The organism is Micromonospora globbae (genome assembly GCF_003610785.1).
Lineage (GTDB): Bacteria > Actinomycetota > Actinomycetes > Mycobacteriales > Micromonosporaceae > Micromonospora > Micromonospora globbae.
The window spans coordinates 57,672-172,492 of sequence record NZ_RAQQ01000010.1 but is presented as its reverse complement, the minus strand read 5'-3'; the positions used below and the strand labels follow the sequence as shown (position 1 = coordinate 172,492).

Sequence of the window (114,821 nt, the reverse complement as noted above, 5' to 3'; positions counted from 1 at the left end):
TGCCGGATCCTCCCGGGGGCGTGGGCAGGCGTCCCCGGTTCCGGCGAGAACCTTGGGGTGGAGCCCTTGACCTTTCCTGCGGGCGAGTGAGAGCGTTGGGTCCACTGAGGCTACTGGTCAGACCAGTTGACGTAAAGAGCGTCTTCAAAGAACGGAGAGCTCGGCGTGCAGGACCTCCGCGTGGCAGTGATCCCCGGTGACGGTGTGGGTCCCGAGGTGGTCTCGGCGAGCCTGCCCGTGCTCCGCGCCGCCGCGGCGCGCGCCGGCGCCAGGCTGGATCCCGTCGAGTTCGACTGGGGCGGCGAACGGTACCTGCGCACCGGCCGGGCCATGCCCGCCGACGGCGCCGAGATCCTCCGCGGCTTCCCCGCGGTGCTGTTCGGCGCCGTCGGCCGTCCCGACGTACCCGACCACGAACTCGTCTGGGGCCTCATCATCGGGGTCCGTCAGGCCCTGGACCTCGCCGTCAACGTACGGCCCGTGCAGTCCTGGGCCGGTGTGCGTACGGTCCTGCGCGAACCCGACGGCGTCGACCTGGTCATCGTCCGCGAGAACACCGAGGGGGAGTACGTGGGCGTCGGCGGCCGTGCCCACGCCGCCACCGCGCACGAGCTCGGTATCGAGGTGGCCGTCCACTCCCGCCCGGCGATCCTGCGCGCGGCCCGGTACGCCTTCGATCTCGCGCGGTCCCGGCGGGGCCGGGTGAGCCTCGTGACCAAGTCCAACGCGCTGCGCCACGGCTACACGCTGTGGGACGCGGTGGTCGCCGAGGTGGCGGCCGCGTATCCCGACGTCGAGTGCGAGCAGGTGCTCGTCGACGCGATGGCCGTCCGCCTCGTCCAACAGCCCCGCGACCTCGACGTGCTGCTGTGCAGCAACCTCTTCGGCGACATCCTCTCCGATCTCGCGGCCGTCCTGGCCGGGGGGATGGGCATGGCGCCGAGCGCCAACCTCCTTCCCGACGGTGAGGCGCCGGCGCTCTTCGAACCCGTGCACGGCTCGGCTCCGGACATCGCGGGGCGTGGCGTGGCCAATCCGGTGGCGTGCATGCTGTCCGGAGCCATGCTCCTCGACCACGTCGGCCTGCCGGTGGCCGGGCGGATCGTCCGCGACGCGGTGGCCACCGCGCTGCGCGATCCCGCCCGGCACACACCCGACCTCGGTGGCAGCGCCACCACCAAGGAACTCGCGGCGGAGATCCTGGCCGTCGTGGAGGGCAGCACCGCACCGTGACCACACCCCACCCGTCCGTTCGCACGCCCGGACCGGCCCCGCCCGGCCCCTGTCCCAGGAGAGAAGCCGTGACACGACCGCTCGCCCGGCTCGTGGCGGTGATCGCGACCGTCACGCTCGCGATCACCGCCGCGGGTTGCTCGTCGGGAACCTCGGGAGACTCCGCCACCGGATCCAGCCTGTCGGTCGGCTTCGTCGCCGAACCGGCCAACCTCGACTTCACGAGCACCGACGGCGCCGCCATCCCCCAGGCGCTGCTCGTCAACGTGTACGAGGGCCTCGTCAAGCTCGACCAGGACGGCAAGATCGTCCCCCTGCTGGCCGAGTCGTGGGAGGTCAGCCCCGACCGCAAGACCTACACGTTCCACCTGCGCGACAACGTGACCTTCACCAACGGCAAGACGTTCACCGCCGACGACGTCGTCTTCAGCATCAACCGGGTCAAGACCGACTGGAAGGTCTCCCTGAAGTCGGCCATGGACGTCGTGGCCAACGTGGAGAAGAAGGACGACACCACCGCCGTCGTCACCCTCACCAAGCCGAGCAACTCGTGGCTGTACCGGATGACCACCCGGATCGGCGCGATGTTCAGCCGGGACGGCGTGGCCGACCTCGCCAACACGCCGGTTGGCACGGGCCCCTACAAGCTGGAGTCCTGGCGCCGCGGCGACGCCATCACGTTCTCGGCGAACGACTCCTACTGGGGCACGAAGCCGAAGCTCCAGAAGGTCGTGCTCAAGTACTTCAAGGACGCGACGGCGCTGAACAACGCCCTCCTGACCGGCGGCATCGACGTCATCTCGGCCGTGCAGGCCCCCGAGTCGATCCAGCAGTTCTCGGACACGTCGAAGTACGAGGTCATCGAGGGCACGACGACCGGTGAGGTCGTCCTGTCCTTCAACAACTCCAAGGCTCCGCTCAACGACCCGCGCGTGCGACGTGCCATCCGGCACGCCATCGACCACAAGGCGCTGCTGGACACCGCGTGGGCCGGCCGGGGCCAGCTGATCGGCACGATGGTCCCGCCGACCGACCCCTGGTACGAGGACCTGACCGGCCTGTACCCGTACGACCCGGCGAAGGCCCGGGACCTGCTGGCCCAGGCTGGGCAGACGCGGCTCAACCTCAAGCTGCGCATCCCCAACCTGCCGTACGCCGTCGCGTCGGCGCAGGTCGTCAAGTCGCAGCTCGACGCGGTGGGGATCACCGTGGACATCGAACCGCTGGAGTTCCCGGCCCGCTGGTTGGACGTCGTCTTCAAGCAGGCGGACTACGACATGTCGATCATCAACCACGTCGAGCCCCGCGACGTCACGGCGGTCTTCGGCAACCCGGACTACTACCTGCGCTACGACAGCCCCCGGGTGCAGGAGCTGTTCGCCAAGGCGGACGCCGGCACCGAGGAGGAGCAGGTCACGGCGATGAAGGAGGCCGCGCGGATCATCTCCGAGGACGCCGCCGGCGACTTCCTCTTCCTGTTCCCCAACCTCATCGTCGCCAAGAAGGGGATCGCCGGCCTGCCGAAGAACCTGGTGTCCGAGTCGTTCGACCTGAGCGTGCTGTCCCCGTCCGAGGCGTAGCACGATGGGCCTGTACCTGCTCGTCCGCGCGGCGGTGCTCGTCGTGAGCACCGCCGTCGCCTCGGTCGTCGTCTTCGCCGTCATGGCGGTGCTTCCCGGCGACCCGGCCGAGGTGGCGCTCGGGGTCAACGCCACGCCCGAGGCGGTCGCGGCCAAACGCGCCGAGTTCGGCACCGACCGGCCCCTGGTCACCCAGTTCCTCGACTGGGTGTCCGGCCTCCCGACCGGCGACTTCGGCGTCTCGTACGTCACCTCCGACCACATCGGACCGCAGATCGTCGACCGGCTCGGGGTCACGCTCTGGCTGGTGCTGTTCGGGATGCTGACGGCCCTCGTGGTGGCGGTGCCGCTGGGCACCGCCGCCGCGGTCCGCCACCGCAGCGTCGGCGGACTGCTGCTGTCCGGGCTCAGCCAGGTGGGCGTGGCCGTCCCGGCGTTCCTCGCCGGCATCCTGCTGGTCTTCCTGTTCGCCGTCACCCTGCGGGTGCTCCCCTCCGGCGGCTACACCCCGCTGGGCGAGGACCCCGGCGCCTGGTTCCAGCAACTGCTGCTGCCGTCGCTGTCCCTCGGCCTGGTGCAGGGGGCGGTGCTCAGCCGCTACGTCCGCTCCGCGGTGCTCGACGTGATGCGGGAGGACTACATCCGCACCGCCCGCGCCAAGGGCCTCGGCCTCTACCGGGCGCTGTGGCGGCACGGCGCCCGCAACGCCGCGATCCCCGTGGTCACCGTCCTCGGCCTGCAACTGGCCACGCTGCTCATCGGCGCCGTCGTGGTCGAGCGGGTCTTCACCCTGCCCGGCCTGGGCAGCCTCCTGCTGGACGGGGTGGCCAACCGCGACCTGCTGCTCGTGCAGGGCACCGTCATGGTGCTCGTCGTCGCCGTGCTCGCCGTCAACTTCCTCGTCGACGTCCTGTACGCCGTGCTCGACCCGAGACTGCGGGGGGCCCGATGACCGCACTGGAGAACACCTCGCCCGCCGCGCGCGGGCGCCGGCGGTGGCGGCGCCTGAACGCCAGCATGCTCGTCGGCGGCGCCCTGGTGGCGCTCGTCGTGCTGGCCGCCCTCGTCTCGTTCGTCTGGACCCCGCACGACGCCGTGCACGTCGACGCGGCCCACCGGTTGGCGCCCGCCCTCAGCGACGGCTACCTCCTCGGCACCGACAAGTTCGGTCGCGACGTGGCGAGCCAGTTGCTGGTGGGAGCCCGCACCACGCTCTTCGTGGGGATCGTGGCCGTCGGCGTCGCCGCGCTGGTCGGCACCCCGCTCGGCGTCCTCGCCGGGATGGCCGGCGGCTGGCTCAGCGAGATCGTCATGCGTGCCAACGACCTGCTGTTCGCGTTCCCCGCGTTGCTGCTCGCGATCATGCTCGGCGCGGTGTTCGGCGCGAGCACCCTCACCGCCATGATCGCGATCGGCGTGGCCACGATCCCGGCCTTCGCCCGCGTCGCCCGCGGCCAGACCCTCGGCGTCATGCACACCGAGTACGTCCTCGCGGCCCGCGCCGCCGGCCGCTCCCGGCTCGCGATCGCGCTGCGCCACGTGCTGCCCAACATCGCCAGCATCCTCATCGTCCAGGCGTCGGTCTCGTTCGCCATCGCCATCCTGGCCGAGGCCGCGCTGTCGTTCCTGGGCTTCGGCACCCCACCACCCACCCCGTCCTGGGGACGGATGCTCCAGGAGTCACAGGAACTGCTCTTCTCCACGCCCCGCCTCGCGTTCCTGCCCGGCCTCGCGATCGCCCTGGCGGTCCTCGGCTTCAACCTGTTCGGCGACGGGCTGCGCGACTGGCTCGACCCCAAGCTGCGGGAGCACCGATGACGCACGTACCCGACACGGCCGTGGCGACGGGCCCGGTGCTCACCGTCGACGACCTGGGCGTCCAGGTGGGACCGGTCAACCTGGTGCAGGGGGTCGGCTTCACCATCGGCAGCGGCGAACGCCTGGGCCTCATCGGCGAGTCGGGGTCCGGCAAGTCCCTGACCGCCCTGGCGCTGATGGGACTGCTCCCCGAGGGGCTGCGGGCCAGCGGGTCCATCCGCCTGCGGGGTGTGCCCGACGACCTGCTGGGCACCGGCGAGCGCCGGCTGGCGAAGGTGCGTGGCAGGACCGTGTCGATGGTGTTCCAGGAACCCATGACCGCGCTCAACCCCGTCATGCGCGTGGGCGACCAGGTCGCGGAGGTGATGCTGCTCCACGGCACCCGCAACAGCCGGGCGGAGGCGGCAGCCGCCGCCGTCGACCTGCTCGACCGGGTACGCCTGCCCGACCCGAGGGCGATGGCGCGGGCCTTCCCGCACCAACTCTCCGGCGGCCAGCGCCAACGGGTGATGCTCGCGATCGCGCTGGCCAACGATCCCGCCCTGCTGATCTGCGACGAGCCGACGACCGCGCTCGACGTCACCGTGCAGGCGCAGATGCTCGATCTCATCGGCGAACTCGCCGCCGAACGGAACACCGCGCTGCTCTTCATCACCCACGACCTGGCGGTGGTCGCCACGGTGTGCCAGCGCGTCCTGGTGATGTACGGGGGCCGGGTGGTCGAGACCGGTGACGTGTACGACGTGTTCACGACGCCCCGGCACCGCTACACCGAGGGGCTCATCGCCGCGTCCGACCTCTCCGTCGTCGACGGGAGGGGACGCCTGCGGACGATCCCCGGCGCGGTGCCCAACGGCGGCGAGTTCCCCGACGGCTGCGTGTTCCGCACCCGGTGCCCCGCGGCGACCACGCGGTGCGAACGGACACCGGAGTGGTCCGGCCCACCGGGGCACGGATTCGCCTGCTGGCACCCGGTAGGGGAGGACCGGTGACCGAGACCCCGCAGATCGACCCCGCACCGGCCCCGCTCGCGGCGGCCACCCCGGACACCGCCGGCGACCCCGTGATCAGCGCCCGGCAGGTCGTCCGCCGCTACCGGCGCCCCCGTCGCTCGCTGACCCGCCCCGGCCCGGTCGTCGAGGCGCTGCGCGGCGTCGACCTCGACGTCGCGTACGGGCAGCGGCTCGGCATCGTCGGTGAGTCGGGCTCCGGCAAGTCGACCCTCATCCGGCTCCTCGCCGGCCTGGACCGTCCGACCTCCGGCAGCATCCGGTTCGCCGGGCGGGAGATCACCCGGCTTCCGGACCGGTCCCTGAGGTTCCTCCGCCGGGACCTGCAGATGGTCTTCCAGGACCCGATGAGTTCGCTGGACCCCCGGATGACCGTCGGCGACATCATCCGCGAACCGCTCGTGGCGCTCGGCCACCCCGACAGCCGGGCGCGGGTCGCGGAACTGCTCGACGCCGTCGGCCTGCCCGCCGCCGCGGCCCACCGTTACCCGCACCAGTTCTCCGGCGGGCAGCGGCAGCGGATCTCGATCGCGCGGGCCCTGTCACCCCGCCCCAGGGTCCTGGTCGCCGACGAGCCCGTCAGCGCACTCGACGTGTCCGTGCGGGCGCAGATCCTCAACCTGCTCATGGACCTGGTCGACGAGTTCTCCCTGACGCTGGTCTTCGTCTCCCACGATCTGTCGGTCGTACGGCACGTGTGCGACACGGTCGTCGTGATGCGCGACGGCGAGATCGTCGAGCGGGGCACCACCGCGGCCGTCTACGAACGCCCGACACACCCCTACACCGAGGCGCTGCTGGCCGCGGCGCCCACGCTGCGGAAGGCCCTCGCGGCCCACGCGGCGGCACGGAACCGGAAGGAGCCGCAGGAACGATGAGGGTCTCGCCCGAGGTCGACGCCATCCGTATCGACGAGGACGGTGTGGTCGCCTTCACCCAGGCGCTGGTGCGCATCCCCAGCGTCAACGACCCCGGCAGCGGGCGCAGCGAGCAGCCCGCCGCCGACCTCGTCGCCGCCAAGATGCGCGAGTTCGGGTGGGAGCCGGTCGTCTCCGAGGCCGCCCCCGGTCGACCGAACGTGGTCGCCGTGGTCGACGGCGGCGGCGGTGACGGGCCGACGCTCATGTTCGAGGGCCACACGGACGTCGTCACCGAGGGCGCCCTCGACACCTGGACCGTCGACCCGTTCGGCGCGGAGATCCGCGACGGCCGGCTCTACGGCCGCGGCTCCGCCGACATGAAGGGCGGCGTGGCGGCCATGCTGTACGCGGTGCGCGCCCTGCAGCTCGCCGGGCCGTTCCCCGGGCGGATCAAGGTGTGCGCGCTCGCCGACGAGGAGGGGCTGATGCTTGGCGTGCACCACTTCGTGGACTCCGGGCTGGCCGCGGACGTCGACGCGGCGATCGTCTGCGAGCCCGAGGCGGGGGAGATCTGCCCGGTGTCGAAGGGGGCGCTGCGGTTCCGCGTGGACTTCCACGGCCGGATGGCGCACGGGGCCATGCCGCAGCACGCCCGCAACCCCATCCGGACGGCCGGGGCGTTCGTCGTGCGACTCGCCGACCTCGAACGCGAGCTCCACGCCCGGCACGGCGCGCACCCGCACCTGGGCCTGCCGTACGTCACCCCGACGGTCGCCACCGCGGGCGACCTCGACCAGATCAACGTGATCCCGGCGTACGCCACCGTCGCGGTCGACGTCCGCACCGTGCCCGGGGTCGACCACCCGTCCCTCGTCGAGCGGGTCCGGGGCATCGCGGCGGCGCTCGGCGCCGACGACGAGGTGCGCGCCGAGGTCCACGTGCTCGTCGACCGGCCGCCGGTCGACACGCCCGTCGACGCCCCCGTGGTCGTCGCGCTCGCCGCGGCGCACACCGCGGTGACCGGCGAGGAACCGACGTACGGGGGAGTGCCGGGCACCACCGACGGCACGATCCTCACCGCGCGCGGCGGCGTGCCGAGCGTCGTCTACGGTCCCGGCGGGAAGTGGATCGCCCACCAGGCCGACGAGTACGTCGAACTCGCCGACATCGTGCGGTGCACGCGGGTGTACGCGGAGGCGGCCCGCCGGTACCTGAGCGCCTCCGACCGGACCGGCGCGCGGTGACCGCGCCGGGACCCGGGCCGAGCAACACCCTGACCGACGTCCCCGGCTTCCGCGTCGGACACCACCAGCGCACCGGAGACGGCTGGCTCACCGGCACGACAGTGGTCCTCGCGCCGCCCGGTGGAGCGGTCGGCGGGGTGGACGTCCGTGGCGGTGGCCCGGGCACGCACGAGACGGACGTCCTCGATCCCCGCAACCTCGTCGAACGGGCGCACGCCGTCGTGCTCGGCGGCGGCAGCGCGTACGGGCTGGCCGCGGTCGCCGGTGTGATGGACCGGCTGGCGGACGCCGGCACCGGTTTCCCGGTGGGCGCCGGGCCGGGTCGGGTGGTGCCCATCGTCCCCGCGGCGGTCCTGTTCGACCTCGGCCGCGGCGGCGACTTCCGCGCCACGCCCGGCCCGGACTTCGGTGCCGCGGCCCACGACGCGGCGACCGGCGCTCCGGTCGCCCTCGGCACCGTGGGCGCGGGCACCGGCGCGGTGGCCGGTGGGCTCAAGGGCGGCGTCGGGTCGGCCAGCGTCGTGGTGGAGGGGGTGACGGTCGGCGCCTTGGCCGTGGTGAACTCGGTCGGGTCGGCCGTCGATCCCGACACGGGCGAGCTGTACGGGAGCCGGTTCGGCCTGGCCGGCGAGTTCGACGCCCTGCTCCCGCCCGACCCGGAGGAGCGGGCGCGCGCCGCCGAGGCCGTCCAGGCTCCGGTCGGCGGGAGCGTGGCCGCGTCCTTCCACACCACCATCGGCGTCCTGGCGACGGACGCGACCCTCACGAAGGCCCAGTGTCAGAAGCTCGCCGGCATCGGGCACGACGGCATGGCCCGCGCCATCCGGCCGGTCCACTCGATGTTCGACGGCGACACCGTCTTCGCCCTGGCGTCCTGCGCCGGCCCCGCCCTCGACCCGCCCGCGTTCAACACGATCCTCGCCGCGGCGGCGGACGCGTTCACCCGTGCGGTGGTCCACGGCATCCTCGCCGCGACGAGCGCCGGCGGTCACCGCGCGTACGCCGACGTCTTCCCCCGTGCCGTTTCCCAGTGGAGGCGACGATGAACCACTTCGAGGCCCCGTACCCGGCCGGTCTGCCGATCGGCGACGGTTGGGTGCCCGCGCCCACCGCGCCGGTGCGGTTCCCGTACGACGGCTCGCCGGTGGCCCCCGCGCCCGTCGGCGACGCCGTGCTCGCCCGGACCGCGCTGGACGCCGCGGTGGCCGCCGCCGAGACGGTGGCCCGCCTGCCCTCGCACGTCCGCCGGGCGGCGTTGCTCCACGCCCGCGACGCGCTGGCCGCGCGGCGCGCCGAGTTCGAGCGGCTGCTCGTGCTGGAGACCGGCAAGCCACTGGTCGACTGCCGGACGGAGGTCGCGCGCACCCTCGTCACGCTGGAGACGGCGGCCGAGGAGGTGGCCCGGCTGCACGGGGAGACGGTGCCCCTGGACCTACTGCCCTCCGGCGAGGGACTGATCGGGTTCTGGACGCGCCGGCCCGTCGGCGTGGTGGTGGGCATCGCCGGCTTCAACTACCCGCTGCTGCTCGCCACGCACAAGATCGCGCCGGCGCTCGCGGCCGGCTGCCCGGTGGTGTGCAAACCCGCGCCGCAGACACCGCTGGCGACGCTGTGGCTGGCGCACCTGCTGCGTGAGGCGGGCGGGGCGGTCGGGATGCCGCCGGAGGCGGTGCAGGTCGTGACCGGTGGGGTGGACGTCGGGGAGACGCTGGTGACCGACCGGCGGGTGGGCGCCGTGTCGTTCACCGGGTCGGCCGCCGTGGGGCACACCATCGCCCGGGCCGCCGCGCCCACCAAGGTCCTGCTCGAACTCGGATCCAACGCGGCCCTCGTGGTGGCCGCCGACGCCGACGTGGCCGCCGCCGCGGACGCCGTCGTGCGGGGCGGCTACTACGCCTCGGGGCAGGCGTGCATATCGGTGCAGCGCGTGCTGGTGGAGGCGCCGGTGGCCGAGGAGTTCCTCGGCCTGCTGGCCGACCGGGTCGCCGCGATACCGGTGGGCGACCCGCGCGACGAGAGCACCCGGGTGGCGGCGTTGATCGACGCGCGGTCGACCGGGCGCGTCCGCGGCTGGATCGCCGACGCCGTCGCGGCGGGCGCGAAGGTCGTGGCCGGCGGCGACGACGGGCCGGTGCTCCGACCGACCGTCCTCACCGGCGTGCCCGACGGCCTGCCCGCGTGGGACGAGGAGATCTTCGGCCCGGTGGTCTGCGTCCGGACGGTCCCCGACGTGGACACCGCCCTGGACCTGGTCAACCGGTCCCGCTACGGCCTGCACGCGAGCGTCTACACCCGTTCGCTGGCGACCGCCTTCGCGGCGGTGGAACGGCTCCAGGTGGGCGGAGTCGTGGTCAACGAGGTGCCCGGATTCCGCGCCGACAACATGCCCTACGGCGGCGTCAAGGACTCCGGGGTCGGCCGGGAGGGCCCCCGCTTCGCGGTGGAGGAGCTGACGGTGACCCGGATGGCGATCATCCGGCCGATGTGACCGGCGGCCCGGGCGCGTGCCCGACACGGTCGCCGCGCACCGGGCCGGCCACTGTGCCGGCCCGGGCGCGGGGGCGTCAGTTGGGCGGCTCGAACCGGCCGTCGACCGCGGTCCACCCGCCGTCGACGACCAGGCAGGTGCCGGTCACGAAGCTCGCCGCGTCGCCGGCGAGGTAGACGACCGCTCCGGCCATCTCCTCCGGGCGCGCCCAGCGTCCCAGCGCGCTCTTGGCGGCGTACGCGTCGTACCAGTCGGGGTTGGCCTTGATCTGGGCGGTGAGGGGCGTCTCCACGACGCCGGGAGCGACGGCGTTGACGCGCACGCCGCGCGGCCCGAGTTCGGCGGCCGCGGTCCGCAGCAGCTGCACGAGGCCCGACTTGGTGGCGGCGTACACGCCCTGGCCCGGTTCCACCGTGAAGGCGCGGATCGAGGAGAAGCCGATGATGCTGCCCCGACCGCGCTCCGCCATCCCGGAGCCGAAGGCCCGGACCAGCGCGAAGGAGGCGGCGAGGTTGAGCCCGACCACCCGGTCGAACTCCTCCTGCGTGTAGTCCAGCAGGCGCTTGCGCACGTTCGTCGCGGCCGTGAACACGAGGACGTCGACGTCACCCAGCTCGGCCGCGGCCCGGGCTACCGCGGCGCCGTCCAGGACGTCCACCGTGTACGGCGAGCCGCCGGCCAGCTCGGCGGTCAGGGCGGCGGACTCGGCGTCACGGTCGGCGCAGACGACCTCGGCGCCGTGGGCGGCCAGGGCGCGGGCGCACTCGCGGCCGATGCCGCTGCCGGCACCCACCACCACGGCCCGTCGACCGTCGAGCCGGAAGAGCTTGTCGTACGCAGGCATGGCCCCCACCCCTCGTCGTCGGCCGACGTGTTCGCGCGCGGATCTTCCCGGGGTACCGGTCGGCGTGCTCCGCCGACCTCACCACCCCAACCTACTACCGCCACCCACCCGGTGATCAAGAGTGAGGCGGGTGTGGACGCCGCGCGCGGCGGGGCCGTCACCGGCCGAGGAAGTCCTCGACCACCGTGGCCAACCGGACCGGCGTCTCGTACATGGCGTAGTGCCCGGCGTTGGCGAGCACCTCCAGCCGCGCGTTGGGGTAGTGCCGCATCCAGGTCTCGCGCATCATGTCGGCGCCGAGCGCCGGGTCGTGCTCGCCGACCACGGCGAGCGCCGGCACCGGACTGCCCTTCACCTCGTCGGTGAAGTCGGTACGCGCCCAGGCGGTGAGATAGGCGCCGAACGCCTCCGGGGTCGAGTGGTCGAGGGAGAACCGGACCATCTCGTCCAGCCACCGCCCGGACAGCCGGTTGCCGGTGGTGAGGTCGATGATGGCCCGCCGGTTGTCCGGGTTCGCGGCGGCGCCGTCGAACAGCGCCCAGCTCTGCAGGTCGAACGGCACGCCGCCGGCGGGCACCGGGCTGATGCCGACGAGACGGTCCACCCGCTCGGGCGCGTCGGCGAGCACGCGCTGGGCCGCGCTGCCGCCCATGGAGTGCCCGACCAGGGCGAACCTGTCCCAACCGAGGGAGTCGGCGAGGTCCAGCGCGTCGCGCGAGATCTCGGCGAGCGTGTACTCGCCGGCCACCCCGGCGCGCGCCCCGTACCCCCGGTAGTCCAGGAACGCCCAGGTGAACCGCTCGACGTCGACGAGGTCGGGCAACCAGCCCCAGCCGCGCGCCGACCCGAACCATCCGTGCAGGGCCAGCACCCGCCGCGGGCCGTGGCCGACGCTGATGTGGCTGATCGTCATGACGGTGACCTCTCCGCTCCAGGCTGTGGCGTCCGCAGTGAACGTCGCGGGAGCCCACCCGGGGAACGCTCGTGTCGCGAAGGCGACGGCGGGGCGCGTCCGGTGTGGCGGAGCGGCTCGGCCGCCGGACCGGTCCGGCCGGGAAGATCGACCGTTCGGGTTGCCTCCCGCCCGCCGGAACGGTAGGCAGGAGGTGCACCCGCGTCGATCTGGGGAGACCACATGAGAACTCGGGTCCTCGTCACCGCGACCGTCGCCCTGGCCACGCTCGTGGCCGGCGCCCCTCCCGCACAGGCGAAGCGGACCGAGCCGCCGAAGCAGCCGGTGGCCGTCGGGTACGGGGGCGCCGTGTCCACCGTCGACCCGACCGCCACGGCCGTCGGGCTCGACGTGCTGCGGCGCGGCGGCAACGCGGTCGACGCGGCGGTCGCCGCGGCCGCGACGCTCGGCGTCACCGAGCCCTTCTCGGCCGGCATCGGCGGCGGTGGCTTCCTCGTCTACTACGAGGCGAGGACCGGGCGCGTGCACACCATCGACGGCCGCGAGGCGGCGCCCGCGTCGATGACCGCGACGAGTTTCGTCGACCCGGCGACCGGGCAGCCGTACCGCTTCGACGAGGCCCGGATCAGCGGGCTGTCGGTCGGCGTTCCCGGGACGCTGCTGACCTGGCGGGACGCGTTGGCCCGCTGGGGCACGCGGCCGCTGGCGCAGATGCTCCGGCCGGCCGCGCGGGTCGCCGAGGAGGGGTTCACCGTCGACGAGACCTTCGCGAGCCAGATCGCGGCCAACCAGGCGGCGTTCGCCCAGTTCAGCTCGACGAGCGCGCTCTACCTGCCGGGCGGCCGGCCCCCGGCGGTGGGCAGCACCTTCCGCAACCCCGACCTCGCCGACACGTACCGCCTGATCGCCCGGCGTGGCACCGACGTCTTCTACCGGGGCGAGGTCGGCCGCGACCTGGCCGCCACGGTCACGCGTCCGCCGCTCGCGGCACGGCCGACGGAGTCGTGGCCGTACCCGATCCGGCCCGCGACGATGACCACCGCGGACCTCGCGCGTTACCGCACCCGCTTCCCGGCGCCGACCCGCTCGGACTACCGGGGCTACGAGGTGTACGGCATGTCGACGCCGTCCAGCGGCGGGGTCGCGGTCAGCGAGGCGCTCAACATCCTCGAACGGTTCGACCTGCGGTCGATGACCCCCGCCCAGGCGATGCACCACTACCTGGAGGCCAGCGCGCTGTCGTTCGCCGACCGCAACCGGTACGTCGGGGACGACACCTCCCAGCGGATCCTGCGCGAGCTGGTGACGGACGCGTACGCCGGGGAGCGGGCGTGCCACATCGACCCGTCGGCGGCGCTGCCCAAGCCGGTCGCGCCGGGCGTGCCCGACGGAAGCTACGGCGGCTGCCCGGCGGCGACGGCCGCCGACACCCGCGACGACCGCATGAGCACCACCAACCTGACGGTGGCCGACCGGTGGGGCAACGTCGTCGAGTACACCCTCACCATCGAGGCGACCGGCGGCAACGGGATGGTCGTGCCGGGTCGGGGCTTCCTGCTCAACAACGAGCTGACCGACTTCAACTTCGCGCCCACCCAGGGGAGCGCGCCCGACCCGAACCTGCCGGCGCCGGGCAAGCGGCCGCGTAGCTCCATGTCGCCCACCATCGTGCTGGCCGACGGACGGCCGTTCCTGGCCGTGGGCACCCCCGGCGGCGCGACGATCATCACGACCGTCCTGCAGATGCTGGTCAACCGCATCGACCGCGGAATGACCCTGCCCGAGGCGCTGGCGGCGCCCCGGGCGTCGCAGCGCAACGGCGCCAGCACCCAGGCCGAGCCGGCGTTCGTCTCCGCGTACGGGGAGGGCCTGCCGCCGGGCCACGTCTTCGCGCCCACCGCGGAGATCGGCGCCGCGACCGGCATCGAGTTCCTCCCCGACGGCCGTGTGCTCGCCGCCGCCGAGCCCGTACGCCGCGGCGGTGGCGCGGCGGCCGTCGTCGGCCGCTGGGCACGCCCCTGACGGTCCCCGTCCCGCGACCGCCGCCGGTCCCCGGTGGCGCTCGGCGGCGACCGGCCCCGCGGTAGGCGGCCGTGCCGGTAATGTCCGGATGTGTCGAGGCCGGGCCCCGGCCGCCCGGGCCATCTCGCCGGACGCGGCCGTTCGCCGCAGGGAGGTCCGCCGTGAGCGAGCGGCAGCAACGGGGCGCGCCGGACGACGGGTCCGCGTCCCGGCCACTGGGCGCCACGACCGCGCACGCGCACGACACGGTGCGGCTCGCGCTGGTCGTCGGGGCGCTCGGCGTCGTGTTCGGCGACATCGGCACCAGCCCGATCTACACCATGCAGACGGTGTTCAACCCCGGCGACCCCCATCCCGTCCCGATCAGCACCGAGAACGTGTACGGTGGTGTCGCTCGTCTTCTGGTCGGTGATGATCATCGTCACCGTCACCTACGTGCTGCTCGCCATGCGCGCCGACAACGAGGGCGAGGGCGGCATCATGGCGCTCATCACGCTGCTCCGGCGCCACAACCCGAAACGGGCCGCACGGACGGCCGTGCTGCTGGCCGGACTGGGGGTCTTCGGCGCCGCGCTGTTCTTCGGCGACAGCATGATCACCCCGGCGATCTCGGTGCTGTCCGCGGTGGAGGGCCTCAAGGTCATCGAGCCGTCGCTGCACGAGCTCGTCGTGCCGATCACCGCGGTGATCATCCTGGTGCTGTTCCTGGCGCAGCGGCGGGGGAGCGGCACGGTGGGCCGCCTGTTCGGCCCCATCATGATCATCTGGTTCGTGACGATCGCCGCGTGCGGCGTACGGGGCATCGCCGGAAACCCCGAGATCCTCCGGGCGCTGTCGCCCGCGTACGCGCTGGACTTCCTGGTCGGCCGCTTCGACGCGGCGTTCTACGCCCTCGCGGCCATCGTGCTCGCCGTCACCGGCGCCGAGGCGCTCTACGCCGACATGGGGCACTTCGGCCGGCGCGCGATCACCCGCGCCTGGGTGGCCCTCGTCTTCCCCGCCTGCGCGCTCAGCTACCTCGGGCAGGGCGCGTTGATCCTCGCCGACCCCGGCCACGTCAGCAGCCCGTTCTTCCTGCTCGTGCCCGAGTGGGCCCGGCTGCCGCTGGTCCTGCTGGCGACCGCGGCGACAGTGATCGCCTCCCAGGCGGTGATCAGCGGCGCGTTCTCGGTGGCGTCGCAGGCCGCGGAACTCGGCTACCTTCCGCGACTGCGCATCCTGCACACCTCCGAGTCCACGGCCGGCCAGGTCTACGTGCCGTGGGTCAACTGGCTGCTGCTCGTCGCCGTGCTCACCCTCGTCTTCGCCTTCCGCAGCTCGACGGCGCTGGCGTACGCCTTCGGCATGGCGGTCACCGCGACCATCACCATCACCACCCTCATGTTCTTCTACGTGGGCCGGTGGCGGTGGAACGTGCCGCTCTGGGTGCTCGCCGTGGGTGCGGTCCCGCTGCTGCTCGTCGACCTGCTCTTCGTCGCCGCCAACGGCACCAAGCTGCTCCACGGCGCGTGGCTGCCGCTGCTCATCGGCCTGGCCGCCTTCACCGTCATGACCACCTGGCAACGCGGGCGGGAGATCGTCACCGCCGAGCGCCAACGCCGGGAGGGCTCACTGCGCGACTTCGTCGTGCGGCTGCGCGGGGACGGGGCGCTGACGCGGCGCGTCCCGGGCACCGCGGTGTTCCTCAACCGGGGCAAGGAGACCGCTCCGCTCGCCATGCGCGCGAACGTCGAGCACAACCACGTACGCCACGAGCACGTCCTGATCCTCTCGATCGACACCCAGCCGGTGCCCCGGGTGCCGCCCGAGCAGCAGATCGTCGTCGACGACCTCGGCTTCGCCGACGACGGGATCACCCACGTCAGCGCCCGGTTCGGCTACATGGAGACGCCCGACGTGCCCGAGGTGCTGCGGCGGCTGGGACCGGACGCCACCGAGGGACAGCTGGACGTCGACGAGGCGTCGTACTTCCTGTCGAAGATCGAGCTGCGGTCCGGCACGCGACCGACCATGCCGCGGTGGCGAAAGCGGTTGTTCATCGCCACCTCGTACATCACCGCCGACGCCGCCGAACACTTCTGCCTGCCGCGCGAGCGCACCGTCATCATGGGCTCGCACATCGAGCTGTAGTCGTGGCGCCCACGCCGGTGGTCGGCGGCCGGAGTTGCCGCCACCCGGCACGGTCCGGGGCGTTTCCGATCCCGACCCCGGGGAAGCCTGCGGGCATGGCCGAGACCTTCGCGGACCAGGACCTCACGACCCTGCGGTCGATCGCGCGCGGCGCCGGGATACCGGACACCGACGACATGTCGCACGACGAGCTGGTCGACATGCTGCGCCGGGCCGGGCTGGCCGACACCGCCGGCGGGCCGGCCGACACGAGGCTCGCCGAACCGGGCGCACCGGCCGGCTCCGGCGTGTACCACGGCCGGGGTGTCGGGCGGCGGGAGTCCGCCGGCGGCCCGGGCGCGCAGACGGCGGCCGGGGAGCCCGACCAGCCGACGGAGGATCCCGCCGGCTTGTCCGATCTGCCCCGCAGCGGTCTCACCCTGGGGGACGAGAGCACGGGCGGGCGGGCCGCCGAGGAGTCGATCGGCGCGCGGCCGGGCGAGTCCGGCACGGAGATCGACGACCGTACGCAGCGCTAGGGGTGCTCGCCGCGCGGTGCCCGGCGCTCGCGGGGCCGGGGCTCCCGGGGCCGGCGCGGACGTCGTCCACGCCGGCCGTCACATCGCGGACGCCGTCCCGGCGGAGGCCGGGATGCCGTTGACGAGCAGCCGCAACCCATGGTCGAAGTGCTCCTCGCCGTGCGGGGCCGGCACGTGCGCGAGTGCCGCGTGCAGGTGCGGGTGACGGTGCGGATCGACGGCCCGGGTGAGTCGCGTCGTGGCCGGTGCCCCGTCGTCGGGCAGGCCGGCGGCGAGTTGCTCCTCGGCGGCGTGGCCCACGACGTAGTACGTGACGGCGTCGGCGGTCCACGCCGCGTCGCGGTGGGACATGCCGGCGTCGCGCAGTGCGGCGATCATGGCTTCGCCGTAGTCGAGCGCGTTCGGCAGCGGGAAGAAGAGGCTCGCGAAGAGGCGCGCCCCGTCACGGCGTGCGAGCAGCGCGCGCCGTAGGCGGTGGGCGAGGCCGGCGACCCGCGCGTGCCACGGGGCGTGCGGGTCGAGATCGTCGACGATCCCGGCGAGCATGGCGTCGGCCATCGCCTCCAGCAGCGCCTGCTTGCTGCGGAAGTGCCAGTAGGTGGCGCCGTTCTGCACGCCGAGCCGGGCCGACAGTCGCCGCATCGTCAACTGCTCCAGCCCGACCTCGTCGAGCACGTCCAGCGCCGTGCTCAACACCTGCTCCTTGCTCAGCCGCATCGTTGCCCGCTCCGGAAAAGGTTTGACGACCTCCCCGAGTATGCCGCAGACTTCAACGTCGTTGAACTTCAACAGCGTTGAAGTTTGGTCGTCGACGGAGGGGAGGGGCGCTGATGCTGCCGAGGAACACCGCCTGAGACGCACGGGGCCGCCCTCGACGGGCGGCCCCGCGGCCTGACCTGACGGGCGGCCGCGCCGGCTGACCCCGCCGGGCGGCCCCGCCCGACCCGATCAGAAGGAACCAAGCATGCGTACCGTCAACTTCTCCGACGACGGCGTCGAAGTCGTCGACGCGCCCGACCCGCTCGTACCACCGGGGCGCCTGCTGGTGCGCACGGAGGCCGTCGGGGTCGGGGTCGGGCTCGTCCGCCTGCTGGCCGCCTCCCGCGGGCGCGCCGAGCCGGTGCGCCCGGGCGGCGAGATCGTCGGGACCGTGGCCGCCGTGGGCGCCGGTGTGTCCGGGTTCGAGGTGGGCGACCGGGTGGGCGGGGTCGTGTTCGAGGACGCGTACGCCGATCTCGTGCTCGCCGACCCACGGCTGGTGGCCCGGGTGCCCGGCGAGGTCGGGGCCCCGGCCGCCGTGTGCCTGGTCCGTGGTGGCCTGATCGCGCTCAGCGCCCCGCGGGCGGGACGCTTCGCGCCCGGCGAGTCGGTCCTGGTGACCGCCGCCGCCAGCGGCACCGGGCACCTGATGGTGCAACTGGGCCGGGCATTGGGCGCGTCCCGGGTCGTCGCCGCGGTGGGATCCCCGGAGAAGGCCCCGTTCGCGCGCGACTGCGGCGCCGACGAGGTCGTCACGTACGCCGAGCCGTCCTGGGGTGAACCGGTCGACCTGGTCCTGGACGGCGCCGGCGGCGACCTCGTGCGACGCGGCGTGGACATGCTGGCTCCCCTCGGCAGGATGGTCGCGTTCAGCGCCGCCGGCGGCACCGTGGACGTGAGCAGCCTGCTGGGCGGCATGAGGAGCGTCCTCGGCTTCACGATCGGCACGCTCGACCGGACCCGGCCCGACCTGGTGAACGGGTACCGGGCGCAGGTGTGGGACCTGCTGGCCCGCGGCGCGCTCCGCCCCCGGTGCGTCGAGTTCGGGTTCGACCGGCTCGCCGCCGCCGTCGGGCTGGTGGCGTCGCGCGGAAATTTGGGCCGGGTCGTGGTGACGACCGGCGGACGGTCCGCCGCGCCGAGCCCCTGACGGGCGCTCGTGGCCGGCGGAGCCGCGGGGCCCACGCGGGACCACGCGCAGGCGTGAGGGGACTGCCGTCGTGCCCGCTCGCTGGCAGGATGCGGGAAGGCGCGCACCCCCGCACCCGATGGAGAGCAGATGGCATCCTCCCCGGCCCGGATCTTCGCCGCACTGAACGCGGAGCGGCCACCCGAGCGGGCCACGCCGGTCATGGGCAGGGCCATCGTGATCGGCGGCAGCGTGGCCGGGCTGCTGGCGGCACGGGTGCTGGCCGGCCACGCGGAGAGCGTCGTCGTCATCGACCGCGACGACCCGCGGACGGCCGGCGCCCGGCCCGGAGTGCCACAGGGTACGCAGCTGCACGCGCTGCTGCCCGGCGGCTTCCTGCTGCTCGAACGGCTGTTCCCCGGGTTCCGGGAGCACGCCCTGGCCCAGGGGGCGGTCGAGGCGCCGCCCGCCGGCCGGCGCAGCTACCTCGACGGTCGGCTGAAGGTGGTGGTGCCCGACGACGCCGACAGCCTGGCGGGCACCCGTCCGTTCCTGGAGGGGCTGATCCGCCAGCAGGTGCTGCGAATGCCCAACGTCGAGACCCGGACCGCCCGCGCGACGGGTCTCGTGTTCGACGGCGCGGTCACCGCCGGCGTCCGCTACGACGACGGCGGTGCGCCCGGCGTCGAGCGCGGCGATCTCGTGGTGGACGCCATGGGACGGTCGAGCCGCCTCTCCGACTGGCTCGAGCGGGCCGGCGGGGAGCGGCCGGCCACCCGGCGGATGCGGGTCGACCTCAACTACGCGACCGCGCTGTTCCGGCGCCGGGAGACGGACCCGCGACCCACCCTCGTCATGGCCCTGCACAGCCCGGCGGCGTCGTCGGACGTGGCCGGCGCCGCGTTCTTCGCCGTCGAGGACGGCCGGTGGATGGCCATGATGGCCGGCTACGGCGACAGCCGTCCCGGGCGCACGGCCGACGACTTCGTCCGCCGGTTGCGGTCGCAGTTCCCGCCGGAGTTCGGCGAACTCGCCGGCAACGAGATGCTCGGCGACGTGCGGACGTACCACCACGCCGACAGCCGGCGGCGGGAGTTCCACGCGCTGCGGCGCCTGCCCGCCCGCCTCGTGAGCGTCGGGGACGCGGTCGCCTCGTTCAACCCCGTGTACGGGCAGGGGATCACGGCGGCGGCCCTGCACGCGGCCTGCCTGTCGCGGTACGTGCGCGCGAAGCCCGATCCCGACGCGCCCGCCCGCGAGTTCTTCGCGTTGCAGAAGGTCGTGGTCGACGCCGCCTGGTCGACGTCCACCTCCGCCGACCTCGCCCTGCCGCACGTGGACGGTCCCTACCCGCGCGGCCACCGGTTGCGGAGCTGGGTCAGCCGGCAGATCGTCACGGCGACGATCACCGACGTGGCCGTCGCCCGCCGGTTCAACCGCGTCGTCTCCCTGTCCGCGCACCCGAACTCGCTGGTCACTCCCGGCGTCCTGCTGGGCGCGCTGCGCGCCAACCGGCGAGCCCGGTGAGCCTACCGGCCGGGGCGGACGTCACGGCACCAGGCGCTTCTCGAACCAGTGGTCGGCGTAGCGCTCGGTGTTGTACGGCTCGATCTCGCGGTAGCCGGCGGCCCGGTACATCGCGATCGCCTCGGTGAGGGTGCGGTTGGTGTCCAGCCGTACGGTGTCCCAGCCCCGCTCCGCGGCGTACCGCTCCAGTTCGTCGAGCATCCGCCGGCCGATCCCCAGGCCGCGCACGCTGTCGGCCACCCAGACACGTTTGATCTCCGCGGGCGCGTCCGGGTGGAGCTTGACGGCGCCGCAGCCGACGGGTTCGGCGTTCAGGGTGGCGAGCAGGAACACCCCGGCCGGCGGGACGAGTTCGTCGTCGCGCACCGGGTTGCTGAGGGCCGGATCGAACCCGTCGTCGAAGCGCCGCGCCACGTCCCGCGCGTAGGCGCGCAGGCAGGTGCGGGCGCGCGGGTCGCTCGGCGGGCATGGCGCGATGACCACCATCGACGCGACGAGCAGCCGCTCCACCTCGGCCATGGCCGCCACGAGCCGCTGCCGATGCGGCGCGGCCAGTGGTTCGAGGATCGACCAGGCGAACTCGTCGGAGCGCCGGTCGAGCTCGGCCCACTCCGTACGGCCGGCCGGGGTGAGCGCCGCCGTCCGGACCCGCCCGTCGCCGGTGCCGTCCGCGGGGCCCACCGTGACCAGGCCGTCGTTCTCGAGAGCACGCAGCAGCCGGCTGAGGTAGCCCGAGTCCAGCCCGAGCCGGCCCCGCAGCGCCGCCACCTCCGCGCCGCCGGGGCCGATCTCCCACAGCAGGCGTGCCTGCGCCAGGGGTCGGCCCCGCGCCATGTACTCGTCGTCGAGCGCGCCCACCCGTTGGGTGACCGTCCGGTTGAACCGCCGCACGGCGGCGATCAGGTCGTGGCTCATGTAGCTGACTTTAGTCAGGTATCGGCGACCGGTGGTACGCGACCCCCGCGGCGGCCGGTTCGCGGGTGCCGTGCCCGGTCCCCTCTGAAGGGTGCGCGGACTCGGGGAGAACCCCGGCCCGGTTCCGGGTTTCCTCCGATGCCGCCCGGCGGCCGGCCCGGTGACCATCGGAGGCATGGTCAAGCGTTGGCGTCAACTCACCGTGTGGCTGCACATCCTGACGTCGGTCGGATGGATGGCGCAGGCCATGACGCTGTGCGTGCTCCTCGCCGTCGGCCTCGCCGCGGACGGTTCCGCCGCGCGTGACGCGGCGACCTCGATGGCGCACGTCGTCGACGGCCGACTGCTCGCCCCCATGGCCGGCGTCTCGGCCTGTACCGGAATCGTGCTGGCGGCGGCCACCCCCTGGGGCTTCTTCATCCACTGGTGGGTGCTGGCCAAGTTCGCCATCAGCATGGTGCAGGTGTACCTCGGGATCTTCGTCCTGTCGCCGACGCTGACCGACGCGATGACCGGCGGGCCCACCGTGCGCCTCGTGGTGGGCACGGCGTTGATGGCGAGCGCGATCGCCTTCCAGGGCTGGTTGTCGGTGCGCAAGCCGTGGGGGACGGTTCGCGGGGGCCGCCGGGCCACGGGACCCTCGGGGCCCCGGTGGGTCTTCGTCGCCACCGTCCTGGGCGGGCTGGCCGAGCTGACGCTCGCCCTCGTCCTCGGCCACCCGTTGCCGCTGCTGTCCCTGATCCTCATCATCGTCGTGCTCTCGTGCCGGCCGCGCTGGTCCGGCTTGCGGCGGCTGCGGCCGGCCCGGGCGTGAGACGGGCGGCCCGACCGCGGCGGGCCCCGCCGCGGTCGGGCCGGGCCCGCCGGCGCCGCGTGGGGGCGACGCCCGGGCCCGGACCCTCCGTCAGGCCGGGACCGCCACGTCGCCGGACGCCGACCGCTCGTCGGACCGGTCCGCCCGCGGTGGGTGCGGACGCCGGTAGCGCCGCTGGTGGGCGAGACCGAGGACGACTCCGGCGGCGACCAGCAGGACGGACGTGACGGCGACCGCGGGGTAGCCGAACCGCTCGGCGGCCGCGAGACCGACGGCCGAGGCGCCGAACGAACAGACCAGCCCGAACGAGGACAGGACGGTGAAGTCCGTGCCTCCGGTGCCCGCGCGCGAGTAGTCCATGTTCACCGTGTAGAGCACGACGTTGGCGACGGTGTACGCCGCCAGGAAGCAGCAGAGCGCCGCGACCGTCCCGGCCAACGGCGCGTGCCCACGCATCAGTGGCAGCAGGAGCACCGTCGACAGCGCCAACCCGACGCCGCCGGCCACCAGCACGCCGCCGCGCCCGTACCGGGCGATCCCGGCCCCGGCCAGCAGACCGGCGACGATCGCCGGGGCGCTGGTGACCACCCCGGTCACCACGCCGATCCGGCCCAGCGACCATCCGGCGTCCACGAGGGCGGGCGTCACCAGGGCGTACGCCATCCCCGCGCCGACGTAGACCAGCGGCACCACCCCGAAGGTCCATTGTCGGCACCCGGGCTGCCCGAACACGGACAGCAGCGCCCGGTACGCCGTGCCGACCCCGGCGATCCGGTCGGTGCGGGGCGGCTCCCGGAACCGCCACGCCACCACGAGGCCGGTCGCCGTCAACGCGGCCAGCAGGCCGATCGCGGGCGCCCAGCCGAACCGGTCGTAGACCAGCACGCAGGCGCCGCCGCCGAGCAGGTTGCCGAGGTAGCTGGCGGCCACCTGGATGCCGTTGCCGAGCCCGCGGGCGGAGTCGGAGAGCAGCCGCACGGCGACGGCGTCGACGGCGATGTCCTGCGTGGCGGAGAAGAGGACGTAGGCGGTGCAGAGGGCGATGACCGGCCCGAGCTGCGCGGCCGGACGGGAGAACGGCAGCAGCGCCAGCAGGGCCAGCACCAGCGCGGACTGGAGGACGACCAACCAGGACCGGTAGTGGCCGTGGCGGCGGGATCCGTAGCGGTCGAGGATCGGTGCCCAGAGGAACTTGATCGGCCAGACCAGACCGACGACCTGGAGCAGGGCGAGCGTGTCCAGGGAGGTGCCGCCGTCGCGCAGGATCGCGGTCAGGCCGACGGTGATGAACCCGATGCCGAGGTACTGCGTGACGTACAGCGTGGTCAGCGTGCCGAGACGGCTCGTCACGTGGCTCTCCAGTAGCCCAGCGAGGTCAGCTGGCGCCGGTCGACGCCCAGGGTGCGCCGGATGTGCCGGGTGATGCTGCGGGTGGTGGCCGCCTCGGCCGCCACCCAGTAGTGGGCGGCGTCGCTGACCGGCAGCGCGGCGCAGACCGTGTCGACCAGGTGCCGGCCGGCCTCCCGGCGCGGCACCCAGGTGACCTCGTGGTGTGCCCGCGCCCGTGGCGCGAGCGCCTTCTCGCCCTCGTGCGCGTACTCCAGCCAGATCGTGGCGGGGATGTCGGCGCCGGCGTCGAGCAGGCTGTTCACCGCCGGCAGGGACGCCGCGTCGCCGACGAGGTAGAGGTGCCGGGGCGCGGGGTCCGGAAGGGTGAAGGCGCTGCCCTGCACGGTCGCGGCGATGGTGTCGCCGGGCCGGGCCGTCGTGGCCCAGCGGGCGGCGCAGCCGTCGTGCAGGGCGAACTCGAGGGTGAACCGGCCGGTGGCCGGGTCGGGGTCCACGAGCGTGTACGCGCGCTGGTGCGCCCGACCGTCGTTGTCGAACCAGAGCCGGATCCACATGGTGGGGTGCACGCCGCAGCTCTCCAGCAGCCCGCCGTCATCCATGAGCAGGCGTTGGTAGTGCCCGTCGACGGACTCGGTGGCCAGGACGGTCAGCCGGAAGTCCCGACCTCCCATGGCCTTGAGCACCAGGGCCTCCCAGTTACGTTTCACGCACCCTCCAGGTGAGGTCAGGCTTGGTTAGGTTAGGTTAACCTAAGCCCCGGCGGGCGGGGAACGCCTGCCCGCCTCGCATCCAAGGACAGGGCACCCATGACCTACCAGGAGAAGATCTCCGACCTCGGCGAGCTGTCGCTCGTGACCGTGGCACCCGACCGGGACGCGGAACTGTTGCACGGCTGGGTCACCCGGCCCCGCAACTCCTTCTGGGGCATGGGCGGGCACACCGTCGAGCAGGTACGCGAGATCTACGCGTTCCTCGACGGCCTGCCGACGCACCACGCGTACCTCGTCCTGATCGACGGCGAGCCGGTCGGGCTGTTCCAGACCTACCAGCCGGACGCCGACCCGGTCGGCGAGCGCTACCCCGTCCAGCCCGGCGACGTGGGCATGCACCTGCTCCTCAACCCTCCCCGGCGCTACGCCCGGGGGCTGACCAGCGCCGTCGGCCCGGCCCTCGCGCGCTTCCTGTTCCGCGACCCGGCCGCCCAGCGGATCGTCGTCGAGCCGGACGTGCGCAACGAGGTCGCCCTGCGGCGGCTGGAGGCGGAGGGATTCGTGTTCGGCCCCGAGATCGACCTGCCCGACAAGCGCGCCCAGCTCGCCTTCCTGACCCGGGCCCGCTTCGAGGCCGATCACCCCGCCCCGGCCTGAGCGTCACCCGCGCCCCCGGATGCGTCCGTCCGGCGTCCGGCCTGGAGGGTCCCCGCGAGCGTCCGGGTGGCCGGGCCGGCACCCGGCTAGGCTGGCCGCGTGGATCACGAAGACCGGATCGCCCTCTTCCTCGACTACGAGAACCTCGCCCTGGGGTTCCGCGACCACCACGGCGGGATGGCCTTCGACTTCCGTCCCATCGCGGACGCCCTCGCCGAGCGCGGACGGGTGGTCGTGCGCCGGGCGTACGCGGACTGGTCGTACTTCGACGAGGACCGGCGGATGCTCACCCGCAACCACGTCGAGCTCATCGAGATCCCCCAGCGCATGGGGGCCACCCGCAAGAACGCGGCCGACATCAAGATGGCCGTCGACGCCGTGGAACTGGCCTTCGAGCGGGACTACATCTCCACGTTCGTGATCTGCACCGGCGACAGCGACTTCACCCCGCTGGTGCACAAGCTCCGGGAGCTGAACAAGCGGGTCGTCGGCGTGGGGGTCGAGAAGTCCACCTCGGCGTTGCTGCCGCCGGCCTGCGACGAGTTCCTCTACTACGACCGGCTGGAGGGTGTCGAGATCCCGCCGGCCCGGGTCCGGGGCGGCCGCGGCGCGCGGCCCGCGGAGCAGGAGGCGCCGCGGGTCGAGCGGGAGCCCGAGCGGCAGCCGGAGGTCGAGGAACCCGGGCGGGACGTCGACACGCTCGCCGCCTCCGTCGCGCAGACGGTGGCCGGTCTGCAGGGCAGCTCCGGCGGCGAGGTGACGGCGTCGCGGCTCAAGCGCACCCTGCTGCGGAAGGACCCGACGTTCAGCGAGTCCGACTACGGCTTCCGCACGTTCGGCGAACTGCTCCGGCACCTCGCCGCGACCAGCGTCATCGAGCTGGCCGAGGGGCCCGCGAAGGGTGACCCGGAGGTCTCCCTGCCCGAGCACGGTGACCGGGAGGTGGCGTTCGGGCTGCTCCGGTCGGTGGTGGTCGACCTCGCCGACGGCGACGGCGCGGTGGCGCTGTCCGGCCTGAAGGACCAGCTCCGCCGGGCCCGGCCGGACTTCAGCGAGAAGAAGCTCGGCTACCGCAGCTTCCTCCAGTTCTGCAAGGCCGCCGCGACCGCCGGCGCCGTGCAGTTGCGGTGGAGCCCCGAGGCGGACGACTACCTGGTCACCCCGCAGACCACCGGATGACGGGCGCCCGGCCGGCGTGGTCGAGGGCGGGCCGTCGGGAGTGGAGTGGTGAACGCCGCTGTCAGCCGGGGCGGGCGAAACCGCCCTTCGGCGCGATGAGCTCCAGGTTCGTGCCGTCGGGGTCGTTGAAGTAGGCGACCTCGGTGCCGAGCGCCTCCGCCGGGTTCACCTCGCCGGCGGCGAACGTGTAGGGGTCGCCGAGGAAGTCGAAGCCGGCCTCCCGCATCCGCGCGTGGACGGCCCGCACGTCCTCGACGCGGAAGCAGAGGTGCATCGACCCGGGCCGGTTGGCGGCCGGCCGGGACGGTTCGGCGACCGGGTCCAGGAACTGGATCAGGTCGATGCCGAGGTTGGTCAGGTTGAACGTGGCGTACCGGAGCCGCGTCGACGGCAGGCCCTGCGACCGCGCGAACCCGGCCCCCTGCATGGTCTCGTCCCGCACGACCGGTTCCACCCCGAGGAGCGCCTGGTAGAAGGCGACCGAACGGTCGAGGTCGCTCACGGCGATGCCGACGTGGGCGGCCTCCCGGAGGCCGACGGACACCCTCGCGGGGTCTGGCACGGTCGTCATGCCGGATCTCCTCCCTGACAGGCGGCCTGCGGTGCTGTCCCGACGTACCCCCCGAGGGGTCGGCCATGCCGTCATCATTCTGCGCCGGTCAGACAAATCCTCTAATGTCAGACTTGCTCGTGTTTGTTGAGCAGGTCCGTCGCACCCGGGCACGCCGGTCGCCCATGCCACCGGCGCCGCGGCACGGCCCCGGCGAGCCGGATCCCGGCGCCCATGAGCCGACACACGGGGGGTTTCGCTCATGGCACACACAGCAGGTGATCCGCGTACGTCCCGACCGACCCGCGGCCGCTGGGGACTGGTGGTCGCCGCCGTGCTCGTCCAGCTCGCGCTCGGCGCCGTGTACGCGTGGAGCGTCTTCAACCAGCCGCTGCAGCAGCAGTTCGGCTGGAGCAAGGCGGAGGCCGTGCTGCCCTTCGAGGTGGCGATCGGCACGATCTTCATCGGCAGCCTCATCGGGGGGCGCATCCAGGACCGGCGAGGGCCGCGGCCGGTGGCGCTCGCCGGGGGAGTCCTCTACGGCATCGGCAACATCCTCGCCTCGCTCACCTCGTCGAGCGACCAGTTGTGGCTGCTCGTGCTCACGTACGGCGTGCTGGGCGGAATCGGCCTCGGCGCCGTCTACATCACCCCGATCGCCATGCTGGCCAAGTGGTTCCCCGACCGGCGGGGGCTCATCACCGGCATCGCCGTGGCCGGGTTCGGCTTCGGGGCCGTGATCGTCGCACCCGTGGCGAAGTCGCTGCTGAACTCGACCAGCGACAAGACGAGCGTGTTCCTGCCGCTGGGCATCGCGTACCTCATCGCGGTCCTGCTCGGGGCGTCCCTTTTCCGCAACCCGCCGCCCGGCTACCAGGTGCCCGGCTTCACGCCGAAGGTCGGCGGGCGGGCCGTGGCCGGCACCCGCGTGTACAGCCTCGGCGAGGCGCTGCGGACACCGCAGTGGTACCTGCTCACGGCGATCCTCACGCTCAACGTCGCCTGCGGCATCGCGCTGATCTCCCAGGCGGCCGACGCCACGCAGGCGGTCACCGGCGCGAGCGCGGCGACGGCGGCCACGCTCGTCGGCATCCTCGGCCTGTTCAACGGGGCCGGTCGCGTGGCCTGGGCCTGGCTGTCCGACCGCATCGGGCGGATGACGGCGTTCATCGGGATGCTGCTGCTGCAGGCCATCTGCTTCTTCATCCTGCCGCACGCGGCGGCGTTCGGAGTGTTCGCGGTCCTCGCCGCGCTGGTCTACCTCGCCTACGGCGGCGGGTTCGGCACCATGCCGGCCACCGCGGCCGACTACTTCGGCACCCCGAACGCCGGCGCCATCTACGGGGCCATGATCGTGGCCTGGAGCATCGGGGGAGTGGTCGGCCCGCTGGTCACGGCGCTGCTCTACGAGGCGAGCGGCAACAGCTACACGGTGCCGTTCACGGTCATCGCGATCGTCGCGCTCGTGGCGCTGGTCCTGCCGCCCATCACCCGGCTGCCGACCGCGCCGGGGCGGCCCCGACCCCACAACGAGGTCACCGGCCCCTGACGGCGGCGGGACGACCGCCGCGCGGGGCGGGCCGCCGTGGCGCGGCGGCATGCGGTCGCCGCGCCGACCCGGACGGCCGGCGCGCCGCCGTCAGGCCGCCGGCCTGCGGGCGGCGACGCGCTCGACGACGCCGAGGGCGAAGCGGTCGTGCGCCTCGACCGTCCAGCCCCAGGCCCGCACCTGGTCGGCGGGGCGGCGGAGGAAGTGCTCGCCGCCCATGGGCACGGTGACCACCTCGGCGAGCCGCTGTCCGAGGCGCACCGGCCACGCCGTCGAGGGCACGTGGTCGGCCAGCAGGAGCAGCCCGCCCGGACGCAGCACCCGCCGCATCTCGTCGAGCGCCCGCCGCTCGTCCGGGATGGCGCAGAGGGAGAACGTGCACACCACGGAGTCGAAGGACGCGTCGGGGAGGTCGAGCGCCTGCGCGTCACCGAGGCGCAGGTCCGCGTCGCGGTCGAGGTCGGCGGCACGGCGCCGGGCGACCGCCAGCATCCGCGGGCTCCACTCCACGGCCGTCAGCCGCACGTCGGGCGCGTAGTGCGGCAGGTTGAGGCCCGTGCCCACCGCGATCTCGAGGACGTCGCCGGACGCCCGGCGGCAGATCCAGTCGCGCGTGTCGCGGAAGACGCGCCGCTCCGCGAACCCCATCTGCCGGTCGTACGAATCGGCGTGCCGGTCCCAGTAGCGGCGCAGCCGCCCGTCGCGATCCGTCGTCACCGTGCCCCCGCCTTCCGCCGCGATCCGCCCCGGCGACCGGGCCGGGCATCCCTCCCCGGCGACCGGGCCGCACGCGAGCGAGCCTAGCCAGCCAGCTCAAGCCGGGCGCCCGGCGCGGACCCGGACGATCGCCCGGCGGGCGCGCGAGCAGGACGCGCGGGCCGGACTCGCGACGGTCCGTGGGCGCGTCCGGACCCACCGCACGGGTCGGAGCCGGGCGGCGGGGCGGGGCTGGCGCCGCATCGAAGAAGGCCCTTGCGTGATTCTTCGTATACAACATACGCTCCCGGAATCGCCCATGTGAGGAGCTCTCGATGATGAACCTCTTCTTCCGCGAACCGACCCCTCGCCGACGCCGTCCACTCGGTGTCGCCGTGGCGGCCGTCGCCGCCGTCTGCGCCGTCGCCGCCTGCTCACCCGTGTCCGAGAGCGACGGTGGCGACCAGCCCGGCGACACCCAGGGCGCCGGCCAGGACAACGTCGGTACGCCGGCGGACCCCGCCGCCGTGAAGAAGGGCGGAACACTGGTCATCGCGCTCTCCGCGGAGCCCGACGCGCTGGACCCGACCCTGTCGCGTAGCCTCTACTCGCGCTACGTCTTCCAGGCGATGTGCCAGAAGCTCTACGACGTGGACGAGAAGGCGCAGGTCGTACCCCAGTTGGCGACCGCGCTGCCGACGGTGAGCGACGACGGGAAGACGGTGACGATCCCGCTGCGCGAGGGCGTACGCTTCGCCGACGGCACGCAGTTCGACGCCGCCGCGGTGCGGACCACCCTCCAGCGTCACCTCACCAACGCCCGGTCCGCGCGCAAGAGCGAACTCGGGCCCGTCGAGTCCGTCGACACGCCGGACCCGCACACCGTGGTCGTCCGCCTGAAGCAGCCCTTCGCGCCCCTCGTCGGCGCCCTCGCCGACCGGGCCGGCATGATCATGAGTCCGAAGGCCCTGTCCAGCCTCGGCGACGACTTCGCCTCCGCCCCGGTCTGCGTCGGGCCGTTCAAGTTCGCCAAGCGGGTGCCGCAGAACTCGATCGAGGTCGTCCGGGACCCGAACTACTACGAGGCGGACAAGGTGCACCTCGACGGCATCACCTGGCGGATCCTCACCGACGCGAGCATCCGCGCCGCCAACCTGCGCTCCGGCGACGCCCAGGTCGCCGACACCGTCTCCACCCAGGACGTCGCCGCGCTGCGGCAGGACCCGTCGGTCACCGTCCTGCAGTCGCAGTCCCTCGGCTACCAGGGACTCACGTTCAACGTCGGCAACGTCGACGGCGTCGGCACCCCGCCCAAGCCCATCGACCGGCCCATCGCCCGCGACGCCAAGGTCCGGCAGGCCTTCGAGTACGCCATCGACCGCAAGACGCTCGTCCAGGCGGTGTTCAACGGCATCCACGCCGAGGCGTGCTCCCCGATCTCACCCGCGAGCTCGTTCTCGTCCCCCGAGGCGCAGGCCTGCCCGCCCCACGACCCCGCCAAGGCCAAGCAACTGCTCGCCGAGGCCGGGGTGCAGACGCCGTACCAGGTGACGATGCTCGCGTCGAACACGCCGGAGACGCTGCGGTTCGCCCAGGCGCTGCAGTCCATGGTGAAGGAGGGCGGCTTCGACCTGAAGATCAACCCGGTGGAGTACTCGTCCCTCCTCGACGAGCAGGACCGCGGCAACTTCGAGCTGCTGCAACTCGGCTGGAGTGGACGGATCGACCCGGACGCCAACATCACCAACTTCGTGGGCACCGGCGGGAGCCAGAACGTCGCCGGCTACAGCAACCCGCAGCTCGACGACGTGCTGACCCGGGCCCGGCAGTCCAACGACCTCGGCGAGCGCCGCAAGCTGTACGGGCAGGCCGTCACGATCCTCCAGCAGGACGACGCGCTCATCTACCTCTACCGGCAGCGGAACCTGACGGCCGTCTCCAAGTCGGTCCTCGGGCTCCAGGTCTTCCCGGACGGCGTGATCCGCGCGGCCTTCGCCGGGTTCGCCAAGTAGGTTGTCGATGTCCCGGTATCTGATCACCCGCGCCTGGCAGTCGGCGCTGACCCTGCTGCTGTCGACGGTCGTCGTGTTCCTCGGGGTGCGGGCGCTCCCCGGGGACCCGGCCCTCGCCCTGGCGGGGGAGGACCGGTCGCCGGAGGCGCTGGCGGCCATCCGCCACCACTACGGGCTCGACCAGCCGCTGCCCCTGCAGTTCGCCCGCTACCTCGGACGCGTGGCGCAGGGCGACTTCGGGGAGTCGATCCGCACCGGCGTGCCGGTGTCGTCGATGCTCACCACCGCCCTGCCCGTGACGGTCGAGCTGTCCGTCCTGGCGATCCTCATCGCCACGGCGCTCGGCGTCGGCGCCGGGGTGCTCGCGGCCGTCCGCCGCGGGCGCCCCGCCGAGTGGCTGGCCAACGGGCTGGCGCTGGTCGGCCTGTCCGTGCCGCACTTCTGGCTCGGGCTGCTCGCGATCCTCTACCTCTCCGTGGCCACCGGCCTCTTCCCGGCCTCCGGGTTCGTGCCGCTGGGGGACGATCCGGTGGGCAACCTGCACCACCTCGTGCTCCCCGCCGTCATCCTCGGCACCGGACTCGCCGCCATCATCATGCGGCAGACCCGGTCGGCCATGCTCGACTCGCTCTCCTCCGACTACGTGCGCACCGCGAAGGCGAAGGGGCTGCGGCCGCGTGCCGTCATCAGCCGGCACGCCCTGCGCAACAGCCTCATCGTGGTGGTGACGATCGTGGGTCTCCAGCTCGGGGGCCTGATCTCGGGGGCCGTCGTCACCGAGCAGATCTTCGGGCTGCCCGGCTTCGGCAAGATGACCATCGACGCCGTGTTCCAGCGGGACTACCCGGTGATCCAGGCGGTCGTCCTGCTCACGGCGACCGCGTACATCGTCATCAACTTCCTGGTCGACCTGCTCTACTCGGTCATCGACCCGCGCATCCGGGTGGCGGGTGGTGCCGCATGACCGTCCTCACCGTACCCATGGCGGAGGCCACGCCGGCCGGCACCACCCGCCGGGCCCGCGTCCTGCGGCGGCTGCGACGCAACCCGCTCGCCGTCGTGAGCTTCGTCGTGCTGGCGCTCGTGGCGGTCGTCGCCGTGCTGTCGCCGTGGATCGCGCCCTACGCGGTCGAGCAGACCGACTTCGCCCACACGTTCGCCCCGCCGGGCACCCCGGGCCACGTGCTGGGGACCGACGACCTGGGCCGCGACGTGCTCTCCCGGATCATGCTCGGCGCCCGGGCGTCCCTCCAGGTGGCGCTGCTGGCGGTCGCCACGTCCCTGGTCGTCGGCGTGCCGCTCGGCCTCGCCGCGGGCTACTTCCGGGCCTGGGACGCCGTGATCTCCCGCCTGACCGACCTGCTGCTCGCGTTCCCGTTCCTGATCATGGCGGTGGGCCTGGCGGCCATCCGGGGCGCCAGCCTGACCAACGCGGCCGTGGCCATCGGGATCGCGCAGATCCCCGGGGTCATCCGCGTGGTGCGCTCGGACACCCTGCGGCTCAAGTCGCTGGACTTCGTGGCCGCCGCCGTCGTGGACGGCGCCAGCGACCTGTGGGTCCTCGCCCGGCACGTCCTGCCCAACGCCACGTCGGTGATCCTCGTGCAGGCCACGGTCGCGGTCCCGGCCGCGATCCTCGGCGAGGCGGTGCTGTCGTTCCTGGGGCTGGGCATCCAGCCTCCGGCGCCCAGCCTCGGCACCATGCTGGCCACCGCCCAGCAGTTCGCCGCCCGGGCCCCGTGGGCCGCCGTCCTGCCCGGCGTGGTGATCATGGGGCTGGCGCTCGCGTTCAACGTCTTCGGCGACGCGCTCCGGGACGCCCTCGACCCGAAGGGAGACCGGTGATGACCGTCGTGCAGGCCGCCGGCGCGGCGGCCGCGACCACCGGCGCGCCCGTGCTGGAGGTACGCGACCTCTGCGTGTCGTTCCGCACGGAGGGCGGCTCCGTCTCGGCCGTCGACCGGGTGACCCTCGACCTCGCCCCCGGCGAGATCGTCGGCCTCGTCGGCGAGTCCGGCTGCGGGAAGAGCGTCACGGCCATGAGCCTCGCCGGGCTGCTCCCCGACAGCGCCCGGGTCTCCGGCTCCGTGCGCCTGGAGGGCACCGAACTGGTCGGTACGCGGGAGTCGGTGCTGCGCCGCGTCCGCGGCAAGGAGATCGCGTACATCTTCCAGGAGCCGATGACCTCCCTGAACCCGGTGCTCACGGTGGGCCGGCAGATCGGCGAGGCGTTGCAGGTCCACGAGCGGATGTCCCGGCGGGCGGCGCGGGCCCGCGCCGTCGAACTGCTCTCCCTCGTCGGCATCCCGTCGCCCGCGACCCGGGTCGACAACTATCCCCACCAGCTCTCCGGCGGCATGCGCCAGCGCGTGATGATCGCGATGGCGGTGGCGTGCGGCCCCAAGGTGCTGGTGGCCGACGAGCCCACCACGGCCCTGGACGTCACAGTCCAGGCGGGGATCCTGAAGGTGCTGCGCGACCTGCGCGACCGGCTCGGCACCACGATCCTGATCATCACGCACGACCTCGGTGTCATCGCCGACGTGGCCGACCGGGTCGTGGTCATGTACGCCGGGCGGATCGTGGAACGGGCGCCGGTCACCGACCTGTTCGCGCACCCCCGCCACCGGTACACGGCCGGGCTCCTGTCGGCGTCGCCGACGCCCGGCGTGCACGCCGGCAGCCAGCGGTTGCAGGAGATCCCCGGTCTCGTGCCCGTGCTGTCCAGCCAGCCCGACGCGTGCACGTTCGCCGACCGCTGCCCGGCCGCCGACGCGCGGTGCCGGTCGGCCGCGCCGCCCCTGGAACCCGTCGGGTCCACGGCGGCCGACCACCTCGCCGCCTGCTGGCACCCCTGCCCGACGCCCCGGACGCAGCCGGAGGAGACGACCCCATGACGGCGGAACCACACGCCCTCGAACTCGAGGACCTCGTGATGCACTTCGGGCCGGTCCGTGCCGTGGACGGCGTCTCCCTCACCATCCCCCGGGGCCGGGTCACGGCGCTGGTGGGGGAGAGCGGCTCTGGGAAGTCCACCGTGGGCCGGTGCGTCGTCCGGCTCGTGGAGCCCACCGCGGGCGTGGTCCGCATCGCCGGGACGGACGTCACCCACCTGCCCCGGCGGCAGCTGCGCCGGCACCGCAGCCGCGTCTCGATCGTCTTCCAGGACCCCGCCGGCTCGCTGGACCCGCGCATGCTCGTCGGCGACATCGTGGCCGAGCCGTTGCGGCTGTCCCGCACCCGGATGTCGCGGCGCGACCGGGACGCCCGCGTCGCTGCGGAACTCGGCCGGGTGGGCCTGCGGGCCGAGGTGGCCCGCCGCTACCCCCACGAGCTCTCCGGCGGCCAGCGCCAGCGGGTCAGCATCGCCCGCGCCCTGATCTCCGAGCCCATGCTGCTCATCGCGGACGAACCCACGAGCGCGCTCGACGTGTCCGTCCAGGCGTCCGTGCTCAACCTCCTCGCCGACCTGCAGCGGGACATCGGGTTCGCCTGCCTGTTCATCACCCACGACCTGTCCGCCGTGGAGTACCTGGCCGACGACATCGCCGTCATGTACCTCGGCCAGCTCGTCGAGACGGGCTCCCGCGAGCAGATCTTCACGCGTCCGGCCCACCCCTACACGCAGGCGCTGCTGTCGGCGGCGCCGGTGGCCGACCCGGTCCGCCAGCGGGAACGCCAGCAGGTGCTGCTCGGCGACGACCTGCCCTCGGCACTGGACCCGCCGTCCGGCTGCCGCTTCCGCACCCGGTGCCCGCTCGCGTTCGACCGGTGCGCGACCGAGGTGCCGGCGCAGATCGGGTACGGCGACGGCATGGCCGCCTGCCACCTGGTCCGGCCGGACGGCACGCGACCCGACGTCCGGGCCGCCGACACGAGTGAGGTGCTGTCATGACGTTCACCACGAGGCCGACCCTGCAGGGCACGTTCGGGATGGTGTCCTCGACCCACTGGCTCGCCAGCCAGGCGGCCATGGGCATCCTCGAACGTGGCGGCAACGCCTTCGACGCCGCGGTCACCGCCGGGTTCGTCCTGCACGTCGTCGAACCGCACCTCAACGGGCCGGCCGGGGAGGTGCCCGCCATCGTGGCGACCGCCGCCGACCCGGCGCCGAAGGTGCTCTGCGGGCAGGGACCGGCACCGGCCGGCGCGACCATCGCGCACTTCCGGTCCCTCGGCATGGACCTCATCCCCGGCGCCGGCCCCCTCGCGGCGGCCGTGCCCGGCGCCGTCGACGCCTGGCTCCTGCTGCTGCGCGACCACGGCACGTTCCCGCTGGCCGAGGTGCTGGAACCGGCGATCGGCTACGCCGGCGCCGGCCACCCGCTGGTCGGCCGGGTCGGCGCGACCGTCGCGTCGGTGCAGGACCTGTTCGAGGAACACTGGCCCACCTCCGCGCAGCTCTGGCTGCGCGGCGGGCGGCCCCCCGCCGCGGGCGAGCTGTTCACCAACCCGGCGTACGCGCGGACCCTGCGGGGACTGGTCGACGCCGGGCGGGCCGCCGGCGGCGACCGGGAGGCGCAGATCGAGGCGGCCCGCCGCGCCTGGCGGGAGGGATTCGTGGCCGAGGCGGTCGACCGGTTCAGCCGGCAGCCGTTCCAGGACTCCAGTGGCACCCCGCACGCGGGCCTCGTGACCGGCGCCGACATGGCCGCCTACTCGGCCACCTGGGAGGAGCCGGTCACGCTCGACTGGAACGGCTGGACGGTGGCGAAGACCGGGTTCTGGGGGCAGGGGCCGGTGCTGCTGGAGACGCTCGCCGTCCTCGACGCGCTGGGCGACCCGGCAGCGTACGACCCGGGGACGGCGGCCGGCATCCACGCCCAGGCCGAGGCGCTCAAGCTCGCCTTCGCCGACCGTGAGGCCTGGTACGGCGACGTCCCCGTGCCCGCCAAGGCGCTGCTCTCCCCGGAGTACGCGCGGGAGCGGGCGGCGCTCATCGGCGACCGGGCCTCGACGCGGCTGCGGCCGGGGCGCCCCGAGGGGGCCGACCCCCGCCTGCCGGCCCACGTCCGGCACGGCGCCGAGGAGCGGGCCGGGTCGACCGACCCGACGACGGGGGAGCCCACCGTACGCGCGGACGGCGTGACCCGCGGCGACACCTGCCACGTCGACGTGGTCGACCGCTGGGGAAACATGATCTCCGCGACGCCGAGCGGCGGCTGGCTGCAGAGTTCCCCCACGATCCCGGACCTCGGCTTCCCGCTCGGCAGCCGGTTGCAGATGTTCTGGCTGGAGGAGGGGCTCGCCTCGTCGCTCGCGCCCGGCCGCCGCCCGCGCACCACGCTGAGCCCCACGATGGTGCACCGCGACGGCGAGCCGGTCATGGCGTGCGGCACGCCCGGCGGTGACCAGCAGGACCAGTGGCAGCTGGTGTTCCTCCTGCGCCACCTCGCGGGCGGCCAGTCGTTGCAGGAGGCCATCGACGCCCCCATGTGGCACACGGCGAGCCTGCCGGCCTCGTTCTACCCGCGCGGGTTCGAGCCCGGCGTCCTCGTCGTCGAGGACCGCGTGGGCGAGGACGTGCGGGCGGCGCTGCGGTCGTACGGGCACGAGGTGCGGCTCGCGGACCCGTGGAGTCTCGGCCGGCTCTGCGCGGTGACCCGCGACCCGGCCACCGGCGTGCTCGCCGCCGGGGCCAACCCGCGGGGCATGCAGGGCTACGCCTGCGGCCGGTGACCGTCCACGGTGCCGTAGCCGCCCTCGGCGTTCTCGAAGGCCGCCGCGGACGCCGCGTCGAGGTGGGCGAGGGCCGCCCGCTCGGCGCGGTCGCCGTCGCCGGACTCGATGGCGTCGACCAACTGGATGTGCTCGGCCCACGAGTGCGGCGCCCGTTCGGCGGCGCCCAGCCGGAAGACCCACTGCACGTGGAGGTACAGCGCCTTGGCGATCGACGACAGCCACGGGTTTCCGCTGATCTGGAGGATCCGCAGGTGCAGGGCGCTGTTCAGTTCGGCGACCCGGCGCAGGTCCTGCTTCTCCGTCGCCTCGCGGCCCTGCTCCAGCAGGGCCCGCAGGGCGGCCACGTCGGCGGCCGTGGCCCGCTCCGCCGCCAGCCGGGCGGCCAGCGACTCCAGCCGCTCGCGGACGGCGAACATGTCCGCGATGGTCCCGCTGCTCGGCGAGGCGACCACCGCGCCGCGCCGCGGCAGGATCACCACGAACCCCTCCGCCTCGGCGACGCGCAACGCCTCCCGGACGGGGTTGCGGGACACGCCGAAGTCCTCGGCGAGCCGGTCCTCGGTCAACCGCTCACCGGGAAGGTAGTCGCCGTCGATGATGGCGGCCCGTAGCGCCGTGAGGACCTGATCGCGTAGCGGCAGGTGTCGTGCGCCGAGCTTGTCCCGCAGGTCTTCCGCCAACCTGACCGCCTCTCCCGAAGTTCCGGGCAAAGTGTATACGAAGAACAATTTGTGAAGGGATGGCCGACAGTGCCGAGATCAGAGCCATCCGTCGTACCCGTGGGGGGCGCGACGGCGCGGGACGCCCGCCTCCTGCGGCGCCGGCACGCCCTCGTCGTCGTGCTCACGTTCCTGACCGGCGCCGCCGACGCGGTCGGTTTCCTCGCCCTCGGTGGCGCCTTCTCCAGCGTCATGACGGGCAACATGGTCCTGCTGGGCCTCTCGGCGGGCCGGGGGAACGCCGAACTCGCGGTGACCGCCGGGAGCGCCATCGTCAGCTTCATCGCGGGCGTGCTCGCGGGCGCCCGCGTCGCCGGCGCGGCCCGCCCCGACGACCCGGTGTGGCCCCGCCGCGTCACCACGGCGCTCGGCCTGGAACTCCTGGTGTTCCTGGCGTTCCTCGTCGTCTGGGAGGTCAACCTGCCCGACCACTCCGAACGCGTCGACCTCACGCTCCTGATGCTGTCGGCGGCGGCGCTCGGCGTGCAGAGCAGCGCCATCCAGCGGTTCGGTGTGCCCGGCCTGTCGTCGACCTACCTCACCGGCACCCTCACGAGCCTCATCGGCGGCGTCGCCGCGCGGAGCCCGTGGCATCGCCTGCGCCCCAAGGCCGAGATCCTGCTGGCCCTCATGTGCGGCGCCGCCGTGGGCGCGCTCGTGGCGCTGCACCAGCCCGCGTGGGCGCCGGCGCTGCTGCTCGTGCCGCTGGTGACCGTCATCGCGGTCGCCGCGCGCATGCCGCAGGAGCCGGCCGTCGAGTCCCCGGCCTCGGTGTAGGCCGCCCGGGCACCGACGTGGCGGCCGCGCCGAGACCCGGCGGCCGGGCCGCGCGCCCCGGCCGCCGGCCGGCGGCCGGCGGGGCACCGCCGGAACCGTGATCGCACTATCCTCCGGCCATGACATCGATCTCACCCGTGGCGCGGGGTGCCGACTCCGCCCTGGACCCCTCCCCGGAGCGGATCCGCGAGATGGGCGCCCAGGCGGTCGACTGGATGGCCGCCTACCACGAGGCGGTCCGCGACCTGCCGATCGCGCCCCAGGCGTCCGCCGCCGCCCTGCGGGAGGTGCTCGCCGAGCCGCTGCCCGCCGAGGGTCGCGACTTCACCGAGCTGCTGGCGGTGTTCCGGGACGTGGTCGTGCCCGGCAGCCGGCACAACGGGCATCCGCGCTTCTTCGGCTACGTCTCCGCGCCCGGCACGGCGGTCGCGGCCGTGGCCGACCTCCTCGCCTCGGCGCTGAACGCGAACCTGCCCGCGTGGCGGTCCGCGCCCGCCCCGGTCGAGCTGGAGCACGTCGCCATCGACTGGATCAAGGAGGCGCTGGGCTGCGACCCCGGCGCCGGCGGCCTGTTCACCAGTGGTGGGTCGATGGCCAACTTCACCGCCCTCGCGGCGGCCCGGCACCGCCACTGCGGCGCGGAGGTCGCCGCCCACGGCGCGGCCGCCCATCCCGCGCCGCTGCGGGTCTACACCTCAACCGAGACCCACCACTCCATCCACAAGGCCGCCGCCCTGCTCGGCATCGGGCGCGCCAACGTCCGGGAGATCCCGGTGGACGCCGGCTTCCGGATGGACGTCGACGCCCTCGTCCGAGCCATCGAGGAGGACCGCGCCGCCGGGGCGGAGCCGTTCTGCGTCGTGGCGAACGCCGGCACCGTGGTCACCGGCGCCGTCGACCCGCTTGCCGACATCGCGGCGGTCGCCCGGCGGTACGGGCTGTGGATGCACGTCGACGCCTGCTACGGGGGCTTCGCCCGGCTGGCGCCCTCGGCGCGCCCGCTCTTCGACGGCCTGGCCGAGGCCGACTCGATCTCCCTCGACCCGCACAAGTGGCTGTACCTGCCCGCCGACTGCGGCTGCCTCATCTACCGCGACCCCGAGGCGGCCCGGGCCGCCTTCACCCTGGACGCCGACTACACCCGGGTGACGCAGACCGACCCCGCCGAGGCCTTCGCCTTCTGGGACTACGGCCCGGACCTGTCCCGGCGCTTCCGCGCGCTCAAGGTCTGGATGACCCTGGCCCACGCCGGGTCGCGGGCGGTCGGGGACGCGATCGAGGGCAACCTCGACTGCGCCCGGCACCTCGCCGGGCTCGTCGACGCCAGCGCCGACTTCGAGATGCTCGCCCCGCCGGGACTGTCCATCTTCTGCTTCCGCTACCTGCCACCGTCCGCCCGCACGGGCTCGCGGTCGGCCGCCGACGAGGAGGCGATCGACCGCCTCAACGAGCGCATCATGGTCGCGCTGCAGCGGGCCGGCAGCTCCTACCTGTCCAACGCGAGCGTCAACGGCCGGTTCGCCCTGCGCGGCTGTGTGCTCAACTACCGCACGACCCGCCGGGACATGGAGATCCTGCTCGACGACGTGCGCCGCGCCGCCGACGAGGTGACGGCCGAGGCGCCCTGACGGTCACGACCCGCCGGACGCCTCCGTCCCCTGCTGGCCGCGCTCGTCCGCGAGGGCGGCCAGCAGGTTGTCCACGGCGGCGTCGGAGGCCCGCCGTACGCTCTCGGCCGTCGCGGCGCCCAGGTGCGGGGTGGGCAGCACCCGCGGGTGGGCGAGCAGGGCCGACGGCGCGGGCGGCTCCCGGTCGAAGGCGTCGACGGTGTAGAGGGCGATGCGGCCGGAGTCCAGCTCGGCCAGCAGGGCGTCCTCGTCGACCAGGGTGGACCGTGCGGTGTTCAGCAGGACGGCGTCGTCGCGGAGCAGGGCGAGTTCGGGCGCGCCGAGCAGCGGACCGTCGGGCGACGGCGGGACGTGCAGCGACACGACCTCGCTGGTCCGCAGCAGGTCGTGCAGCGGTAGCAGCGGCACGTCCCCGGCGTCGCGCACGAACGGGTCGTGCGCGACCACCCGCATCCCGAGCCCGGCCGCCAGGTGGGCGAGCCGACGCCCGATCGCGCCGAAGCCGACCACGCCGAGCGTGCGGCCGGCGGCCTCGCGTCCGGTGGTGCGCCGCCACTGCCCGGCGCGCAGCGCCGCCGCGGCCTCGGGCAGCCCGCGCAGGCCGGCCAGGGTGAGGGCGAGGGCGAGTTCGGCGACCCCCTGGGCGTTCGCACCCCGGGCGGTCAGCACCCGCACCCCGGAGGCGGCGGCCGCCGCCATGTCGATGGCGTCGCAGCCCGCACCGTTGCGGCTGATGACCCGCAGCGTGTCGGCGCGTGCCAGCACCTGCGCGTCGATGGGCTCCACTCCGGCGACCCAGCCGACGACGCCGGGCACGGCGGCGAGCAGGTCCTCCCGGGTCGGCTGCCGGCCCGGTGCGGGGGTGACGACGGTGTAGCCGGCGGCCTTCAGCCGGTCGACGGCGGGTGAGCGGCCCGCCGACATCGACCGCGGGGTCACCAGGACGCGGGGGCCGGTCACGGCGCGACCGCCGCCGGTTCCGGGCCGAGCAGCCGGATGAGTCGCTCGACCTCGGCCGCCATCGCCTCGCGCGCCGGCGCGACGTACCGGCGGGCGTCCAGCAGCGCCGGGTCGGCCTCCAACCGGGCACGCACCTCGCGGGTGAACACCTTGTTGAGGTGCGTCGCAATGTTGATCTTCGTCATGCCGCGCCCCACCACCTTCCGCAGGGTGGCGTCGTCGACGCCGGACGACCCGTGCAGCACCAGGGGAGCGGGCAGCCGCGCGGCGATCGCCGACACCAGGTCCAGGTCGACCACCGCCGTCCGGTCGGCCATCGCGTGGGAGGTGCCGACTGCCACGGCGAGCGCGTCGACGCCGGTGTCCGTCCAGAACCGGCGGGCCTCCTCCGGGTCGGTCCGTACGCCCGGCGCGTGCACACCGTCCTTCCCGCCGATCTCGCCGAGTTCCGCCTCGACCGCGACCCCGTGGGCGTGGCAGTGCGCGACGACGTCGCGGGTGGTGGCCCGGTTCTTGTCGTCGGGCAGCCGGGAACCGTCGAACATCACGGACGTGAACCCGAGGTCGACCGCCTGGTGGACCAGGTCCACGTCCTCGGCGTGGTCGAGGTGGACCACCACGGGAACGGTCGCCGACTCGGCGAGCGCGAGGGTGGCGAGGGCGATCGGCCGGAGCCCGCCGTGGTAGCGGACGGCGTTCTCGCTGACCTGCACCACGACGGGGGAGCGGGCGGCCTCGGCGCCGGCGACGATGGCCTCGGCGTGCTCCAGCAGGGTCGTGTTGAAGGCGCCGACGCCGTGCCCGGCGGCGCGGGCGGCGGCGAGGATGGGTCGGGGATCGGCGAGGGGCATGGACAGCTCCTAGATACGGTGGTCGTCGGGGGTGGAGGTCGCGGCGGCGTGGCGGCGGGTGGCGTCCCGCGCGGCGTCGAAGCGGAGGCGGGGCAGCGCGTAGGCGTCGGCGAGGTCCGGTCGCGGGTCGACCCGCAGGGCCTCCCGCCGGGCCTCGCGGAGCGGCGCGGTGTCCGACCACGCGCCGATCCCGAGCAGGGCGAGGGCCCCGGCGCCGAGCGCGGCCGCGTGCTGGGCGGCGTCGGGGCGCGCCAGTGGACGGTCGAGGAGGTCCGCGAGGACCTGCAACATGAGCCTCCCGCGGGCGCCGCCGCCGGTGGCGGTGACGGCGGGCCGTTCACCGGCCGGGTACGCGGGCACGGCGGCGAGCATGGTCGCGGCGGCGTCGGCGAGGCTGAACCCGATGCCCTCGATGAGGGCCCGCGCCAGGTCGCCGTGCGAGTGCCCGAGGTCCAGCCCGAGGAAGGCGCCGCGGACGGCGGGCCCGCCCTCGGCGACCGTCCCGCCGGCCAGGGTGGGCACGCAGGTGAGGCCGTTCGCGCCGACCGGCGCGGCGGCCGCCTCGTCGAGCAGGGCGTCGATGTCGTCGCCACGGCCGAGGAGGGTCGCGAGCCACTGGAGGCTGCTGCCGCCCCCGAAGGTCGACAGCGCGGAGATGTACAGGCCGGGCAGGACGTGGTCGAAGACGAACGGCCGGGTGACCGGATCGAGGACCGGGTCCGGCCCGGCCACGGTGACCCAGTTGGACGACCCGAGGGACAGGTAGGCCGCCCCGGCCCGGTCGAGTCCCGCGCCGAGCGCCATGCACGAGTTGTCGACGCCGCCGGCGACGACCGGCACCCCCGCGGGCAGCCCCGTGGCGGCGGCGGCCTCGGCGGTGACCGTCCCGATCACCGTGGTCGACGCGACGACCTCCGGCCACCAACGGGCCGGCACGTCGAACCTGGCCAGCAGGTCCGCCGACATCGTCCGGGCCCGAAGGTCGTACGCGCCGCTGCCCGAGGCGTAGCTCGGGTCGGTGCACTCGACACCGGTGAGCCGTGCGTTCACCCAGTCCTTGCTGCCCAGCAGCCGGGTGGTGCGCGCGGCGAGGTCCGGGTGCTCGGCGCGCAGCCAGCCGGCCTTGAACACCGTGTACATGCCGCGCGGGAACCCGTTGCCGGTCGTCGTGTACCACTCGTCCTCACCACCGGCGGCGAAGTGGGCGGCCGCGGCCGCCTCGCCCCGCGTGTCCGACCAGATCGGCACCGAGTCCAGCAGCGCCGAGCCGTCGGCGCCGACCGGCACCATGGCGAGGCTGTGGCCGGACAGCCCGACGGCGGTCACCCGGTGCCGGCCGGCGTCGGCGTCGAGCAGGTCACGGCAGGAGCGGACCACGGCGGCCCACCAGTCCTCGGGGCGCTGCTCGTGCCGGCCCGGGGCCGGATAGCTGGTGGGGTAGGGGACGAAGGTGCTGCGGACGACCCGGGCGTCGGCGTCGACGAGCGCGGCCTTGCCGCCGCCGGTGCCGAGGTCGAGGGCGAGGACGACGTCGGTCATGGCCGCCCCGGCCGGTTCGGGTCGCGTACGGCCTCGTGGTGCAGCCCGGACCGCATCGTCGCCAACCGTGTCTTCATCGTCCGGATGTCCTCCAGCGCGGAGGCGTCGCGGCGCAGCAGCACCATCGTGGCGAGGACGTCGATGACCACGAGCTGGGCCAGCCGGGAGATCGTCGGGGTGTAGACGTCCGTGTTGTCCAGCGATTCCACGACCAGGGGGATGGTGCTCAGCTCGGCCAGCGGTGACCGGTCGCCGGTGATGCCGATGACCACCGCACCGCGCTCGCGGGCCACCCGGACGGTGTCCAGGATGGACACCGTCCGGCCGGTGTTCGAGATCGCCACGAACGCCGTGGACGGTCCGCTCGTGGACGCGGCCAGGAACTGCTGGTGGGCGTCGACCGGGGCCGAGCACGGCACACCGAAGAGGGGGAACTTCTGCTCGGCGTCCATCGCCACGATGCCGGAGGCGCCCAGGCCCACGAAGACGATGTGTGTCGACGCCGCGAGGGCTGCCACCGCCGCGTCGATCGCCGCGAGGTCGAGGTGGCGGCGTACGTGGTCCAGCGACGTGATGGAGAAGTCGAATATCTTGCTGACCGTGGTGCCGGTGTCGTCCTGCGCCTGGATGACCGACTGGGTGGCGGGGATGCCCAGCGCCACGCTCTGCGCCAGCTGGATCCGGAAGTCGTGGAACCCGTCGCAGCCGATGGCGTTGGCGAACCGGACGATGGTCGGCTGGCTGACCCCGGCGGCCTCGGCGAGTTCGGCGAGCGTCATCGGCACGACCTTGTGCGGGTCGGCCAGGACGACGTCGGCGACCTTGCGCTCGGAGCGGCGCAGCGTCGGCAGCCCCCGGTTGATGCGTTCCAGCACCGGTCCGTCGCTCATCGCGGCACCGCCAGGTCGAGAACGCCGCCGTGTTCCGGCACCCGGACGGTGACGCCGCGGCGGGCGGCGAGGGCGAAGTCGAACCCCGCGGGGTCGACCGTGTTGAAGTCGAACATGCCCCAATGATGTGGCACGAGGGTGCGGATCCCGGCCCCCGCACACAGCGCGACCGCCTCGGCGAAGGTGAAGTTGCCGGGCACCCCGTGGGCGAGGCGGTGGGCGTCGCGCCCGTTGACCGGCAGCAGTGCCACGTCGACGGCGAGGTCCCGCAGCCGTTCGACCTGCCCGGCCCAGGGGGTGCAGTCGCCGGAGTGGTAGACGCGCGTGCCACCGACCTCGACGACGTAGCCGAGGAAGTGGTCGTCGCCGTGGGCGTCCCGCCAGCGTTCCTCGTGCGCCGCCGGCACCGCCGTGACCGCGAAGGGCCCGTACTCGACCCGGTCGCGGTCGGCGAGCCCGTCCACGCGGGACGCCGCGGCGCCGGACCGGGCCAGCGCCTCGGACAGGACCGCCCGGGGGCAGGCGAGGCGGAGGTCCGGTTGGGCCGCCATGAGCGGGGTCAGGGTGCCGGGGTCCATGTGGTCGGTGTGCGCGTGCGAGCACAGCACGGCGCGCAGGGCCGGAAGGTCCGCGACGGCCACCGGCGCCGGTCGCATCCGGACGTGCGGGAAGAGGGTTCCGGCGTACTTGTCGGCCAGTGAGTCGGACAGGTACGGGTCGACGAGCAGGTGGGCGTCCCCGTCGCCGGTCGCCGCGGTGAGCCAGAAGCCGGCCTGCCCGAGCCAGCGTGCGCGTACCGTCATCGCACCTCCTGCGCGGCGTCGTAGAGGCGCGCGAAGCCCGGCCCGGAGGTGGGGATGCCGAGGTCGAACACGGCGTCGATGGCCCGGGTCCAGCCGTGGACGAAGTACCGCCAGCCGTCCTCGACGGTGAGCTGGTCCTCGGCGGCCCGGACCCGGGCCTGGCGCAGGAACGTGAGTTCGCCCCGGTAGTTGAAGTCCCAGGCGTATCCACCCCGCGGGAAGACCGCGGCGTCGGTCAGCGGCGAGCCGGGTCGGTCCTTGCCCATGCCGGTCGCGTTGACGACCAGGGCGCCCGGGGCGAGGTCGGCGAGCAGGTCGTCGTGGGTCGCCGTGGGCGCGAGCAGGTGGCTCTGCCACGTGATGGAGGCGTCGCCGCCCGCGACGTCCTCGGTGATGGCGGCGAGCCGGTCGGCGGAGATGTCCGTGATGACGACGCGCTCCGGCGACTCGCCGCCCGCCCGGTAGGCGAGGGAGTCGCACAGGGCCAGGGCGGCGCCGCCGGCGCCCATGACGAGCACGTCGCGGCCGGCCAGCCGTGGGACGAGGGCGTGCAGGGCCAGCTGGCTGGTGATCGGGTCGAGGGCGAGCCCGTCCACGTTCCCGTCGCGGGCGACGAGGGCGCTGACCTCGCGGAGCCGCGCGGCGTCCTCGTTGACCGTGCCGAACAGGTCGTGGCACGCCGCGTACAGGTCGAGCTTGTGGGTGGTGACGAGCGCGCCGCGGGAGTGCTCGTCGTCGCGCAGGTGCTCCACCACCCGCCGGTAGACGGCCGGCGGCGCGCCGACCGGCACGTCGATGCCGACCAGGTCGACGTCGTGCAGGCCGAGGACGGGCCGCCATGCGGCGAACACCCGGTGGATGGCCGAGGAGCCGGTGGTGACACCGATGAAGTACATGGTGGGCCGCTTCGCGGGCCGCAGGTCGTCGGGCGTCACCGGCTCGCCTCCCGCGCCTCGGACACCAGCCGGACGGCGTGGGCGGTGTTGATGCCGAACCGTGTGGCGCCACTGGCGAGCAGGGCGCGCACCTGCTCCAGCGACCGGATCCCGCCGGAGGCCTTGATCTCGCGGTCCGGGCCGGCCACCTCGCGGATGATCCGCACGTGCGCCGGCGTGGTCGCGACGCCCTGCCAGCCGGTGCCGGTCTTGAGCGACTCCGCGCCGGCGTCCACCGCCGCCCGGGCCGCGTCGCGCAGTTGCCGCTCGTCGAGCAGGCCGACCTCGAGGATGACCTTGACCGGTACGCGTCCGCCGACCGCCTCGAGCACCGCGGCGACGTCGCGGGTGGCGGCGGCCAGCTCACCGGAGCGGACCAGGCCGACGTTCATCACGACGTCCATCTCCTGCACCCCGGCGTCGAGCAGCCAGCGCGCCTCGGTCGTCTTGACCTCGGTGGCCGTGCCGCCGGACGGGAAGCCGACCGGTGATCCGGTGTTCGTGCGCGAGCCGGCGAGCAGGGGACGCAGGACCGGGACCCACGACGGCAGCACGTGCGCGGCGACGAAGTCGCCGGCGAGGGCGTGGCGTGCGAGTTCCTCGACGTCGGCGCGTCCGTGCTGGGCCTGGACGGCGCTGATGTCCACCATGCGGGCCAGCGACGTGAGGTCAACGGGGGACATAGCCACGGTTCTCCTCCAGACGCCATCCGTCCCCGTCGGCGACGGCGCGGTGCCGCATGCCGCCGGAGCGGGCGATGATGTCGTAGTCCTGGCCGGCGTCGGCGGGGTAGCAGAAGAGCGTGACGAGGTCGGTGTCACCGAGGTTGACGCTGCGGTGGATGTGCACCGGCGGGACGTAGGCCACGACGCCGGGCCGCAGCTCGGTCACCACGGTCTGGCCGTCGAGGGTCTCCATGAGCATGAGGCCGTGCCCGGACAGGCAGTGGTAGATCTCGGTGCGGTCGTGCCGGGCGTGGATGTGCCCGCGGGTCATGTGGAACTCGCGCCCGACGCGTCCCGGCGACAGCGTGGAGATGCCGGTGATGAGGTCGCCGGTCGCGGTCGACGGACGGAACTCGTCGACGTGGTAGATGACCCGGTCGGCCTCGGTCGCCAGTCGCGCGGCGAACGCGGCCTCGTCGGCGAACAGTCCGTCGAGATCGGACAGCCTCTTCTCGTAGCGACCGGTGCGGCCGGCCATCTCCTGCGGGGTGATGACCAGACTCGGCCCTGGCAGCGGTTCGGACACGTGCTCCTCCTGGGTGGCTGGGAACGCGGGCAGAGCCGCACGCCCCAGTGATTCTGTAGCAAACTTACAAGACGCCGTCCGACCCCCGCAATCCTGGTGTGGCGGTCGTGTAGCGAAGGTCCGTCACTGTTGCCCTGACGGACCGCTGGGGCGGCAATACCACCCCATATTCCGGGTATTTCGGATAAGGCGGTGGGAACCACGGTAGGACCGCTACCGAAACCGAGGCCGTCCCCACGTAACGTTTCGGAAACACCCGTTGACCTTTGGAGCGCCAAATGTAGTGTTGCTCCCCAAGATGTGTGCCGTGTAGCGCAGGCCACATGGTGCGTGTGGGAAACCCACACCGTCGCGGAGGAGTGCAGCGGTGAAGGTGTCGGCTCGGCGTCACGAGATAGTCCAGCTCGTGCGCACCGCGGGGCGGGTGGACGCCGCCGAGCTGTCCCGGCGCTTCGCCGTGAACACCGAGACCATCCGGCGGGACCTGGCCGCGCTGGAGGCGGCGGGCGAGCTGCGCCGCGTCCACGGCGGCGCCGTTCCCCGCATCACCCTGGCCGCCGAGGGCCGCGTCGCCGGCCGGATCGCCGAACGCCGCGCGGAGAAGCTGGCGATCGCCCGCGCGGCGGTCGAGGAGATCCCCGCGTTCGGCGCCATCTTCATCGAGGCCGGTTCGACGACCGGTCATCTCAGCCGGCTGCTGCCCGACCGCGGCGACCTGCTCATCGTCACCAACGCCCTGCAGACCGCCCTCGAACTGACCGACCTCGGCCGCTCGACCGTGATGACCATCGGCGGCCGGGTCCGCTCGGAGAGCTACGCCGAGGTCGACGCGTGGGCCCTGGAACGACTCGCCCACCTGCGCTTCGACGTCGCCTTCGTCGGCGCCAACGCCGTCGACCTGACCTGGGGGCTGTCCACGCCGGACCCGAGCGAGGCAGCGGTGAAGGCGGCCATCCTCGCCTCCGCCCAGAAGACGGTGCTCATGACCGACCACACCAAGTTCGGCCTGACCGCCGCCTGCCGGTACGGCGCCGTCACCGACGTCGACCTCGTCGTCACCGACGCCGGGGTCGAGCCCTCCACCCTCGACGACCTACGTGCCCTCGGCGTCGACGTCCGCACCGCGGACCCAGCCGAGGTCCCCGATCCCCCCACCAGCAGCATCCCCACCACCTGGAGGAACTCATGAGCACCCGCTCGCGCGTCGTCAAGGCGCTCACCCGCGGCTCAGCCGCACTCCTGGCCGTCGCCCTGTTCACCTCCGCCTGCGGCAGCGACGGCGGGTCGGGCGGCGAGCCGGCCGAGCCGATCGCCGGACGGCCCACGCCGACGGACCAGAAGCCGGACGAGAAGGTCAAGATCGCGATGATCGGCTTCGCCAACAACCCGTACTGGGTCTCGGTGAAGGCCGGCGCCGACTACGCCGACCGGGTGCTGACCGACCGCAACGGCGAGGTCGACTGGATCGTCGCCGGCGACAACATCGACGTGCAGACCGTGTCGAGCGCGATCCGCGCCGCCGACGCCCAGGGCTACAAGGGCATCGGCTTCTTCATCGCGGGCGAGGGCAACTGCGCCGACATCAAGACGCTGTCGGCCAAGGGCCTCAAGATGGGCGCCTACAACACGCTCTTCGACTGCGTCGGGGAGTCCGGCGGCACCATCAACTACGCGCAGGAGCAGTACAAGGCCGGCCAGCTCGCGGCCCAGGAGATGATCAAGGCCGCCGGCGGCAAGGCCGGCAAGGTCGGCATCATCGTCAGCCAGTTCACCGCGCCCGGCTCCGAGCAGCGCCGCAAGGGCTTCGTCGACGGGCTCCAGGGCTCGAACCTGACCCTGGTCGGTGAGGGCGTCGAGGCCAAGGACTCCGCGTCCAACACCTTCGCCGCGGCCCAGAACTACCTGCAGTCCAACCCGGACCTGGTGGGCATCTACGCCACGGCCGGTGGCCCCTTCGGCGCCGCCCAGGCCGTCGCCGCCGCCAACAAGCAGGACACGGTCAAGGTGATCGGCTACGACATCACCACCGAGAACATCGACGCCATCAAGAACGGCTCCATGTACGGCGTCATCGGCCAGGACGCCTTCGGCCAGGGCTACAACGTCGCCGTCGAACTGTTCAACGCGGCGGTGACCGGCCAGGCGCCGGCGCAGGTGACGCAGGAAGCCACCGCCCCGTTCGTCACCAAGGACAACCTCGCCGAGCACGACCCGGCGACGCTGCCCCTGGGTACGCCGGGCGCGTCCTGACAGGAAGCGACCAGCATCTCCATGGCTACCACCCCTGTTGACGACGTCAGGCCGGCGGCACTCGCGGCCGTCGGCCTGGCGAAGTCGTTCGGCGCCGTCCAGGCGCTGCGCGACGTCTCCCTGACCTTCCCCGCCGGTCAGGTCACCGGACTGCTCGGCGAGAACGGCGCCGGCAAGTCCACCCTGATCCGCCTGTGCTCCGGGCAGATGCGACCCGACCGCGGCCGGCTCCTCCTCGACGGCGCCGAGGTCAGCTTCGCCACGCCGCTGGAGGCCATCGCGGCCGGCGTCGTCGTGGTCAACCAGGAACCGCTGCTGATCGGCGAACTCACCATCGCCGACAACCTCTTCCTGTACGACCTGGGGGAGCGACCCGGGTACGGGCGGGCCCGCCGCAGCGAGAACGTCCAGCGGGCCCGGGCCCTGCTCGACCGGCTCCGCATGGCCGACTACCTGCCGGACCCGTCCACCCTGTGCCGGGACCTGTCGGCGGCGTCGCGCCAGATGGTCGACATCGTCCGGGCGCTGTCCCGCCAGCCGAAGGTCCTCTTCCTCGACGAACCGAACTCCAGCCTCACCCGCGAGGAGTCCGAGCGGCTGTTCGCCGTCATGAACCGGCTGCGCGACGAGGGCGTCGCCGTGGTGCTCGTCAGCCACCGTCTCGCCGAGGTCTACTCGATCGTCGACAACGTGATCGTGCTGCGCGACGGCACGTTCGTCGCCGCCGGCCCGCCCGACGAGATCGACCAGGAGCGGGCGGTCGCGTTGATGGCCGGCGAGCGCAAGCGCGCGGTGGTGGCCGAGGTCATGGCCGACCGCGCCGAGGCCACCGCGCAGGCCGAGGCGGCCCTCGAACTGGACGGGCTGACCGGCGACGGTTTCGCCGGTGTGGACCTCACCGTCCACCGCGGCGAGATCGTCGGCATGGCCGGGCTGGTCGGCGCCGGCCGTACCGAGATCGCCGAGGCGGTCGTGGGTCTGCGGCGGGTCAGCGGGGGACGCATCCGCGTCGGCGGCCGTCCCGTCCGGATCCCGAACCCTGGCCGGGCCCAGCGGCTGGGCATCGCCTACGTCGCCGAGGAACGCCGGACCGAGGTGTTCCACGAGCAGAGCGTCGGCTACAACCTGACGGTCCGCATCCTGTCCTCGCTCGGCCGGCTGGGCTCGGTCTCCCCGGGCCGCGCCGGCCGGGCCGCCCGGGACCTCGCCCGGCGCTTCGGCGTGAAGGCCGCCTCGATCGAGGCGCCCATCACCTCGCTGTCCGGGGGAAACCAGCAGAAGGTGCTGCTCGCGCGGGCCCTCGCCGCCAAGCCCGAGGTGCTGATCCTCGACGAGCCCACGCGGGGCGTCGACGTCGGCACGAAGGCGGAGATCTACGCCACGCTGCGCGAACTCGCCCACGGCGAAGGGCTCGCCGTGTGGTTCATCTCCTCCGAACTGGAGGAGATCGTCGAACTCGCCGACCGGGTCGTGGTGATCCGGCGCGGCCAGGTCACCCTCGACGCCCCGAACAACGCCGGACCCAACCCCATCGTCGCCGCCGCCATGGGCGCAACCGAAGGATGAACATGAGTACCACGACCGCTCACACCCCGGAGCGCACCTGGAAGGGCCGCGCCCTCTCGGCGGTGAAACGCCAGGAAGCCGGCCTGCTCGGCGTCATCATCGTGCTCGGCCTGCTGGTGACGTTGGCCAACGACAACTTCCTCAGCAAGGACAACCTCTACAACGTCCTGCAGACCGTCGTCGTGGTCGGGATCATCGCGGTCGGGCAGACCTTCGTCCTGATCGCCAAGGAGATCGACCTGTCGGTCGGCTCGGTCCTCGCCCTCTCGGCGGTGAGCGCCGGCGCCGCCTACGGCAACGGGGTGAACCCGTGGCTGGCGATGGCCATCGGCATCGGCGTCGGGGCCCTGAGCGGGTTCGCCGTCGGTTCCGTCGTCGTCCTCGGCCGGGTCAGCTCGTTCATCGTCACGCTCGGCATGCTGTCGATCGCCCGGGGCCTCACCCAGCTGATCACCGGCGGCCTCCCGCAGACCATGCCGAGCGAGCTGTCCTTCATCGGCCAGGGGCGCGTGCTGGGCGGCATCCCGGTCAGCGTCATCATCTTCCTGGTGCTGGTGATCCTCGGCCAGCTCCTGCTCACCCGTACCGTCTTCGGGCTGCGCGTCACGGCCGTCGGCGACAACGACGCGGCCGCGCGCACCAGCGGCATCCCGGTGGGTCGCACCCGCATCCTCACCTTCGTCCTGATCGGCACGCTGGCCGGTGTGGCCGGCATCGTGTTCTCCACCCAGGTCGGCGTCGCGGAGGCCCAGGCCGGTCTCGGGTACGAGCTGGACGTCATCGCGGCGGCCGTCATCGGCGGCGCGAGCCTCTCCGGTGGGCGCGGGTCCATCATCGGGGCGTTCCTGGGCGCCTGCCTGCTCGGCGTGCTGCGCAACGCGTTCATCCTGCTCGCCCTGTCGCCGTTCCTCCAGCAGCTCAGCATCGGCCTCGTGATCGTCCTCGCCGCGCTGTTCGACCAGTGGCGCCAGGGCAACCTGCGGCACTTCAGCCTCGGCAACCTCCGGCAGCGGCTCGCCAACCGCACCAACGCCTGACCCCACCCGAAGGGACCACCGATGAAACCACAACCCTTCCGCCGCCACGACCAGCGTGTCGTCCGGGCCTTCCTGGAGGCCCGACGCCAGCACACGGCGGACGAACCGCGTCTCAAGCTCGGCTGGAGCAACTGGGGGTTCGGCACCGAGGACCTCGCCGCCTCCGCGGCCCGGTTGCAGCGCTACGGCGTGCGGTACATCGAGCTGCACGGCAACCTCTACTCGCCGGACCTGGGCTACCGCCCCGAGGAGACCCTCGCGGTGCTCGGGGACCACGGCATCACGGTCTCCGGGGTCTGCGGCATGGTGACGCCGGAGCAGGAGTTCGCCCACAACCTGCCGCACGTGCGTGCCCGCGCCATCGAGTACTTCCGCCGCCAGGCGGAGTTCACCCGGGCCGTCGGCGGCTCCTACCTGCTGTTCGGCGCCGCCTCGGTGGGCCGCCCCGGGCTGCTGGACTCCTACGAGATGCAGCGGTCGGCGCAGACCATGCGGCTCGTCGCCGACGACTTCGCCGCGGCCGGCATCCGCGGCGCCGTCGAGCCGATCCGGCCCGAGGAGACGAGCATCGTCCACACGTTCGCGCAGGCGCTGGAGCTGATCGACCTGGTCGACCACCCGGCGATCGCCCACGTCAACGGCGACCTCTACCACATGCTCAGCGGCGAGCTGCACATCGGCGCGACGATCCTCGACCATGGCCACCGGATGATCAACCTGCATCTGGCGGACACGAACCGCCGCGCACTCGGGCACGGCCTGCTCGACCTGGACATCGTCATCATGGCCCTGTACGCCGTCGGCTACCAGCGCGGGGACAACTACTGCTCCGCCGAGCCGCTCGGCGCCGGCGGCAACCCCTACGCCGCCATGAACCTGCCGCCGGACAGCGAGCGGCTCGACGAACTGGTCCGGGTCACGGCGCAGACCTTCCGGGAGCGCGAGGAGGAGGTGCTCGGCGCGAGCGACGACGAGCTCCGCGCGCTCTACCAGATCGACGCCGAGTAGGTCATGTCGACGACGTACACGCTGCACGTGGTCTGCCCGAACCCCGCGCTGGACCGGCTCCAGGTGGTCGAGACCTTCCGCCCGTTCGAGGTCAACCGGGTCACCACCGTGCGCAGTCTCGCCGGCGGCAAGGGCATGATCGTCTGCCGTGGGGCGCGCCGTCTCGGCGCCACCGTCACCGCGCACGGCTACGTCGGCGGCTCCACCGGGCAGGTCATCCGTCGCGGCTGCGACGAGCTGGGCGTACGCGACCGGCACATCGAGGTCGCGGGCGAGACCCGGGTGACGCCCGTCGTGATCGAGGAGAGCACGGGGCGCTCGACCGTGCTCAACGAGCGCGGGCCCACCGTCACGGCCGGCGAGCAGGAGCGGCTGCTCGCCGGCCTGGCCGAGGACGTACGCCCCGGCGACGTGGTGGTGACCACCGGCAGCCTCCCGCCCGGCTCGGCCCCCGACCTGCACGCGCGGATCGCCCGCCTGGCGCTGGCGCGGGGCGCCACGGCTCTCGTCGACGCCCAGGGTGACCCGCTCGCCCGGGTCATCGCCGACGTGCGCGCGGAACCGCCGGCGGGCCGGCTCGTCATCAAGCCGAACGTCCACGAGCTGGCCGGGGTCCTGGGCCGATCCCTGCCGGACGGGTCCGCCGCGGCCGACGCCGCCGCCGACCTGCACGCCGGGACGGGCGCCACGATCGTCGTCACGCTGGGCGCCGACGGCGCCCTGTGGGTCGACGGCGACGGCGAGCTCAGGGTGGACACGCCGGCCGTCGACACGGTCAACGCCACCGGGTCGGGCGACTCCTTCCTGGCCGGCCTGGCGGTCGCCCTCGGCCGGTCCGAGAGTCCCGCCTCGGCGCTCACCCTGGCCTCGGCCATGGGCGCGGCCAACGCCGCGTCGCTCGCGCCGGACGTGGACCCGGACCTGGTGGCGCGGCTCCGTTCGCGGGTGACCGTCACCCGCGGCGACGCGGGGGTGGTGGTCGCGCGGTGAGCCAGCAGTTCATCGGCGTCGACATCGGCACGACGCGCACCAAGGTCGGCTGCTACGACACGGCGGCCGGGCGCCTCGTGGCGCTGCACACCGCTCCCACCGTCGTGGCCGACGACCCGTGGGGTGGACGCCGCGACGCCGCGCTGCTCACGTCCTCCGTCGACGACCTGCTCGCCCGGCTGCTCGCCGACCCGGCGGTGCGGGTCGGCGACGTGGCGGGCGTCTGCGTCGGCTCGGTGGGCGAGGAGGTCGTCCTGTTCGACCGCGACGGGACGGTCACCGCGCCGGTGCTCGCCTGGTACGCGGGGCACGGCCGGGCGGCGAAGGCGGAGCGGACGCGCGCCGACGGGCCGTGGTCGGACCTGGACGACACCTTCTCGGTGTTCAAGCTGCTGTGGCTCGCGCACCACCTGCCCGAGGCGGTGGCGGCGGCGCGCACCTTCACGTCGCTCGCCGACCACGTGGCGCGGCACCTGCTCGCCGATCCCTCCGCGCCGGTGTTCCTCAACCGCTCCCACGCGTCGCGTACCGGCCTGTTCGACGTGCGCGCGGGGCGCCTCCGGCCGGACGTGCTGCCGGATCTCGGGCTCGGCACGCTCGCCCTGCCGGAACTGGTGGACAGCGCCACCCCGGTGGGTCGGGCCTCCGGGGCCGGCGTCCTTCCCCGCGGGGTTCCCGTCGTCGCCGGGGGCCACGACCACATGTGCGGCGCCTTCGGCGCCGGGGTGCGGGGCGCCGGTGACGTGTACGTCTCGGCCGGCACGTCGGAGGCGCAGCTCCTGCTCGTGACGGAGCTGCCGGACACCGTCGATCCCGGCGTCGACATCGGCGTGTTCGTGACGGGCGGGCTGCGCTACCTGCACCGGGCCACCCCGTCCGGCCGGTACTACCAGGCCTGGCACCGGCTGCTGTACGCCGGGGTCGACGACGGGGTGATGTGGGACGAGATCGGCCGCGTCGTGGACGACGTGGAGCCCGCGCTGATCGACGCCGACCGGCGGACCGCGCGGCTCGCCGCCCTGCCGATGGACCTCACCCGCGGCCACGCCATGGCCAGCCTCCTGAAGGGCCTCGCCGTCGAGGCCGAATCCGTCACCAGCCGGCTGGGGCGCCTCGGCGGCACCGACGTCGCCGACGTGACCATCGCCGGCGTGGCCGCCGGGTGGGACGTGTGGCGCCGGCTCCGGCAGCAGGCGACGCGCCGCCGGCTACGGTTCGTGGTCGAGCCCGAGGCGACCGTCCTCGGGGTCGCCGTCCTCGCGCAGCTCGGCGCGACCGGTCGGGCCGACCTGCCGGCCCGTCTGACCACCGTGGACACCGACTAGGAGCAGCATGAACGTCCCCGAGGTGCTGGGTCAGCACCGCCTCGTCCCCGTCATCGTCCTCGACGACGCCGCCCACGCCGAGCCGCTCGCCGGCGCGCTGGCCGCCGGCGGCCTGCCCATCGCCGAGGTCACCCTGCGCACCCCCGCGGCCGTCGACGCGATCGCCCGGATGGCCGCACACGGCGGTGTGCTCGTCGGCGCCGGCACGGTCACCACCGTGGCGCAGGTCGACGCCGCGGTGCGGGCCGGCGCGAGGTTCGTCGTGTCGCCCGGATTCAGCGAGCCGGTCGTGCGGCGCTGCCAGGAGCACGGCGTCTTCGCGCTGCCCGGCGCCACGACGGCGACCGAGGTCATGGCCGCGCTGGCCGCCGACGTCACGGTGCTGAAGTTCTTCCCCGCCGGCACGTCGGGCGGCGCCGCGGCGGTGGCCGCGCTGTCCGCGCCCTTCGGCCAGGTGTCGTTCGTGCCGACCGGCGGCATCGACGCCGCCTCGGCGGGCGACTACCTCGCGGTGCCGTCGGTCCTCGCCGTGGGTGGGAGCTGGATGGTGCCCCGGAAGCTGGTGGCGGCCGGGGACTTCGCGCGCGTGACCGAGCTGGTCGCCGAGAGCGTCGCGGCCGTCGCGCGTCCCGCCTGATCGCCGCGCCGGGCGGGCCGGCACCCTCCACGCGCCGCCTCCGGTCGATCCGGAGGCGGCGCGTTGACGCGTCGATACCGGCGACCTACAGTCATTACGGGCTGGACCGATACTGGCCCCGAAGGCTCACCGAGAGCTGCCGGCGGACACGGACCCCGCGCGCTCCGGCAAGCCGGTTCGAAGGTCGGCCGCCGGTTCACCGGTGGTCGCTCCGACCACGGAAGCGGGCGCTCATGACCAACCGCCGTACGTTGCTCCGCTCCGCCGTCGCCCTCGCCGCGGCGCCGGCCATCCCGCTCGCCCGGCCGGCCGCCGCCGCGGAACCCGCCGATCCCGGCGTGACCGTGGACCCCTTCGGCGTCCCGCTGCGCGACGTGCTGCTGATCGGCGGCACCGTCGCACCGGGACCCGACGGGACGCCGGTGCTCTGGTCCGCGGTCTCCGGCGAACCGGCGCGGCTCGCCGCGATCGACCCGGCGACCGGCCGCACCGTCTCCGACCAACCCCTCACCGGGGCGCCCGGCTCGTACGCGGTCGCCGCCGCCCCCGACGGCACCGTCTACGTCGGCGCGTACACCACCGGCGACCTGTACCGGCGCCGGCCGGGGCCGGACAGCCCCGTGGAGAACCTCGGCCGCCCCCTGCCGTCGGAGACGTACATCTGGCGGATCGCCGTCGACGACGCCGGTGTCGTGTACGGCGGCACCTTCCCCGGCGGGCGGGTCTTCGCCTACGACCCGGCCACCGGGACCACCCGTGACTACGGGCAGGTGCTCCCCGGCGTGCAGTACGTCCGCAGCCTCGCGGTCACCACCGACACGATCTACGCCGGCACCCAGCCGGACGCCCACCTGTTCGCGATCGACAAGGTCACCGGGGAGCGGCGGGAACTGCCGCTGCCCGAGGGGCTGGGCGACGGCGCCGGCCGGACGGTGTACGACCTGAACGTCCACGACGGTCGCGTGTACGCCCGGTACGGCTCGGCCACCACCGGGCGGCTGGGCGTGTACGACATCGCCGGCCGGCGGTGGACCGACCTGATCGACGACGTCGCCGGCCTCGACGTCTCCGCGCCCGGCCCCGGCGGCCTGGTCTACCTCACCCGCGCCGGCCGGCTCACCGGCTACCATCCGGGCCGGCGCACGTTCACCGACACGCCGCTGGTCTTCCCCGGGCGGGTGGTCAACAACCGGGGCATCGGCTGGGTCACCCTCGCCGACCGGGACTGGCCCGGTCGCACCCTCGTCGGGCTGCTCTGGCGGGGTGACCTGTTCCGCTGGAACCCGGTGACGGGACGGGGCGACGTCGTGCCGACGGACGTGCCCGGCGAGCCCATCCCGATCGCGTCGCTGCACGTCGGCGCGTCCGGCGCGGTGTGGGTGGGCGGCTACCTCAACGGCGGCCTCGCCCGGGTCGACGCGGACACGGGCCAGTCGACCTTCCAGCGCTTCGCCCAGGTGGAGGGCATCCTGGAGACCGGCGGCCAGGTCTGGCTCGGCGCGTACCCCGACTCGCGGCTCTACCGGTACGACCCGGCGAAGCCGTGGAGCAGCCCGGAGTACTCCCCGGGCGTGCCGGGCAGCGCGGACAACCCGCTGAAGCTCGTCGACCTCAAGGCCGCCGACCAGGTGCGCGCCCGCGCGCTGACCGACGCCGGGGACATGGTGGCCTACGGCACCATGCCCAACACCACCCTCGGCGGCGCCCTCGTCGTGGTGGACAAGGCCACGGGCGCGTCCCGTGTGCACCGGCCCGTGGTGACCGACCAGTCGATCGTGAGCCTGACCCATCTCAACGGGCTGATCGTGGGCGGCACCTCCGTCGCCGGCGGCTACAGCGTCCCGCCGCCCACCCAGTCCGAGGCGCGGATCTTCGGCTGGGACGTGGCGAGCGACGGCAAGGTGTTCGAGTTCGTGCCGGTGCCGGGCGCGACGGCCGTGCCGGCCCTGGCGGCCGACCGGACCGGTCTGCTGTGGGGGCTGGCCGGGGGACAGCTCTTCGCCGTCGATCTCGCGGCCCGGGCCGTCGTACGGCGCATGCAGCTCGCCCCCGGAGTCACCGACAGCCGCGGCCGGCTCGGCTACGACGCCCCGCGTCACCTGCTGTACGCGCTGGTCGGCGGCCACCTGCTGGTGCGGGTGGACCCGGACACCGGCGCCTCGCGGATCCTGCTGGACCAGCCGGCGGAGTTCCTCGCCGTGCACCCGGACGGCCGGCTCTTCGTCGGCGCGGAGGAGCACCTCCTGCGGGTCACCGTGCGCTGATCCGCGCGGCCGCGACGGGCCGGTGACTCCGAGGGGGAGTCACCGGCCCGCCGCGCCGACCCGGTGGCCCGAGCTGGTGCCCGGGTGAGGTGCGCCGGCTCAGCCCACGGGTCGGGCCGACCGGTCGGGCTGGGCCGGGGGCCGCGGGTCGGCGGCCGGGGCGGCGAGCGGGACCGGCACGCCGCCCGCCAGGCGGCTGCGCTCGGCCGCGAACGCCATGCGGTGGCTGTCCAGGGACTCCCACGGTCCCGAGCGCACCACCGACCGGTCCCCGGTCGCCACCGCCTCGACGAACGCGGCCATCAGCCGCATGTCGCCGCCGCCGTGGCCGGAGCCGGCGTCCGCGCCGCCGCCCCGGGTGTCGGTGGTGACGGTGGCGCCGGTGACGAAGTCGGTCACGCTGACCTGCTCGCCGTCGCCCTCCAGGTAGCCGTGGGTGCCCATGATCCGGGTCCGCCGGTGGCCGCCGGGCGTGAACGCGCTCATGGTGAGCGTGGCCGTCGCCCCGCCCGCGAAGGAGACGGTGACGCTCTGGTGGTCGGCGACGTCGTTGCCGCCGCCGAACACGCACCGGCCGTACGGGCCGTCGCGCAGCGCCGTGGTCACGCCGGACGGGGTCAGGTCGCGGGTCACCACGGACAGCGGCCACTCGTGCCGACCGGGGTCGGCCAGGCAGTCGTGGTAGAAGCGGACGGCCGAGTACGGGCAGCGCGACTCGACCGGGCAGTCGAGGCAGCGCTCGGCCGCGCCCGCGGGCCGGTTGCCGGGGTGGAAGTGGTGCAGACCGCCGACGCTGCTGACGCGTACGGGGGTGTCGTCCACGATGTAGCGCAGCCAGTCGAGGTCGTGGCAGCACTTGGCGAGCAGGCTGCTGGACGACGTGTCGGCGCGGCGCCAGTTGCCGCGTACGTAGGAGTGGGCGAAGTGCCACCAGCCGACGGGTTCGAGGTGTTCCACGCCGACGATCCGTCCGAGCGCGCCCGCCCGGACCTGCCGCCGCACCTCGTCGGTGTAGCGGGTGTACCGCAGGACGTGGCACACGGCGAGCAGGACCCCGGTGCGCTCCGCCGCCTCGGCGACGGCCACGCACTCGGCCTCGGTCGGGGCGATGGGCTTCTCGAGCAGCACGTGGTAGCCCAGCTCGGCGAACCGGGCCGCCGGCTCGGCGTGCTCGCGGTCGGGCGTGGCGAGCACGACCGCGTCGGCGAGCCGGGGGAGGGCGGCCAGCGCCCGCCACGAGTCGAGGCGTCCCTCCGGCGGCACGCCGTGCGCGTCGGCGAGCGCGTCGCGGTGGGTGGCGCGGGGGTCGGCGATCGCCACGACGCGGGCCCGGTCCGGGGACCGGAGGGCGTAGCCGGCGTACGTGGTGCCGCGGTTGCCGGCGCCGACGACGGCGAGGGAGACGACCATCGGGTTCCTTCGCTATTACGGGACTGGATCGATCTGGCCAGGTCTCGGTACGAACAGTAACGATGCGACCTCGATACTCTTCGGCTCTAGTATCGGCCCGGACCGTAAGTTAATGTACTGCCCACCTGACTCCCCCGGAAGGATGCGAGATGCGTGTTCGCAAGAGCCTGTCGGCCGTCGCGGTGGCGCTCGTCGCCGCGCTCGCGGCCACGGGCTGTGGCGGTTCGGACTCCGGTGGTTCCGGCAAGACCACCGTGACGATGTGGACATACCCGGTGATCGTCGACGAGGCGCAGCACCGCGCCTACTGGGACGAGACCGTCAAGGCGTTCCAGGCCGCGAACCCCGACATCACCGTGAAGGTCGAGATCTTCCCCTGGGCCAACCGCGACCAGGCGTTGGCCACCGCGATCGCCGGCAACAAGGGGCCGGACGTCGTGTACCTGATCCCCGACCAGCTGCCCAAGTACGCCCGCAACATCGAGCCGGTCGACAAGTACCTCGACGACGCGTCCAAGAGCGACTACCACGAGAACGTGATGCAGTCGGTGACCATCGACGGCAAGATGATGGGCGCCCCGATCCTCACCAGCGCCGCCACGCCGATCTGCAACAAGAAGGTCTTCGCCGACGTCGGCGAGACGACCTACCCGACCAGCTGGAACGATCTGCTCACCCTCGCGCCGAAGTTCAAGGCCAAGGGCTACGACGTCACGGCGTACGCCGGCGACTCGAAGCAGACCCTGAACCAGACCTTCTACCCGCTGCTGTGGCAGGCCGGCGGCGACGTGTTCGCCGCCGACGGCAAGTCGGTCGTCTTCAACAGCGAGGCCGGCCGCAAGGCGCTGAACTTCGTCAAGCAGCTCGTCGACGGCGGCTACGTCGACAAGGGCCTCATCACCAACGTCCCGTCCATCGAGCAGACCCGCGTCGGCCAGGGCAAGGTCGGCTGCGTCTGGTACGTGCCGGTGGCGGAGGTGGAGAAGCTGTGGGGCAAGGAGAACATCCAAGCCGTCCCGCACTTCACCGAGACGAAGCAGATCGGCTACGGCACGGTCGGCTCGCTGGCGATGCTGAAGGGCTCCAAGGAGAAGGAGGCGGCCGGCAAGTGGATCGCCTTCGCCACCAACGCCGAGAACACCAAGAAGTACGACCTCGCCTCGAACTTCTTCTCGCCGCGGAAGTCCACCGGTGCGCTGTGGACCGATGACCCGGTCCTGAGCGTCCAGGAGAAGCAGGTGTCCGCCAGCACCGTCGGCCCGCTGCACGAGAAGGCCCGGGACGTGCAGGGCGTCCTCTTCCCCGAGATCCAGGCCGCGCTGCTCGGCAAGAAGTCGGTGGAGCAGGCGCTCGACGACGCGGCGAAGGCCGCCGACCCGCTGCTCGGCTGATCCTGACGCGGCTCGCGGTGGGCGTAGCGTGCCCACCGCGAGCCGTCGAGAAAGGTTGTCAGATGGTTGCACTACCGGAGAGCCGGGTCCGCGGCTCACGGCCGGCACGCGGCCCGGTCCGGCGGCCACGCCGCCCGTCCGCCCGCGAGGCCGGCACCGCCCTGCTGTTCGTCCTGCCGTTCCTGCTGCTCTTCGCCCTGTTCCGGTTCGGGCCGGCGATCGCCGGGGTGTTCCTCGGCTTCACCGACTACACCATCGGCGGCGACACCAGCTGGACGGGCCTGGAGAACTTCCGCAGGCTCGTCGACGACCCGACCTTCTGGACGGCGCTGCGCGTGACGGTGGTCTTCACCGCGCTGTCCGTACCGCTGTCGATGCTGGCCTCCCTCGGCATGGCGCTGCTGACCCGCCGTGCCTTCCGCGGCGCGAAGCTCTTCCGGTCCATCTTCTTCCTGCCCGTGGTGACCAGCCTCGTCCTCGCCGGGGTGGTCTTCACCTGGGTCTTCGCCGACGGCGGCCCGTGGTCCCGGGCGATGGGCGCGCTCGGCCTGCCGGCGGGCAACTGGCTCGCCGACAGCGCGCTGGTGGTGCCGGCCCTGGTCCTCGTGTCGGTCTGGTCCCGGTTCGGCTACGGCATGCTCATCCTGCTCGCCCGGATGCAGGACATCCCCGCGGAGCTGGAGGAGGCCGCCCTCACCGACGGCGCCTCGGCCTGGCAGCGCTTCCGGTACGTGACGCTGCCGCAGCTGCGGCCCGCCCTGTTCTTCGTGGCGATCATCGAGACCACCGTGTCGTTCCAGGTCTTCGACATGATCTACGTGATGACCGGGGGCGGTCCGGTCCGGTCCAGCTACAGCCTCGTGTACCTGCTCTACGACCAGGGCTTCAAGTACTTCGACCTGGGCTACGCGAGCGCCGTCGGAGTGGCCCTGTTCGTGATGACGATCGTCGTGGCGCTGATCCAGCGGCTGACCCTCGGGAGGGACAAATGACGGACACCATCACGCCCCCCGCCACCGCCGCGACCGCGCCGCCCGCCCGCAGCCGGCGTCCCTACCGGGTCGGCCGGGGTGGGCGGGGCTGGCTGGTCGGCCGCGGCGCGCTGCTGCTGATCGGCGCGGCCGTCACGCTCTTCCCCTTCTACGCGATGGTCGTGCTGTCGTTCAAGCCGACCGGACCGGTGACGTTCCCGGACAGCCTGCTGCCCTGGCCGTTCTCCACCGAGGCGTACGACCAGGTGATCGGCGCCAAGAGCATGCTGCGGTGGATGTGGAACACGCTCCTCTACGCCGTGGTGTCGGTGGTCGGGGTGCTGCTGTTCGCCTCCATGGCCGGCTACGCCTTCGCCAAGAAGCGGTTCCCCGGCAAGGAGACCATGTTCTGGTCGTTCCTGGCCATGCTGATGGTGCCGTACCACGTGACGATGATCCCGACGTTCATCATCATCTCGGAGCTGAACGGCGTCGACACGTACTGGGGCATGATCGTGCCGACCCTGGCCAACGCCCAGGCGGTGTTCCTCATGCGGCAGTTCATCGCCTCGCTGCCCGACTCGCTGTTCGAGGCCGCCCGCCTCGACGGCTGCTCGGAGTGGCGGGTGTACGTCTCGATCGTCCTGCCGCTGATCAAGCCCATCCTGGCGACTCTGGGCGTCTTCGTCTTCCTCTGGCACTGGAACGACTTCCTCTGGCCGCTCATCGTCGGCCAGAGCATCGACATGCGGACGCTCACCACCGGCATCGCCTCGCTCCAGCAGGAGAATGTGCCGCTCAACATGCTCCTCGCCGGATCGGTGGTCGCGTTCGTGCCGATCTTCATGGCCTACCTGATCGGGCAGCGCTACTTCCAGGAGGGCGTCTCCACCACGGGGATCAAGGGGTGACCGTCATCGCCGTGGCGGCGCCGCCGGAGGTGCGTGACCTGTTCTTCGACGCCGACACGTGGGCGGCGCTGCGCCGGCTGGGCGAGGTGCGGCTGCCGCCCCCGGAGGCGGACGTCGGCGACGAGGCGACCCTCGCCGCCCTGCTCGCCGGCGCCGACGTGGTCGTCACCGGCTGGGGGTGCGCGCCGCTGTCGACCGCGGTGCTGGCCGCCGCGCCGGGACTGCGGCTGCTCGCCCACACCGGAGCGAGCGTCAAACCGTTCGTCACGCCCGAGAGCTTCGCCCGCGGGGTGCGGGTCACGCAGGCGGGGGAGGCGATGGCGTACGCGGTGGGGGAGCAGGCGCTCGCGCTGACCCTCGCCCTGCTGCACCGGGTGCACCGCTTCGATCACGCCCTGCGCAACGGCGTCGACTGGGCCACCGCGAAGGCGGCCCCGCCACGGCGGGAGCTGCGCGGGGCGACGGTCGGGGTGGTCGGGGCGTCCCGCACCGGCCGGGCCTACCTCGGCCTCGTGCGCGCGCTCGGGGCGCGGGTGCTGGTGGCCGACCCGTACCTGTCGGATGCGGAGGCGGCGACGCTCGGGGCCGAACGGGTCGCGCTCGACGACCTGCTGCGCCGCAGCCAGGTCGTGTCGCTGCACGCGCCCGTCCTGCCCGAGACGGTCGGGATGATCGGGGCTCGGGAGCTGGCCCTGCTGCCCGGCGGCGCCCTGCTCGTCAACACCGCCCGGGCCGCGCTCGTGGACGAGGCCGCCCTGCTGGCCGCGCTGCGCGCCGGCCGGATCGACGCGGCCCTGGACGTCTTCGACGCCGAGCCGCTGCCGGCGGACCATCCGCTGCGCCGCCTGCCGAACGTGCTGCTGACCCCGCACGAGGCGGCCGGCACTGTCGAGTCGCGCCGCCGCGCCGGCGCCATCGTCGTCGCCGAGATCCACCGGTTCCTGCGCGGTCGGCCCCTCGCGCACGAGGTGCGGCCCGAACAGCTCGACCGGACCGGCTGACCTGCGGTGGCGTCGCCCGAGTGCGGATGAGTAGCCTCAGCGCTCATGCGCATCGCTCTGGCCGGACTCGCCACCAGTCACCCGTACACGGACGCCCGTGCCCTGCGTGACCACGCGGAGCTGGTGGTGTGGGAGCCCGATCCGCAGCGGCTGGCGCGGTTCCGCGACGAGCAGCCGGACGCGGTGGTGGCGCCGGACCTGTCCGCGCTGCTGGCGACCGATCCCCACGGGGTGGTGCTGACCGTGCCCACCCCGGACGTGCCCGAGGCGCTGGCCCGGGTGCTGGAGCGCGGGCTGCCGTGCTTCGTCAACAAGCCGGCCGCGGCGACGCTCGACCAGCTCGACCGGCTGGAGCGCGTGGTGGCGCGGGCCCCCGAGCTGGTGCTCACCTCGTCGGTCCTGCGCTTCGCGCCGGCCTTCGTGGGCTGGGACGTGCGGCCCGAGGAGGTGCTGTCGGTACGCGCCACGGTGCGCCACGACGTCGGCCTCTGGGCGACCGGCTACAACCCGTGGCAGGACGACCCGGCCGTCGGCGGCGGAACCCTGGTCATGATGGGCCTGCACGGGGTGGAGCTGCTCGTGGCGCTCCTCGGCCCGGCCGTCTCGCTGGTGGGCGCGACCTCCACGGTGCGCCGGCACCGCGGGCTGCGCTCGGAGGACATCGGGCTGCTCGCGGTGCGGTGGGACGACGGGGTGCCCGGCGTCGTCGAGGTGCTCGGGGTCAGCCAGGACGAGGCGTACGAGGTGACCGTCCACACGGTCACCGGTGAGCGCCGGGTGGTGCTGCGCGGCGGCGCCGACGAGCTGGGCTACCGCGCCACCATCGACGCGTTCGTGAGCATGGTCCGCGGAGCGCCGAGCCCCGTGCCGTGGGCGCAGACCCGTGCCGTGCTCGGCGTCCTCGCGGCCGCGCGCGCCGCGGCCTGACACCCGTTCCCGCCGCGGCGCCGGCCGCTGCCCGGCCCAGCGTCATCTCCACTGCCTGGCCGTCGTCCCCGCCGCTGCCCGGCCGTCGTCCTCGCGTGCCCGGTCCCGCAGCGGCCCCGACCGGATCGGCGTGCGCCGCGCCTTGACGCCCCCCTAGCCGGAGGTTACGGTCATGACCGTTACTTCGGAAGGGGTGTGGTGGCATGCGTACCGTGGCGGAACTGGAGGAGCGGCTCTCCCGCCCGCGGGACGTCCTCGTGGACGACCTGCGCAAGCTCGACGGGGACATCCTGGTCCTGGGCGCGGGCGGCAAGCTGGGGCCGAGCCTCGTCCGGCTGGCCCTGCGTGGCGTGGCGGCGGCGGGCACCGGCGCGCGCGTCGTCGCGGTGTCCCGCTTCTCCGAGCCGGGGCTGGCCGACAGCCTGCGCGACGAGGGCGCCGAGATCGTCGAGGCGGACGTCGCGGACGACGCCGCGCTGCACGCGCTGCCGGACGCGGCCAACGTCGTCTTCCTGGTCGGTGCCAAGTTCGGCACCTCCGGCCGGGAGCACGCCACCTGGGCCACCAACACGTACCTGCCCGGGCGCGTCGCGCAGCGCTTCGCCGGCTCCCGCCTGGTGGCCCTCAGCACCGGCAACGTGTACCCGCTCGTGCCGGTGACCTCCGGCGGATGCGTCGAGCAGACCCCGGTGGACCCGGTCGGCGAGTACGCCATGTCCTGCCTGGGCCGCGAACGCATCCTCACCCACTTCGCGCTGCGCGACGGCACCCCGCTGGCCCTCATCCGGCTCAACTACGCGGTCGAGATGCGCTACGGCGTGCTCGTCGACATCGCCCGGGCCGTGCACGCCGGTGAGGCCGTGGACCTCGGCATGGGCCACGCCAACGTCGTCTGGCAGGGCTACGCCAACGAGGTCGTCCTGCGCGCCCTGCACCACGCGGCGACCCCGCCGTTCGTCCTGAACCTGACCGGACCGGAGCTGATCTCCGTCCGCCAGGTGGCCACCGCGGTCGCCGCCCGGCTCGGTCGGGAGCCGGTGTTCACCGGCACCGAGGCGCCGACCGCCCTGCTGTCCAACGCCCAGCTCTGCCACCGACTCTTCGGCTACCCCGACCTTCCGGTCGCCGAGCTGATCGAGCTCACGGCGGACTGGGTGGCCGGCGGCGGGCCCCTGCTCGACAAGCCCACCGGATTCCAGCGCCGCGACGGGAAGTTCTAGGAGACACCGTGTTGACCGCATCGAGCACCCGACAGGCCGCGGCCCTGGCCCGCTTCCGGCAGGGGTGCGTCATCCCCGCCCACCCGCTCGCGCTGACCCCCGACCGGCGCCTCGACGAGCGCCGGCAACGGGCGCTGACCCGCTACTACCTCGCCTCGGGCGCGGGCGGCATCGCCGTCGGCGTGCACACGACCCAGTTCGCCATCCACGATCCCGCCGTGGGGCTGCTCGCCCCGGTGCTGGAACTCGCCGCCGAGACCGCCGCGGGCTCCGACGCCGTCCTGGTGGCCGGCGCGTGCGGGGACACCGCCCAGGCCGTCGCCGAGGCCGAGCTCGCCGCCTCGCTCGGCTACCACATGGTGCTGCTCTCGCCGTACGCCGGGCTGGACGAGGACGGCCTCGTCGAGCGGGCCCGGGCGGTCGGTGAGGTGCTGCCGGTCATCGGCTTCTACCTCCAGCCGGCCGTCGGCGGCCGGGAGCTGTCCCGCGGCTTCTGGGCCCGGCTGGCCGCGCTGGAGTCGGTGGTCGGCATCAAGGTGGCCCCGTTCGACCGCTACCGCACCCTCGACGTGCTGCACGGCGTCTGCGCCGCCGGTCGCAACGGGGACCTCGCCCTCTACACCGGCAACGACGACCACATCCTCGCCGACCTCGTGGCCCCGCACCGGGTCATCGTGGACGGCCGGGCCGTCGAGGTCGAGTTCGTCGGCGGACTGCTCGGCCAGTGGGCCGTCTGGGCGGGCACCGCCGTGACCCTGCTCGACGAGGCCCGACGGGCCCGCGACGGCGACGACGCCGCGCTGCGCCGGCTGCTCACGCTCGACGGTCACCTGACCGACGCCAACGCGGCGATCTTCGACGCCGCCAACGGCTACCACGGCTGCATCCCCGGCATCCACGAGGTGCTGCGCCGGCAGGGCCTGCTGGCCGGCCGGTGGTGCCTCGACCCGGCCGAGGACCTGTCGCCGGGGCAGATGGCCGAGCTGGACCGGGTGCACCGTGCCTACCCGCACCTGCGCGACGACGACTTCGTGGCCGCGCACCTTGACGAGTGGCTGGCGTGAGAGCGCCCCTTCCGGCGTGACAGCGGCCGGTCCGCGCTTCCGCGGGTGCGGACCGGCCGGCGTCAGAGGGTCAGGCGGTAGAGGGTGAGCGGGCGACCGCTGCTGCCGGAGGCCAGGTTGCCGGTGCGCTCGGCGAGCCCGGCCAGTTCGAGACGGTGCAGCATGCGCCGCGCCGTACGTTGCTGCACCCGCAGCTGGTCGGCGACCTCGCGGCTGGTCAGCGGTTCGTTGCCGAGCGCGGTGCGGACCTCCCGCAGCCGCAGCAGCGTGGGCACCGACAGGCCGACCCGCTGGGCGATGACGGCGAGGTTCGCCTCCGCGGGCCGCGGTGGCGGGGTGGTCGACTCGAGCACGATGTCGGTCTCGCCGCGCAGCGAGAGCACGGCCGTCGTGGGGCCGACCCGGCGGGCCCGGCTCAGCGCGCGGCGGGCCAGGTTCTCCGCCTCCGCGGCGCTGCGGCCCAGCCCGAAGCCGATCTGCACCGTCTCGTGGCGGTCGGCGAGGCGGCGGAGCATCGGCAGCGCCGTGAACCCGCCGGTGGCGTCGTGCAGCGGCCCGCGGGTGGTGACGATCAGGTACGTGTCGGAGGCGAACCGCGCGAGCGTGCCGCCGAGCCCGGCGACCTCCTTGAGCAGCCCGTCGTCGCCGTCGGACAGGGTCGCCAGCCCGAGCGCGATCTGCGCGTCCTCCTGCGCCTGGCTCCCGACGTGCAGCAGGAGCTGGCGCAGCGCGGTGCGCACCGAGTGGTTCGACGGCGCGAGGCGGAACGCGGGCATCTCGCGGCGCAGCACCTCGTACACCGAGCTGATGCAGCTCACGGCGACGTCGGCGCCGGCCTTGCGCTGCCGGCGGTGGAAGGCGACCACGTCGTCGGAGCCCAGGCCGCTGCGGTAGGGCAGCGTCCGCACCCCGTCCACCGGCAGCCCCGCCTCGCCGAACGTGGCGGCGACGTCGACGCCGGTGACGGTGTCGATGGACATGCGGGTGACGTCCCGGCCGTCGCGCAGCAGCCGCACGGCGGCCTGGAGCAGGGTGGCGCCGGTGTAGTCCACGAACACGGCGGGCCGGTGCAGGACGTTCGCCTCCCGCGCGAGGGTGTACGGCACCACGCCGGTGAAGAGCCACGCCTCCACCTGGCCCCCGTGCGCCTCGACGATCGCCGGGGCCTGCGACTCGTGGTCGTAGTGCAGCCGCCGCGCGGCGACGCCGGGCTGCTCCTCGCAGGTGGCAGCCACGTCGTCGACCAGGTCGTGCGGACCGACGACCCCGATCTCGATGGTCACCGCTGCCTCCTGTGGGGGTTGCGTTGCTCGCAGGACAAGATTACGGTCAGGCCCGGTATTGCAGAAGCCCTGGGAGGATACGTGTCGTTCCCCAGCATGGCCGACGCCAGCGGCCGGACGATCGGCGCGGAGGAGCTGGACGCCGTCAGCCGGGTGCTCCGGTCCGGCATGCTGAGCTCGGTCTGGGGCACCGAGGTCCGGGCCCTGGAGCGCGAGATGGCCGGGCTCCACGGAGTGTCGCACGCCGTGGCGGCGAGTTCCGGAACCGCGGCCCTGCACCTGGCTGTCGCGGCCGTCGCGCCCGGCCCCGGCGACGAGATCATCACCTCTCCGATCAGTGACTTCGGCACGGTCGCGCCCATTCTCGCGCAGAACGCCGTCCCCGTGTTCGCCGACGTCGATCCGTACACCGGCAACCTGGATCCGGCGGCGGTCGCCGCGGCCGTCGGCCCGCGCACCCGCGCGATCCTCGCCGTGCACCTGTTCGGCGCCGCCGCCGACCTGCGGGCCGTCGCCGACGAGGCCGGCGTGCCGCTCATCGAGGACTGCGCCCAGGCGTGGCTCACCCGCTACCCGGACGGCCGGCTCGCCGGCACGGCGGGCGCGGTCGGCTGCTTCAGCCTCCAGCAGTGGAAGCACATCACCTGCGGTGACGGCGGCCTGTGCCTCACCGACGACCCCGTGCTGGCCCGCCGGATGCGGCTGTTCGCCGACAAGGGCTGGCCCCGCGACGAGGCCCGCCGGCACGTCGGCCTCGGCCTCAACTACCGGATGACCGAACTCGCGGGCGCCGTCGCCCGCGCCCAGCTGGCGAAGCTCCCCGGGGTGCTGGCCGACCGGCGGCGTACCGCCCGGCGGCTGGTCACCGCGCTGTCCGGCCTGCCCGGCGTGCGCCTGCCCGCCGACGTGGACGCCCACGCCTGGTGGCTGTTCCCGATCGTGCTCGACCCGCCGCTGACCAACCAGGAGGTCGCGGGGAAGCTGGCCGCCGCCGGCATCCCCGCCCGGGCTGGCTACCTCGAACAGCCGCTGCACTGCGCCCCGGCGCTGACCGAGGCGCCGGTCTACGGCACCTCCCGCTTCCCGCTCACCGTGCCGCCGGCCGACCGGCTGCCGGCCTACGGGCCCGGCGCGTTCCCCGTGGCCGAGCGCCTGATCAACGAGACTCTCCTGGTGATTGACTGGAACGAGCGCTACACCGACGCGCACGTCGACGAGATCGCCCGCGCCGTGCGGGCCGCGGTGGCCCCGTGATCGCCCCGGCCGCCGCCGCCCTGCGCGACCGGCTGCGCTGGCGGCTCGTCGCGGCCACGGCCACCCCCGTGGACGCCCGGCGGGCGGTCGACGCGGGCGTGCTCGACCGGTACCTGCGCGGACTCGTCGCCGACGGCGCCGACGCCCTCGCCGTCTGCGCGCACACCGGCCGCGGCCCGTACCTCGACGCGGAGACCCGGGACCTCGTCGTCCGGCTCGCCGTGGGGACCGGCGTGCCGGTGATCGTCGGCGTGGGCGGCCGGCCGGGGGAGCGCACCGGCGAGGTCGCCGCGCAGGCCGTCCGGGCGGCCGACCTCGGCGCGGCCGGTGTGCTGGTCTTCCCCGTCGAGGGCGACGCCGTCGGCCACCACGACGCCGTCTGGCGCGCCGCCGGCCTGCCGATGCTCGCGTTCGACCTCTACGTGCGGCCGTACGCCGAGCCGGCGCTCGCGGAGCTGCTCGCCCATCCCGGGGTGGCCGGGGTCAAGGTGGCCCGGCTCGACGACGCCATCGCCTGCCAGGCCGCGCTCGCCGCGGCGCACCGCGCCGGCCGGCTGGCCGTGACCGGTGAGGACCGCATGTTCGGGCCGTCGCTGATGTGGGGGGCCGAGGCCGCCCTGGTCGGCCTGGCCGCCGCCGCGGTGCCGGTCACCGCCCGGGTGCTGCGGGCCTACGCCGACAAGCGGTACGACGAGTTCGTCGCCGCCTCGGCCGACCTCGACCGGCTCGCCGCGGTCACGTTCACCGCACCGATGGAGGGGTACGTGCAACGCATGCTCTGGATCGCCGCCGCGGAGGGGCGTGTCCCGGCCACCCACGCGGGCGACGCGTACGGCCCGGCGCTGCCCGACGGCGACCGGGAGCGGGTGCTCACGGTGGCGGGGCGACGGTGAGCCGGAACCCGTTCGTGGCCGCCGACCTGCCGCCGGTCACCCTCGACGTCGACGTGCTCGTGGGCCGGTACGCCGACCGGCCGGGCCCCACCGGCGAGCCCGCCGCGGTCACCGCCCTCCTCGCCGCCAACGGCATCGCCCGGGCCGCCGTGGCCAGCCTGCGGGCGGCGCTGTTCGACGTGCGCAGCGGCAACGACGAGGTGGCCGCCCTGGCCGGGCCCACCGTGCTGCCGGTCGGGACGCTCGACCTGCGCGACCCGCTGGGCGCCGAGCGGGAGGTCGTCCGTCTCGCCGGGCAGGGCGTGCGGGCCGTGCGGCTGTTCCCCGACGAGCAGCACGTCGAGCCGGACTTCCCGTCTGTGCGGCACGTGGCCCGCCGGGCCGCCGAGGCCGGCCTCGTCATCCTGGCCGGTGGGGACGTCCGCCGGTACTGGCGACCGCTGCGCGGCGCCACGGTCATCTTCCTCGACACGCACTTCTACCACCTGGGCGACTTCGTGGTGGCCGCCCGCGACGAGCCGGGATTCCACACCTCCACCCGGTTGCTCAACTCGCCCGACGCGCTGGAGACCATCGCCGAACACGTCGGCGTCGAGCGCCTCCTGTACGGCTCGCGCACGCCCTTCTACGAGGCCGCGGTCCCGCGGCTGCGGCTGGCCCGCAGCGCGCTCGGGCCGGACGCCGTGGCCGCCGTGGCGGGCGGGAACGCCCGCCGGATCCTGGGGTTGACCGAATGATCATCGACGTGCACGCCCACTGGGGTCCGTGGTTCTTCAGCATGGAGGTCGGCGCCGTCGTCACGAACCTCGCCGTGATGGACCGCTACGGCATCGACCTCGCGGTCGTCTCGGCCACCGAGGCGGTGATCTACGACCCGACCACCGGCAACCGCGCGATGGCGCGGATGCTGGAGACCACCGACCGCCTGCTCGGCTACCTCACGATCAACCCCCGCCGGCTCGACGACGCCGAACGGGACCTGCGCGAGCTGCTCCCCACCGGCCGGTTCGTCGGAGTGAAGATCCACACCGACTACACCGGCTCGCCGCCGTCCTCCCCGCAGACCCGGGCGGCGCTGGAACTGGCCGCCGCGCACGACCTGCCGGCGCTCGTGCACACCTGGGACAGGTCGCCCCTGGACCTGGCGGCGGCCGTCGCGGACATCCCGGGGCTGCGCGCCATCGCCGGCCACATGGGAGCGAACGGGTGGCGGCACGCCGTCGAGGCGGCCAACTCGGTGGACCGGCTCTGGCTCGAACCGTGCTTCTCCCACACCGAGGCGGGCCGGTTCGCGGCCGTCGCGGCGGCCGTGGACCCCCACCGGCTGCTCTTCGGCACCGACGCGACGCTCATCGACCCGGCCGCCGCGTACGGGGCGGTGCTCGCCGCCGACCTCGAACCGGAACTGGCCGAACGGGTCGCCTGGCGCAACGCCGCCGACCTGTTCCGGCTCGAGAGGGCCTGAGGTCAGGCGGCGGGGTCGTCCGGCGGCAGCGGCTGCGGCGCGGGGGGACCGACGTACCGGGAGTCCGGCCGGATGATCTTCGAGTCCTCGGCCTGCTCCAGCACGTTCGCGCACCAGCCGATGACGCGGCTCGTGGCGAAGGTCGGGGTGAACATCTCCCGGGGCAGCCCGCACAGGTGCATGACGACGCCCGCGTAGTACTCCACGTTGGTGTGCAGCTCCCGGCCGGGCTTCAGCTCCGCGAGCAGCGACAGGACCCGCTCCTCGACGGCCACGGCGAAGTCCACGAGGTCGCCGCCGAGGGATCGGGCGATGCCCTTGAGCATGCGCGACCGCGGGTCCTCGGTGCGGTAGACGGGGTGCCCGAAGCCCATGATCCGCTCGCCGTCGAGGATGCGCGTCCGCAACCACGCGTCGGCCCGGTCGACGGAGCCGATGGCGTCGAGGGTGTCGAGGGCGCGGCTCGGGGCCCCGCCGTGCAGCGGACCCGACAGCGCGCCGAGGGCGCCGCCCACGCAGGCGTAGATGTCCGCCCCGGTGGAGGCGATGACGCGGGCCGTGAAGGTCGAGGCGTTGAAGCCGTGGTCGACGGTCGCGATGAGGTAGCGCTCGATCGCCCGGGCGTGCGGCTCCGACGGCACCTCGCCCGTGACCATGTACAGGTAGTTCGCCGCGTGCGACAGGTCGTCGCGCGGCGCGATCGGCTCCCGGCCGGTGCGCAGGCGGTACAGGGCGGCGAGGAGGGTGGGCGTGAGCGCGCACAGCGCCATCGCCTGCGCCCGCCGCTGTGCCGGCGGGGTGTCGTAGAGCGGTCCGGCGCCGGCGGCGAGGCCGGCCACGGCCAGCGCGGCGCGCAGCCCGCCCATCGGGTCCGCGGACGCCGACGCCGCGGCGATGCCGGGCAGCGCGGCGGCGACGGCCGGCGGGATGTGCCGCAGCGGCGCGATCTCCTCGTGCAGGGCCTTGGGCTCGGCGGGCAGGGCGCCGTCGATGAGCAGCGCCCACACGTCCTCGAGGGTGCGGTGCTCGGCCAGGTCGATGGCCGAGTACTGCCGGTAGTGGTAGAAGCCCTCCTGGCCGCGGACGTGGCCGATGGCGGTGTCGGTCACGACGACGCCGGCGAGGCCGCGGGGAACGGTGATGGTGTCAGCCATGCCGGCAGCGTCATGCCCCGGCACGGACCCGGTCAACGTTGATCCAGTCAACATGAGAGCATGCCCACATGTCCGGGGACCAGCTGCTCACGACCGCCGAGGTGGCCCACCGCCTGCGCGTCAAGCCCGAGACGATCTACGCGTACGTCAGCCGCGGGCTGCTGTCCCGGGTCAAGGTCCCCGGGGAGCGGATCAGCCGGTTCCGGTTGGCCGACGTCGAGCGGCTCGCGGCCCGTACGCAGGCGACCCGGCCGGAGCGGGACGCCGCGCCCGCCATGCGGACGGCCACCACGCTGATCGCGTACGGCCGGCTGCACTACCGGGGGCTGGACGCGGCGCGCCTCGCGCCGGTGACCCCGTTCGAGGAGGTCGCCCGGTGGCTGTGGACGGGCGAGCGGCGCCACGAGCCCTTCACGGCCGACCCGGAGACCGTCGAGCGCGCCCGGCGGGCGAGCGACCACCTGCCCGCCGGCGCCCGGCTGTTCGACCGGCTCCCGGTGGTCGTCGCCGTCGCCTCCGCGATGGATCCGCTGCGCTTCGACCTGGCGCCCGCCACCGTCACCGGCCTCGCGCCCGCGCTGCTGGCCACCATGGTCGACGCCCTGCCGCTCGCCGGCGGGGCGCCCGTGCGCGACGACCTGGCGGCCCGCCTGTGGCCGCGCCTGACCCGCGAGCCGGCGTCCGAGGCGGGACTGCGGGCGCTCAACGCCGCGCTCGTCCTGCTCGCCGACCACGACCTGGCCGCCTCGACGATCGCGGTCCGCGTGGCGGCGTCCACCCGGGCGAACCCCTACGCGGCGGTGCTGGCCGGTCTCGGCGCGCTGGACGGGCCCGCGCACGGCGCCATCGGCAGCAGCGTCCACCGGATGGTGGAGGTCGCGCGGCGCGAGGGTGTGCCGGCGGCGGTCGCCGAATGGCTGCGGACCGGCTCGCTGCCCGGGTTCGGGCATCCGCTGTACCCCGACGGCGACCCGCGCGGCGCCGCCCTGCTGGACCTCCTGGCCGAGTTGCCCGTCGAGGCCGGGCTGCGGCGGGTCGTCGACGACCTGATCGCCACGGCGGCGCGCCGCGACGCCCTGCCCAACGTGGACCTCGCGCTCGCCGTGCTGGCGCACGCGACCGGCATGGGGCCGGGCGCCGCCGAGGTGGTCTTCTCGGTCGCCCGCACGGCGGGCTGGGTCGCGCACATCGTCGAGGAGTACGCCCAGCCGCGCCACCGGTTCCGGTGGCGCAGCGGCTACACGGGGCCGCCCCCCGCGCCGACCTGACGCGTCCGGCGCGGGGGGCGGGTGGAGCCGCGGAGGAGGGTCAGCTCCGGCGCGGCAACGGGAAGCGGGCCAGGTCCGTGCCGTGCATGCCCCACGTCGCCCGGCCGTCCGGCGTGAAGTGGAACGACGGGTTGTTGTACCAGCCGCGCGGGACGTTGTCGTACAGCGTGACCACCTCGCCGCCCGGCACGGTCGGCAGCTCGCTGATGTCGTTGGTCCAGTGCACCCACGAGAACACGCGGCCGTCGACACCGTTCAGCTGGCCGTACCCGCCGAGGTCGCCCTCCATGACGATCCGCCGGGTGTGCAGGTCGTACGCGAACCAGGCGCCGCGCGGGCGCCGGCCCACCGCGTAGAGCAGGTTGCCCAGGACGTACAGGTTCTCGTACGACTGCCAGTCCGGCTTGATCTCCTCCCGCCACAGCAGCCGCCGGGTGACGATGTCCACCGCCGCCACCTGCGCGACCTTCCGGACCGGCCCGGTCGTGCCCTCACCGTAGGTGTCGCCCGCGATGTACGCGGTGGTGCCCTGCACCACGACGTCCATCACGCTCTGGTCGGGCAGGAACTCGCGGTGACCCTCAAACGTGCCGGTGGCGAGGTCGATGAAGGTCAGCGCGCCCGTGTGCTTCGTGGTCTGCGGGCTGGACGCCACGATGAGCTGGTTGCGCGGCCGGTCCACGTGGATCCGCTTGGTCCGCAGCTGCTCGTTGCCGAGCAGGCCGAGGGGCCGGATCCGGTAGCTGCCGGGGTCGATCGCCACGATCTGGGTGCTCGGGTACAGGCCCGCGTACACCACGCCGGCCTTCCCCTCGGCCATCGCCTTGACCTCGCCGTTGACGTCGAACCGGTCGCTCGTGCCGGCCTCGGTGCGGTGCACGGTCATGGCGTAGTGGCCGCCGACCCAGATCGTGCCCCGGGTGTGCCGCATCATCGACTGGATGGTCTCGGGGTAGCCGAAGCCGCGGGTGGCGGTCTGCCAGACGCTGGCCGTGCCGTTCGGCGTCGCCCGCCACACGTGCCCCAGGCCGCTGACCCCGAGCAGGGCGCCGTCGGGCAGCGGCGCGAGGAGCTGGTTCTCCACGTCGGCGAGGGGCTGGCCGACCTTCACCAGGCCGTCGGCCGTCACCTCGTACAGGTTGGTGGTGAGCCGGGTCAGCGCGTAGACCCTGCCGTCGGCCCCGACGGTGACCTGGTCGACGTAGCGGTCCTCGGCGGCGATGTCCCGCGAGACCCGGTGGGATCCGTCGCGGTCGAACGAGATCAGCTGCCGGCCGCAGGCCACGTACACGACGCCGTCGGAGACCACCATGTCGAGGATGCCGACCGGTGACGTGCTGAGGTGCGGGGTGAGGTCGACCGGGCTGCCGCCGGCCTTCGGCCACCGCAGCAGCGTGCCGGGAGCGGCCGAGCCGCCGTAGACGTACTCGTCGTCGACGGCGACCGCCGCGGCGTACTGCGACGTGGAGATGCGGCCGTACGTCTCGACGGTCGCGTCGGCCAGGCGGATCCGCCTGACCGTGCAGTCGGGGTACGTGCCGATGTAGAGGTGCTCGCCGTGCACGACCATGTCGTAGTACCAGGTGGTGCTGCCACCGGCACGCGCCCAGGCCACCAGCTCCTTGGTCCGGGGGTCGAACCGGTGGACGTACGCGCTGCCCGCCGGGCCGATGTACACGTACCGGTCGTCGGCGGCGAGCTTCTGCCCGCCGCTGCTCGCGATGGCGAGGTCGTCGATGCTGCGCATCTCGCCGGTGTTGACGTCGAACTCGCCCAGCCGCATCTTCCCCTCCGGCGTGTTGAACCGGGAGGTGATGAAGACGCTGTCACCGATGACGGCGGCGCCACGGACCGCCGCCGTCAAAGACGCGGGTCCGAAACTGGTCGGGGTCAGGGTGTCGTCGGCCCTGGCGGACGCCGGGGAGGGGAGTGCGTTCTGGCCGATTGCCAAGGCAGCGCCAGTGATGGCGCCTCCGGCCAGGAGTGAGCGACGGCTGACGGGCATGGGCATCTCCGTTCATCGCTGCCATTACGGCCAGGACCCTAATGTGTTCCGATTCGGAGGGTCAAGGGTGCGACGAACGCCGGTGACGCCTTCCCCGCGACCTCAGGGGCGAATGAGGCACATCCCGCCCGGCCCCGGACGGTCCATGGTCGACAGCGCGTCGGGCACCTCGGCGAGGCCGATGGTCCGGGTGACCAGTTCGTCCGGGCGCAGCACGCCGGCGGTCACGAGCCGCAGCAGGCGCGGGTAGGCGTGCGCGGCCATGCCGTGGCTGCCGCGCAGCTCCAGCTCGTACGCGATGACGAGGTCCATCGGCAGCGCGGGACGGCCCTGCGCGGCGGGCAGCAGACCGACCTGCACGTGGCGGCCCCGGCGGCGCAGGCTCTCGACGGAGGCCACGCACGTGTCGTGGCTGCCCAGCGCGTCCAGGGAGAGGTGGGCGCCGCCGCCGGTGACCTCCCGTACGGCCGCGGCCACCTCGCCGGGCCCGGTGAGCGCGCCGCCGTCGAGGCAGACCGCGGCGCCGAACCGGCGGGCCAGCTCCAGCGCCCCGGGCGCGATGTCGACCGCCACCACCCGGGCGCCGCACGCCGCGGCGATCATCACGGCGGACAGACCGACGCCGCCGCACCCGTGCACGGCCACCCACTCGCCGGCGGCGACCCGCCCCTGGTCGACGACGGCGCGGAACGCGGTGGCGAAGCGGCACCCGAGCGCCGCGGCGGCCGGGTGGTCCAGCTCGTCGGGCAGCCGGACGAGGTTGACGTCGGCGTCGTGCACCGCCACCTGCTCCGCGAACGACCCCCACCCGGTGAAGCCCGGCTGCGTCTGCCGCTCGCAGACCTGCTGGTCCCCGGCCAGGCAGGCCGGGCACCGGCCGCAGGCGCAGACGAACGGCGCGGTGACGCGGTCGCCGGGCCGCCAGGCCCGGACGCCGGCCCCGACGGCCGCGACGACACCGGAGAACTCGTGGCCGGGAACGTGCGGCGGGCGGATGTCCGGGTCGTGGCCCTGCCAGCCATGCCAGTCGCTGCGGCACAGCCCGGTCGCCGCCACGCGGACGACCACGCCGCCCTCGGGCGGCGTCGGGTCCGGGACGTCGCGGACCTGGGGTCGGGCGCCGAACTCGTCGAAGACCACCGCACGCATGTGCGGGATCCTCACATGCCGGCGGGTCCACCCCACGTCCACCCCGCCCGCCGCGCGGTACGCCGTCCTGGCGGCCCCGCGCGGTCCGCCGTCCTAGCGGATCCGCGCGGTCCGCCGTCCTAGCGGATCCGCGCGGTCCGCCGTCCTAGCGGCCCCGCGCGGCCCGCCGGGCGCTGCGGCGCCGCCACGGCACCGCCAGGACGACGGCCAGGACGAGCGCGGCCGCGAGACCGACACCGACGGGCAGCGACCGCGACGACGACGTGGCGTTCCGCTCGGGACGCTCACCGCCGACCGGGACCACGGGCTGGTCGTACTTCTTCTCGTCGGGCGACACCAGGTGGCCGACCGACGCGCCGCGGGGCAGCGCGAAGCCCCAGTTGAGCAGCGCCGTCGCCTCACCCAGGCTGCCCAGCGGCGCGGTCTCCGCGCCGAGCAGCGTCACGGCGAGCCGCCGTCCCTCCCGCTCCGCCACCCCGACGTACGTCTGCCGGGCCAGGTCGGTGAAGCCCGTCTTGCCCCCGAGCGTGCCCGGGTAGGCGCCCAGCAGCGTGGTGTCGTGGGTGATCTCGAAGGCGGGGTGGCCCACGCCCTCCGGGATGTGCGCGGTCGTCGTGGCCACGTACCGCCGGAAGTCCTCCCGGGCGAACGTGGCGCGGGCGATCAGCGCGAGGTCGTACGCGCTCGTGTACTGGCCGGGGCCGTCCAGGCCCGACGGTGTCGCCGCGTGGGTCTGGTACGCGCGCAGCCTCCGGGCTTCCTCGTTCATGGCGTCGACACCGCCCTGCCGGCCGGCCGCGCCGCCGCCGACCCGCGCCAGGACGTTGGCGGCGTCGTTGCCGGACCGGAGCAGCAGACCCAGCCACAGGCTCTCGACCCGGTACCGCCCGCCCGCGACCACGCCCATGAGCGAACTCGCCGGGTCGAGGTCACGCAGGTCCGCCCGGGTCACCTCGACCTCCTGCCGGGGGTCGAGGCGGGGCATGAGGGCCGCGGCCAGCAGGAGCTTCTGCACGCTGGCCGGCGTCCGGTGCTCGTGCGGGGCGCATCCGCCGAGGACCTCGCCGGTCTTCAGGTCCGCCACGAGCCACGCGGTCGCCGTGACGGCGGGCGCCGCCGGCGCGCCGGTCGGAACGGCCAACCCCGAGGTGTCCAGCGCCGCTCCGCCGATGACCCGACGCGCCGGGTCGACCGGCGGCGGGGACGGCGCCGCGGGCGGCGGAACCGGCGGCTTCACCGCCGGACAGGGAACGTACGGCGCGGCCGCCGCCCCGGTCGCCGGCGCGATCGCGACGGCGGGCGCGGCCAACAGGACGGCCGCGGCCGTCAGGCAGGTAACCCGATTGGTCGTCACACTTACGCACGGTAATCGGCGGTTCGCCGGACAGTGCGGTAATGGGGGAAGTAGCGGCGGACCGCCCGGTCCGGTGGTCGGCCGGGCCTGCCGGGGCCACGGCCCCCGGCGGTGGTCGGCCGGGCCGGTCCACCCCGGCCGGTCGGCGGGCGGCGGCCCGGCGGCCGGGAGACCGCCGGGCCGCCGGGGCCGTCACCCGTCGATGCCCAGCGCCGCCACGGGGCTGACCCGGGCCGCCCGCCGGGCCGGCAGCACCCCCGCCAGCGCGGTGAGCACCACCAGCACGGCGAACAGCCCGGCCAGCGGCAGCACCGGCAGGACCAGCGGGGCGTCGACCCCGAGGGCCTTCACCGCCAGCCAGGCGTACGGGACGCCGAGCACCAGGCCCATCGCCGCGCCGATCAGGCCGTACAGCCCGGACTCGGCGGTCAGGGTGGTGCGCAGGCCGGCCCAGGACAGGCCGAGGGCACGCAGCAGCCCGGCCTCGCGTACCCGCTCCACCACCGACAGGGCCGTCGTGGAGCCCACGCCGACCACGGCGACGAGGACGGTGAGGCTGACCAGGCCCACGGCGATCCAGACGAGGGCGCGCAGCACCTCGTCGTTGCGGTCCCGCTCGTCGGCGAGGACCGCGAGTCCCACGCCGTCGGCGCCGCCGATCGCCTGCCGCAGGGCCCGCACGGCCGCCGTACGCCCGGCCTCGCCGCCGCCGGCCGCGTCGGCCAGCAGACCGGTGGGCGCCGCCGGCACGCCGAGACGGTCCAGGTCGGCGGGGTCGGCGAGGACCTGCGCGTGCAGCGGGCCGTGGTCGGGCAGGACGGCGACCACCCGCACCTCGACGGTCCGCCCGGCGCGGGCGAGCGCGACCGTGTCGCCCACCCGTAGCCCGGTGTCCCGGGCGGCCCAGCTCGCGAGCACGACCCGGCCCGGGGCGCGGTCGGCCAGCGTGCCCTCGGCCACGTCCAGGTCACCGGCGGTCGGCAGCGCCGACACGTCGAGGTCGACCGTGGCGAAACCGGGGTCGGCCGTCCCGAGCCGCTGGCCGCCGCGCGTCAGCGCCACGTCGACGGCGCGCCGGTAGGGCACCACCCGGGCGAGCGCGCCGCGCGCCGCCTCGGCCCGTGCCACGACGGCGTCCGGCAGGGGTCCGCCGCCGGTGGCGGACACCTCGACGTCGGCCGGCGCGGAGAGCGCCAGTTCCCGGTCGGCGAGGACGCGCATCGACGCGCCCCCGACGAGCACCCCCGCGATCAGGGTCACGCCGAGCGCCACCACGACGGAGACCGCCGCGGCCCGGCGGGGCGCCCCGCCGATCCCACCGACGGCCAGCCGGCCGAGCGGCCCGAACTGGCGCAGCGGCCACCCCACGACGGCGAGCACCGGACGCACCACCAGCGGGCCGAGGGCCACCAGCGCGAAGAACGCCGCCGCGCCGGAGCCGACGAGCAGCAGCAGCGTCGACATCGGGTCGTACACCTCCTGCTCCGGGGTCGGCAGCCGCGCGCCCGCCGCCGCGCCGGCGAGGACCGCGCCGGCGGCCAGCAGCACCCCGGCCAGCAGCCGCGCGACGCCCACGTCGCGCCGCCCGCCGGTGGTGCTCGCGGCGCGCAGCGCCTCCAGCGGCGAGACCCGGGCGGCGGCGAACGCCGGCGCCAGCACCGCCAGCACGGTCAGGGCGACGGCGCCGACCACGACGGCCGCCGCCACCCCCACCGGGACGCCGGGGGACGAGACGGCGAGGCCGAACCCGCGCAGGACCGCCGGGAGCACGTGCCCCGCGGCGAGGGCGGCGGCCACCCCGACGACACCCGCGACCAGACCGGTGAGCGCGCCCTCGGCGGTCAGCGCCCCGACGAGCGCGGCGCGGTCCGCGCCGACCGCCCGCAGCAGCGCGAGCTGGCGCATCCGCTGGGCGAAGACGATCCGGAACGCCGACGTGACCACCAGCGCCGCGGCGGCCACGGCGACCGCCACGAACATGGCGACGAGGGCGAACAGGTTGTCCACCTGCTCGGCCGCCGCGTCCGCCTCCGCCGCGCGGACCTCGTCGCCGCCCCGCACCGCCACGTCCGGCGGGAGCTGCGCGGCCAGCCGCTGGCGGACCGCGTCCGGCGGCGTGCCGGGAGCCACCCGCAGGTCGATCCGGTCCAGGTCGGTGAGACCGGCCCAGGACACCACCGCGGCGGCCGGCGCGTACCCGTCGTAGCCGGCGTCGGCCTCCGTCGCCACGACACCGGTCACGGTGAGCGGGCCGGGCGTGGCCCGCTCACCGCCGGTCCCGGTGGTCACGGTGCCCACGCCGAGCCCCAACCGTTCGGCGGTCCGCTCGGTGACGGCGATCTCGCCCGGGGCGTCCGGGTACGTGCCGCGCACCAGCCGCACCGTCGACAGGGGGCCCGCGCCGGGGTCGGCCCGCAGGTTGAGGTACGACTCCCCGACGGACAGCCCGATCTCCACCCGGCCGACGGCCTCGGCCACGCCGGGCAGGGCCTGGACGCGCGGGAGCGTGGCGACGGCCGGCCGCGGGCCCTCCGCGGCGCCGCCCACCACGAGGGACGTGGCGGCCGGGGTGCCGCTGAGGGTGTCCCGGGCGGTCCGTTCGGTGATCTGCTGCGCCAGCACGGTGCCGGTCACGACGAACGACGCCACCACGACGGCCAGGCCGGTGAGGACGAGCCGGCCGGGACGGCGGGCCGCGGCGCTGACCTGGGTCCGCAGCACGGTCCCCCTCATGCGCCGGCCGCCAGGTCGCGCAGCGCGTCGGTGACCGAGCCCTGGTCCGGCCGGTCGATCTCGCCGACGACGCGGCCGTCGGCGAGCAGCACCACCCGGTCGGCGTACGCGGCGGCGATCGGGTCGTGGGTGACCATGACGACCGTCTGCCCGAGGTCGCGCACCGAGTCGCGCAGCACGGAGAGCACCTCCGCCCCGGAGCGCGAGTCCAGGTTGCCGGTCGGCTCGTCGGCGAACACGACCTCGGGCCGTGACACGAGCGCCCGGGCCAGCGCCACCCGCTGCTGCTGGCCGCCGGACAGCTCGCTGGGACGGTGGCCCAGCCGGTCGGCCAGACCCAGCACGCCGACCAGGTGCGCCAGCAGGTCACGGTCGGGCTGCCGGCCCGCGAGGTCGAGCGGAAGGGTGATGTTCTGCGCGGCGGTGAGCTGCGGCAGCAGGTTGAACGACTGGAAGACGAACCCGATCCGCTCCCGGCGTACGCGGGTCAGCGTCCGGTCGGACCGCCCGGTGAGTTCGGTGCCGCCGAGCAGCACCCGCCCGGAGGTGGCCGTGTCCAGGCCGGCGAGGCAGTGCATCAGCGTCGACTTGCCGGAGCCGGACGGACCCATGATCGCCGTGAACCCGGCCCGGTCGAAGCCGACCGAGACACCGTCCAGGGCGCGTACGGCGGTGTCGCCGCTGCCGTACACCTTCACCACCTCGATCGCGGCGACGGCGGCGCGGCCGGCCTCCGGCGGGGCGTGCGTTCTCATCGATCCTCCAGGAACGGGACGTGTGACGGGGGAGAGCCTCGCCGCCGGCGACCCGGGACCGCATCGGCCCGGCGGCAGAGATCACCGCCGTCGGGTCTGCCTTTCGGCCGATCCGGCGCCCACGAGGGCCTGGCTACGCTGGGTCACGATGAACGCGCCCCGACACCGGACCTGGTGGGTACGCCTCGGCCAGCTCGCCGGCCTGGTGGCGATGGCCCTGCTGGGCCTCTTCGACCTGCGGTTCGGCGACTTCCACGGGATGACCCCGGCCGCCCTGCTGCTCACCCTCGCGCGGATGGGGCTGGCGGCGGCCACCGTGCTCGTCTGGTTGCCGGTGCACCGCACGGGCTCGCGGCGGGCGCCCGTGCTGGCGCTCCTGGTCGGCGCCGCCTCCCTCACCGTGAGCCTCGCTCTGGGCGCCCTCCACACCGCCGGCTCGTACGTGCTGAGTGGCAACTGGGGGCTGGCCGAGTCGGCCGGACTGATGGCGGTCGTCTTCGTGGTCGCCCGCTGGGGCGCGCCCCGCATCGCGCCCTGGGCGGCCGTGGTCGCGGGCCTCGCCGTCGCCGCCCTCCCGCTGCGCGCCGGCACCGACAGCGTCTACGTGATCTTCGCGCTGCTCCAGGCCCTCGCCGCGGTGGGCGCCGCCGCGGGCGGGATCTACCTGCGGGTCGTCGCGACCGGGCGGGACCGGGCCATCGCCCTGGTACGGGCCGAGCAGCGCGCCGAGTTCGCCCGCGACCTGCACGACTTCATCGCCCACCACGTGACCGGCATCGTCGTGCAGGCGCAGGGCGCCCGCTTCGTGGCCGAGCAGGACCCGCAGCGGGTGATCACCGCGCTGGAGCAGATCGAGCGGGCCGGCGCGGAGACCATGGCGTCCATGCGGCGGATGGTCGGGATCCTGCGCGACCCGGACGCCGCGCCGGACGCGCCGCTGGCCCCGCTCGCCGGCGTGGCCGACCTCGCGCCGTTGCTGGAGGGCTTCAACGGCACGGCGAACGCCCCCGCGCGGCTGCACGTCGACGGCGCGTTGGACGGCCTGCCCGTCGAGGTCTCGACGTCGGCGTACCGGCTGGTGATGGAGGGGCTCACGAACGCGCGCCAGCACGCGCCGGACGCCCGGTCCGTGGACGTGTTCGTCCGGCGTACGCCGGACTGGTTGCTGGTCCGGGTGGCCGACGACGGCGCGGCCGCTCGCACGTCGCCCCCGCGCCGCCACGGGTACGGGCTGGTCGGCCTCACCGAGCGGGTACGCGCCCTGGGCGGCACGATCACGGCCGGTCCCGGAGTGACGGGCGGCTGGGTGCTCGACGCCGCGCTGCCACTGCAACGGACGGTGGTCCGATGATCCGGGTGCTGGTCGCCGACGACCAGGCGATGGTCCGGACCGGGTTCGGCATGATCATCGGGGCGCAGCCGGACATGGCGGTGGTGGGGGAGGCCGCCGACGGCGTCACCGCCGTCGAGCTGGCCCGGCGCCTGCGCCCGGACGTGGTGCTGCTCGACATCCGCATGCCCCGCCTCGACGGCCTGGAGGCGCTGCGCCTGCTCGCCGGACCGGGCGTCACCGACCCGGTCCGCGTCGTGGTGGTCACCACGTTCGACCTCGACGAGTACGTGCACACGGCCCTGCGCAACGGCGCCTGCGGCTTCCTGCTCAAGGACTCGGGGCCGGCCCTGCTCGTGGAGGCGGTCCGCGCGGCCGTCTCCGGCGACGCGCTGATCAGCCCGTCGGTCACCGTCCGGCTGCTGGAGCACCTCAGCACGCCCGCGCCGGCCCGCGACGACGGCGGGCTCTCCCCGCGGGAACTCGACGTGGTGCGGCTCGCCGCCCGGGGCCTCACCAACGCCGAGATCGCGGCGCGGCTGTTCATCGCCGTCGGCACGGTGAAGACGCACCTGGCCAGCGTCCAGGCGAAGCTCGGGGCCCGCAACCGGGTCGAGATCGCCGCCTGGGCGTGGGAACGCCGCCTGGTTGGCTGACCCGGCGAGGGCCGGAGCACGGGGCGGTCGGGCGGCCCGACGCATAGGCGACCGTCGGTGTGGGTATGGAACACGGCACGTCGCAGCGGGTCCGGGTGCGGAGCCGCCCCGACCGCCGCACCGGCTGGCGGACACGTCGGCCGACCGGGTGTCGCGGCCACGGCACCGGCCCGCCCGAGGACGCGGTGTGGCCCCATCACGGCGTACGGAGGTGCAACAAGCTGTTCCACGATGGATCCGTTCCCCGGTCGATGTCGCTGACCGGCTCCCATACCGGCCGCGGACCCGCGGTCCGCCGGAAGGGGTGAGCGTCATGGCCGCTCTGCCCGCCCCCCGCCCGGTCCGGCCCGCGGCGCCGGTGCCCCGCACGTACGTGCAGTACCTGCGGGACCGGCTGCTGGAGGCCGAGGCCGGGCTGACCGCGATGAGCGAGAAGTACGAGCGGACGAAGGCCCGCTTCGACCGCTGCTACGCCCGCCGCGGCATCACCCCGGACACGGACATCGTCAACTACATCAACGCGAAGTCGATGAACCCGGAGCTGACGTTCTGGTACGCGAAGGTCGAGCACTTCCAGCGGGAGGTGGCCGCGTACGGGGCGGCGCTGACCGGGCTCGACGCCGCGCGCCGGCTGCTCGCCGACGACGGCTACCGGGTCGACGACCGCACGCGCCCGCGCAACGGCCGGCGCGCCCTGAACCGGGTCGGCTGACGCCCCGCGGCCTGCCCCGGCCCGGCCCCGCGCCGGCCCACCGGCGTCCCGCGTCGGCGCACCGGCCCGGTCCCGGGCGTTCGGTCGGCGCCGACGCCGCACGTGACCCGTCGCCACCGGCGGCGGCGCGACGAGGCTGGTCGGATACGGTGGCAGGCGTGACCGGAACGGGTACGGTGCGGCTGACCTGGCACGGGCACAGCACCGTGTGGATCGAGGACTCCGGCACCCGGCTGCTGACCGACCCGCTGCTGCGGGACCGGCTCGCGCACCTGCGCCGCCGCCGGGGGCCGCGCCCGCACCTGACCGACGCCCCGGACGCCGTCCTCGTCTCGCACCTGCACGCCGACCACCTGGACTTCGCCTCGCTGCGGCGACTGCCCGGGCGTCCCACGCTGGTGGTGCCGGCCGGCGCGGGGGCGCTGGTGCGCCGGACCCTCGGCCCGGCCGCCGGCCCCTGTGTGGAGCTCGCGCCCGGTGAGACGACCACGATCGGCGAGGTCCGGGTCACCGCCGTGCCGGCCGCGCACGACGGCGGGCGCGGCCCGTGGTCGCGGCACCGCGCGGCCGCGGTCGGCTACCTGGTGCAGGGGCGGGCCCGCACCTGGTTCGCCGGGGACACCGGCCTCTTCGACGAGATGGGCAAGCTCGGCCCGCTCGACCTGGCGCTGGTCCCGGTCGGGGGCTGGGGCCCCACCCTGCCCGCCGGCCACCTCGACCCGGCGGGCGCCGCCGAGGCGGTCCGCCGCGCGGCGGCGGCCTGGGCCGTGCCCATCCACTTCGGCACCTTCTGGCCGATCGGGTGCGACCGCATCCGGCCGGACCGGTTCCTCCCGCCGGGGGAGGAGTTCGCCCGGCACGCCGGGGCGGTGTCCCCCGGCACCCGGGTCCGCGTGCTCCGGCCCGGCGAGTCCTGCGCCGTCCCGGCGTCATGACGGCCACCCTCAGCGCGCTGGCCTGGCTGATCCTGGTGGTGATGTTCGGCTCCGTGGTCCCCGTCGTGCCGACCGGCGCGGCCGTCAGCGGCGCCGCGGCGCTCGCCGCCCACCAGCACCCGCTGACCGTCGTCCTCGTGGTGGCCGCCGGCGCCCTCGGCGCGTACGTCGGTGACCTGGTCACCTATCTCGTCCTCGGCTGGGGAGGGGAGCGCATCGCCCGCCGGCTGCGCTGGCTGCGGGAGCCGGAGCGCCTGGACCGCGTCTCGGCGCGGGTGCGGGAGGGGCGGGTGTCGATGCTGCTGGTGTCGCGGCTCATCCCCGGCGGGCGGGTGCCGGTGCTGCTCGCCGGCGCGGTGGCCGGCCTGACCTGGCGGCGCTTCGCCGCCGCCAACGCCCCGGCGAGCCTCAGCTGGGCGGCCCTCTACGCCGCGATCGGCGTTCTCGGCCGGGCGATCTTCCCCGAGCCGTGGCAGAGCGTCGTCGCGGCGATCCTGCTGGTCGTGCTCGTCACCCAGGGGCTCAGCTGGGTGAGCCGGCGGCGGACGGCGCCGGCGCATCCGCCGGCGCGACCATGACCGGCACCGGCGGGCCGGAGCGGACGAGGTCGGGCTCGCCGCCGCCGGCCGGGAGATCGTCGGCGCGGTCGTCGGCCCGGCGCAGCCCGAGCCGGCGCAGCCACGCGAGCAGTTGCCGGTGCACCGCGTCCGGGCCCACCAGGTCACCCTCCTGCGGCCAGTCCGCCGGGTGGATGAGCAGGGCGTCGGTCTGCCAGCCGCCCAGCCCGCCGTGGCACCCGACCAGCTCCTCGAAGGCCGCCACCTCGTCCAGGCTCGGGTCGACGGCGCTGATCACCACGAGGTCGCCCACGTGCGCCATGGTCTGGTGGCGCAGCAGGTCCTGACGCGCCCGCGGGCCGTACGGCGCCAGCGGGTCCTCGCCCTCGACGTGGCCGTCCCGCAGCCGGTGCCGCCCGCGCGGCCCGATCGCCACCGGCCCGGCCGCCGAGTCGACGACGACCAGCCCGATGCCGGGGTGCGCGGCCAGGCCGTCGACGAGCCCCGGCGCCACGGCGTCGATGCGTTCCCGGGTGAGCCGGCCCGGGTGGCGGGTCAGGTAGATCATCGCGAGGTTGCCGGAGGCCACCACCACGGTCTCCGGGTCGGTACGCGTGGCCGCCTCCTCGCGGTCGGCCGGCCCGAGGCTCACCGCGCCGTCGGTCCCCGACCGTACGGCGACCCGCGTCGCCGCGGCGGTGACGCCCCCGCGCCCCGCCACCTCGGTGAGCAGCGTGTTCACCCGCCCCCACTCCTCGACGCGTCCGGCCGCCTCGACGCTCGTGGCGGCCCGTGCGGCGGGCGCCGACGCCGGCCGGCCGTCGTCGGGAGCGGGCGCCGCGAGCCGGGACACCACCTGGGCGAGCGACTCGCCGTACCGCTGGCGGAACGTGGCGCCCTGACTCTGGCCGTGGTCGCTGAGCACCACGATGTGGTAGCGGCGTCCCGCCTCGGCCGCCAGCCGCTCCAGGATGCCGAGGGTGTGGTCCAGCGCCTCGAGGGCGGCCATGGCCTCGGGCCGGGCCGGGCCGGCGTGGTGGGCCACCTCGTCGTAGTCGACGAAGTCGCAGAAGATCACCGGAGCGCCCCGGGCCATCTGCTCGGCGATGAGCGAGACGTTCAGGTCGTTGAGCAGGCTGGCGAGCGGGCGCAGCGCCAGGTACGAGCCCCGGCGCTCGCCGCGCGGCTGCACGCCGCGCCGCCGCTGCCGCCGCGCCTCGTGCAGCTCGCGCAGCACCTGACCGGCGCTGAGGACGACCGCGCGGGCGAAGCCGTACGGGCTGGTCATGAACGCCGCGTAGCCGGGGGTGGAGCGGCCGGGCAGGCCGGCGCGGCTGACCGTCAGCAGGCTCGTCGGCGCGTCGCCGGAGAACGCCGTGCTGATGCTCACGCCGCCGTCGCGCAGCAGACCGGCGCCCGTGGAGAGGCGCCGTTCGACGTCGGCGGCGTCCCGGGGACGGCTGGTCACCACGAGCCGGCCCGTGGGGTGCTCCGCGGTCGCCTTCTCGTACCACCGGTAGGCCGGCACGTGACGGACGTCACCGTGCAGCAGGCCCGCCTGGGCCGCCGGGGTGGTGGCCGGCAGGCCGGTGTGCCAGCGGGTCATCCGGTGGCTGCGCGAGCGCAGCCACCGGCCGACGGTGGGGAGGTTGCCGGCGCGCACGGCCCACTGCAGGAGGGGCGCGGCCACGCCGTCGAGCTGGATGATGAGCAGCCCGTCGGCCGGCGGGTCGTCCGACGGCGGGTCGGTCGTGACGCGGCGCCGCCAGCGCCGGGTCGGCCGCTGGCGGCGGTCCGTGGCCCGGCGTACCCGGTTCATCAGGCGCAGCATCTCGCTGACGAACGAGTCGTCGGTGCCGGCGTCGGCGAGCCAGTTCACGATCGCCGCGAGCGCCACCGACACCCAGGCCGCCACGAACGCCACCGCGAACCCGGCGACGTGCGCCTCGGGATCGAGCCGGAGCGCCACGTACATGACGACGGCCTGCACGCCCACCCCGATGGCGAGCGCGCCGAGACCGCCGAGCGCCGTGGCCAGCGCGAGCAGCAGCGGACGCAGGACGGCGCCGACCCCGGTGACGAGGGCCACCAGCCACAGCATCGCCACCAGGCCGCTGGCGGTCACCCCGGGCAGCAGCCAGAGCGTCGTGCTGAGCACGACGAACGAGGTCGCCATGCTCCGCACCAACGCGCGCACGCGCGCGACGGTGGGCCGATAGCCGCGCAGGACCCGCAGGCCCACGCGCACCGGTTCGGGCAGCGCGTGGCGCTTGCGGGCATCCACCTGCGGCTCCATCCTCGCCACGATGCCACATCCGAGCTATCAAGATCCCCAGGGTGAGCAGCGCGTCACAGCGCGCCCGGGCGCCGGTCGTCTCCGGCGTGGCCCACCCGCCCGGCGTCGCCGGGCACACCCTGTTCAACGCTCGACGTGGCCGTCCGCCATCCCCGGCGGGCCGGGCGGGCACCCCGGGCGGTGTGGCGTGGCCCACCCCTCAGTCGACCCGGGGGGACTCCGTACGGCCGCGCTTGAGCTCGAAGAAGCCGGGCGTGCCGGTGACCAGGAGCACACCGTCCCAGAGGCGGCCGGCGGCCTCCCCGCGCGGCACGGGGCTCACCACCGGGCCGAAGAACGCGGTGCGGCGCCCGTCGGGGCCGGGCACGTGGATCGCCGGGGTGCCGAGATCCTCGCCGACCGGGTCGAGGCCGGCGTGGTGACTGCGCCGCAGCGCCTCGTCGTGGTCGGCGACGTCGGCCGCGTCGGCCAGGTCGGGGGCCAGCCCGAGGGCGGTCAGCGCGTCCACGTACAGGTCCCGGCCGATCGGGGTCCGCTCGCCGTGGATCCGGTCGCCGAACGCCGTGTAGAGATCCCGCAGCACGTCGGTGCCGTACTTCTCCTCCGCGGCGGTCAGGACGCGGACCGGGCCGAGCGTGTCGGACAGCCACCGCTCGTACCACGGTTCGAGGCCCTCCCTGCCGTCGTTGAGCAGCCACAGGCTCATCACGTGGAACCGCACCCGCACGTCCCGGACCCGCTCGACCTCGAGCAGCCAGCGGGAGGTGTTCCACGCCCAGGGGCACTTGGGGTCGAACCACATGTCGACGATGGTCACGGCGTCTCCTCGGTCTGTCGTCGTTCGTCGCGCAGGGCCATTCAACGGCCGCGGATCGGCCGGCAGAAGTGCCAATCGCCGCCCACTCGACTGGGCCACCTCCGGCGCGACGCCGTGCGGGCCTGTCGTACGGCCGTGGCAGGCTCCGGTCGCCCCGGACCGCACGACCACGGAGGAGCCATGGCCGGCGACCTGCTGCTCGGCCGCGAGGTGAGCGTCCACTACGGACAGATGTACGCCGAGAGCGCCGGCCACGAGTTCCAGGGTGGGATGGCGGCCTCGTTCCAGGGGCAGGTCAACGGCCTCTGCGGGGCCGCCGTGCCCGGCTTCGTGTTCCTCCTGACCGGCACCCACACCGGCCGGGTCGGCGTCGCCGTCGAGCTGCACCGCCGGGAGCCCGTGCTCGACGACCGCTGGGAGGACGTCGTCGAGGTCTCGTTCGGGCTCGACGGTGACGGTCTGACGCTCACCGAGTGGGGTGGCGGCGGGTCCTACCCGCTGGCCGTGCCCGGCGGGGCGTACCGGGTCCGCTACTGCGCCCGGGGCATGACCGCGGGGCGCCGGGGTGGCGTGCCGGAGAAGGGGCACCCGCCGTGGGACCACTACCTCCTGCAACTCTGGCCGGCGCCGCCGGCGCCCGACCGGGTGGTCCGGGAGTCGACGGCCGCGGCCGCGTACTGGCACCGGTGGGCGCGGTCGCTTCCACCCCCGCCGACGCCCGAGCAGATCGCCGAACGGGAGCGCCGGGAGGCCGAGGCGCGGCGGCGCCGGGAGGCCGACCTGCGGGCCGCCGCCGACCGCCGGCGCTGGGGCGACCGCGTCCCCAACGACCGGCTACGCCGGGTCGGCGGCAACGTGTGGGGCATGGAGCGCGTCGACATGGACCTGGTGTTCGCCCTGGCCGAGGCCGACGAGCGGACGCTGCGCGCGGTGGCACGCTGGGCGGCCGAGTCGGCGTACGCCGCGGCCGGGCTGACCGACCGGCCGTGGGTCGCGCCGGCGCTGGCGGCGCTGCGCGACGGCCGGCCGCTCCCACCCCCGTTCGACGATCCGCTCACCGTGTGGCGCCACCTCGACGGCGCGGCGCTGACCACGGTGCGCGCCTACGACGGCACCCACCCGCGGGTGTCCCAGCAGCACGCCGCGCTGCCGGCCCTGTTCGGCGCCGTGGAGCCCGACCCGTTGCAGGCGGCGCTGGACGCCCTGTTCGCGGCGGTGGTCACCCACGGGGAGGGATTCCCGGGGCTGCTCGCCGAGGTCCGGCGGGCGTTCCCGCAGCTCACCGCGGGCGGCGGGTGACCCGGGCGCGGTGCCGGTAACGTGCGGAGGTCGAAGGTGCCGGGCGTCGGCCCGGCGGACGATCGGGAGCGCGGCGGTGGTCGATGCGGCGACGAGCACGACGGGCGACGCGGCCCGCGGCGGCGGGCTCGATCCCGAGGTGTGCGCCCACTGGCGGCTGACGCCCGGGCCGGCGCTCGGGCACCGGGCGTCGGGCACGTGGGCGGCCACGCGGGAGAAGGCGGCGTTCGTCGTCAAGCACGTGGACCCGCGGATCTTCCCCGACTGGCCCTACACACTGCGCGTCGCGGCGGCCCTGCGCGCGCAGGGGTGGCCGACGCCGGAGCCCGCCGAGGAACCGTGGATCCGTCCCGACGGGGCGTGGGTGCTCTTCCACCGCCTGCCCGGCCGGTCGATGACGCCGGCCGACGGCGACCGGTCCGCCGAGGCGCGCGCCCGGGGGAGGCTGCTCGCGGAGTTCCACGCCTCCGCCGCCGCCACCGGCATCGTCGACCAGCGGGGAGGGTTCGCCGACCCGGCGGAGCTGGTCAGAGATCCGCTGCTCGACCACTGGCTCCGCGTGCACGAGCGGTACCGCCCGGACGAGGGGCGGCCGCTGCGCGCCTGCCGCGACGCGACGGCGGCGTGGTTCGCCGACAACCCCGTGGTGGACGCGCCGCGCAGCGTGATCCACGGGGACTTCACCCCGTGGAACCTGCTGTTCGACGGCGGGCGGCTGAGCGGGGTGGTCGACTTCGAGGCGACCCACCACACCTACCAGGTGGCCGACTTCGCGCTGTCCTGGCGGGGCTACCAGGACGACGTCCTGCGGGGCTACGACGAGGTGCGCCGCCTGTCCGACGTCGAGTGGCGTCTGGTCCGGCCGGCGTTCTGGGCGTGGATGTTCATCGGCCTCACCGACCTGCTCGCGGCCCGCTACGGCGACGCCCGCCGCGACGCCGCGCCACCCACGCTGGAGTGGCAGGTCCGCCACCTGCGCCTGCACTCACCCCTGCTCGCCACGAAGGCCGGCGTCCCCACCCGGAACGGCTGACGTGACCCCCGGTGCCGCCACGGCGCCCGTCGTCTCGAGGATGAGCCGCGCGACCCGGTCCGGGTCGTCGCTCATCGGCACGTGCCCGCAGCCGGGCAGCGTCACCACGCGGGCGCCCGGCAGCCCGGCCCGGGCGCGTTCGGCCTGGTGCACGCCGAAGATCCGGTCACGGTCGCCCCAGCCGATCGTCACCGGCACCGACGCCCGCGACAACCGGGCGCCGTCGAAGCGGTAGTCGCGTGCGGCCCGCGCCACGGCGGGGAAACCGAGCCCTCGCCGCAGGGCGAGCGCGTCGCCCAGCGCCCGTTCCACGGTCAACGCGGCGGGACGGCACACCAGCGGCGCGAAGCAGAGCGCCCGCACGGACGCCGAGCGCAACGCCACCCGCATGAGCGGTGTGGGCAGGTGGGCGTTGAGTCGCAGCAGCCGGAGGATGGCCAGGGCCCGCCGGCGCTCGGCCGGCGTGAAGAAGCCGGCGGGGGAGAAGGCGGTGGCCGAGGCGACCGCGCCGGCCGCGGCGAGTTCCAGGGCGATCGCCCCGCCGAGGCTGTAGCCGGCCACGTGCGGCCGCTCGACACCCCACTCCGCGAGGACCGGCAGCAGCGCGGCGACGGTCGCCGCCATGTCGGCGGGCATGCCGGCCTCGGGCACCGGGGAGAGCCCGAACCCGGGCAGGTCGAGCGCGATCACCTCGTGGTGGGCGCAGAGCCGGTCGAAGACGGGCTCCCACGCCTGGTGGCGGTGGCCGATGCCGTGGATGAGCACGAGCGGCTCCCCGCTGCCCGCGCGCCGGACGTGGACCTGCATCCTCACCCTCCCACCGAACTCCTGCCGAAGGAGCGCCCGAGCCGGCGTACCTCCTCCTCCATCTGCCCGACCAGGTCGGCGCCCCCGAACCGGGCGACCAGCGCGTCGGTGAACCCACTGAGCACGACCGGTCGCAGCGCCTGCACCACGGCGAGGGACCGGGGCACGTAGACCTTGCGGCTGCGCCGCTCGATGCCGCGCAGCAGGGCGGCGACGCACCGGTCGACGGGGACGACGGTGGACAGCGGCCACGGCAACCGGCGCAGGGCGCCGCGGAACGACGCCAGGTCGTCGTGGATGTCGCGGACCAGGTCGGTGTCGATCCAGATGGGATGCGCGGTGCCGACGGTGACGCCGCGGTGGCGGACCTCCATGCGCAGCACGTTGGCGAACTGCTCGACGCCGGCCTTCGAGGCGCAGTACGCGGCCATGCCGGGCATGGCCGTGAACGCCGCGGCGGACGAGACGATCAGCACGTGCCCGCGCGCCTCGGTCACGTGCGGCAGGGCGGCGCTGACGGTGCGGATCACGCCGCCCAGGTTCACCTCGACGGTGCGGATCAACGCGTCCACCGGTCCGGTCGCGACGGTGCCGAGGTTGGCGATGCCGGCGTTCGCCACGACGACGTCGATCCCGCCGAAGCGGTCCACCGTGGAGGCGACGGCCGCGTCGAGGGCGGCCTGGTCGGTGACGTCGCACTCGTGCCAGTGCGCGTCGAGTTCGGCGCCGAGCCGCCGCAGCCGCTCGGGTTCGAGCCCGACGAGGGCCACGCGGGCGCCGCGGGCGGCCGCCGCGCGGGCCAGCTGTGCCCCGATGCCGCGCGCCGCACCCGTGACGAGGAGGGTGCGGCCGGTCAGGTCATACCGCATCGGCGTGCTCCCGTTCCGGTTCGCCCGGCCGGCTCCCGGCCACCACCCGGTGGTCGGCCGGGCGGAAGCGGCGCAGCCGCAGCGCGAACCCCGTGGCGTAACCGGGCCAGATGGTGGTGTTGCGGCCGGTGGCGTCCAGGTACCAGCTCGAACAGCCGGTCTGCCACACCGTGCCGGCCATCCTCCGGTGGACCCGCTCCGTCCAGCGTCGCTGGGCCTCCGCGGTCGGCTCGATGGCGTCCGCGCCGGTGGCCCGCAGGTGCCGCAGGGCGGCGACCACCAGCCGCAGCTGCGCCTCGATCATCAGCACCACCGACGTGTGCCCGAGCCCGGTGTTCGGCCCGAGCAGGAAGAACAGGTTGGGAAAGCCGGCCACCATCGTGCCCTGGTACGCCTGCATGCTGGGCGTCCACGCCTCCCCGAGGCTGCGCCCGTCGCGACCCCGGACGCGCCACACGACGGGGGAGTCGGTGACGTGGAAGCCGGTGCCGAGGATGAGCGTGTCCGCGTCGTGACGGGTGCCGTCGTCGGTCACCACCCCGTCGGGCACGATCCGGGCGATGGGCGCGGTGACCACCTCGACGTTCGGCCGGGCCAGCGCGGGCCAGTAGTCGTTGGAGATGAGCACCCGCTTGCAGCCCATCGCGTAGCGCGGCGTGAGCTTGTCCCGCAGTCGCGCGTCGGCCACCTGCCGGCGCAGCGTCCGCAGCGACATCCGCGAGGCCAGGCGGTTGACGGCGGGATGCAGGAAGCCCACGGCCAGCGCCTCGCGGGCGACGTACAGCCCGGCCCGGACGGCCCGCTGCGCGCCGGGCACGGCACGGAACGCGGCCTGTTCGAGCCGGCTGATCCGGCGGGAACGCCGCGGCATGATCCAGGCGGGGGTGCGCTGGAACAGCGTCAACCGCTCCACCATCGGCTGGATCCGCGGTACGAACTGGACCGCCGACGCGCCGGTGCCGACCACGGCGACCCGGCGGCCGGTGAGGTCGTGGTCGTGGCGCCAGCGGGCGGAGTGGAAGACCGTGCCGGCGAACTCGCCGAGCCCCGGGATCGCCGGCACGGCCGGTTCGCTCAGCGGCCCGGTCGCGCAGACGAGTACGCGGGCGCGGTGCTCGCCGCCGGAGGTCCGCAGCCGCCACCGCCGTGCCTGCTCGTCCCAACTGGCCTCCCGCACCTCGTGGCGCAGCCGCAGCCGCGGCCGGACGCCGAAGCGGTCGACACAGCCGCGCAGGTAGTCCCAGATCTCCTGCTGCCCCGAGAACGTGTGCGACCAGCCGGGATTGGGCGCGAAGGAGAACGAGTAGAGGTGCGAGGGGACGTCGCAGGCGCAGCCGGGGTAGCTGTTGTCCCGCCACGTGCCGCCGACGTCGTCGCCCCGGTCGAAGACGAGGTAGTCGGTGAAGCCGGCCTGCTGCAACCGGATGGCCGCGCCGAGGCCGCCGAAGCCGGCGCCGATGATGGCGATGTCGACGTCCATCACACCTCCCGGGCCCCGGGCGTGGCGGCGGGCTCGTCCTCCGGCGGCCAGGGCGGCCCGCCCACGCCGGTTATCCGTACGCCGCCCCACGGGTCCACCTCCGCCAACCGGGCCGGGCTCACCCGGTCGGCGATGCGCAGCGCGACCTGCCGGTGGCCGGCGCGGAGCAGCCGGGCCACCCGCGGATCCGGCTCGATGCGCCCGCCCCAGTGGTACCGGCCGTCGACCGGCTCCCACCGCCCGCTCAGGTGCACGCGGACCGGGGTGTCGCCGACGTACCCGGCGCCGCGGTAGCCGTCGTGAGACTCCGCGCTGAGCCCCTGATTCGCTCGCTGGCGCCCGCTCATGCCGGCACTCCGCTTCGCTGCGTGCCGGCATGAGGCTCCACCGCGCTGAGCCGCCGATTCGCTCGCTGGCGCTCGCTCATGGGGTGATCCGCTCGTGCGCGCGGGTCAGCTCGCGGGGCAGGTCGGCGCTGCGCCGGACCCCTTCGATCCCGCTCCACAGCAGCGTGGTGAGGTACTCGGTGAGGGCGGCGCGGCGGATCGGCTGGCCGTGCTCGGTCCACCAGTCGCCGACCGCCTGCACGAAACCCACCAGGCCGTACGCCCACGGCTCGGCGGGCCCGGCGTCGAGGCCCAGCGCGCGGAGCCGGTCGCCGATGACCCGGGCCAGGCCGGCGGCCACCTGCCGACCGGTGCCGGCGATGACCTGGTGGATGCCCGCGTGACCGGACTGCATGAGGAACCGGTACAGCGCCGGCTCCGACTCGATCACCCCGAGGTAGGCGTCGATCGTCGCCTCGACGAGGCCGCGCTCCTCGCGGACCCGCTCGATCGCCGGGGCGATGGCGTCCACGACCCGGGCGGCGACCAGCTCGCTGACGGCAAGCCACAGGTCGGACTTGTCGGCGAAGTAGCGGTAGAGGACCGGCTTGCTGACGCCGGCGGTCGCCGCGACCTCGTCCATGTCGACCTCGGGCCCGTGCCGCAGCAACGCCTGCACGGCGGCGCCGAGCAGGTGCTGCCGCCGCTGCTCGCGATGGCCCGCCCAGCGCTCCCGGCGGCCGTCGGCCGCGGTCGACCGCGCGCCGTCCGGCGGGTCGGATCCATTGACATCCGTGAGAGGCGATTGCATGCTACCACTCGTAACAGTTACCGGGCGTCACGTCAATATGGAGGCGTCATGGCGGCGACACCGACCGGACGCGACCGCGAGGCGACGGCCGAACGGCTGCTCGCCTCCTCGCTGCGGACGAGCTACGACCCGAGCGTCGAGATCGACTGGGAGGCGCCGCCCGTGCCGGGCGCCTACTGGCTGCCGCCGCACCGCAGCAGCCTCTACGGCACAACACTGTGGCAGCGCATGAGCGAGGAGCAGCGGGTCGAGCTGACCCGGCACGAGGTGGCGAGCGCGGCGAGCGCCGGGGTCTGGTTCGAGACGATCCTCATGCAGATGCTGATCCGGCAGTACTACGACGCCGACCCCACGAGCCGGCACGCCCAGTACGCGCTGACCGAGGTGGCCGACGAGTGCCGGCACTCCATCATGTTCGGTCGGCTCATCGAGGCCATGGGCTGCCCGGTCTACCGGGCGAGCCGGTGGGACCACGCGCTCGGACGCTTCCTCAAGACCACCGCGACCGGCGCGCAGATGTACGCGGCCATCCTCATCGCCGAGGAGATCCTCGACGCCTTCCAGCGCGAGATCATGGCGGACGAGTCGTTGCAGCCGCTCATCCGGATGGTGTCGCGGATCCACGTCGTCGAGGAGGCGCGGCACGTGCGGTTCGCCCGCGAGGAACTGGCCCGCCAGGCCCGGGCGGCCGGCCCGGTGGCCACCGCGTACGCGCGGCTGCTGATCGGCCGCGCGGCGTACGCCATCGCGGGCCGGTTGGTCCACCCCGACGCGTACGCCGCCGTGGGCGTGCCGCCCGCCGTGGGGCGTGCCGCCGCCCGCGCCAACCCGCACTGGCGGGCCACCCTGCGCTGGTCGGCGAGCCGGGTGCACGAGACGCTGGCCGACCTCGGGCTGGTGGCCGGTCCCGGCCGCCTGCTGTGGGCCCGAGCGGGCCTGATCTGACGGGCCGGAGGGGCCCGCCCCGGTCCGGGACGGGCCCCTCCGGGGCGTGTCAGCGCAGCCGGGCCTGCGTGGCGAGGGCGGACCCGCCCGCCTCGAACGCGGCCAGGAGGCTGGTGGGCCGTCCGTCGGCGACCGGGACCACGACGGTCACCGGGCGGCCGGACCGCAGGTCCACCGAGCGGTCGCCGACGGCGCGCTCACCGTCCCAGGCGTACAGGTGGACCGTCCCGGAACGGTCGGCGCGCACCGTCACCTTCACCCCGCCGGCGACCCGCGTCTGGCCGGTCAGCCGGAGCGCCCGCTCGGGCAGCCGGGGCACCGCGGCCGGGGCCACGCCGTCCACCGCCGACTGCGCGATGGTCTGCGGGCTGTGCACGCTCCGCGCGGCGGTGTCCGGGAAGACCGGAGCGCTCGGCTCCCGGTCGGCCGGGGTGTAGCCGGGCAGGGTCACCAGGCCGTACCGGTAGGGATCGGCCCGCACGCCGGTGAACGTGGACCAGCCCAGCCGGGACTGCGAGGTGAGGTCCTGGGTGTCCGAGTCGTAGATGAGCACGTTGAAGCCCATCCGCCGCGGGTCCACCGCGTCGGGCAGCACCGAGAACGGGATGCTCGCCTCGATCGTGTAGCCGGTGTACGGCGAGCTGACCTTGCTGACCACGGTCATGCCCGGAGCCGTGACGTCGGCCGGTCCCTGCCGGTTGTCGGCGTCCCGCTGCCAGCACGGCGGGTCACCGTTGGCGGGGTCGTCGGTGACCGGGAAGATGCCGGCCTTGAACACCGTGGAGGTGTCCGTCGAGTTCCCCTTCGGGTCGACGATGATCTCCACACTGTCGGTACGGCGCTGCCGCTTGCAGTCCTGCGGCACCACCTTCGTGCCGAGCACGTCGTCGGTGACCCGCACGAAGACCTTCAGCGCGTCCTCCGTCCAGGCGACGCGGCCGGTGGCCGAGGCGTCCTGCGGGGTCGTCGCCTGCCCCTCCCAGATCCGGGAGAGGTCCAGCTCCTCGCCGGGGTACTCGCCCGGGCTCGCCACACCGTCGACGGCGTGGCCCGGACCGGCGTGCGGCACCTCGCTGGTGGGCACGATCTCCAGGGCGCCGCTCTCCACGGTGGTGCCGGAGCTGCTGGTGGTGGTGATGGTGATGCCGTAATCGCCGTCCGACCCGCCCTCGTTGGCGGTCGGCAGGGTGGCGTCACTGTTGGTCACCGTGAAGGTGACCGAGCCGGCGGCCCCGGGGGCCAGGTTCGCGTAGCTCTTGGTGGCCGCGTCGGCGGTGAAGCCGGCAGGCAGGCCGAGGGTGACCGTTCCGCTCTCCGTGGCGTCGCCGTGGTTGCGCAGGTCGACCCGGACGGACCGGCTGCCACCGGAGCCGAGGGTGAGCACCGGCTTGATCAGGGTGTCCAGCTGCGGGTACCCGTTGTCGCGGGCCCAGTCGCGGAACACCCCCACCTCCGGCAGCGGTTCCAGCGTGCCGCGCACGTCGGCGACCACCCGGACCGCCCGGTCGGTACGGCCCGCGCCCTGGCCGGTGGTCAGGGTCGCCCCGATCAGGTGCTGCTGGTTCGCCGCGGTGGCGGGAACGGTCACCGTGAAGGTGGCGGTGCGTTCCTTGCCCGCCGCGATGGCGCCCTTGAACGCGCCGGAACCGGTGGCGGTCCAGCCCGACGGCAGCCGCAGGGACACGGCCGGCCGGGAGAGCGCCCGGTCGCGCGGCGCGCGTACGTGCGCCGTCACGGTCACGGTCTGGCCGGGGGTGAGGTCAAACCGGTCGGTGGTCAGGTACAGCTCGGTGCCGCGGGGCAGCCCACCCGGGGCCGGCGGCAGCACCGAGCCGCGCAGGATCGCCGCCGGGGAGGTGTCGGCCGGATCGTAGGGGACCCGGCTGTCCACGAGCGTGTAGAAGTCGCAGCGGATGGCGGCCGGGTCGGTGGGCGCGGCGGCGGTGCCGGCCCAGCCCTGCGTGACGTACTCCCGGCGGGCGTCGACCTCGATCTCCGCCCAGGTCCTGCCGTTGGCGCTGCGGGTGCCCTCCCAGACGCCGAAGACCTGGTCGGTCGGGACGGTCGGGGTGAAGCTCGACGCGCACGCGGGCCCGGCGGACGACGTACCCGTGCCGCCGGTGCGCAGGAACGTGGCGGGCCGGAAGGGCTTGAGCCCCTCCCGGGTGAGCTGCTCGGGGAAGGCGGTGGGGTCCGCGGCGGCGTGGAACGCCTCCGCGGCGAACCGGGCGGCCTGCTGGTGGTTGCCGTGGTTGCCCGGGGTCGGGGACGGGTTCATCGTCATGATGATTTCCGGGCGCGTCTGCCGGATGACCCGGACGATCTTGGCGAGCGTGTCGTCGTGGCCCCAGATCCGCTCGGACAGCGGCGCCGACGCCGTGTACCAGAAGTCGACCCGGTCCAGGTTGTACAGGTTCTCCACCCCGGCGTGGCCGATCGCGGTGCGCTCCTCGCGCTCGCGGATGATGCCGAGCGGCGGGCCCTCTTCGAGCCCGACGGCGTTGCCGCCGCCCTCGCCGCGGGTGATGGTGACGACCCCGGCGCGGACGCCGTAGTTCTCCTTCCACTGGCCGAGGGTGGCCAGGCTGCCGGCCTCGTCGTCGGGGTGGGCGCTGACGAAGAGCACGTCGAGGTCGACGGTGCCGGTCCCGGCGTGTGCGCCGTCGGCGGGGGCGGCGAGTGCGGTGGCGGGTGTCCCGGCGAGGGCCAGGGCGAGCGCCGTGGGTAGCAGGAACGCCTTGAGTCGCATGCAGATCCCTTCGGAAACCGCGATGTCCGGGCAGCGACCAGCGACGTCGGGCACGTGTCGGCGCCGACGCGGGTCGGGGTCGGACGGACTGTCGGGTTGACGGGACGGCGGGCGCCGGCTGGCGCCACGTCACCGTGGTACGTCAGCGGCGCGGACGTCCGTACACACTGGATCGTCCGTGTCCGCTGGAAGGCCTTCGCCGGGTGACGCTAGGGATGACCGCAACCATCCGTCAATGGCTCGCCAACCACTTTCTTCATTTGCAATAAAAAAGAACCCGCCCCTGCCCGCAAGGACCCCACTGGCCCAGGATCTCCGATCCGCCGCTTTCGCCCCTGTTCGCGCTGCCCCGAGAGGGCGCCGAGACCCTTTCGTTACTTGACTCAATAATTCGTTCGCCGTAGGAAGGAAGTGTGACTGACGTGGTGACGCCACCGACGAGCCCGGTGAGCCGGGAGCGGTCCAAGGAGATCAAGCGCCTGTCCGTGATCTCGACGGCCCGCCAGGTGCGGATGCTCTCCCGCGCCGAGCTGACCGAGCTCACCGGCCTGAGCCCCGCCACGCTCACCCCGCTCGTGCGCGAACTCATCGCCGAGGGGTACCTCATCGAGCGCGGGCCCGGCACGTCCCGCACCGGGCGTCCCCGGGCCATGCTCGAGTTCAACCCCCGGGCCGAGCTGGTCGCCGCGGTCTCGCTGGAGCCGTCGAGGATCAGCTGCGAGATCGCCGACAGCGACGGCGCGGTCATCGCCCACCGCACGGTCCGGCTCACCGGCGACATCGTCGACACCATCTGCCGTTTCGTGCCCGAGCTGGCCGGGGACGGGCTGTCCGCCCTGCGCGGGGTCGCCATCGCGGCGCCCGGCGTCTCCTCCGGAGGGGCCGTCCGCCTCGCCCCGTCGGTCGGCCTCGTGGAGGCGCGGCCGGTGGGGGAGTCGGTGCAGCAGCGGCTCGGGGTGCCGGTGGTGGTGGACAACGACGTGAACCTGATGGCCGCCGGCGAGCACGCGGCCGGCGCGGGCAGCGACGTGGCGGACCTGCTGCTCCTGCACGTGGCCGACGGCATCGGCGCCGGCCTGGTGCTCGACGGCCAGGTCCGTCGCGGCGCGGGCGGAGCCGCCGGCGAGGTCGGTTTCCTGCCCCTCGACCCGGCCGACCGCGGGCACGACGGGATCGGCCCGTTCGAGGCCCGCTGGTCGGAGAACGCCGTCGCCGAGCGGATGGTGGCGCTCGCACCGGGTCGCCGCCCGGACTCCCCGGTGGCCGCCCTCGTCGAGCTGGCGGCCACGGACGAGCGGGCCGCCGCGTACCTGGACGAGCTGCTGACCGCCTGGGCGCGCCTCATCGTCTCCTGCGTCTGCGTCATCGACCCCGGGCGGGTGCTGCTCAGCGGGGCCGCCGCCCAGCTCGACGACGCGGCCGTCGCCCGGCTCCAGACCCTGGTCACCGCCGCCGCGCCGAGTCACACGGAGGTCCGTCGCGCGGTGCTCGGCGACCGGGCGGTGCTGCACGGAGCGGTGAGCTACGCGCTCTCCGCCGCTGCCGCCGCCGGCCTGCCCACTCCCTGACCGATCGTCCTCTGATCCAGAGCTCCCCCTATCCCCCTCGGAGGTACCCATGAAACGCCGTCTTCTCTTCGCCGGTGCGCTCGCCGCCGTCCTGGCCGCCGGTACCGCGTGCGGCGGTGGCGGTGACGACGCGGGCGGCAGCGCGAGCGCCGAGAAGCTGACCATCTACACGGCACGCGACAAGAAGGTCGCCACGTACGTGGTCGACCAGTTCACCGCCAAGTACCCCGAGTACAAGGGCAAGGTGGAGATCCTCAACCTGGGCGCCCAGGAGATCCTGGAGCGCGTCCGGGCCGAGAAGGCGAACCCGCAGGCGGACGTCTGGTGGGGCGGCACCCAGCAGGGGCTCGCGGCCGCGGCCACCGAGGACCTGCTCGCCCCCATCCAGCCGGCGTTCGCCGCCAAGATGGACCCGAAGTACAAGGACCCCGAGGGCCGCTGGTTCGGTGAGATCCTGCTGCCCGAGGTGATCATGTACAACAACAAGGCCCTCACCCCGGAGCAGGCGCCGAAGGACTGGGACGACCTGATCAAGCCGGAGTGGAAGGACAAGATCATCATCCGGGACGTGGCGGCGTCCGGCACGATGCGGTCCATCTACGCCTCGATGATCCAGCGGCTGTCGCCGGACGGCAGCAACCCCGAGCCCGGGTACGAGTGGCTCCGCAAGCTCGATGCCAACACCGGCTCGTACACCGCCAACCCCACCGACCTGTACCTGAAGATGTCCCGCCAGCAGGGCGTCGTCAGCGCCTGGAACCTCCAGGACATCCTGCTGCAGGCCAACCAGGCGAACATGCCGTTCGGCTACGTGATGCCGGCATCCGGCGCTCCGGTGCTCATCGACGGCCTGGCCGCGGTGAAGGGCGGCAACACCACGGGGGCGCAGAAGTTCCTCGAGTTCCTCTTCGACGACAAGCTCCGGGCCGACCTGGCCAAGGACTACTTCCAGATCCCGGCCGTCGACATCGCCGAGAAGCCGGAGTGGCTGGCCCAGCTCCAGCTCAAGCCGATGGACGTCGACTGGGACGTGGTCGGCAAGCACGAGACCGAGTGGATCAACCACTGGAACAGCCAGATCAAGAACAAGGGCTGACGACGGTGGCGCCGGAGCGCACCTGAGCGCTCCGGCGCCACCGCCGGCCCCTGAACCGGGTGCGCAACACCGTCCCGCCCGCCCGGATCCCGGTCCCCGACCGGACCCACCCGTCCGGGCCGCACGAAGGAGAGGACGTCATGATCGATGTCACGCTGGAGTCGGTGAGCAAGCGCTTCGCCCGCGGCGGTGACGCGGCCGCCGTCGACCAGGTCGACATCAGCATCGCCGCCGGGGAGTTCTTCACCCTGCTCGGCCCGAGCGGCTGCGGCAAGACCACCACGCTGCGCATGGTCGCCGGGTTCTACTTCCCGACCTCCGGGCGCATCCGGTTCGGCGCCGAGGACGTCACCCACCGGCCGCCGAACAAGCGCGACACCGGCATGGTGTTCCAGAACTACGCGCTCTTCCCGCACATGACCGTCGCGCAGAACGTCGCGTACGGACTCAAGATCCGCAAGGTCGGCCGCGCCGAGTCGAAGCGGCGGGTCGAGGAGGCCCTCGGCCAGGTGCACCTGGCCGGCTACGGCCACCGGCGCATCGACGAGCTGTCCGGCGGCCAGCAGCAGCGGGTCGCGCTGGCCCGGGCCCTGGTGATCCGCCCGCGCACGCTGCTGCTCGACGAACCGCTGTCCAACCTCGACGCCAAGCTGCGCGAGGAGACCCGGCTGGAGATCCGCCGCATCCAGCGGGAGGCGGGCACCACCTCCATCTACGTGACGCACGACCAGGCCGAGGCGATGGCGATGTCGGACCGGATCGCGGTCATGCAGGCCGGCCGGGTGCAGCAGATCGGCGCCCCGCAGGAGATCTACCACCGTCCGGCCACCAGCTTCGTGGCCCGCTTCATCGGCCGCAGCAACGTGCTGTCCCTGCCCGTCGTGGCCGCCGCGGAGGAGACGGTCACCGTGCGCCTGCCGGGAGGGGCCGAGGTCGCGGCGCCGGCCCCGGCCGGGCACGGTCTCCGGGAGGGCGGCACCGCGCTGGTCTCGGTCCGTCCGGAGCACATCGGGCTCACCTCGGCGACCGACCCCGACGCGCTGCCCGGGCAGGTCACCGACGTCGAGTTCACCGGCATGGCCACCAACCTCGTGGTCGACGTGGCCGGCGAGCCGGTGCAGGTGGCCGCCATCGACGTCCCGGCCGGCGTCGCGGTGGGCGACCAGGTCGGGCTGCGCCTGGTCCGGGACCGCATGTGGGTGGTGCGGCCGTGACCACCATCCCCGCCACGCCCGGCCCGGCCACCACCGCGCCGGCCACCACCGACCCCACGCCGCCCGCCCCGCGGCGGCGGCTCGCCGACCGGTTCGCCGGCGGCACCGGGTCGCGCTGGTTCCCGTACGTCCTGGTCTTCCCGCTCGCGCTCGTCCTCTTCGGGTACGTGGTGCAACCCATGTTCGCCACCTTCGCCGAGAGCGTCGGCGTGGACGGGTGGGAGAACTACGGCACCTTCCTCACCGGCGACGGCGTCGCCCGGTCCGCCCTGGTCACCTCGCTGGTGATCTCCGCGGCGAGCGTGGTGCTCTGCGGGATCGTCGGCGTGGCCATGGCCTTCCTGCTCAAGCGCTTCTCGTTCCCCGGCCGCCGGCTGATCGAGGCGATCATCCTGGTCCCGGCCGCCCTGCCGCCGCTCATCGGCGCCATCTCGTTCCAGCTTCTCTACAGCGAGACCGGCATCCTTCCACGCGGGCTCCAGCACCTCTTCGGCACCGCCGAGCCGGTGCTTCCGTTCAGCGGCATCGCCGGGGTGCTCGTGGTGCACACCTTCACCATGTACCCGTTCTTCTACCTCTCCGCCTCGGCGGCGCTGGGCGGCATGGACCCGTCGGTGGAGGAGGCGGCCTACAACCTCGGGGCCGGACGGATCCGGGTCTGGCGCACCGTGCTGCTGCCGATGCTCACCCCGGCGCTCGTCTCCGCCTCGCTGCTGGTCTTCATGACCTCGCTGGCGTCGTACACGGCCCCGCTGCTGTTCGGCGTGGACCAGACGATGACCATGCAGATCTACATCAACCGCACCAACGGTGACCTGCCGATGGCGTCCACCTACGCCTCGGTGCTCGGCGTCGTCTCGATCCTCTTCCTGCTCGGCATGCGGTGGTACGAGGGGCGGCGCAGCTACCGGTCCCAGTCCAAGGGCGTCGCGGCGCACCGCCGGGAGGTCACCAACCCGCTCGGACGCTGGTTGGCGCTCGTCGCCTCGCTGCTGGCCACCGCCGTGCTGCTTGCCCCGGTGGCGACCATCGCCCTGGTGGCCTTCTCCCAGGACGGCTCCTGGACGACCGAGGTGGTGCCGGCGGCGTACACCACGAAGAACTTCGTCACCATCTTCTCCGACCCGGACGCCTTCGAGCCGATCCTCAACTCGCTGCAGATGAGCCTCATCGCGACCGTCGGCTGCGTCGTGTTCGGCGTGCTCGTCGCGTACGCGGTGCGCCGGCTGAACTTCCGCGGCCGCGGACTGCTCGACGTGGCGGTCATGCTGGCCTGGGCGCTGCCCGGCACGGTCGTGGCCATCAACCTGATCTCCGCGTTCAGCACCGGCAACGCGTTCAGCCTCGGCCAGGTCCTCATCGGCACCTTCTGGATCATGCCGCTGGCGTACTTCGTGCGGTTCCTCCCGCTGGTGTTCCGGTCCAGTTCGGCGACCCTGGCCCAGATCGACCCGTCCCTGGAGGAGGCGGCCCGCAACCTGGGCGCGTCCTGGTGGCGGGCGTTCGGCACGGTGACCCTGCGGTTGATGCTGCCGGGTGTGCTCGCCGGCGCGCTGCTCGCCTTCGTGCACGGCGTCGGCGAGTTCGTCGCCTCGGTGCTCATCTACACGTCGGAGACCGCGCCGATCTCCGTGGAGATCAACAATCGCATGTACTCGTTCGAGATCGGCACGGCCGCCGCGTACGGCATGCTCCAGGTGATCCTGATCTTCGTGGTCATGGTCGTCTCCGGCCGGCTGGAGAGCGGCCGGCGGTCGACCCGGGAGGCGGCACAGTGGACGGCCTGACCGGACCCGCCGGCACCGACCCGGTCGCACGCTGGCACGCGCGCGGCGGGCTGCTCCCCGCCTCGCGGGTGCCCGGCGGCGACCTCGCGGCCGTCGCCGGCGCGGCGGACTTCGCCGTGCTGCCCGTCGGCGCGGTCGAGTGGCACGGTCCGCACCTGCCGCTCGGCGCGGACCTCATCCTGGCCGAGGGCTTCGCCGGCGAGAGCGCCCCCGGCGACCACCACGACGCGGTGCCGTCCGGCGGCGGGACCCCGGACGGCACCGCAACCCCGGACGGCGCCGCGAGTCCGGGCGACGGGGTGGCGGGGCCGCGCGGGGTGCTCTTTCCCGCCGTGCCCTACGCCGCCTGCCCCGGACAGACCCGTCCCTGGCCCGGCACCGTCGCGATCCGGCCGGAGATCGCGGTCGGCTACCTGGCCGACGTGATCGAGGGGATCGTCGCGGCCGGCTTCGCACGCCTCGTGATCGTCAACGGGCACGACGCCAACATGTCCACCGTCCGCGCGGCGATGGAATGGGTGTCCGGGCGGCGCACGGCCAGCCTGCTGCTGGTCAACTGGTTCCAACTCGTCACGCCGGACGAGACCGCGGAGCTGTTCGGCCCGCTGCCCTCCCGCGGCCACGGCGGGGCGTACGAGACGTCCGGGGTGCTGGGCTTCGCGCCGGAATCGGTCCGTCCCGGTGTCGCACCCGACCTGCCGCCGAAGCCGAAGCTGCCGGTGCCCCACCCGTACGTGCTGGTCGAGTCCCGGCCGGACCCGTGGCAGGGCTGGTCGGGGCACGTCTCGCTGGCCAGCGAGACGGCGGGCCGGCGGATCCGGGAACTGGCCGGCGCCCGGCTGCGCGAGATCCTCCGCGCGTGGGTGGCCGCACCGCCGCCCGCGCCGCCCACCGACGCCCCGCTGCCCGCCCCGCCCGCCGGGCCGACCGTGACCGCCGGGCCGACCGCGGCCGCCGGAAGGGAGGAGCCGTGACCCTCGACCGCGGACTGGACGTCGTCGACTTCCACCTGCACTTCCGCATCGGCGCCGACGAGACGGTCCGTGCCTGCGAGGAGGCGGCCGGGATGCACCCCGGCGGCGAGCACGAGCGGGCGGTCCGCGCGGCCGGCGCCGCACCGTACGCGGCCCAGTGGCGGCGCGCGTGGGGCTTCCCCGACCCCGAGCCACCCGCCCCGCGCTGGGAGGACGAGGCCGACCGGTGGGCCGAGGAACTGCGCGCGAACGGGATCCGCCGTGCCGTCTTCGTGACCGGCGGCGGAAACGACGCCGTCGCCGACGTGGTGGACCGCCACCCGGACCTGCTGCTCGGGTTCGCGCACCACGACCCGTACGGCCCCGGTGCCGCCGCGGAGCTGGAACGCGCGGTGGTCGAGCGCGGCCTGCGCGGGCTGAAACTCTTCGCGCCGCTGCTGCGCGGGCCCCTCGACGACGAGGCGCTGGACCCGCTGTGGGGCACGGCCCAGCGGCTCGGCGTGCCGGTGCTCATCCACATCGGGCACTACGGCAGCGCCGGTGGCCTCTCCCACGGCCGGTACGGCGGTCCCGACGAACTCGCCCGGATGGCGCGCCGGTTCCCCGAACTGGCCGTCGTGGTGCCCCACTTCGGCGTCCAGCACGTGCAGGACCTGCTCTTCGCCGCCTGGGGCTGCCCGAACATCCACGTCGACACCTCCGGCTCCAACCAGTGGGTGCGCTGGATGCCGTACAAGCTGACACTGGAGGACCTCTTCCGCCGCTGCTACGAGACCATCGGCCCGCACCGGATCGTCTTCGGCAGTGACTCGTCGTGGTTTCCGCGCGGCTACGTCACCCGATACCTCGACGACCAGTTGCGAATCTGCCGGGAGCTGGGCCTGCCCGACGACCATCTACGCGCGATCTTCGCCGGGAACGCCGCGCGGCTGCTCGGCCTGCACGACTGACCGGCTGATCACCGGGCGCCTCGATCCGCACCGGGGCCAGGAAGGAACGGAAGACCCGTCATGAGCACACCTGCGCTGACCACCTACCAGCGGCACCACCTGCGGCCGACCTACCAACACCACGTCGGGTACCTCTTCCCGGCCATGGTGCGGGCCAGCCAGGCGCACGTGGTGATGCTGACCGAGCAGGGGCTCATCCCTGCCGAGCGGGGCGCCCGGCTGCTGCGCGGGCTGGCCGACCTGAGGGCCGACACCACCCCGCCGCCGGCGTACGACGGCAGCTTCGAGGACGTCTACTACCTGGTGGAGAAGCGGCTCGCCGAGGCGTGCGGCATCCCCACCTCTCAGCTCGACGTGCAGCTCGCCCGCAGCCGCAACGACCTCGACGCCGGTGTGTTCCGGATGGTCCTGCGCGACCAGCTCCTCGGGGTGCTCGACCGTGTCCTCGCGGCGGGGTCGACCGCGCTGGAGCAGGCGGACCGGTACGCCGACGTGGTCATCACCGGCTACACGCACCGCCGACCGGCCCAGCCCACGACCATCGGGCACGCCCTCGCGGGGTACGCCGAGGCCCTGGCCGGCGAGGCCGTCGCCTACGCCGACCTGCTCGACACGCTGAACACCTCGCCGCTGGGCTCGTGCGCCTTCGCCGGCACCGACCTCGACATCTCGCCGGCGCGGGTGGCGGAGCTGCTCGGCTTCGGCGCCCTGGTCACCAACTCGTACGAGGCGGTGGCCGGGGCCGACCACCTCGTGGCCGTGGGCACCCTCAACGCGCGGTCGCTGGCCACCGGCGCACGTCTGGCGCGCACCCTGATGGACTGGCTGAGCTGGCGCTGGGTCACGACCCCCGCCGACTTCACGCAGGGCAGCAGCATCATGCCGCAGAAGCGCAACCCGGTGGTGCTGGAGCACCTGGTCTCCATGGCCGGCGCCACCGCGGCCGACGCGGCGTCGGTGCTGAACAACGTCGGGGCCGCTTGGTGGGAGGACTCCAACAACGCCACCACGGACGTGCAGGTGCGGCTCTGGGAGAGCAACGACCGCACCGACCGCTTCTTCGCGCTGCTTGGTGGCTTCCTCGCCGAGATCGAGCCGCTGGAACCGCCGTCGAGCGCGGAGATCGTCGCCTCCGGGGCCACGACCACCGCGGCCGCGGACGCGCTGACCCGCCACGGGGTGCCGTTCCGTGCCGCCCACTCGGTGGTCGGCCGGCTCGTGCGCGGCGGTGACCCGAGCACCTGGACCGCGGAGACGGTCCGGGATGCCGCGCGGGAGGTCACCGACCCGCTGTCCGACGACGCCGTCGCCGACCTGATCGCCGCCGCCGTCCGGCCGGAACTCGTGCTCGACCGCGCCCAGGCCGACGGCCCGGGCGCGTCCGCCGTGCGGGCCCAGGTCACCGTGCTGCGCGGCGCCTTCGACGGCGTCGCCCAGCGGCTGGCGGCCCTGCGGGACCGGCTGGCCCGCGCCGACGCGGAACTGGACCGGGTGGCCTCGGAGGGGGCGAGCCGGTGGTCGTGAGGACGGAACGGGACCGGCCGCTGTTCCGCCGCGGTCCCGCCACGCCCGGTCCGTCGGCGGCGAGTGAAGGGACGTACCACCGGTGAGCGCTCGCCTCGATGGCCGGCTCGCCCCGCCCGAGGGCGCCCCGGAGGGGCTGCTGCTCGGCGTCGACTTCGGCGGCACCAAGATGGCGGTCGGCGTGGCCGACGCGCACGGCCGGCTGCTGGCCCAGGAACGGCTGCCCACACTCGCCGACCGCGGTGCCCGCCAGGCCCTCGACCGTGCGTTGGACCTCGCCGCGGGTCTGGTGGAGACGCACGGCGGACGGCTTCTCGCCGCCGGGATCGCGTCGCCGGGCGTGATCCGACCCGACGGCATCGACCTCGCCCCCAACGTCCCGGGCTGGGACCGGCTGCGGTTGGCCGACGCGGTCCGGAGCCGGCTCGGCGTGCGGGCGGTGGCCGTGGAGAACGACCTGAACGCCGCCGCGCTCGCCGAGCTGCGGGTCGGCGCGCTCCGCGACGCCGACCCGGGTGTCGTCCTCGGTCTCGGCACCGGGGTCGCGGCGGCCGTCACGGTCGGCGGCTCGGTCCTGGCCGGCCACCGCGGTGCGGCCGGCGAGATCGGTTACGCCGTCACCGGCCCGTGGCCGGGCCAGATGTTGGAGCTGGGCTTCTCGGGCCGGGCACTGGACCGGCTGGCCGACGAGATGGGCGTGCCGGGGGCCGCGCCCGGGCTGGTCGCCGCCGCCGAGCGGCCCGGCGCCGCGCGGGACGCGTTGACCGCTCGTGTGGACGAACTGGCGCGCCACCTGGTGACCTGCTGTCTGCTGGTCGACCCGCAACGCGTGGTGCTGGTCGGCGGCGTGGCGGGCAGCGAGCTGATCCGCGAGCTGTTGGGGGAGCGGCTCAGGGCGGTGCTGCCGTACCCGCCGGAACTGTCGCTCTCCGCGTTCGCCGACGACGCCGCGCTGCTGGGTGCCGTCGTCCTGGCCGGCGACGCCCTGGCGGCACGGGCGGGGGACGCCGCGGGCCCCCCGGCGCCGCGGACCGTCGACGGGTGGGCCGGGCTGCGCGCCTGACGAGGTGCGCCCCGGCCGGCGCCTGGCGCTGCCCATCTCGGGCAGCGTCAGGCGCCGGTGACGCGTGGCCGCCGGTGGTCGGTCAGCCGGAACCCGACGCCGCGCACGGCGTCGATGGTGATGCCGGTGCCGAGGTCGGCGAGCTTGCGGCGCAGCCTCTTGACCAGGGAGTGCACGTCGGCCCTGCTGTCCAGTCCCTCGTCGTGCCACACCGAGCGGTGCAGTTCGGCGTACGCCCACACGCGGACGGGCTCGGTGGTCAGGCACGTCAGCAGATCGTGTTCGAGCCGGGTCAGGGAGACCTCGCGGTGCCCGTACCGCGCGGTGGACCGCACCGAGTCGATCGTCAGCGTGTCGTCGCTGCTGTCCGGCGCGGGGGCGGTCGCCGGGGTCGGCCCGGGGAGGGTGCCGGGAACGCCGATCAGCCGGCGCAGCTCGTCGAGGTCGGCCACCAGTAGCAGCGGCGCGACGCCGTCGAGGCGCTCGGCGAGCCGGAGCCGCTCGGCCGGGGACCGCGTCACCGCGATCACCAGCGGATACAGCTCGCCGCCGGGCCTGTCCCGGGCCGTGTTCTCGTCGTCGGTCACGGTGCCCGTCCGGAGATGATGGGCAGTCGCTGCCCAGATCGATGACGGTCGTGACAATTTTCGTCAGGCGTCGTGCCGGGTCGGCAAACGGTTAGTGACAACTTGCTCACCGCACGTCCTTGATCGTCCATTCATCTCGATCATAGTGTCCAACCGGGCAGCCGGCGTGATCCGCGCGGTGTGGGGAGGCTCGGAGGGTTCGTCCGTACCGGTTCCGCCGGACGGAGCGGTCCCTCGCACCTTCACCACGGCCCATCACCCCCTGGGTCGTCCTGAAGGAGGCAGCAAGGAATGTTCAGACGTCCACACTGGAGGCGCACCGCCAGATCCCTGGTGAGCGCCGGCGCGGCGGCGGTTCTCGTCGCCACAGCGCTGGCGGCCACGGGATCAGGCGCCCAGGCCGCGTCCGGCGGCTTCGGCGCCGGTGCGCCCTCCCCGGCGGACAAGATCCGGCCGGAACTCACCAAGCAGCTTGAGGGCAAGAGCGAGAGCGACTTCTGGATCCGGTTCAAGGACCGGGCGGACCTCAGCCAGGCCAGCAAGATCAAGGACTGGAACGAGCGGGGCGCGGCCGTCGTGGCGGCCCTGAAGAAGACCGCCGCCAACAGCCAGGCCAAGGTCGCGGCCGAGCTGAACAGCTCGGGCACGAAGTACCAGACCTTCTGGGCCACCAACGCGATCCGGGTCAGCGGCGGCTCGCTGTCCATGGCGCAGAACATCGCCGCCCACTCCGAGGTGGAGGCCCTCTACGCGCCGGTCGCGTACGAGGTGCCCAAGACCAGCAAGGGCGACACCGAGAAGGTCGTGAACGCCCTCGAGTGGGGCGTCGCGAACATCAACGCCGACGACGTCTGGTCCCAGTACGGCGTCAACGGGCAGGGCGTCACCATCGCCAACATCGACACCGGTGTGCAGTTCGACCACCCGGCCCTGGTGAACTCCTACCGTGGCAACAACGGCGACGGCACGTTCGACCACAACTACAACTGGTTCAACGCCGCCGGCACCTGCGCCACGCCCTGCGACGGGGACGGCCACGGCACCCACACCATGGGCACCATGGCCGGCTCGGACGGCGGCGCCAACCAGATCGGCGTCGCCCCGGGCGTCAAGTGGATCGCGGCGAACGGCTGCTGCCCCAGCGACGCGGCGCTGGTCACCTCCGGCCAGTGGATGCTCGAGCCGACCGACCTGAACGGCCAGAACCCGGACGTCAGCAAGCGGCCGAACATCATCAACAACTCGTGGGGCACGCGGGTCCCGTCCAACGACCCGTTCATGGAGGACGTGACCCTGGCCTGGAAGGCGTCGGGCATCTTCGGCGTCTTCTCCAACGGCAACAACGGCCCGGGCTGCGCGACCAGCGGCTCCCCGGGCAGCCTGGCCAGCAACTACTCCGCCGGCGCGTACGACGTCAACAACAACATCGCCAGCTTCTCGAGCCGTGGGCCCGGGCAGAACGGCGAGATCAAGCCCAACATCTCGGCACCGGGCGTGAACGTCCGGTCGAGCATCCCGGGCAACGCGTACGCCAGCATCAGCGGCACCTCGATGGCCGCGCCGCACCTCGCGGGCGCCATCGCGCTGCTCTGGTCGGCGGCGCCGGCTCTGGTCGGCGACGTCGACGCCACCCGCGCCCTGCTGGACAACACGGCGACCGACAGCCCGGACTCGCAGTGCGGCGGCACCGACGACGACAACAACGTCTTCGGTGAGGGCCGGCTCGACGCGCTCGCGCTGCTCAACGCGGCCCCCATCGGCGACACCGGCACCCTGGCCGGCACCGTCACCGACGCGGGCAGCGGCGCCCCGCTGCAGGGTGCCACCGTCGCCGTGACCGGCCCGGCCGACCGCGAGCTCACCACCGGTGCGGACGGGAAGTTCTCGTCCCTGCTTCCGGCCGGTGACTACCAGGTCGCCGTGTCGGCGTTCGGCTACGCGCAGAAGACCGTGTCGGCGACGGTGAACACGAACGCGACCACCACGGTCAACGTCGCTCTCGACGCGGTGCCGAGCGTCACCGTGAGCGGCGCCGTCACCGACGGCTCCGGACACGGGTGGCCGCTCTACGCCAAGGTCACGGTCGACGGCCCGGGCGGGCTGTCGGACTACACGACCCCGGGCAACGGCCGCTACAGCCTGAACCTGCCGGCCGGGGCGACGTACACCCTGAAGGTCGAGTCGGTCTACCCGGGCTACGAGACGGTGACGAAGGAGGTGGTCGTCGCCTCGCGCAACGTCACCGCCAACATCGCCGTTCCGGTGCGGTCCGACTCCTGCACCACGGCGCCGGGCTACGTCTACGGCTCCGACGGCGAGTACGAGACGTTCGACGGCGCCACGTCGCCGAGCGGCTGGTCGGTGGTGGACCACGCCGGCACCGGCCAGGTCTGGAAGTTCACCGACGACGCCAACCGGGGCAACCGCACCGGTGGCAACGGTGGCTTCGCCATCGTCGACAGCGACCGCTACGGGTCGGGCGGGCGGCAGGACACCTCCCTCGTCAGCCCGGTCGTCGACCTGAACGACGTCGCCGCTCCGGTGATCCGGTTCCGCCAGGACTTCAACTGGCTCGGCCCGGAGACCGCCGACGTCGACCTGAGCGTCGACGGCGGCGAGACCTGGACCAACGTGCTGCGGCAGAAGCAGGACATCGCGGGTCCGCGGGTGACCGAGGTGGCCGTCCCGCAGGCGGCGGGCCAGTCGCAGGTGCGGGTGCGGTTCCACTACTACGACGCCTCGTGGGAGTGGTGGTGGCAGGTCGACGACGTGCTGATCGGCAGCGAGGTCACCTGCGAGCCGGTCAACGGTGCCCTGGTGTTCGGTCACGTGCGTGACCGCAACACGAGCGGCTACGTCAACGGCGCGACCGTGACCAGCGCCGACAAGCCGACGGAGAAGGCCACCACGGTGGCGACGCCGGACGACACCGGTCTCGAGGACGGCTTCTACTGGATGTTCTCCTCGCTGACCGGCACCCACAAGTTCACCGCGACGGCTGCCAACTACGTCAGCCTGAGCAAGAACGTGGACGTCGAGGCCGACTGGGCGACCAACGCGAGCTTCCAGCTCAAGGCCGGCCAGCTCTCGGTGACCCCGGCCACGCTGAGCGCCAACGTCCAGATGCCCACGGGCAAGACCAGCAAGACGTTCACCGTGACCAACACCGGCGGGGCGCCGGTCGACGTCGAGTTCGGTGAGCGCGACGCCGGCTTCGAACTCCTGCGGGCCGACGGATCCCGTTTGAGCCAGCAGCAGGTGCTCGGGTCCGAGGGCGCGCCGGAGCAGCGGCTCAAGGTGGCCACGTCGTTCTCCGCCAAGGCCTCCGACAAGGCCTCGACGGCGGTGGCGGCCCAGGCCGGCCCGCAGGCCGACCCGTGGACGAACCTTCCCGCCTACCCGGCCAACATCATGGACAACCGGGTGGTGAACCTCGACGGCAAGGTCTACTCGATCGGTGGTGGTGACGGGAGCGCGTCGACGACGAAGAACTACGTCTACGACCCGATCGCCCAGACCTGGTCGTCGATCGCCGACCTTCCCGAGGCGCGCAACGCGCTGACGGTGGGCGTCGTCGACGGGAAGATCATCGCGACCGGCGGCTGGGCGGCCTCCGGCCCGTCCGGCACCACCTGGTCGTACGACCCCGGCGCCAACACCTGGACCAAGGTGGCCGACAACCCCGCGCCGCGTTCCGCGGCCGGCCAGGCGGTCGTCGACGGCAAGCTCTACGCCGTCGGTGGCTGCACCACCTCGGCCTGCACGCCGATGTCCAGCAGCGTCGTCCGGTACGACCCGGGCAGCGACAGCTGGGAGACCCTGCCCGAGTACCCGAAGTCGGTGGCCTTCGCCTCCTGCGGCGGGATCGACGGCAAGGTCTACTGCAGCGGCGGCAACGACGGCGCCAGCGCGCACAAGGCCAGCTACGTCTTCGACCCGGGCGCCAACACCTGGAGCCCGATCGCGGACGCGCCGGTCGACGCCTGGGCCAGCTCCTTCGCCGTCGCGAACGGCAAGCTGCTGGTCGTCGGTGGTGTGCAGGCCGGTGCCGTCACCAACGCCGGTTTCGCGTACGACCCGAGCACCGAGTCCTGGTCGACCCTGCCGAACGCCAACGCCCCGCGGTACCGCGGTGGTGCGGCGTGCGGCTTCTACAAGGTCGGCGGCTCGTCGGGTGGCTTCACCTCGACGCGGGACAGCGAGGTGCTGCCCGGCTTCGAGCAGTGCGCCGCGGAGGCGGGCGACGTCAGCTGGATGACGATCGACAAGTCCGCGGTCACGCTGGCGCCGGGTGAGAAGGTCACGGTCACCGTCGGGATGACGGCGAACGTCGACCAGCCGGGCGCCTACAGCGGCCAGGTCACCATCAAGGAGAACACCCCGTACACGGTGGCTCCGGTCGTCGTGACGATGAACGCGGTGGCTCCGAAGACCTGGGGCAAGCTGATGGGTACGGTCACCGGGAACGGTTGCCAGGGCAGCGCCCCGCTGTCCGGCGCGATCGTCCAGGTCGACTCGTGGGCGAGCTCGCTCACCCTCTCGACGGACGAGCAGGGTAAGTACGCCTACTGGTTGGACCGGCGGAACAACCCGCTGACCATGATCGTCG

98 protein-coding genes and 2 pseudogenes (1 of these 100 only partly in view) are annotated in these 114,821 nt (G+C 74.1%); 65 read left to right on the top strand and 35 right to left on the bottom strand.

Translation table 11 applies throughout. The features are described 5' to 3' along the window. Positions 1–180 precede the first annotated feature (180 nt). The 9 genes from D7I43_RS15825 (at position 181) to D7I43_RS15785 (ending at position 10,233) form a co-directional block, all read left to right on the top strand. On the top strand, positions 181–1,233 hold the full coding sequence (locus D7I43_RS15825) for an isocitrate/isopropylmalate dehydrogenase family protein (protein ID WP_240032981.1): 1,053 nt from the start codon (positions 181–183) through the stop codon (positions 1,231–1,233). Positions 1,234–1,301: 68 nt separating this feature from the next. After that, positions 1,302–2,813 (top strand): ABC transporter substrate-binding protein, encoded by a 1,512-nt coding sequence (locus tag D7I43_RS15820; RefSeq protein ID WP_192902169.1) that lies wholly within the window; start codon positions 1,302–1,304, stop codon positions 2,811–2,813. Positions 2,814–2,817: 4 nt separating this feature from the next. After that, the gene (locus D7I43_RS15815) at positions 2,818–3,765 is read left to right on the top strand and encodes an ABC transporter permease (protein WP_120329260.1); all 948 of its coding nucleotides are present in this window, start codon (positions 2,818–2,820) and stop codon (positions 3,763–3,765) included. After that, the gene (locus D7I43_RS15810; RefSeq protein WP_120329259.1) at positions 3,762–4,631 is read left to right on the top strand and encodes an ABC transporter permease; all 870 of its coding nucleotides are present in this window, start codon (positions 3,762–3,764) and stop codon (positions 4,629–4,631) included. Before D7I43_RS15815 ends, D7I43_RS15810 begins: the two co-directional genes overlap by 4 nt. Beyond that, on the top strand, positions 4,628–5,623 hold the full coding sequence (locus D7I43_RS15805) for an ABC transporter ATP-binding protein (protein WP_120329258.1): 996 nt from the start codon (positions 4,628–4,630) through the stop codon (positions 5,621–5,623). Before D7I43_RS15810 ends, D7I43_RS15805 begins: the two co-directional genes overlap by 4 nt. After that, positions 5,620–6,519 (top strand): ATP-binding cassette domain-containing protein, encoded by a 900-nt coding sequence (locus D7I43_RS15800; RefSeq protein WP_240032980.1) that lies wholly within the window; start codon positions 5,620–5,622, stop codon positions 6,517–6,519. The genes D7I43_RS15805 and D7I43_RS15800 overlap by 4 nt, the downstream gene beginning before the upstream one ends. After that, positions 6,516–7,745 carry a M20 family metallopeptidase gene (locus D7I43_RS15795; protein ID WP_120329257.1) on the top strand — a complete coding sequence of 410 codons (1,230 nt, stop codon included), beginning with the start codon at positions 6,516–6,518 and terminating at the stop codon, positions 7,743–7,745. The genes D7I43_RS15800 and D7I43_RS15795 overlap by 4 nt, the downstream gene beginning before the upstream one ends. Further along, complete coding sequence (locus D7I43_RS15790; protein WP_120329346.1) at positions 7,742–8,791, top strand: P1 family peptidase; 1,050 nt, start codon at positions 7,742–7,744, stop codon at positions 8,789–8,791. Before D7I43_RS15795 ends, D7I43_RS15790 begins: the two co-directional genes overlap by 4 nt. Beyond that, entirely contained in the window at positions 8,788–10,233 is a 1,446-nt protein-coding gene (locus D7I43_RS15785) for an aldehyde dehydrogenase family protein (protein WP_120329345.1), read from the top strand. Before D7I43_RS15790 ends, D7I43_RS15785 begins: the two co-directional genes overlap by 4 nt. A gap of 76 nt (positions 10,234–10,309) precedes the next feature. Here D7I43_RS15785 and D7I43_RS15780 read toward each other — a convergent pair whose 3' ends face one another. After that, positions 10,310–11,077, bottom strand: coding sequence for an SDR family NAD(P)-dependent oxidoreductase (locus D7I43_RS15780; RefSeq protein ID WP_120329256.1), 768 nt, complete (start codon positions 11,075–11,077; stop codon positions 10,310–10,312). A 157-nt stretch (positions 11,078–11,234) separates the two neighbouring features. Next, positions 11,235–11,990 (bottom strand): alpha/beta fold hydrolase, encoded by a 756-nt coding sequence (locus tag D7I43_RS15775; protein ID WP_120329255.1) that lies wholly within the window; start codon positions 11,988–11,990, stop codon positions 11,235–11,237. 222 nt (positions 11,991–12,212) lie between these two features. On the opposite strand from D7I43_RS15775, the gene ggt reads away from it, so the two are divergent. The 4 genes and pseudogenes from ggt to D7I43_RS15760 all read left to right on the top strand — a co-directional run bounded on the left by ggt (position 12,213) and on the right by D7I43_RS15760 (position 16,660). Then, positions 12,213–14,012, top strand: a complete 1,800-nt coding sequence (gene ggt / locus D7I43_RS15770) for a gamma-glutamyltransferase (protein ID WP_120329254.1) — start codon at positions 12,213–12,215, stop codon at positions 14,010–14,012. 80 nt (positions 14,013–14,092) lie between these two features. Continuing rightward, positions 14,093–15,578: pseudogene (locus D7I43_RS34385) on the top strand (KUP/HAK/KT family potassium transporter); the annotation flags it as partial. After that, the gene (locus tag D7I43_RS34380; RefSeq protein WP_420870214.1) at positions 15,561–16,142 is read left to right on the top strand and encodes a KUP/HAK/KT family potassium transporter; all 582 of its coding nucleotides are present in this window, start codon (positions 15,561–15,563) and stop codon (positions 16,140–16,142) included. The pseudogene D7I43_RS34385 and the gene D7I43_RS34380, both read left to right, overlap by 18 nt. Positions 16,143–16,237: 95 nt before the next feature. Then, complete coding sequence (locus D7I43_RS15760; protein WP_120329253.1) at positions 16,238–16,660, top strand: hypothetical protein; 423 nt, start codon at positions 16,238–16,240, stop codon at positions 16,658–16,660. Between the two features lie 78 nt (positions 16,661–16,738). Here the strand turns inward: D7I43_RS15760 and D7I43_RS15755 are convergent, their stop codons facing one another. Further along, positions 16,739–17,377 carry a TetR/AcrR family transcriptional regulator C-terminal domain-containing protein gene (locus D7I43_RS15755; RefSeq protein WP_120329252.1) on the bottom strand — a complete coding sequence of 213 codons (639 nt, stop codon included), beginning with the start codon at positions 17,375–17,377 and terminating at the stop codon, positions 16,739–16,741. Between the two features lie 247 nt (positions 17,378–17,624). On the opposite strand from D7I43_RS15755, the gene D7I43_RS15750 reads away from it, so the two are divergent. Then, entirely contained in the window at positions 17,625–18,569 is a 945-nt protein-coding gene (locus D7I43_RS15750) for a quinone oxidoreductase family protein (protein ID WP_120329251.1), read from the top strand. Between the two features lie 129 nt (positions 18,570–18,698). Further along, entirely contained in the window at positions 18,699–20,075 is a 1,377-nt protein-coding gene (locus D7I43_RS15745; protein ID WP_120329250.1) for an FAD-dependent oxidoreductase, read from the top strand. A gap of 21 nt (positions 20,076–20,096) precedes the next feature. On the opposite strand, the gene D7I43_RS15740 is transcribed toward D7I43_RS15745, so the two are convergent. Next, positions 20,097–20,990 (bottom strand): bifunctional helix-turn-helix transcriptional regulator/GNAT family N-acetyltransferase, encoded by an 894-nt coding sequence (locus D7I43_RS15740; protein ID WP_120329249.1) that lies wholly within the window; start codon positions 20,988–20,990, stop codon positions 20,097–20,099. A 175-nt stretch (positions 20,991–21,165) separates the two neighbouring features. Between D7I43_RS15740 and D7I43_RS15735 the strand changes: the two genes are divergently transcribed. Continuing rightward, on the top strand, positions 21,166–21,804 hold the full coding sequence (locus D7I43_RS15735; RefSeq protein ID WP_120329248.1) for a hypothetical protein: 639 nt from the start codon (positions 21,166–21,168) through the stop codon (positions 21,802–21,804). Positions 21,805–21,894: 90 nt separating this feature from the next. On the opposite strand, the gene D7I43_RS15730 is transcribed toward D7I43_RS15735, so the two are convergent. Together D7I43_RS15730 and D7I43_RS15725 are read right to left on the bottom strand one after the other, a co-directional pair. Beyond that, positions 21,895–23,154, bottom strand: a complete 1,260-nt coding sequence (locus tag D7I43_RS15730) for an MFS transporter (RefSeq protein ID WP_120329247.1) — start codon at positions 23,152–23,154, stop codon at positions 21,895–21,897. Further along, complete coding sequence (locus tag D7I43_RS15725; RefSeq protein ID WP_120329246.1) at positions 23,151–23,861, bottom strand: siderophore-interacting protein; 711 nt, start codon at positions 23,859–23,861, stop codon at positions 23,151–23,153. The genes D7I43_RS15730 and D7I43_RS15725 overlap by 4 nt, the downstream gene beginning before the upstream one ends. Positions 23,862–23,960: 99 nt before the next feature. Between D7I43_RS15725 and D7I43_RS15720 the strand changes: the two genes are divergently transcribed. Both D7I43_RS15720 and D7I43_RS15715 read left to right on the top strand, forming a co-directional pair. After that, on the top strand, positions 23,961–24,521 hold the full coding sequence (locus D7I43_RS15720) for a GNAT family N-acetyltransferase (RefSeq protein ID WP_120329245.1): 561 nt from the start codon (positions 23,961–23,963) through the stop codon (positions 24,519–24,521). A 99-nt stretch (positions 24,522–24,620) separates the two neighbouring features. Continuing rightward, positions 24,621–25,700, top strand: coding sequence for a PIN domain-containing protein (locus tag D7I43_RS15715; protein ID WP_120329244.1), 1,080 nt, complete (start codon positions 24,621–24,623; stop codon positions 25,698–25,700). A 61-nt stretch (positions 25,701–25,761) separates the two neighbouring features. On the opposite strand, the gene D7I43_RS15710 is transcribed toward D7I43_RS15715, so the two are convergent. After that, positions 25,762–26,271, bottom strand: a complete 510-nt coding sequence (locus tag D7I43_RS15710) for a VOC family protein (RefSeq protein WP_158610107.1) — start codon at positions 26,269–26,271, stop codon at positions 25,762–25,764. Positions 26,272–26,512: 241 nt separating this feature from the next. Here D7I43_RS15710 and D7I43_RS15705 point away from each other — a divergent pair, with 241 nt between their 5' ends. After that, a complete protein-coding gene (locus D7I43_RS15705) occupies positions 26,513–27,799 on the top strand; it encodes an L-lactate MFS transporter (protein WP_120329242.1) in 1,287 nt (428 codons plus the stop codon). A 90-nt stretch (positions 27,800–27,889) separates the two neighbouring features. Here D7I43_RS15705 and D7I43_RS15700 read toward each other — a convergent pair whose 3' ends face one another. Beyond that, positions 27,890–28,516 (bottom strand): class I SAM-dependent methyltransferase, encoded by a 627-nt coding sequence (locus tag D7I43_RS15700; protein WP_240032978.1) that lies wholly within the window; start codon positions 28,514–28,516, stop codon positions 27,890–27,892. 314 nt (positions 28,517–28,830) lie between these two features. On the opposite strand from D7I43_RS15700, the gene D7I43_RS15695 reads away from it, so the two are divergent. The 6 genes from D7I43_RS15695 to D7I43_RS15670 are packed head-to-tail and all read left to right on the top strand — an operon-like array spanning position 28,831 to position 36,186. Then, on the top strand, positions 28,831–30,507 hold the full coding sequence (locus D7I43_RS15695) for an ABC transporter substrate-binding protein (protein ID WP_204985201.1): 1,677 nt from the start codon (positions 28,831–28,833) through the stop codon (positions 30,505–30,507). Positions 30,508–30,514: 7 nt separating this feature from the next. Beyond that, positions 30,515–31,471 (top strand): ABC transporter permease, encoded by a 957-nt coding sequence (locus tag D7I43_RS15690; RefSeq protein WP_120329241.1) that lies wholly within the window; start codon positions 30,515–30,517, stop codon positions 31,469–31,471. Next, complete coding sequence (locus D7I43_RS15685; protein ID WP_120329240.1) at positions 31,468–32,352, top strand: ABC transporter permease; 885 nt, start codon at positions 31,468–31,470, stop codon at positions 32,350–32,352. The genes D7I43_RS15690 and D7I43_RS15685 overlap by 4 nt, the downstream gene beginning before the upstream one ends. After that, positions 32,352–33,404, top strand: coding sequence for an ABC transporter ATP-binding protein (locus D7I43_RS15680; protein ID WP_120329239.1), 1,053 nt, complete (start codon positions 32,352–32,354; stop codon positions 33,402–33,404). Before D7I43_RS15685 ends, D7I43_RS15680 begins: the two co-directional genes overlap by 1 nt. Further along, complete coding sequence (locus D7I43_RS15675) at positions 33,401–34,402, top strand: ABC transporter ATP-binding protein (protein ID WP_120329238.1); 1,002 nt, start codon at positions 33,401–33,403, stop codon at positions 34,400–34,402. The genes D7I43_RS15680 and D7I43_RS15675 overlap by 4 nt, the downstream gene beginning before the upstream one ends. After that, a complete protein-coding gene (locus D7I43_RS15670) occupies positions 34,399–36,186 on the top strand; it encodes a gamma-glutamyltransferase family protein (RefSeq protein ID WP_120329237.1) in 1,788 nt (595 codons plus the stop codon). Before D7I43_RS15675 ends, D7I43_RS15670 begins: the two co-directional genes overlap by 4 nt. Here D7I43_RS15670 and D7I43_RS15665 read toward each other — a convergent pair. Further along, positions 36,168–36,869, bottom strand: coding sequence for a GntR family transcriptional regulator (locus tag D7I43_RS15665; RefSeq protein WP_158610106.1), 702 nt, complete (start codon positions 36,867–36,869; stop codon positions 36,168–36,170). The genes D7I43_RS15670 and D7I43_RS15665 overlap by 19 nt on opposite strands. A 99-nt stretch (positions 36,870–36,968) precedes the next feature. Between D7I43_RS15665 and D7I43_RS15660 the strand changes: the two genes are divergently transcribed. Continuing rightward, entirely contained in the window at positions 36,969–37,685 is a 717-nt protein-coding gene (locus D7I43_RS15660) for a YoaK family protein (RefSeq protein WP_158610105.1), read from the top strand. Between the two features lie 119 nt (positions 37,686–37,804). Next, positions 37,805–39,313, top strand: coding sequence for a pyridoxal phosphate-dependent decarboxylase family protein (locus tag D7I43_RS15655; protein WP_120329235.1), 1,509 nt, complete (start codon positions 37,805–37,807; stop codon positions 39,311–39,313). Positions 39,314–39,316: 3 nt separating this feature from the next. Here D7I43_RS15655 and D7I43_RS15650 read toward each other — a convergent pair whose 3' ends face one another. The 8 genes from D7I43_RS15650 to D7I43_RS33230 are packed head-to-tail and all read right to left on the bottom strand — an operon-like array spanning position 39,317 to position 46,542. Further along, positions 39,317–40,273 (bottom strand): NAD(P)-dependent oxidoreductase, encoded by a 957-nt coding sequence (locus tag D7I43_RS15650; RefSeq protein WP_120329234.1) that lies wholly within the window; start codon positions 40,271–40,273, stop codon positions 39,317–39,319. Continuing rightward, positions 40,270–41,124: a class II fructose-bisphosphate aldolase gene (locus D7I43_RS15645; protein ID WP_120329233.1), complete on the bottom strand. Its 855-nt coding sequence runs from the start codon at positions 41,122–41,124 to the stop codon at positions 40,270–40,272. Before D7I43_RS15645 ends, D7I43_RS15650 begins: the two co-directional genes overlap by 4 nt. A 9-nt stretch (positions 41,125–41,133) precedes the next feature. Continuing rightward, on the bottom strand, positions 41,134–42,663 hold the full coding sequence (locus tag D7I43_RS15640) for a xylulokinase (protein ID WP_120329232.1): 1,530 nt from the start codon (positions 42,661–42,663) through the stop codon (positions 41,134–41,136). After that, entirely contained in the window at positions 42,660–43,553 is an 894-nt protein-coding gene (locus D7I43_RS15635; protein ID WP_120329231.1) for an SIS domain-containing protein, read from the bottom strand. Before D7I43_RS15635 ends, D7I43_RS15640 begins: the two co-directional genes overlap by 4 nt. Continuing rightward, on the bottom strand, positions 43,550–44,356 hold the full coding sequence (locus D7I43_RS15630; protein WP_120329230.1) for an MBL fold metallo-hydrolase: 807 nt from the start codon (positions 44,354–44,356) through the stop codon (positions 43,550–43,552). The genes D7I43_RS15635 and D7I43_RS15630 overlap by 4 nt, the downstream gene beginning before the upstream one ends. Further along, positions 44,353–45,291, bottom strand: coding sequence for a shikimate dehydrogenase family protein (locus D7I43_RS15625; RefSeq protein ID WP_204985200.1), 939 nt, complete (start codon positions 45,289–45,291; stop codon positions 44,353–44,355). The genes D7I43_RS15630 and D7I43_RS15625 overlap by 4 nt, the downstream gene beginning before the upstream one ends. Beyond that, positions 45,288–45,974 carry a deoxyribose-phosphate aldolase gene (deoC, locus tag D7I43_RS33235; protein ID WP_204985199.1) on the bottom strand — a complete coding sequence of 229 codons (687 nt, stop codon included), beginning with the start codon at positions 45,972–45,974 and terminating at the stop codon, positions 45,288–45,290. Before deoC ends, D7I43_RS15625 begins: the two co-directional genes overlap by 4 nt. Beyond that, a complete protein-coding gene (locus D7I43_RS33230; protein ID WP_204985198.1) occupies positions 45,961–46,542 on the bottom strand; it encodes a glucose-6-phosphate isomerase family protein in 582 nt (193 codons plus the stop codon). The genes deoC and D7I43_RS33230 overlap by 14 nt, the downstream gene beginning before the upstream one ends. 367 nt (positions 46,543–46,909) lie before the next feature. On the opposite strand from D7I43_RS33230, the gene D7I43_RS15615 reads away from it, so the two are divergent. The 9 genes from D7I43_RS15615 to D7I43_RS15575 all read left to right on the top strand — a co-directional run bounded on the left by D7I43_RS15615 (position 46,910) and on the right by D7I43_RS15575 (position 57,619). Further along, entirely contained in the window at positions 46,910–47,731 is an 822-nt protein-coding gene (locus D7I43_RS15615; RefSeq protein ID WP_120329229.1) for a DeoR/GlpR family DNA-binding transcription regulator, read from the top strand. Then, on the top strand, positions 47,728–48,792 hold the full coding sequence (locus D7I43_RS15610; protein ID WP_120329228.1) for a sugar ABC transporter substrate-binding protein: 1,065 nt from the start codon (positions 47,728–47,730) through the stop codon (positions 48,790–48,792). The genes D7I43_RS15615 and D7I43_RS15610 overlap by 4 nt, the downstream gene beginning before the upstream one ends. Before the next feature lie 21 nt (positions 48,793–48,813). Beyond that, a complete protein-coding gene (locus tag D7I43_RS15605; RefSeq protein ID WP_120329227.1) occupies positions 48,814–50,358 on the top strand; it encodes a sugar ABC transporter ATP-binding protein in 1,545 nt (514 codons plus the stop codon). Between the two features lie 2 nt (positions 50,359–50,360). Further along, positions 50,361–51,395 (top strand): ABC transporter permease, encoded by a 1,035-nt coding sequence (locus D7I43_RS15600; protein WP_158610103.1) that lies wholly within the window; start codon positions 50,361–50,363, stop codon positions 51,393–51,395. Positions 51,396–51,416: 21 nt separating this feature from the next. Further along, positions 51,417–52,403: a sugar phosphate isomerase/epimerase family protein gene (locus tag D7I43_RS15595; protein ID WP_120329225.1), complete on the top strand. Its 987-nt coding sequence runs from the start codon at positions 51,417–51,419 to the stop codon at positions 52,401–52,403. A 3-nt stretch (positions 52,404–52,406) separates the two neighbouring features. After that, positions 52,407–53,393: a 1-phosphofructokinase family hexose kinase gene (locus D7I43_RS15590; RefSeq protein ID WP_120329224.1), complete on the top strand. Its 987-nt coding sequence runs from the start codon at positions 52,407–52,409 to the stop codon at positions 53,391–53,393. Beyond that, on the top strand, positions 53,390–54,718 hold the full coding sequence (locus tag D7I43_RS15585; protein WP_120329223.1) for an FGGY-family carbohydrate kinase: 1,329 nt from the start codon (positions 53,390–53,392) through the stop codon (positions 54,716–54,718). Before D7I43_RS15590 ends, D7I43_RS15585 begins: the two co-directional genes overlap by 4 nt. A 7-nt stretch (positions 54,719–54,725) precedes the next feature. Continuing rightward, the gene (gene eda / locus D7I43_RS15580; protein WP_120329222.1) at positions 54,726–55,355 is read left to right on the top strand and encodes a bifunctional 4-hydroxy-2-oxoglutarate aldolase/2-dehydro-3-deoxy-phosphogluconate aldolase; all 630 of its coding nucleotides are present in this window, start codon (positions 54,726–54,728) and stop codon (positions 55,353–55,355) included. Between the two features lie 233 nt (positions 55,356–55,588). After that, positions 55,589–57,619 (top strand): outer membrane protein assembly factor BamB family protein, encoded by a 2,031-nt coding sequence (locus D7I43_RS15575; RefSeq protein ID WP_120329221.1) that lies wholly within the window; start codon positions 55,589–55,591, stop codon positions 57,617–57,619. Between the two features lie 99 nt (positions 57,620–57,718). On the opposite strand, the gene D7I43_RS15570 is transcribed toward D7I43_RS15575, so the two are convergent. After that, the gene (locus tag D7I43_RS15570; RefSeq protein WP_120329220.1) at positions 57,719–59,029 is read right to left on the bottom strand and encodes a Gfo/Idh/MocA family protein; all 1,311 of its coding nucleotides are present in this window, start codon (positions 59,027–59,029) and stop codon (positions 57,719–57,721) included. A gap of 149 nt (positions 59,030–59,178) precedes the next feature. Here D7I43_RS15570 and D7I43_RS15565 point away from each other — a divergent pair, with 149 nt between their 5' ends. From D7I43_RS15565 to D7I43_RS15535, 7 genes are all read left to right on the top strand, one after another. Next, the gene (locus D7I43_RS15565) at positions 59,179–60,420 is read left to right on the top strand and encodes an ABC transporter substrate-binding protein (protein WP_120329219.1); all 1,242 of its coding nucleotides are present in this window, start codon (positions 59,179–59,181) and stop codon (positions 60,418–60,420) included. Between the two features lie 62 nt (positions 60,421–60,482). Further along, complete coding sequence (locus D7I43_RS15560; protein ID WP_120329218.1) at positions 60,483–61,412, top strand: carbohydrate ABC transporter permease; 930 nt, start codon at positions 60,483–60,485, stop codon at positions 61,410–61,412. Beyond that, a complete protein-coding gene (locus D7I43_RS15555) occupies positions 61,409–62,302 on the top strand; it encodes a carbohydrate ABC transporter permease (protein WP_120329217.1) in 894 nt (297 codons plus the stop codon). The genes D7I43_RS15560 and D7I43_RS15555 overlap by 4 nt, the downstream gene beginning before the upstream one ends. Next, a complete protein-coding gene (locus tag D7I43_RS15550) occupies positions 62,299–63,303 on the top strand; it encodes a hydroxyacid dehydrogenase (RefSeq protein WP_120329216.1) in 1,005 nt (334 codons plus the stop codon). The genes D7I43_RS15555 and D7I43_RS15550 overlap by 4 nt, the downstream gene beginning before the upstream one ends. 45 nt (positions 63,304–63,348) lie before the next feature. After that, the gene (locus tag D7I43_RS15545) at positions 63,349–64,230 is read left to right on the top strand and encodes a Gfo/Idh/MocA family protein (RefSeq protein ID WP_120329215.1); all 882 of its coding nucleotides are present in this window, start codon (positions 63,349–63,351) and stop codon (positions 64,228–64,230) included. A gap of 203 nt (positions 64,231–64,433) precedes the next feature. Continuing rightward, on the top strand, positions 64,434–65,450 hold the full coding sequence (locus D7I43_RS15540; protein WP_120329214.1) for an NAD-dependent epimerase/dehydratase family protein: 1,017 nt from the start codon (positions 64,434–64,436) through the stop codon (positions 65,448–65,450). Positions 65,451–65,458: 8 nt separating this feature from the next. Further along, a complete protein-coding gene (locus tag D7I43_RS15535; RefSeq protein WP_204985197.1) occupies positions 65,459–66,514 on the top strand; it encodes a dihydrodipicolinate synthase family protein in 1,056 nt (351 codons plus the stop codon). 62 nt (positions 66,515–66,576) lie between these two features. Here the strand turns inward: D7I43_RS15535 and D7I43_RS15530 are convergent, their stop codons facing one another. After that, the gene (locus D7I43_RS15530; protein ID WP_120329213.1) at positions 66,577–67,797 is read right to left on the bottom strand and encodes a helix-turn-helix domain-containing protein; all 1,221 of its coding nucleotides are present in this window, start codon (positions 67,795–67,797) and stop codon (positions 66,577–66,579) included. 81 nt (positions 67,798–67,878) lie between these two features. Between D7I43_RS15530 and D7I43_RS15525 the strand changes: the two genes are divergently transcribed. The 4 genes from D7I43_RS15525 to D7I43_RS15510 are packed head-to-tail and all read left to right on the top strand — an operon-like array spanning position 67,879 to position 71,409. After that, complete coding sequence (locus D7I43_RS15525) at positions 67,879–69,051, top strand: DegT/DnrJ/EryC1/StrS family aminotransferase (protein ID WP_120329212.1); 1,173 nt, start codon at positions 67,879–67,881, stop codon at positions 69,049–69,051. After that, on the top strand, positions 69,048–69,944 hold the full coding sequence (locus tag D7I43_RS15520; RefSeq protein ID WP_204985196.1) for a dihydrodipicolinate synthase family protein: 897 nt from the start codon (positions 69,048–69,050) through the stop codon (positions 69,942–69,944). Before D7I43_RS15525 ends, D7I43_RS15520 begins: the two co-directional genes overlap by 4 nt. After that, positions 69,941–70,681 (top strand): amidohydrolase family protein, encoded by a 741-nt coding sequence (locus D7I43_RS15515; protein WP_192902168.1) that lies wholly within the window; start codon positions 69,941–69,943, stop codon positions 70,679–70,681. Before D7I43_RS15520 ends, D7I43_RS15515 begins: the two co-directional genes overlap by 4 nt. Further along, positions 70,678–71,409: an amidohydrolase family protein gene (locus tag D7I43_RS15510; protein ID WP_120329211.1), complete on the top strand. Its 732-nt coding sequence runs from the start codon at positions 70,678–70,680 to the stop codon at positions 71,407–71,409. Before D7I43_RS15515 ends, D7I43_RS15510 begins: the two co-directional genes overlap by 4 nt. Positions 71,410–71,411: 2 nt before the next feature. On the opposite strand, the gene D7I43_RS15505 is transcribed toward D7I43_RS15510, so the two are convergent. Continuing rightward, positions 71,412–72,563, bottom strand: a complete 1,152-nt coding sequence (locus tag D7I43_RS15505; RefSeq protein WP_120329210.1) for a citrate synthase — start codon at positions 72,561–72,563, stop codon at positions 71,412–71,414. A gap of 68 nt (positions 72,564–72,631) precedes the next feature. Here D7I43_RS15505 and D7I43_RS15500 point away from each other — a divergent pair, with 68 nt between their 5' ends. Next, positions 72,632–73,831 (top strand): citrate synthase, encoded by a 1,200-nt coding sequence (locus D7I43_RS15500; RefSeq protein ID WP_120329209.1) that lies wholly within the window; start codon positions 72,632–72,634, stop codon positions 73,829–73,831. A 40-nt stretch (positions 73,832–73,871) separates the two neighbouring features. Here the strand turns inward: D7I43_RS15500 and D7I43_RS15495 are convergent, their stop codons facing one another. From D7I43_RS15495 to D7I43_RS15475, 6 genes and pseudogenes are all read right to left on the bottom strand, one after another. After that, entirely contained in the window at positions 73,872–75,695 is a 1,824-nt protein-coding gene (locus D7I43_RS15495; protein WP_240032977.1) for a hypothetical protein, read from the bottom strand. Between the two features lie 57 nt (positions 75,696–75,752). Continuing rightward, positions 75,753–75,836, bottom strand: a pseudogene (locus tag D7I43_RS34375) (twin-arginine translocation signal domain-containing protein); the annotation flags it as partial. Positions 75,837–75,938: 102 nt separating this feature from the next. After that, positions 75,939–76,985: a zinc-dependent alcohol dehydrogenase family protein gene (locus tag D7I43_RS15490; RefSeq protein ID WP_120329207.1), complete on the bottom strand. Its 1,047-nt coding sequence runs from the start codon at positions 76,983–76,985 to the stop codon at positions 75,939–75,941. A 145-nt stretch (positions 76,986–77,130) separates the two neighbouring features. Beyond that, positions 77,131–78,339: a D-alanyl-D-alanine carboxypeptidase family protein gene (locus D7I43_RS15485; protein ID WP_240032976.1), complete on the bottom strand. Its 1,209-nt coding sequence runs from the start codon at positions 78,337–78,339 to the stop codon at positions 77,131–77,133. A 192-nt stretch (positions 78,340–78,531) separates the two neighbouring features. Then, positions 78,532–81,060, bottom strand: coding sequence for an FtsX-like permease family protein (locus D7I43_RS15480; protein WP_240032975.1), 2,529 nt, complete (start codon positions 81,058–81,060; stop codon positions 78,532–78,534). Between the two features lie 8 nt (positions 81,061–81,068). Next, the gene (locus tag D7I43_RS15475) at positions 81,069–81,827 is read right to left on the bottom strand and encodes an ABC transporter ATP-binding protein (protein ID WP_120329205.1); all 759 of its coding nucleotides are present in this window, start codon (positions 81,825–81,827) and stop codon (positions 81,069–81,071) included. 148 nt (positions 81,828–81,975) lie between these two features. Here D7I43_RS15475 and D7I43_RS15470 point away from each other — a divergent pair, with 148 nt between their 5' ends. The 5 genes from D7I43_RS15470 to D7I43_RS15450 all read left to right on the top strand — a co-directional run bounded on the left by D7I43_RS15470 (position 81,976) and on the right by D7I43_RS15450 (position 86,038). Then, positions 81,976–83,178: a sensor histidine kinase gene (locus D7I43_RS15470; protein WP_120329204.1), complete on the top strand. Its 1,203-nt coding sequence runs from the start codon at positions 81,976–81,978 to the stop codon at positions 83,176–83,178. Beyond that, a complete protein-coding gene (locus D7I43_RS15465; RefSeq protein ID WP_120329203.1) occupies positions 83,175–83,813 on the top strand; it encodes a response regulator in 639 nt (212 codons plus the stop codon). The genes D7I43_RS15470 and D7I43_RS15465 overlap by 4 nt, the downstream gene beginning before the upstream one ends. Positions 83,814–84,126: 313 nt before the next feature. Next, complete coding sequence (locus D7I43_RS15460) at positions 84,127–84,525, top strand: hypothetical protein (RefSeq protein ID WP_120329202.1); 399 nt, start codon at positions 84,127–84,129, stop codon at positions 84,523–84,525. Between the two features lie 158 nt (positions 84,526–84,683). Continuing rightward, positions 84,684–85,460 carry an MBL fold metallo-hydrolase gene (locus tag D7I43_RS15455; protein ID WP_240032974.1) on the top strand — a complete coding sequence of 259 codons (777 nt, stop codon included), beginning with the start codon at positions 84,684–84,686 and terminating at the stop codon, positions 85,458–85,460. Beyond that, entirely contained in the window at positions 85,457–86,038 is a 582-nt protein-coding gene (locus D7I43_RS15450; RefSeq protein ID WP_120329201.1) for a DedA family protein, read from the top strand. The genes D7I43_RS15455 and D7I43_RS15450 overlap by 4 nt, the downstream gene beginning before the upstream one ends. Here the strand turns inward: D7I43_RS15450 and D7I43_RS15445 are convergent. Further along, complete coding sequence (locus D7I43_RS15445; RefSeq protein ID WP_120329200.1) at positions 85,983–88,313, bottom strand: alkaline phosphatase family protein; 2,331 nt, start codon at positions 88,311–88,313, stop codon at positions 85,983–85,985. The genes D7I43_RS15450 and D7I43_RS15445 overlap by 56 nt on opposite strands. 199 nt (positions 88,314–88,512) lie before the next feature. Continuing rightward, complete coding sequence (locus D7I43_RS15440) at positions 88,513–89,115, bottom strand: mycothiol-dependent nitroreductase Rv2466c family protein (protein WP_120329336.1); 603 nt, start codon at positions 89,113–89,115, stop codon at positions 88,513–88,515. Between the two features lie 195 nt (positions 89,116–89,310). Between D7I43_RS15440 and D7I43_RS15435 the strand changes: the two genes are divergently transcribed. After that, positions 89,311–90,429, top strand: a complete 1,119-nt coding sequence (locus D7I43_RS15435) for a hypothetical protein (RefSeq protein WP_120329199.1) — start codon at positions 89,311–89,313, stop codon at positions 90,427–90,429. Between the two features lie 76 nt (positions 90,430–90,505). Further along, positions 90,506–91,462, top strand: coding sequence for a phosphotransferase enzyme family protein (locus D7I43_RS15430; protein WP_158610101.1), 957 nt, complete (start codon positions 90,506–90,508; stop codon positions 91,460–91,462). Here the strand turns inward: D7I43_RS15430 and D7I43_RS15425 are convergent. The 5 genes from D7I43_RS15425 to D7I43_RS15405 form a co-directional block, all read right to left on the bottom strand. Continuing rightward, positions 91,415–92,269 (bottom strand): alpha/beta fold hydrolase, encoded by an 855-nt coding sequence (locus D7I43_RS15425; protein WP_120329197.1) that lies wholly within the window; start codon positions 92,267–92,269, stop codon positions 91,415–91,417. The genes D7I43_RS15430 and D7I43_RS15425 overlap by 48 nt on opposite strands. A gap of 2 nt (positions 92,270–92,271) precedes the next feature. Further along, entirely contained in the window at positions 92,272–93,138 is an 867-nt protein-coding gene (locus tag D7I43_RS15420; RefSeq protein WP_120329196.1) for an SDR family oxidoreductase, read from the bottom strand. After that, entirely contained in the window at positions 93,128–94,618 is a 1,491-nt protein-coding gene (locus D7I43_RS15415) for a flavin-containing monooxygenase (protein WP_120329195.1), read from the bottom strand. Before D7I43_RS15415 ends, D7I43_RS15420 begins: the two co-directional genes overlap by 11 nt. Then, a complete protein-coding gene (locus D7I43_RS15410) occupies positions 94,618–94,965 on the bottom strand; it encodes a DUF4873 domain-containing protein (RefSeq protein WP_120329194.1) in 348 nt (115 codons plus the stop codon). The genes D7I43_RS15415 and D7I43_RS15410 overlap by 1 nt, the downstream gene beginning before the upstream one ends. A gap of 76 nt (positions 94,966–95,041) precedes the next feature. After that, positions 95,042–95,755, bottom strand: a complete 714-nt coding sequence (locus tag D7I43_RS15405; RefSeq protein ID WP_120329193.1) for a TetR family transcriptional regulator — start codon at positions 95,753–95,755, stop codon at positions 95,042–95,044. A 48-nt stretch (positions 95,756–95,803) separates the two neighbouring features. Here D7I43_RS15405 and D7I43_RS15400 point away from each other — a divergent pair, with 48 nt between their 5' ends. Next, positions 95,804–96,700: an AurF N-oxygenase family protein gene (locus tag D7I43_RS15400; RefSeq protein WP_120329192.1), complete on the top strand. Its 897-nt coding sequence runs from the start codon at positions 95,804–95,806 to the stop codon at positions 96,698–96,700. A 49-nt stretch (positions 96,701–96,749) separates the two neighbouring features. Here D7I43_RS15400 and D7I43_RS15395 read toward each other — a convergent pair whose 3' ends face one another. Next, positions 96,750–99,449: a sugar-binding protein gene (locus D7I43_RS15395; protein WP_120329191.1), complete on the bottom strand. Its 2,700-nt coding sequence runs from the start codon at positions 99,447–99,449 to the stop codon at positions 96,750–96,752. Between the two features lie 413 nt (positions 99,450–99,862). Between D7I43_RS15395 and D7I43_RS15390 the strand changes: the two genes are divergently transcribed. The 8 genes from D7I43_RS15390 (at position 99,863) to D7I43_RS15355 (ending at position 109,625) form a co-directional block, all read left to right on the top strand. Further along, positions 99,863–101,017 (top strand): ROK family protein, encoded by a 1,155-nt coding sequence (locus D7I43_RS15390; protein ID WP_120329190.1) that lies wholly within the window; start codon positions 99,863–99,865, stop codon positions 101,015–101,017. A 49-nt stretch (positions 101,018–101,066) separates the two neighbouring features. Next, positions 101,067–102,113 carry an extracellular solute-binding protein gene (locus D7I43_RS15385; protein WP_120329189.1) on the top strand — a complete coding sequence of 349 codons (1,047 nt, stop codon included), beginning with the start codon at positions 101,067–101,069 and terminating at the stop codon, positions 102,111–102,113. A gap of 140 nt (positions 102,114–102,253) precedes the next feature. Continuing rightward, positions 102,254–103,327, top strand: coding sequence for an ABC transporter ATP-binding protein (locus tag D7I43_RS15380; protein ID WP_120329335.1), 1,074 nt, complete (start codon positions 102,254–102,256; stop codon positions 103,325–103,327). Continuing rightward, positions 103,324–105,114 (top strand): ABC transporter permease, encoded by a 1,791-nt coding sequence (locus D7I43_RS15375; RefSeq protein WP_240032973.1) that lies wholly within the window; start codon positions 103,324–103,326, stop codon positions 105,112–105,114. The genes D7I43_RS15380 and D7I43_RS15375 overlap by 4 nt, the downstream gene beginning before the upstream one ends. After that, a complete protein-coding gene (locus D7I43_RS15370) occupies positions 105,102–106,088 on the top strand; it encodes a creatininase family protein (RefSeq protein ID WP_240032972.1) in 987 nt (328 codons plus the stop codon). The genes D7I43_RS15375 and D7I43_RS15370 overlap by 13 nt, the downstream gene beginning before the upstream one ends. Then, positions 106,085–107,038: an amidohydrolase family protein gene (locus tag D7I43_RS15365; protein WP_204985194.1), complete on the top strand. Its 954-nt coding sequence runs from the start codon at positions 106,085–106,087 to the stop codon at positions 107,036–107,038. Before D7I43_RS15370 ends, D7I43_RS15365 begins: the two co-directional genes overlap by 4 nt. A gap of 60 nt (positions 107,039–107,098) precedes the next feature. After that, the gene (locus D7I43_RS15360; protein ID WP_120329188.1) at positions 107,099–108,562 is read left to right on the top strand and encodes an argininosuccinate lyase; all 1,464 of its coding nucleotides are present in this window, start codon (positions 107,099–107,101) and stop codon (positions 108,560–108,562) included. A gap of 82 nt (positions 108,563–108,644) precedes the next feature. Then, positions 108,645–109,625, top strand: a complete 981-nt coding sequence (locus D7I43_RS15355; RefSeq protein ID WP_240032971.1) for an ROK family protein — start codon at positions 108,645–108,647, stop codon at positions 109,623–109,625. 47 nt (positions 109,626–109,672) lie between these two features. Here D7I43_RS15355 and D7I43_RS15350 read toward each other — a convergent pair whose 3' ends face one another. After that, positions 109,673–110,212, bottom strand: coding sequence for a winged helix-turn-helix domain-containing protein (locus D7I43_RS15350; RefSeq protein ID WP_120329187.1), 540 nt, complete (start codon positions 110,210–110,212; stop codon positions 109,673–109,675). 291 nt (positions 110,213–110,503) lie between these two features. On the opposite strand from D7I43_RS15350, the gene D7I43_RS15345 reads away from it, so the two are divergent. Further along, positions 110,504–114,821, top strand: partial view of a S8 family serine peptidase gene (locus tag D7I43_RS15345; RefSeq protein ID WP_120329186.1) — the 5' portion only. Its footprint extends 95 nt past the window's final position; 4,318 of the gene's 4,413 nt are visible here — the first part of the coding sequence; the start codon lies at positions 110,504–110,506; its stop codon lies off the right edge, out of view.

Excerpts from the sequence above, each read along its gene's own strand:
- D7I43_RS15810 (WP_120329259.1), top strand. The coding sequence starts at position 3,762 with ATGACCGCACTGGAGAACACCTCGCCCGCCGCGCGCGGGCGCCGGCGG.
- D7I43_RS15360 (WP_120329188.1), top strand. The coding sequence starts at position 107,099 with ATGAGCACACCTGCGCTGACCACCTACCAGCGGCACCACCTGCGGCCG.
- D7I43_RS15640 (WP_120329232.1), bottom strand. The coding sequence starts at position 42,663 with ATGACCGACGTCGTCCTCGCCCTCGACCTCGGCACCGGCGGCGGCAAG.
- D7I43_RS15630 (WP_120329230.1), bottom strand. The coding sequence starts at position 44,356 with ATGACGGTACGCGCACGCTGGCTCGGGCAGGCCGGCTTCTGGCTCACC.
- D7I43_RS15570 (WP_120329220.1), bottom strand. The coding sequence starts at position 59,029 with ATGGTCGTCTCCCTCGCCGTCGTCGGCGCCGGCAACCGCGGCACCACG.
- D7I43_RS15440 (WP_120329336.1), bottom strand. The coding sequence starts at position 89,115 with ATGTGGTTCGACCCCAAGTGCCCCTGGGCGTGGAACACCTCCCGCTGG.
- D7I43_RS34380 (WP_420870214.1), top strand. The coding sequence starts at position 15,561 with ATGACCACCTGGCAACGCGGGCGGGAGATCGTCACCGCCGAGCGCCAA.
- D7I43_RS15685 (WP_120329240.1), top strand. The coding sequence starts at position 31,468 with ATGACCGTCCTCACCGTACCCATGGCGGAGGCCACGCCGGCCGGCACC.
- D7I43_RS15690 (WP_120329241.1), top strand. The coding sequence starts at position 30,515 with ATGTCCCGGTATCTGATCACCCGCGCCTGGCAGTCGGCGCTGACCCTG.
- D7I43_RS15405 (WP_120329193.1), bottom strand. The coding sequence starts at position 95,755 with ATGCAATCGCCTCTCACGGATGTCAATGGATCCGACCCGCCGGACGGC.
- D7I43_RS15705 (WP_120329242.1), top strand. The coding sequence starts at position 26,513 with ATGGCACACACAGCAGGTGATCCGCGTACGTCCCGACCGACCCGCGGC.
- D7I43_RS15465 (WP_120329203.1), top strand. The coding sequence starts at position 83,175 with ATGATCCGGGTGCTGGTCGCCGACGACCAGGCGATGGTCCGGACCGGG.
- D7I43_RS15710 (WP_158610107.1), bottom strand. The coding sequence starts at position 26,271 with ATGACGACCGTGCCAGACCCCGCGAGGGTGTCCGTCGGCCTCCGGGAG.
- D7I43_RS15490 (WP_120329207.1), bottom strand. The coding sequence starts at position 76,985 with ATGCGTGCGGTGGTCTTCGACGAGTTCGGCGCCCGACCCCAGGTCCGC.
- D7I43_RS15605 (WP_120329227.1), top strand. The coding sequence starts at position 48,814 with ATGGCTACCACCCCTGTTGACGACGTCAGGCCGGCGGCACTCGCGGCC.
- D7I43_RS15510 (WP_120329211.1), top strand. The coding sequence starts at position 70,678 with ATGATCATCGACGTGCACGCCCACTGGGGTCCGTGGTTCTTCAGCATG.
- D7I43_RS15505 (WP_120329210.1), bottom strand. The coding sequence starts at position 72,563 with ATGGCTGACACCATCACCGTTCCCCGCGGCCTCGCCGGCGTCGTCGTG.
- D7I43_RS15500 (WP_120329209.1), top strand. The coding sequence starts at position 72,632 with ATGTCCGGGGACCAGCTGCTCACGACCGCCGAGGTGGCCCACCGCCTG.
- D7I43_RS15460 (WP_120329202.1), top strand. The coding sequence starts at position 84,127 with ATGGCCGCTCTGCCCGCCCCCCGCCCGGTCCGGCCCGCGGCGCCGGTG.
- D7I43_RS15575 (WP_120329221.1), top strand. The coding sequence starts at position 55,589 with ATGACCAACCGCCGTACGTTGCTCCGCTCCGCCGTCGCCCTCGCCGCG.
- D7I43_RS15560 (WP_120329218.1), top strand. The coding sequence starts at position 60,483 with ATGGTTGCACTACCGGAGAGCCGGGTCCGCGGCTCACGGCCGGCACGC.
- D7I43_RS15445 (WP_120329200.1), bottom strand. The coding sequence starts at position 88,313 with ATGGAGCCGCAGGTGGATGCCCGCAAGCGCCACGCGCTGCCCGAACCG.
- D7I43_RS15600 (WP_158610103.1), top strand. The coding sequence starts at position 50,361 with ATGAGTACCACGACCGCTCACACCCCGGAGCGCACCTGGAAGGGCCGC.
- D7I43_RS15555 (WP_120329217.1), top strand. The coding sequence starts at position 61,409 with ATGACGGACACCATCACGCCCCCCGCCACCGCCGCGACCGCGCCGCCC.
- D7I43_RS15780 (WP_120329256.1), bottom strand. The coding sequence starts at position 11,077 with ATGCCTGCGTACGACAAGCTCTTCCGGCTCGACGGTCGACGGGCCGTG.
- D7I43_RS15635 (WP_120329231.1), bottom strand. The coding sequence starts at position 43,553 with ATGAGCGACGGACCGGTGCTGGAACGCATCAACCGGGGGCTGCCGACG.
- D7I43_RS15675 (WP_120329238.1), top strand. The coding sequence starts at position 33,401 with ATGACGGCGGAACCACACGCCCTCGAACTCGAGGACCTCGTGATGCAC.
- D7I43_RS15750 (WP_120329251.1), top strand. The coding sequence starts at position 17,625 with ATGCGTACCGTCAACTTCTCCGACGACGGCGTCGAAGTCGTCGACGCG.
- D7I43_RS15435 (WP_120329199.1), top strand. The coding sequence starts at position 89,311 with ATGGCCGGCGACCTGCTGCTCGGCCGCGAGGTGAGCGTCCACTACGGA.
- D7I43_RS15595 (WP_120329225.1), top strand. The coding sequence starts at position 51,417 with ATGAAACCACAACCCTTCCGCCGCCACGACCAGCGTGTCGTCCGGGCC.
- D7I43_RS15670 (WP_120329237.1), top strand. The coding sequence starts at position 34,399 with ATGACGTTCACCACGAGGCCGACCCTGCAGGGCACGTTCGGGATGGTG.
- D7I43_RS15610 (WP_120329228.1), top strand. The coding sequence starts at position 47,728 with ATGAGCACCCGCTCGCGCGTCGTCAAGGCGCTCACCCGCGGCTCAGCC.
- D7I43_RS15470 (WP_120329204.1), top strand. The coding sequence starts at position 81,976 with ATGAACGCGCCCCGACACCGGACCTGGTGGGTACGCCTCGGCCAGCTC.
- D7I43_RS15760 (WP_120329253.1), top strand. The coding sequence starts at position 16,238 with ATGGCCGAGACCTTCGCGGACCAGGACCTCACGACCCTGCGGTCGATC.
- D7I43_RS15755 (WP_120329252.1), bottom strand. The coding sequence starts at position 17,377 with ATGCGGCTGAGCAAGGAGCAGGTGTTGAGCACGGCGCTGGACGTGCTC.
- D7I43_RS15695 (WP_204985201.1), top strand. The coding sequence starts at position 28,831 with ATGATGAACCTCTTCTTCCGCGAACCGACCCCTCGCCGACGCCGTCCA.
- D7I43_RS15450 (WP_120329201.1), top strand. The coding sequence starts at position 85,457 with ATGACGGCCACCCTCAGCGCGCTGGCCTGGCTGATCCTGGTGGTGATG.
- D7I43_RS15415 (WP_120329195.1), bottom strand. The coding sequence starts at position 94,618 with ATGGACGTCGACATCGCCATCATCGGCGCCGGCTTCGGCGGCCTCGGC.
- D7I43_RS15645 (WP_120329233.1), bottom strand. The coding sequence starts at position 41,124 with ATGCCCCTCGCCGATCCCCGACCCATCCTCGCCGCCGCCCGCGCCGCC.
- D7I43_RS15815 (WP_120329260.1), top strand. The coding sequence starts at position 2,818 with ATGGGCCTGTACCTGCTCGTCCGCGCGGCGGTGCTCGTCGTGAGCACC.
- D7I43_RS15785 (WP_120329345.1), top strand. The coding sequence starts at position 8,788 with ATGAACCACTTCGAGGCCCCGTACCCGGCCGGTCTGCCGATCGGCGAC.
- D7I43_RS15795 (WP_120329257.1), top strand. The coding sequence starts at position 6,516 with ATGAGGGTCTCGCCCGAGGTCGACGCCATCCGTATCGACGAGGACGGT.
- D7I43_RS15740 (WP_120329249.1), bottom strand. The coding sequence starts at position 20,990 with ATGAGCCACGACCTGATCGCCGCCGTGCGGCGGTTCAACCGGACGGTC.
- D7I43_RS15565 (WP_120329219.1), top strand. The coding sequence starts at position 59,179 with ATGCGTGTTCGCAAGAGCCTGTCGGCCGTCGCGGTGGCGCTCGTCGCC.
- D7I43_RS15425 (WP_120329197.1), bottom strand. The coding sequence starts at position 92,269 with ATGCAGGTCCACGTCCGGCGCGCGGGCAGCGGGGAGCCGCTCGTGCTC.
- D7I43_RS15395 (WP_120329191.1), bottom strand. The coding sequence starts at position 99,449 with ATGCGACTCAAGGCGTTCCTGCTACCCACGGCGCTCGCCCTGGCCCTC.
- D7I43_RS15775 (WP_120329255.1), bottom strand. The coding sequence starts at position 11,990 with ATGACGATCAGCCACATCAGCGTCGGCCACGGCCCGCGGCGGGTGCTG.
- D7I43_RS15410 (WP_120329194.1), bottom strand. The coding sequence starts at position 94,965 with ATGAGCGGGCGCCAGCGAGCGAATCAGGGGCTCAGCGCGGAGTCTCAC.
- eda (WP_120329222.1), top strand. The coding sequence starts at position 54,726 with ATGAACGTCCCCGAGGTGCTGGGTCAGCACCGCCTCGTCCCCGTCATC.
- D7I43_RS15590 (WP_120329224.1), top strand. The coding sequence starts at position 52,407 with ATGTCGACGACGTACACGCTGCACGTGGTCTGCCCGAACCCCGCGCTG.
- D7I43_RS15400 (WP_120329192.1), top strand. The coding sequence starts at position 95,804 with ATGGCGGCGACACCGACCGGACGCGACCGCGAGGCGACGGCCGAACGG.
- ggt (WP_120329254.1), top strand. The coding sequence starts at position 12,213 with ATGAGAACTCGGGTCCTCGTCACCGCGACCGTCGCCCTGGCCACGCTC.
- D7I43_RS15735 (WP_120329248.1), top strand. The coding sequence starts at position 21,166 with ATGGTCAAGCGTTGGCGTCAACTCACCGTGTGGCTGCACATCCTGACG.
- D7I43_RS15385 (WP_120329189.1), top strand. The coding sequence starts at position 101,067 with ATGAAACGCCGTCTTCTCTTCGCCGGTGCGCTCGCCGCCGTCCTGGCC.
- D7I43_RS15745 (WP_120329250.1), top strand. The coding sequence starts at position 18,699 with ATGGCATCCTCCCCGGCCCGGATCTTCGCCGCACTGAACGCGGAGCGG.
- D7I43_RS15475 (WP_120329205.1), bottom strand. The coding sequence starts at position 81,827 with ATGAGAACGCACGCCCCGCCGGAGGCCGGCCGCGCCGCCGTCGCCGCG.
- D7I43_RS15540 (WP_120329214.1), top strand. The coding sequence starts at position 64,434 with ATGCGTACCGTGGCGGAACTGGAGGAGCGGCTCTCCCGCCCGCGGGAC.
- D7I43_RS15680 (WP_120329239.1), top strand. The coding sequence starts at position 32,352 with ATGACCGTCGTGCAGGCCGCCGGCGCGGCGGCCGCGACCACCGGCGCG.
- deoC (WP_204985199.1), bottom strand. The coding sequence starts at position 45,974 with ATGTCCCCCGTTGACCTCACGTCGCTGGCCCGCATGGTGGACATCAGC.
- D7I43_RS15720 (WP_120329245.1), top strand. The coding sequence starts at position 23,961 with ATGACCTACCAGGAGAAGATCTCCGACCTCGGCGAGCTGTCGCTCGTG.
- D7I43_RS15420 (WP_120329196.1), bottom strand. The coding sequence starts at position 93,138 with ATGCGGTATGACCTGACCGGCCGCACCCTCCTCGTCACGGGTGCGGCG.
- D7I43_RS15655 (WP_120329235.1), top strand. The coding sequence starts at position 37,805 with ATGACATCGATCTCACCCGTGGCGCGGGGTGCCGACTCCGCCCTGGAC.
- D7I43_RS15380 (WP_120329335.1), top strand. The coding sequence starts at position 102,254 with ATGATCGATGTCACGCTGGAGTCGGTGAGCAAGCGCTTCGCCCGCGGC.
- D7I43_RS15545 (WP_120329215.1), top strand. The coding sequence starts at position 63,349 with ATGCGCATCGCTCTGGCCGGACTCGCCACCAGTCACCCGTACACGGAC.
- D7I43_RS15805 (WP_120329258.1), top strand. The coding sequence starts at position 4,628 with ATGACGCACGTACCCGACACGGCCGTGGCGACGGGCCCGGTGCTCACC.